The sequence below is a fragment of the Amycolatopsis sp. WAC 04182 genome, from assembly GCF_003947465.1.
GTDB lineage: Bacteria > Actinomycetota > Actinomycetes > Mycobacteriales > Pseudonocardiaceae > Amycolatopsis.
Genome location: NZ_QHJJ01000004.1, coordinates 510,325 through 622,855 on the forward strand (window position 1 = coordinate 510,325; position 112,531 = coordinate 622,855).

Annotated in this window: 121 protein-coding genes and 3 tRNA genes (2 of these 124 running past the window's edge); 77 read left to right on the forward strand and 47 right to left on the reverse strand. The window is 67.5% G+C overall.

The features are described from left to right. The 7 genes in view from DMH01_RS22630 to DMH01_RS22660 are tightly spaced (each overlapping or abutting the next) and all read right to left on the reverse strand, a layout consistent with a single transcriptional unit that may run on beyond the window. Positions 1–658: the 5' portion of an SDR family NAD(P)-dependent oxidoreductase gene (locus DMH01_RS22630; RefSeq protein ID WP_125679249.1), read on the reverse strand. 101 nt of this gene lie to the left of the window's left edge; only the first 658 of its 759 coding nucleotides appear in the window; it begins with the start codon at positions 656–658; its stop codon lies beyond the left edge, outside the window. Further along, positions 655–2,076 (reverse strand): aldehyde dehydrogenase family protein, encoded by a 1,422-nt coding sequence (locus DMH01_RS22635; protein ID WP_199745592.1) that lies wholly within the window; start codon positions 2,074–2,076, stop codon positions 655–657. Before DMH01_RS22635 ends, DMH01_RS22630 begins: the two co-directional genes overlap by 4 nt. After that, positions 2,069–2,839 carry an ABC transporter ATP-binding protein gene (locus tag DMH01_RS22640; RefSeq protein WP_199745593.1) on the reverse strand — a complete coding sequence of 257 codons (771 nt, stop codon included), beginning with the start codon at positions 2,837–2,839 and terminating at the stop codon, positions 2,069–2,071. Before DMH01_RS22640 ends, DMH01_RS22635 begins: the two co-directional genes overlap by 8 nt. Continuing rightward, on the reverse strand, positions 2,836–3,573 hold the full coding sequence (locus DMH01_RS22645; protein WP_125679250.1) for an ABC transporter ATP-binding protein: 738 nt from the start codon (positions 3,571–3,573) through the stop codon (positions 2,836–2,838). Before DMH01_RS22645 ends, DMH01_RS22640 begins: the two co-directional genes overlap by 4 nt. Then, positions 3,570–4,382, reverse strand: coding sequence for an ABC transporter permease (locus DMH01_RS22650; protein WP_125679251.1), 813 nt, complete (start codon positions 4,380–4,382; stop codon positions 3,570–3,572). The genes DMH01_RS22645 and DMH01_RS22650 overlap by 4 nt, the downstream gene beginning before the upstream one ends. Next, positions 4,382–5,326 (reverse strand): ABC transporter permease, encoded by a 945-nt coding sequence (locus tag DMH01_RS22655; RefSeq protein ID WP_125679252.1) that lies wholly within the window; start codon positions 5,324–5,326, stop codon positions 4,382–4,384. The genes DMH01_RS22650 and DMH01_RS22655 overlap by 1 nt, the downstream gene beginning before the upstream one ends. Beyond that, on the reverse strand, positions 5,323–6,813 hold the full coding sequence (locus DMH01_RS22660) for an ABC transporter substrate-binding protein (protein WP_125679253.1): 1,491 nt from the start codon (positions 6,811–6,813) through the stop codon (positions 5,323–5,325). Before DMH01_RS22660 ends, DMH01_RS22655 begins: the two co-directional genes overlap by 4 nt. Positions 6,814–6,873: 60 nt before the next feature. On the opposite strand from DMH01_RS22660, the gene DMH01_RS22665 reads away from it, so the two are divergent. Further along, on the forward strand, positions 6,874–7,617 hold the full coding sequence (locus DMH01_RS22665) for a FadR/GntR family transcriptional regulator (protein ID WP_125679254.1): 744 nt from the start codon (positions 6,874–6,876) through the stop codon (positions 7,615–7,617). Positions 7,618–7,638: 21 nt separating this feature from the next. Then, positions 7,639–8,694 (forward strand): patatin-like phospholipase family protein, encoded by a 1,056-nt coding sequence (locus DMH01_RS22670; protein ID WP_255432094.1) that lies wholly within the window; start codon positions 7,639–7,641, stop codon positions 8,692–8,694. 90 nt (positions 8,695–8,784) lie between these two features. On the opposite strand, the gene DMH01_RS22675 is transcribed toward DMH01_RS22670, so the two are convergent. From DMH01_RS22675 to DMH01_RS22695, 5 genes are all read right to left on the reverse strand, one after another. Then, a complete protein-coding gene (locus DMH01_RS22675) occupies positions 8,785–9,381 on the reverse strand; it encodes a class F sortase (protein WP_125679255.1) in 597 nt (198 codons plus the stop codon). A gap of 4 nt (positions 9,382–9,385) precedes the next feature. Further along, on the reverse strand, positions 9,386–10,051 hold the full coding sequence (locus tag DMH01_RS22680; RefSeq protein WP_125679256.1) for a hypothetical protein: 666 nt from the start codon (positions 10,049–10,051) through the stop codon (positions 9,386–9,388). A 451-nt stretch (positions 10,052–10,502) separates the two neighbouring features. Continuing rightward, complete coding sequence (locus DMH01_RS22685) at positions 10,503–10,835, reverse strand: hypothetical protein (protein ID WP_125679257.1); 333 nt, start codon at positions 10,833–10,835, stop codon at positions 10,503–10,505. Positions 10,836–10,844: 9 nt separating this feature from the next. Further along, positions 10,845–11,885, reverse strand: a complete 1,041-nt coding sequence (locus tag DMH01_RS22690) for a PLP-dependent aspartate aminotransferase family protein (protein WP_125679258.1) — start codon at positions 11,883–11,885, stop codon at positions 10,845–10,847. A gap of 25 nt (positions 11,886–11,910) precedes the next feature. Then, positions 11,911–15,144 carry a penicillin acylase family protein gene (locus tag DMH01_RS22695; protein ID WP_199745594.1) on the reverse strand — a complete coding sequence of 1,078 codons (3,234 nt, stop codon included), beginning with the start codon at positions 15,142–15,144 and terminating at the stop codon, positions 11,911–11,913. 194 nt (positions 15,145–15,338) lie between these two features. On the opposite strand from DMH01_RS22695, the gene DMH01_RS22700 reads away from it, so the two are divergent. Further along, entirely contained in the window at positions 15,339–15,713 is a 375-nt protein-coding gene (locus DMH01_RS22700; protein ID WP_034324241.1) for an FKBP-type peptidyl-prolyl cis-trans isomerase, read from the forward strand. Between the two features lie 144 nt (positions 15,714–15,857). On the opposite strand, the gene DMH01_RS22705 is transcribed toward DMH01_RS22700, so the two are convergent. Beyond that, positions 15,858–15,940 (reverse strand) — tRNA-Leu (locus DMH01_RS22705). Positions 15,941–16,069: 129 nt separating this feature from the next. Here DMH01_RS22705 and DMH01_RS22710 point away from each other — a divergent pair. The 9 genes from DMH01_RS22710 (at position 16,070) to DMH01_RS22750 (ending at position 26,334) form a co-directional block, all read left to right on the forward strand. After that, the gene (locus tag DMH01_RS22710) at positions 16,070–17,326 is read left to right on the forward strand and encodes a DUF3662 and FHA domain-containing protein (RefSeq protein ID WP_125679259.1); all 1,257 of its coding nucleotides are present in this window, start codon (positions 16,070–16,072) and stop codon (positions 17,324–17,326) included. 160 nt (positions 17,327–17,486) lie between these two features. Then, complete coding sequence (locus DMH01_RS22715) at positions 17,487–17,954, forward strand: FHA domain-containing protein (RefSeq protein WP_007030429.1); 468 nt, start codon at positions 17,487–17,489, stop codon at positions 17,952–17,954. Then, positions 17,951–19,345, forward strand: a complete 1,395-nt coding sequence (locus tag DMH01_RS22720; protein ID WP_125679260.1) for a protein phosphatase 2C domain-containing protein — start codon at positions 17,951–17,953, stop codon at positions 19,343–19,345. Before DMH01_RS22715 ends, DMH01_RS22720 begins: the two co-directional genes overlap by 4 nt. Further along, positions 19,345–20,823: an FtsW/RodA/SpoVE family cell cycle protein gene (locus DMH01_RS22725; protein WP_125679261.1), complete on the forward strand. Its 1,479-nt coding sequence runs from the start codon at positions 19,345–19,347 to the stop codon at positions 20,821–20,823. Before DMH01_RS22720 ends, DMH01_RS22725 begins: the two co-directional genes overlap by 1 nt. Then, on the forward strand, positions 20,820–22,283 hold the full coding sequence (locus DMH01_RS22730; protein ID WP_034322005.1) for a penicillin-binding protein 2: 1,464 nt from the start codon (positions 20,820–20,822) through the stop codon (positions 22,281–22,283). Before DMH01_RS22725 ends, DMH01_RS22730 begins: the two co-directional genes overlap by 4 nt. A gap of 3 nt (positions 22,284–22,286) precedes the next feature. Further along, a complete protein-coding gene (locus DMH01_RS22735) occupies positions 22,287–23,594 on the forward strand; it encodes a protein kinase (protein WP_125679262.1) in 1,308 nt (435 codons plus the stop codon). Beyond that, positions 23,591–25,558 carry a Stk1 family PASTA domain-containing Ser/Thr kinase gene (pknB, locus tag DMH01_RS22740; protein ID WP_125679830.1) on the forward strand — a complete coding sequence of 656 codons (1,968 nt, stop codon included), beginning with the start codon at positions 23,591–23,593 and terminating at the stop codon, positions 25,556–25,558. The genes DMH01_RS22735 and pknB overlap by 4 nt, the downstream gene beginning before the upstream one ends. Positions 25,559–25,648: 90 nt before the next feature. Continuing rightward, the gene (locus tag DMH01_RS22745) at positions 25,649–25,921 is read left to right on the forward strand and encodes a type II toxin-antitoxin system Phd/YefM family antitoxin (RefSeq protein WP_125679263.1); all 273 of its coding nucleotides are present in this window, start codon (positions 25,649–25,651) and stop codon (positions 25,919–25,921) included. Then, positions 25,918–26,334: a type II toxin-antitoxin system VapC family toxin gene (locus DMH01_RS22750; RefSeq protein WP_125679264.1), complete on the forward strand. Its 417-nt coding sequence runs from the start codon at positions 25,918–25,920 to the stop codon at positions 26,332–26,334. Before DMH01_RS22745 ends, DMH01_RS22750 begins: the two co-directional genes overlap by 4 nt. On the opposite strand, the gene DMH01_RS22755 is transcribed toward DMH01_RS22750, so the two are convergent. The 4 genes from DMH01_RS22755 to DMH01_RS22770 are packed head-to-tail and all read right to left on the reverse strand — an operon-like array spanning position 26,331 to position 28,943. Further along, positions 26,331–26,873 (reverse strand): AAA family ATPase, encoded by a 543-nt coding sequence (locus tag DMH01_RS22755; protein WP_125679265.1) that lies wholly within the window; start codon positions 26,871–26,873, stop codon positions 26,331–26,333. The two genes, DMH01_RS22750 and DMH01_RS22755, sit on opposite strands and share 4 nt — an antisense overlap. After that, entirely contained in the window at positions 26,873–27,517 is a 645-nt protein-coding gene (locus tag DMH01_RS22760) for a hypothetical protein (protein WP_125679266.1), read from the reverse strand. Before DMH01_RS22760 ends, DMH01_RS22755 begins: the two co-directional genes overlap by 1 nt. Continuing rightward, on the reverse strand, positions 27,505–28,302 hold the full coding sequence (locus DMH01_RS22765; protein ID WP_125679267.1) for an ATP-binding cassette domain-containing protein: 798 nt from the start codon (positions 28,300–28,302) through the stop codon (positions 27,505–27,507). The genes DMH01_RS22760 and DMH01_RS22765 overlap by 13 nt, the downstream gene beginning before the upstream one ends. Continuing rightward, positions 28,299–28,943: an aminodeoxychorismate/anthranilate synthase component II gene (locus tag DMH01_RS22770; protein WP_125679268.1), complete on the reverse strand. Its 645-nt coding sequence runs from the start codon at positions 28,941–28,943 to the stop codon at positions 28,299–28,301. The genes DMH01_RS22765 and DMH01_RS22770 overlap by 4 nt, the downstream gene beginning before the upstream one ends. Before the next feature lie 111 nt (positions 28,944–29,054). Between DMH01_RS22770 and DMH01_RS22775 the strand changes: the two genes are divergently transcribed. Continuing rightward, complete coding sequence (locus DMH01_RS22775; RefSeq protein WP_125679831.1) at positions 29,055–30,374, forward strand: FAD-dependent oxidoreductase; 1,320 nt, start codon at positions 29,055–29,057, stop codon at positions 30,372–30,374. A 68-nt stretch (positions 30,375–30,442) separates the two neighbouring features. Here DMH01_RS22775 and DMH01_RS22780 read toward each other — a convergent pair whose 3' ends face one another. Next, positions 30,443–31,651 carry a tyrosine-type recombinase/integrase gene (locus DMH01_RS22780; protein ID WP_158633251.1) on the reverse strand — a complete coding sequence of 403 codons (1,209 nt, stop codon included), beginning with the start codon at positions 31,649–31,651 and terminating at the stop codon, positions 30,443–30,445. Positions 31,652–31,748: 97 nt separating this feature from the next. Here DMH01_RS22780 and DMH01_RS22785 point away from each other — a divergent pair, with 97 nt between their 5' ends. Continuing rightward, the gene (locus DMH01_RS22785; protein WP_158633252.1) at positions 31,749–31,985 is read left to right on the forward strand and encodes a helix-turn-helix domain-containing protein; all 237 of its coding nucleotides are present in this window, start codon (positions 31,749–31,751) and stop codon (positions 31,983–31,985) included. Positions 31,986–31,995: 10 nt separating this feature from the next. Here the strand turns inward: DMH01_RS22785 and DMH01_RS22790 are convergent, their stop codons facing one another. Beyond that, positions 31,996–32,184 carry an AlpA family transcriptional regulator gene (locus DMH01_RS22790; protein WP_125679271.1) on the reverse strand — a complete coding sequence of 63 codons (189 nt, stop codon included), beginning with the start codon at positions 32,182–32,184 and terminating at the stop codon, positions 31,996–31,998. A gap of 340 nt (positions 32,185–32,524) precedes the next feature. Here DMH01_RS22790 and DMH01_RS43740 point away from each other — a divergent pair, with 340 nt between their 5' ends. The 4 genes from DMH01_RS43740 (at position 32,525) to DMH01_RS22810 (ending at position 35,756) form a co-directional block, all read left to right on the forward strand. Beyond that, positions 32,525–32,830: an HNH endonuclease signature motif containing protein gene (locus DMH01_RS43740; RefSeq protein WP_158633253.1), complete on the forward strand. Its 306-nt coding sequence runs from the start codon at positions 32,525–32,527 to the stop codon at positions 32,828–32,830. A gap of 390 nt (positions 32,831–33,220) precedes the next feature. Further along, on the forward strand, positions 33,221–34,147 hold the full coding sequence (locus DMH01_RS22800) for a site-specific DNA-methyltransferase (RefSeq protein WP_125679273.1): 927 nt from the start codon (positions 33,221–33,223) through the stop codon (positions 34,145–34,147). Beyond that, positions 34,144–34,995 carry a DNA cytosine methyltransferase gene (locus DMH01_RS22805; RefSeq protein ID WP_125679274.1) on the forward strand — a complete coding sequence of 284 codons (852 nt, stop codon included), beginning with the start codon at positions 34,144–34,146 and terminating at the stop codon, positions 34,993–34,995. The genes DMH01_RS22800 and DMH01_RS22805 overlap by 4 nt, the downstream gene beginning before the upstream one ends. 164 nt (positions 34,996–35,159) lie before the next feature. Further along, the gene (locus tag DMH01_RS22810; RefSeq protein ID WP_233621641.1) at positions 35,160–35,756 is read left to right on the forward strand and encodes a transglycosylase SLT domain-containing protein; all 597 of its coding nucleotides are present in this window, start codon (positions 35,160–35,162) and stop codon (positions 35,754–35,756) included. Here DMH01_RS22810 and DMH01_RS22815 read toward each other — a convergent pair. Further along, positions 35,753–36,046 carry a hypothetical protein gene (locus DMH01_RS22815; RefSeq protein WP_125679276.1) on the reverse strand — a complete coding sequence of 98 codons (294 nt, stop codon included), beginning with the start codon at positions 36,044–36,046 and terminating at the stop codon, positions 35,753–35,755. The two genes, DMH01_RS22810 and DMH01_RS22815, sit on opposite strands and share 4 nt — an antisense overlap. Positions 36,047–36,210: 164 nt before the next feature. Between DMH01_RS22815 and DMH01_RS22820 the strand changes: the two genes are divergently transcribed. The 32 genes from DMH01_RS22820 to DMH01_RS22975 all read left to right on the forward strand — a co-directional run bounded on the left by DMH01_RS22820 (position 36,211) and on the right by DMH01_RS22975 (position 65,729). Beyond that, a complete protein-coding gene (locus tag DMH01_RS22820) occupies positions 36,211–36,669 on the forward strand; it encodes a phage terminase small subunit P27 family (protein WP_125679277.1) in 459 nt (152 codons plus the stop codon). Between the two features lie 12 nt (positions 36,670–36,681). Beyond that, positions 36,682–38,157 (forward strand): terminase large subunit domain-containing protein, encoded by a 1,476-nt coding sequence (locus tag DMH01_RS22825; RefSeq protein WP_125679278.1) that lies wholly within the window; start codon positions 36,682–36,684, stop codon positions 38,155–38,157. Positions 38,158–38,186: 29 nt separating this feature from the next. Next, a complete protein-coding gene (locus tag DMH01_RS22830; protein WP_125679279.1) occupies positions 38,187–39,758 on the forward strand; it encodes a phage portal protein in 1,572 nt (523 codons plus the stop codon). Then, positions 39,748–41,502 (forward strand): phage major capsid protein, encoded by a 1,755-nt coding sequence (locus tag DMH01_RS22835; protein WP_125679280.1) that lies wholly within the window; start codon positions 39,748–39,750, stop codon positions 41,500–41,502. Before DMH01_RS22830 ends, DMH01_RS22835 begins: the two co-directional genes overlap by 11 nt. Before the next feature lie 111 nt (positions 41,503–41,613). Then, positions 41,614–41,976: a hypothetical protein gene (locus DMH01_RS22840; RefSeq protein WP_199745596.1), complete on the forward strand. Its 363-nt coding sequence runs from the start codon at positions 41,614–41,616 to the stop codon at positions 41,974–41,976. A 10-nt stretch (positions 41,977–41,986) separates the two neighbouring features. Next, positions 41,987–42,418 carry a hypothetical protein gene (locus tag DMH01_RS22845; protein ID WP_125679281.1) on the forward strand — a complete coding sequence of 144 codons (432 nt, stop codon included), beginning with the start codon at positions 41,987–41,989 and terminating at the stop codon, positions 42,416–42,418. 12 nt (positions 42,419–42,430) lie between these two features. Continuing rightward, positions 42,431–43,429 carry a phage tail tube protein gene (locus DMH01_RS22850; protein ID WP_125679282.1) on the forward strand — a complete coding sequence of 333 codons (999 nt, stop codon included), beginning with the start codon at positions 42,431–42,433 and terminating at the stop codon, positions 43,427–43,429. Positions 43,430–43,524: 95 nt separating this feature from the next. Further along, positions 43,525–43,917 carry a hypothetical protein gene (locus tag DMH01_RS22855; RefSeq protein ID WP_125679283.1) on the forward strand — a complete coding sequence of 131 codons (393 nt, stop codon included), beginning with the start codon at positions 43,525–43,527 and terminating at the stop codon, positions 43,915–43,917. 15 nt (positions 43,918–43,932) lie between these two features. After that, complete coding sequence (locus DMH01_RS22860; RefSeq protein ID WP_125679284.1) at positions 43,933–44,187, forward strand: hypothetical protein; 255 nt, start codon at positions 43,933–43,935, stop codon at positions 44,185–44,187. A 183-nt stretch (positions 44,188–44,370) separates the two neighbouring features. Next, complete coding sequence (locus DMH01_RS22865) at positions 44,371–46,698, forward strand: phage tail tape measure protein (protein WP_125679285.1); 2,328 nt, start codon at positions 44,371–44,373, stop codon at positions 46,696–46,698. Between the two features lie 4 nt (positions 46,699–46,702). Then, positions 46,703–47,635 carry a phage tail domain-containing protein gene (locus DMH01_RS22870; protein WP_125679286.1) on the forward strand — a complete coding sequence of 311 codons (933 nt, stop codon included), beginning with the start codon at positions 46,703–46,705 and terminating at the stop codon, positions 47,633–47,635. 24 nt (positions 47,636–47,659) lie between these two features. Further along, positions 47,660–48,688, forward strand: a complete 1,029-nt coding sequence (locus DMH01_RS22875; protein WP_125679287.1) for a hypothetical protein — start codon at positions 47,660–47,662, stop codon at positions 48,686–48,688. Then, entirely contained in the window at positions 48,685–49,764 is a 1,080-nt protein-coding gene (locus tag DMH01_RS22880) for a hypothetical protein (RefSeq protein WP_125679288.1), read from the forward strand. Before DMH01_RS22875 ends, DMH01_RS22880 begins: the two co-directional genes overlap by 4 nt. Further along, positions 49,757–50,650: a hypothetical protein gene (locus tag DMH01_RS22885; protein WP_125679289.1), complete on the forward strand. Its 894-nt coding sequence runs from the start codon at positions 49,757–49,759 to the stop codon at positions 50,648–50,650. Before DMH01_RS22880 ends, DMH01_RS22885 begins: the two co-directional genes overlap by 8 nt. 108 nt (positions 50,651–50,758) lie before the next feature. Then, entirely contained in the window at positions 50,759–51,688 is a 930-nt protein-coding gene (locus DMH01_RS22890) for a peptidoglycan-binding protein (RefSeq protein ID WP_125679290.1), read from the forward strand. Between the two features lie 107 nt (positions 51,689–51,795). Next, on the forward strand, positions 51,796–52,341 hold the full coding sequence (locus DMH01_RS22895) for a hypothetical protein (RefSeq protein ID WP_125679291.1): 546 nt from the start codon (positions 51,796–51,798) through the stop codon (positions 52,339–52,341). Then, positions 52,338–52,595 carry a hypothetical protein gene (locus DMH01_RS22900; RefSeq protein WP_125679292.1) on the forward strand — a complete coding sequence of 86 codons (258 nt, stop codon included), beginning with the start codon at positions 52,338–52,340 and terminating at the stop codon, positions 52,593–52,595. The genes DMH01_RS22895 and DMH01_RS22900 overlap by 4 nt, the downstream gene beginning before the upstream one ends. Positions 52,596–52,791: 196 nt before the next feature. Next, complete coding sequence (locus DMH01_RS22905; protein WP_125679293.1) at positions 52,792–53,589, forward strand: hypothetical protein; 798 nt, start codon at positions 52,792–52,794, stop codon at positions 53,587–53,589. A 75-nt stretch (positions 53,590–53,664) separates the two neighbouring features. Then, positions 53,665–54,246: a hypothetical protein gene (locus DMH01_RS22910; RefSeq protein ID WP_125679294.1), complete on the forward strand. Its 582-nt coding sequence runs from the start codon at positions 53,665–53,667 to the stop codon at positions 54,244–54,246. 142 nt (positions 54,247–54,388) lie between these two features. After that, positions 54,389–55,186 carry a hypothetical protein gene (locus tag DMH01_RS22915; RefSeq protein WP_125679295.1) on the forward strand — a complete coding sequence of 266 codons (798 nt, stop codon included), beginning with the start codon at positions 54,389–54,391 and terminating at the stop codon, positions 55,184–55,186. A gap of 19 nt (positions 55,187–55,205) precedes the next feature. Beyond that, positions 55,206–55,625: a hypothetical protein gene (locus DMH01_RS22920; RefSeq protein WP_125679296.1), complete on the forward strand. Its 420-nt coding sequence runs from the start codon at positions 55,206–55,208 to the stop codon at positions 55,623–55,625. Positions 55,626–55,679: 54 nt separating this feature from the next. After that, positions 55,680–56,363: a hypothetical protein gene (locus DMH01_RS22925; RefSeq protein WP_125679297.1), complete on the forward strand. Its 684-nt coding sequence runs from the start codon at positions 55,680–55,682 to the stop codon at positions 56,361–56,363. Between the two features lie 272 nt (positions 56,364–56,635). After that, positions 56,636–58,984, forward strand: a complete 2,349-nt coding sequence (locus tag DMH01_RS22930; RefSeq protein ID WP_125679298.1) for a phage/plasmid primase, P4 family — start codon at positions 56,636–56,638, stop codon at positions 58,982–58,984. Positions 58,985–59,026: 42 nt separating this feature from the next. Further along, positions 59,027–60,928, forward strand: a complete 1,902-nt coding sequence (locus DMH01_RS22935) for a DNA polymerase (protein WP_199745597.1) — start codon at positions 59,027–59,029, stop codon at positions 60,926–60,928. Positions 60,929–60,945: 17 nt separating this feature from the next. After that, the gene (locus DMH01_RS43060; protein ID WP_199745598.1) at positions 60,946–61,659 is read left to right on the forward strand and encodes an HNH endonuclease; all 714 of its coding nucleotides are present in this window, start codon (positions 60,946–60,948) and stop codon (positions 61,657–61,659) included. Further along, on the forward strand, positions 61,656–62,108 hold the full coding sequence (locus DMH01_RS22945) for an endonuclease VII domain-containing protein (RefSeq protein WP_158633254.1): 453 nt from the start codon (positions 61,656–61,658) through the stop codon (positions 62,106–62,108). The genes DMH01_RS43060 and DMH01_RS22945 overlap by 4 nt, the downstream gene beginning before the upstream one ends. After that, positions 62,105–62,416: a hypothetical protein gene (locus DMH01_RS22950; RefSeq protein WP_125679301.1), complete on the forward strand. Its 312-nt coding sequence runs from the start codon at positions 62,105–62,107 to the stop codon at positions 62,414–62,416. The genes DMH01_RS22945 and DMH01_RS22950 overlap by 4 nt, the downstream gene beginning before the upstream one ends. Before the next feature lie 390 nt (positions 62,417–62,806). Then, positions 62,807–63,748: a sigma factor-like helix-turn-helix DNA-binding protein gene (locus DMH01_RS22955; RefSeq protein WP_158633255.1), complete on the forward strand. Its 942-nt coding sequence runs from the start codon at positions 62,807–62,809 to the stop codon at positions 63,746–63,748. Positions 63,749–63,781: 33 nt separating this feature from the next. After that, positions 63,782–64,306 carry a hypothetical protein gene (locus tag DMH01_RS22960; protein WP_125679303.1) on the forward strand — a complete coding sequence of 175 codons (525 nt, stop codon included), beginning with the start codon at positions 63,782–63,784 and terminating at the stop codon, positions 64,304–64,306. Beyond that, positions 64,303–64,482, forward strand: coding sequence for a hypothetical protein (locus tag DMH01_RS22965; protein ID WP_125679304.1), 180 nt, complete (start codon positions 64,303–64,305; stop codon positions 64,480–64,482). Before DMH01_RS22960 ends, DMH01_RS22965 begins: the two co-directional genes overlap by 4 nt. Before the next feature lie 199 nt (positions 64,483–64,681). After that, complete coding sequence (locus DMH01_RS22970) at positions 64,682–65,107, forward strand: Lsr2 family protein (RefSeq protein WP_125679305.1); 426 nt, start codon at positions 64,682–64,684, stop codon at positions 65,105–65,107. A gap of 193 nt (positions 65,108–65,300) precedes the next feature. Next, positions 65,301–65,729 (forward strand): hypothetical protein, encoded by a 429-nt coding sequence (locus DMH01_RS22975; RefSeq protein ID WP_125679306.1) that lies wholly within the window; start codon positions 65,301–65,303, stop codon positions 65,727–65,729. A 107-nt stretch (positions 65,730–65,836) separates the two neighbouring features. Here DMH01_RS22975 and DMH01_RS22980 read toward each other — a convergent pair whose 3' ends face one another. Further along, on the reverse strand, positions 65,837–66,100 hold the full coding sequence (locus tag DMH01_RS22980) for a hypothetical protein (protein ID WP_125679307.1): 264 nt from the start codon (positions 66,098–66,100) through the stop codon (positions 65,837–65,839). A gap of 943 nt (positions 66,101–67,043) precedes the next feature. Here DMH01_RS22980 and DMH01_RS22985 point away from each other — a divergent pair. The 3 genes from DMH01_RS22985 to DMH01_RS22995 are packed head-to-tail and all read left to right on the forward strand — an operon-like array spanning position 67,044 to position 69,013. Then, positions 67,044–67,754: a helix-turn-helix domain-containing protein gene (locus DMH01_RS22985; protein ID WP_125679308.1), complete on the forward strand. Its 711-nt coding sequence runs from the start codon at positions 67,044–67,046 to the stop codon at positions 67,752–67,754. A 60-nt stretch (positions 67,755–67,814) separates the two neighbouring features. Next, positions 67,815–68,603, forward strand: a complete 789-nt coding sequence (locus DMH01_RS22990; RefSeq protein ID WP_125679309.1) for a DddA-like double-stranded DNA deaminase toxin — start codon at positions 67,815–67,817, stop codon at positions 68,601–68,603. Then, positions 68,600–69,013, forward strand: a complete 414-nt coding sequence (locus DMH01_RS22995; protein ID WP_125679310.1) for an Imm1 family immunity protein — start codon at positions 68,600–68,602, stop codon at positions 69,011–69,013. The genes DMH01_RS22990 and DMH01_RS22995 overlap by 4 nt, the downstream gene beginning before the upstream one ends. 567 nt (positions 69,014–69,580) lie before the next feature. Here the strand turns inward: DMH01_RS22995 and DMH01_RS23005 are convergent. After that, positions 69,581–70,237, reverse strand: a complete 657-nt coding sequence (locus tag DMH01_RS23005; protein WP_125679312.1) for a response regulator transcription factor — start codon at positions 70,235–70,237, stop codon at positions 69,581–69,583. Then, positions 70,177–71,952 carry a sensor histidine kinase gene (locus DMH01_RS23010; RefSeq protein WP_125679313.1) on the reverse strand — a complete coding sequence of 592 codons (1,776 nt, stop codon included), beginning with the start codon at positions 71,950–71,952 and terminating at the stop codon, positions 70,177–70,179. Before DMH01_RS23010 ends, DMH01_RS23005 begins: the two co-directional genes overlap by 61 nt. Before the next feature lie 133 nt (positions 71,953–72,085). On the opposite strand from DMH01_RS23010, the gene DMH01_RS23015 reads away from it, so the two are divergent. The 3 genes from DMH01_RS23015 (at position 72,086) to DMH01_RS23025 (ending at position 74,048) form a co-directional block, all read left to right on the forward strand. Next, entirely contained in the window at positions 72,086–72,796 is a 711-nt protein-coding gene (locus DMH01_RS23015; RefSeq protein WP_125679314.1) for an ABC transporter ATP-binding protein, read from the forward strand. A 14-nt stretch (positions 72,797–72,810) separates the two neighbouring features. After that, a complete protein-coding gene (locus DMH01_RS23020; protein ID WP_125679315.1) occupies positions 72,811–73,545 on the forward strand; it encodes an ABC transporter permease in 735 nt (244 codons plus the stop codon). Positions 73,546–73,655: 110 nt separating this feature from the next. Continuing rightward, entirely contained in the window at positions 73,656–74,048 is a 393-nt protein-coding gene (locus tag DMH01_RS23025; RefSeq protein WP_005161845.1) for an SCO5389 family protein, read from the forward strand. Here the strand turns inward: DMH01_RS23025 and DMH01_RS23030 are convergent. The 3 genes from DMH01_RS23030 to DMH01_RS23040 form a co-directional block, all read right to left on the reverse strand. Next, a complete protein-coding gene (locus DMH01_RS23030) occupies positions 74,045–75,010 on the reverse strand; it encodes an LLM class flavin-dependent oxidoreductase (protein WP_233621642.1) in 966 nt (321 codons plus the stop codon). The genes DMH01_RS23025 and DMH01_RS23030 overlap by 4 nt on opposite strands. Before the next feature lie 189 nt (positions 75,011–75,199). Beyond that, positions 75,200–75,358 (reverse strand): hypothetical protein, encoded by a 159-nt coding sequence (locus DMH01_RS23035; RefSeq protein WP_125679317.1) that lies wholly within the window; start codon positions 75,356–75,358, stop codon positions 75,200–75,202. After that, a complete protein-coding gene (locus tag DMH01_RS23040; RefSeq protein ID WP_199745599.1) occupies positions 75,358–76,254 on the reverse strand; it encodes a class E sortase in 897 nt (298 codons plus the stop codon). The genes DMH01_RS23035 and DMH01_RS23040 overlap by 1 nt, the downstream gene beginning before the upstream one ends. Positions 76,255–76,691: 437 nt before the next feature. Here DMH01_RS23040 and crgA point away from each other — a divergent pair, with 437 nt between their 5' ends. Both crgA and DMH01_RS23050 read left to right on the forward strand, forming a co-directional pair. Further along, positions 76,692–76,958 carry a cell division protein CrgA gene (gene crgA, locus DMH01_RS23045; protein ID WP_034322048.1) on the forward strand — a complete coding sequence of 89 codons (267 nt, stop codon included), beginning with the start codon at positions 76,692–76,694 and terminating at the stop codon, positions 76,956–76,958. 118 nt (positions 76,959–77,076) lie between these two features. Next, positions 77,077–77,454, forward strand: coding sequence for a PH domain-containing protein (locus DMH01_RS23050; protein WP_125679318.1), 378 nt, complete (start codon positions 77,077–77,079; stop codon positions 77,452–77,454). On the opposite strand, the gene DMH01_RS23055 is transcribed toward DMH01_RS23050, so the two are convergent. The 3 genes from DMH01_RS23055 to DMH01_RS23065 form a co-directional block, all read right to left on the reverse strand. Continuing rightward, positions 77,439–77,927, reverse strand: a complete 489-nt coding sequence (locus DMH01_RS23055; protein WP_125679319.1) for a hypothetical protein — start codon at positions 77,925–77,927, stop codon at positions 77,439–77,441. The genes DMH01_RS23050 and DMH01_RS23055 overlap by 16 nt on opposite strands. Positions 77,928–78,027: 100 nt before the next feature. After that, a complete protein-coding gene (locus tag DMH01_RS23060; protein WP_125679320.1) occupies positions 78,028–78,990 on the reverse strand; it encodes a rhomboid family intramembrane serine protease in 963 nt (320 codons plus the stop codon). A gap of 43 nt (positions 78,991–79,033) precedes the next feature. After that, entirely contained in the window at positions 79,034–79,594 is a 561-nt protein-coding gene (locus tag DMH01_RS23065) for a peptidylprolyl isomerase (RefSeq protein WP_199745600.1), read from the reverse strand. An 89-nt stretch (positions 79,595–79,683) separates the two neighbouring features. Here DMH01_RS23065 and DMH01_RS23070 point away from each other — a divergent pair, with 89 nt between their 5' ends. Beyond that, the gene (locus DMH01_RS23070; RefSeq protein ID WP_125679321.1) at positions 79,684–80,403 is read left to right on the forward strand and encodes a hypothetical protein; all 720 of its coding nucleotides are present in this window, start codon (positions 79,684–79,686) and stop codon (positions 80,401–80,403) included. A 67-nt stretch (positions 80,404–80,470) separates the two neighbouring features. On the opposite strand, the gene DMH01_RS23075 is transcribed toward DMH01_RS23070, so the two are convergent. The 4 genes from DMH01_RS23075 to DMH01_RS23090 form a co-directional block, all read right to left on the reverse strand. After that, positions 80,471–80,683, reverse strand: coding sequence for a heavy-metal-associated domain-containing protein (locus DMH01_RS23075; protein ID WP_125679322.1), 213 nt, complete (start codon positions 80,681–80,683; stop codon positions 80,471–80,473). Next, the gene (locus tag DMH01_RS23080; protein ID WP_125679323.1) at positions 80,680–81,066 is read right to left on the reverse strand and encodes a nuclear transport factor 2 family protein; all 387 of its coding nucleotides are present in this window, start codon (positions 81,064–81,066) and stop codon (positions 80,680–80,682) included. Before DMH01_RS23080 ends, DMH01_RS23075 begins: the two co-directional genes overlap by 4 nt. Positions 81,067–81,233: 167 nt before the next feature. Beyond that, positions 81,234–81,686, reverse strand: coding sequence for a hypothetical protein (locus DMH01_RS23085; RefSeq protein ID WP_125679324.1), 453 nt, complete (start codon positions 81,684–81,686; stop codon positions 81,234–81,236). A 168-nt stretch (positions 81,687–81,854) separates the two neighbouring features. After that, complete coding sequence (locus DMH01_RS23090; RefSeq protein ID WP_125679325.1) at positions 81,855–82,379, reverse strand: DUF2020 domain-containing protein; 525 nt, start codon at positions 82,377–82,379, stop codon at positions 81,855–81,857. 73 nt (positions 82,380–82,452) lie between these two features. On the opposite strand from DMH01_RS23090, the gene DMH01_RS23095 reads away from it, so the two are divergent. The 3 genes from DMH01_RS23095 (at position 82,453) to DMH01_RS23105 (ending at position 85,186) form a co-directional block, all read left to right on the forward strand. Beyond that, positions 82,453–83,172: a hypothetical protein gene (locus tag DMH01_RS23095; RefSeq protein ID WP_016330478.1), complete on the forward strand. Its 720-nt coding sequence runs from the start codon at positions 82,453–82,455 to the stop codon at positions 83,170–83,172. Continuing rightward, positions 83,172–83,813, forward strand: a complete 642-nt coding sequence (locus DMH01_RS23100; protein WP_125679326.1) for a pyridoxal 5'-phosphate synthase — start codon at positions 83,172–83,174, stop codon at positions 83,811–83,813. The genes DMH01_RS23095 and DMH01_RS23100 overlap by 1 nt, the downstream gene beginning before the upstream one ends. A gap of 95 nt (positions 83,814–83,908) precedes the next feature. Beyond that, positions 83,909–85,186, forward strand: coding sequence for a M14 family metallopeptidase (locus DMH01_RS23105; RefSeq protein WP_125679327.1), 1,278 nt, complete (start codon positions 83,909–83,911; stop codon positions 85,184–85,186). On the opposite strand, the gene DMH01_RS23110 is transcribed toward DMH01_RS23105, so the two are convergent. After that, entirely contained in the window at positions 85,167–86,360 is a 1,194-nt protein-coding gene (locus DMH01_RS23110; RefSeq protein ID WP_125679328.1) for a DNA glycosylase AlkZ-like family protein, read from the reverse strand. The genes DMH01_RS23105 and DMH01_RS23110 overlap by 20 nt on opposite strands. Positions 86,361–86,404: 44 nt before the next feature. Here DMH01_RS23110 and DMH01_RS23115 point away from each other — a divergent pair, with 44 nt between their 5' ends. The 5 genes from DMH01_RS23115 (at position 86,405) to DMH01_RS23135 (ending at position 90,458) form a co-directional block, all read left to right on the forward strand. Continuing rightward, positions 86,405–87,256, forward strand: coding sequence for an ADP-ribosylglycohydrolase family protein (locus DMH01_RS23115; protein ID WP_125679329.1), 852 nt, complete (start codon positions 86,405–86,407; stop codon positions 87,254–87,256). Positions 87,257–87,316: 60 nt separating this feature from the next. After that, positions 87,317–88,390 carry a sensor histidine kinase gene (locus DMH01_RS23120; RefSeq protein ID WP_125679330.1) on the forward strand — a complete coding sequence of 358 codons (1,074 nt, stop codon included), beginning with the start codon at positions 87,317–87,319 and terminating at the stop codon, positions 88,388–88,390. Continuing rightward, entirely contained in the window at positions 88,381–89,040 is a 660-nt protein-coding gene (locus tag DMH01_RS23125; RefSeq protein ID WP_125679331.1) for a response regulator transcription factor, read from the forward strand. The genes DMH01_RS23120 and DMH01_RS23125 overlap by 10 nt, the downstream gene beginning before the upstream one ends. 64 nt (positions 89,041–89,104) lie before the next feature. Continuing rightward, the gene (locus DMH01_RS23130; RefSeq protein ID WP_125679332.1) at positions 89,105–90,040 is read left to right on the forward strand and encodes an alpha/beta hydrolase; all 936 of its coding nucleotides are present in this window, start codon (positions 89,105–89,107) and stop codon (positions 90,038–90,040) included. 19 nt (positions 90,041–90,059) lie between these two features. Continuing rightward, complete coding sequence (locus tag DMH01_RS23135) at positions 90,060–90,458, forward strand: MerR family transcriptional regulator (protein WP_125679333.1); 399 nt, start codon at positions 90,060–90,062, stop codon at positions 90,456–90,458. On the opposite strand, the gene DMH01_RS23140 is transcribed toward DMH01_RS23135, so the two are convergent. From DMH01_RS23140 to dnaA, 13 genes are all read right to left on the reverse strand, one after another. Next, the gene (locus DMH01_RS23140) at positions 90,373–91,848 is read right to left on the reverse strand and encodes a DHA2 family efflux MFS transporter permease subunit (RefSeq protein ID WP_125679334.1); all 1,476 of its coding nucleotides are present in this window, start codon (positions 91,846–91,848) and stop codon (positions 90,373–90,375) included. The two genes, DMH01_RS23135 and DMH01_RS23140, sit on opposite strands and share 86 nt — an antisense overlap. A 135-nt stretch (positions 91,849–91,983) precedes the next feature. Beyond that, entirely contained in the window at positions 91,984–92,424 is a 441-nt protein-coding gene (locus tag DMH01_RS23145; RefSeq protein ID WP_125679335.1) for a hypothetical protein, read from the reverse strand. Positions 92,425–92,482: 58 nt separating this feature from the next. Further along, positions 92,483–92,555: transfer RNA gene (locus tag DMH01_RS23150), tRNA-Ala, on the reverse strand. 37 nt (positions 92,556–92,592) lie between these two features. Beyond that, entirely contained in the window at positions 92,593–92,781 is a 189-nt protein-coding gene (locus DMH01_RS23155; RefSeq protein ID WP_034321928.1) for a DLW-39 family protein, read from the reverse strand. A 247-nt stretch (positions 92,782–93,028) separates the two neighbouring features. Then, positions 93,029–93,102 (reverse strand) — tRNA-Ile (locus DMH01_RS23160). Between the two features lie 47 nt (positions 93,103–93,149). Next, on the reverse strand, positions 93,150–93,836 hold the full coding sequence (locus DMH01_RS23165) for a DUF3566 domain-containing protein (protein WP_125679336.1): 687 nt from the start codon (positions 93,834–93,836) through the stop codon (positions 93,150–93,152). Positions 93,837–93,872: 36 nt separating this feature from the next. Then, positions 93,873–96,398, reverse strand: coding sequence for a DNA gyrase subunit A (gene gyrA / locus DMH01_RS23170; RefSeq protein ID WP_125679337.1), 2,526 nt, complete (start codon positions 96,396–96,398; stop codon positions 93,873–93,875). A gap of 49 nt (positions 96,399–96,447) precedes the next feature. Next, positions 96,448–98,415: a DNA topoisomerase (ATP-hydrolyzing) subunit B gene (gene gyrB, locus DMH01_RS23175; RefSeq protein ID WP_125679338.1), complete on the reverse strand. Its 1,968-nt coding sequence runs from the start codon at positions 98,413–98,415 to the stop codon at positions 96,448–96,450. Between the two features lie 206 nt (positions 98,416–98,621). Next, positions 98,622–99,185 carry a DciA family protein gene (locus DMH01_RS23180; RefSeq protein ID WP_125679339.1) on the reverse strand — a complete coding sequence of 188 codons (564 nt, stop codon included), beginning with the start codon at positions 99,183–99,185 and terminating at the stop codon, positions 98,622–98,624. A 202-nt stretch (positions 99,186–99,387) separates the two neighbouring features. Beyond that, positions 99,388–100,542 (reverse strand): DNA replication/repair protein RecF, encoded by a 1,155-nt coding sequence (gene recF / locus DMH01_RS23185; RefSeq protein ID WP_125679340.1) that lies wholly within the window; start codon positions 100,540–100,542, stop codon positions 99,388–99,390. 26 nt (positions 100,543–100,568) lie between these two features. Next, a complete protein-coding gene (gene gnd / locus DMH01_RS23190; RefSeq protein ID WP_125679341.1) occupies positions 100,569–101,456 on the reverse strand; it encodes a phosphogluconate dehydrogenase (NAD(+)-dependent, decarboxylating) in 888 nt (295 codons plus the stop codon). A gap of 37 nt (positions 101,457–101,493) precedes the next feature. Beyond that, positions 101,494–102,627, reverse strand: coding sequence for a DNA polymerase III subunit beta (dnaN, locus tag DMH01_RS23195; RefSeq protein ID WP_020632653.1), 1,134 nt, complete (start codon positions 102,625–102,627; stop codon positions 101,494–101,496). Between the two features lie 1,076 nt (positions 102,628–103,703). Continuing rightward, a complete protein-coding gene (gene dnaA / locus DMH01_RS23200; protein ID WP_125679342.1) occupies positions 103,704–105,338 on the reverse strand; it encodes a chromosomal replication initiator protein DnaA in 1,635 nt (544 codons plus the stop codon). Positions 105,339–105,941: 603 nt separating this feature from the next. On the opposite strand from dnaA, the gene rpmH reads away from it, so the two are divergent. The 10 genes from rpmH to DMH01_RS23250 all read left to right on the forward strand — a co-directional run. Further along, positions 105,942–106,085, forward strand: a complete 144-nt coding sequence (rpmH, locus tag DMH01_RS23205) for a 50S ribosomal protein L34 (protein ID WP_005154511.1) — start codon at positions 105,942–105,944, stop codon at positions 106,083–106,085. A gap of 23 nt (positions 106,086–106,108) precedes the next feature. Beyond that, positions 106,109–106,501: a ribonuclease P protein component gene (gene rnpA, locus DMH01_RS23210; RefSeq protein ID WP_125679343.1), complete on the forward strand. Its 393-nt coding sequence runs from the start codon at positions 106,109–106,111 to the stop codon at positions 106,499–106,501. A gap of 4 nt (positions 106,502–106,505) precedes the next feature. Next, entirely contained in the window at positions 106,506–106,811 is a 306-nt protein-coding gene (gene yidD / locus DMH01_RS23215; protein WP_125679344.1) for a membrane protein insertion efficiency factor YidD, read from the forward strand. A gap of 4 nt (positions 106,812–106,815) precedes the next feature. Continuing rightward, positions 106,816–107,919 carry a membrane protein insertase YidC gene (gene yidC / locus DMH01_RS23220; protein WP_125679345.1) on the forward strand — a complete coding sequence of 368 codons (1,104 nt, stop codon included), beginning with the start codon at positions 106,816–106,818 and terminating at the stop codon, positions 107,917–107,919. 30 nt (positions 107,920–107,949) lie between these two features. Beyond that, on the forward strand, positions 107,950–108,507 hold the full coding sequence (locus tag DMH01_RS23225) for a R3H domain-containing nucleic acid-binding protein (protein WP_125679346.1): 558 nt from the start codon (positions 107,950–107,952) through the stop codon (positions 108,505–108,507). Positions 108,508–108,719: 212 nt separating this feature from the next. Beyond that, complete coding sequence (gene rsmG, locus DMH01_RS23230; RefSeq protein WP_125679347.1) at positions 108,720–109,397, forward strand: 16S rRNA (guanine(527)-N(7))-methyltransferase RsmG; 678 nt, start codon at positions 108,720–108,722, stop codon at positions 109,395–109,397. Positions 109,398–109,461: 64 nt separating this feature from the next. Beyond that, positions 109,462–110,391, forward strand: a complete 930-nt coding sequence (locus DMH01_RS23235; protein ID WP_125679348.1) for a ParA family protein — start codon at positions 109,462–109,464, stop codon at positions 110,389–110,391. Then, positions 110,388–111,404 carry a ParB/RepB/Spo0J family partition protein gene (locus DMH01_RS23240; RefSeq protein ID WP_125679349.1) on the forward strand — a complete coding sequence of 339 codons (1,017 nt, stop codon included), beginning with the start codon at positions 110,388–110,390 and terminating at the stop codon, positions 111,402–111,404. The genes DMH01_RS23235 and DMH01_RS23240 overlap by 4 nt, the downstream gene beginning before the upstream one ends. 85 nt (positions 111,405–111,489) lie before the next feature. Beyond that, positions 111,490–112,158 carry an HAD family phosphatase gene (locus DMH01_RS23245; RefSeq protein ID WP_125679350.1) on the forward strand — a complete coding sequence of 223 codons (669 nt, stop codon included), beginning with the start codon at positions 111,490–111,492 and terminating at the stop codon, positions 112,156–112,158. Continuing rightward, positions 112,131–112,531: the 5' portion of a hypothetical protein gene (locus tag DMH01_RS23250; protein WP_233621643.1), read on the forward strand. Its footprint extends 7 nt past the window's final position; 401 of the gene's 408 nt are visible here — the first part of the coding sequence; it begins with the start codon at positions 112,131–112,133; its stop codon lies off the right edge, out of view. The genes DMH01_RS23245 and DMH01_RS23250 overlap by 28 nt, the downstream gene beginning before the upstream one ends.

Genomic DNA, 112,531 nt, shown 5'->3' on the forward strand with positions numbered 1-112,531 from the left:
AGACGACGGCGCCCGCGAGTTCGTCCGGACGCGCCCATCGGCCGAGCGCGCCCTTGGTCGCGTACGCGTCGTACCAGCTCGGGTTGGCCTTGATCTGCGCTGTCAGCGGAGTCTCGACGACGCCGGGCGCGATCGCGTTGACTCGCACCCCGGCCGGGCCGAACTCCGCCGCGGCCGTGCGGAACAACTGCACCAGCCCGGCTTTCGTCGCCGCGTACGGGCCTTGACCAGGCTCGACGGTGGTGCCGCGGATCGACGAGAACCCGATGATGCTCCCCCGCCCACGTTCGACCATCCCGGCGCCGAACGCGCGCACGACCTCGAAGGTCGCGCCGAGGTTCAGCGCGATCACCCGGTCGAATTCCTCGCGCGTGTACTCCAGCAGCCGTTTGCGCACGTTGGTCGCGGCGGTCAGCACCACGATGTCGATCTCGCCGAGTTCTGCTGCCGCCCGCGCCGCCGCGCCCTCAGAGAGCAGGTCGATCTCGTACGCCTCGCCCACGCCGGTTTCCTTGGCGGCGGCGACATCGCGGTCCGCGACGATCACCTCGGCGCCATGAGCGGCCAGCGCCTTCGCGGATTCGCGGCCGATCCCGCTGCCGCCACCGAGGACGACGGCTCGCTTTCCGTCGAGCCGGAACAGGTTCTCATAGCTCACGGGCGCAGCACCGCCATTCTCGTCACGGTCAGTTCTTCGACCGCGAACCGCGGCCCTTCCCGCCCCATACCGGAGTCCTTCACGCCGCCGTACGGCATGGTGTCGGACCGGAAACCGGGCACCTCGTTGACCACCACGCCGCCGACTTCGAGCTCGTCGAGCGCGCGGAACGCCGTCTTCAAGGACGTGCTGAACACCGAGGCGTGCAGCCCGTAGCGCGACGCGTTGACGGCGTCGAACGCTTCGTCCACAGAGGACACCGTGCGGATACAGACCACGGGGCCGAAGATCTCCTCGTCCCAGCATTCGAGGCCGTCGGGCACGTCGAGCAGCACGGCCGGCCGGAGCACCGTGCCGTCGACACCGCCGCCGGCCAGCCGCGCACCGGACGAAGTCGCCTTGTCGACCCAGTCCTGAACGCGCCTGGTCGCCCCCGGGTCGATCAGCGCCGAGACCCGCGTCTTCTCGTCTCGCGGGTCACCGGTGACGACCTCGCCGAGCCGCGCGAGCACCCGTTCGGTGAATTCCTCGGCGACCGCGTCGACGACCAGCACCCGCTGCACCGAAATACAGGCCTGCCCGGACGCGTAGAACCCGCCGCGCAGCACGGCGTCCGCGGCCGCGTCGAGGTCCGCGTCTTCGGCGACCACCAGTGCGGCGTTGGAACCCAGCTCCAGCAACGTCTTCGTGGGCGCGGCGTCGCGGGCGATCCGGTGGCCGACCAGCGCGGAGCCGGTGAACGACACCGCGCCGACCCGCCGGTCCGTGACCAGCGCCGAGCCGACGGCCGCGTCGCCGGTGACCAGCTGGACCATCGCGGGCAGATCGGTCAGCGAGCGCACCAGATGGACGAGCCACAACGTCGCGAGCGGCGTCTGCGGCGCGGGTTTCACCACCACCGGGCAGCCCGCGGCGATGGCGGGCGCGATCTTGTGCGACGCCAGGAGCAGCGGATAGTTGAACCCGGCGATGCCGACGACGACACCGATCGGCTTGCGTTTCCAGAACCCGACCAGCCCGTCGCCGGACGGCAGCAGGTCGAGCGGCACGGTCTCGCCGTGCAGCCGCGAGACCTCCTCGGCGGCGGCCTGCCAGGTGACGATCGTGCGCGCGACCTCGACCCGGCAGTCGACCAGCGGCTTGCCGGTTTCGAGAACCAGAAGCTGCTCGAATTCGGAGCGCCGGGCTTCCAGCGCGGCGGCGACGTCGTTCAGGAGCGAACGCCGGGTCCGCGACGGCAGGGCCGCGACCTGCTTGAACACCGAGACGGCCTCGTCGATAGCGCGCGTGGCCAGCTCCGGCGTCCCGACCGGCCCCCGGCCGATCTCGCTCCCGTCGTACGGGAAGTCCACCGTCGCGAAGTCCACAGTGGACACCCAGCCGTCACCGATCGGCAGTCCCTCGGGATATTCAGCCATCGTCCCCTCCCCGCAGCCTGGCCAGTTCGGCCCGCAGATTCGGCGCGGCCGCCAGCAGTTCCCTGGTGTACTCGTGTTCCGGCGCGTCGTAGACCTGGCCGACGTCGCCGATCTCGACGATCTCGCCGCGCCGCATCACCGCGACCCGGTCGCAGACGTGCCGCACCACGCCGAGGTCGTGCGAGACGAAGATCAGCGTCAGCGAGTACAGCTCGACCAGCGAGGCGAGCAGGTCGAGGATCTGCTTCCGCACCGAGACGTCGAGCGCGCTCACCGGCTCGTCCGCGATGAGGACGCTCGGATTCGGCGCGAGCGCCCGCGCGATCGAGATGCGTTGCCGTTGCCCGCCGGAGAACTGGTGCGGGTAGCGGCCGGCTGCGTCTTCAGGCAGGCCGACCGCCTTCAGCAGTTCCGACACCCGGGCGGGATCCCGCCGTCCCAACGGTTCGGAGATGATGTCGCGCACCCGCATCCGCGGATCGAGCGAACCCATGGGGTCCTGGAAGACGATCTGCAGTTCGGACCGCAGGAAGCCGAGCTTGCGTTCGGGCAGGGTGTCGATGCGTCGGCCCTGGAACGAGACGCTGCCCGCCGTCGGCTTGTCGAGCGCGGCCAGCAATCTGACCAAAGTGGACTTTCCCGAACCCGATTCGCCGACGATGCCGAACCGCTGACCGGCTTCGACGTCGAACGAAACGCCGCGCAGCGCATGCACGTCGCGGCGCGTGTAGCGACGTTCCAGATCTCTGACCGAAATCATCATCGGCTCGCCTCCAGGTCCGAAGCGGCCAGAAGTTTCTTCGTGTACTCGTGCTGAGGCGCGGTCAGCACCTCGCGGGTGGTGCCGGCTTCGACGATCTCGCCGTCCAGCATCACCAGCACCCGATCGCAGACCGACGCCACGACGGCGAGGTCGTGCGTGATGAACAGCAGCGCGCTCTCCCGCTCCCGGACGCCGTCGAGGATCAGTTCCAGGATCTGCGCCTGCACGGTGACGTCCAGCGCCGTCGTCGGCTCGTCGCAGATCAGCAGCTTCGGATCGTTGGCCAGCGCGATCGCGAGGACGACACGTTGCCGCTGTCCACCGGAGAGTTGGTGTGGATACGCGCGAGCGACGCCGGGCAACCCCACGGAAGCCAGCAAAGCCTCGGGATCCTTCCCGCCGTTTCGATGGATCCGCATCGGTTCGGCCACCTGCGCGCCCACCCGCATCGCCGGGTTCAGCGCGGTCATCGGCTCCTGGAACACCATCGACATCTCGTTGCCGCGCAGCCGCGACAGTTCCTTCTCCGGCGCGCCCAGCAGTTCGCGGCCGTCGAGCTTCACCGAGCCGGACGCGGCGAGCTCTTCGGGCAGCAGGCCCATGATCGACAGCGCCGTCAACGACTTCCCGGAACCCGACTCGCCGATCAGCCCGACCCGTTCACCGCGGGCGATGCCGAACGAGACGCCGCGGACCAGGCCGCCGATCCCGAGGCCTTGGACTTCCAGTGTCATAGCCGCGCCGCCAATCGGGGGTCGAGACGATCGCGGAGGCCGTCACCGAGCAGGTTGAACCCGAGGACGGCGATGGCGATCGCGACGCCGGGCACGAGCGCGAGCCGCGGGTGCAGGGTCAGGAACATCTGGGATTCCTGGAGCATCCGGCCCCACGACGGTGTCGGCGGCCGCGTGCCGAACCCGAGGAACGACAGCGCCGCTTCCGCGAGCACGGCGATCGCGAACGACACGGACGCCTGCACGATCAGCAGCCCGGAGATGTTCGGCAGCACGTGCCGCGCCGCGATGTTCAGCCGCGAACGACCGGCCGACCGCGCGGCCAGCACGAACTCGCTGCTCATCACCTGCAGCGTCCCCGACCGCGCGATCCGCGCGAACGACGGGATGGTCGCGATGCCGATCGCCACCATCGCGGTCAGCGTGTCCGCACCGAACACCGCGCCGAACATGATCGCCAGCAACAACGCGGGGAACGCGAGCACGAGATCGTTGACCCGCATGACGAACTCGCCGAGCCAGCGCGACGACATCCCCGCGAGGATGCCCAGCGGTGTCCCGATCAACGCGGCGATCCCGACCGCGACCACACCGACGTACAGCGTCGTCCGCGCGCCGACCATGAGCTGGCTCAGCAGGTCGCGGCCGAAACTGTCCGTGCCCAGCGGATTCGCGCCGCTGAAGTCGTGCAGGCGGTTGGCCGCGTCGACCTTCACCGGATCGAACGGCGTCCATACGAACGAAAGCAGCGCGGCGAGCACGATCAGCGCGACGAGCACGCCGCCGATCACGAGACTGCGGCTACGCATCAGGAACCCCGCAATCTCGGGTCGAGCACCGTGTAGAGGACGTCGACCACAAAGTTCACTAGCAGCACGCCGACCACCAGGACCAGCACGATTCCCTGCACGGACAACAGATCCCGCGACGCCACCGAGTCGAGCAGCATGCTGCCCAGCCCCGGCAGGACGAACACGCGCTCGACGACGACGGCGCCGATCAGCAGGGTCGACAGTTGCAGGCCGAGCACCGTCACCACGGGCACGGCGGCGTTGCGCAGACCATGACGGAACAGCGCTTGGAACGGCCGCAATCCCTTGGACCGCGCCGTGCGCAGGTAGTCCTGGCCGAGCGTGTCGAGCACCGCGGACCGGACATACCGCGTGAGCACGGCGCCCTGCACGAGTCCGAGCGACAAGGCGGGCAGCACGAGACCGCGGAGGAATTCGCCCGGGTCCTGCACGGGCGGTGTCCAGCCGCCGGAGGGCAGCCAGCGCAACTGCACCGCGAAGAGCTGCACCAGGATGATGCCGGCGAGGAACGCGGGGATCGCGACACCGATCTGCGACAGCCCGGAGACCGCGGTGCCGTCGGCCCTCCGGTGCCGCACCGCGGCGAACGTCCCGGCCGGGACGGCGATCAGCAGCGCCACCAGCATCCCGGCCCCGACCAGCCACAACGTCACACCGAGGCGGTCGGTCAGCGCGGGCCCGATCTCCTCGCGTGTGACGTACGAGCGGCCGAAGTCGCCTTGCAGGACACCGCCGATCCAGTCGAAGTACTGCGTCACCAACGGCCTGTCGATGCCGAACTCGGCGCGTGTCTTCGCGACCAGTTCCGGTGTCGCGTTGACGCCGAGCGCGACCTGCGCCGGGTCTCCCGGCAGCACGGCCATGAACAGGAACACCACGATGGACGCGACCAGCACGCTGGCCACGAGGATCCCCAGGCGGCGGAGCACCTTGACCGTCATCGCGGCGCCAATCCCGTGAGATCGAAGGACTCGCTGACCTGGTTGCGGACGAACCCGGTCACCTTGTTCTTCGCCACGATCACGTTGGGGAACAGGAAGAGCCAGTCCGCGGCGGCGTCTTCGGACAGGCGCCGGGCGACCTGGCGCATCGCGTCGACCTGCTCCTGAGGCGTTCCGGCGTCGGCCTTCGCCAGGTTCTGCTGGACGGGTTCGCTGTCGTAACCCCAGTAGTACTTCGGCCTGCCGAAGGTGACGATGTCACGCGCCTCGACGTGCTGGATGATCGACAGGTCGTAGTCGCGGTCGGTGAAGACCTGCTTGAGCCACACCGCCGGGAAGTCCAGCGGCTCGATCGTCACCGTGACCCCGACGTCCGCCAGCTGCGACGCCACCACCTGCGCGGACGAGACGGCGTACGGCAGGTTGGGAATCCTCAGCCGCAGCGAGGGATTTGGCCGACCCGCTTCCGCGAGCAGCGCTTTCGCCTTCGCGGGATCGAACGGGTACGCGTTCGCGAGGTCCTCGTACCAGGGGTCCGTCGGTGGGACCATGCTGCCGATGAGCGTGCCGCGGCCGCCCCAAGCCGTGTCCAGCAAGGCCTTCCGGTCGATGGCGTACGACAGCGCTTTTCGTACCCGGACGTCGTTCAGCGGCGGGCGCGAGTTGTTGAACGCGAGCGTGACCTCGCTGTTCGTCGTGCCTTCGACGACGGTGAACCGGTCGTCGCTCTGGAACTGCGGGATCGAATCCGGCACGGTGATCGCGGAGATGACGTCGATCCCGTTGCTGAGCAAGGCGTTGTTGAGCGCCGTCGGATCCTTGATGTACTTGAGGACCACCGTGGAGTACGCCGGTTTCCGGCCCCAGTACGCGGGATTCTCCTTGAGCACGATGGAGTCGCCGCGCCTGCGCGAGGACACCGTGTACGGCCCGGTGCCGATCGGTTTGTTCGCCAGATCCGCGACCCCGGTACGGCTGAACATCGCGCCGAGACGGCTGGTGAGGCTGAACAGCCAGCCGTTGCTGGGCTTGGTGAGCACGACCCGCGCGTGGTCCGGCGCCACGACGTCGACCCGGTCGACGACGTCCATTGTGGACTTGATCGACACGGTCCAGTCGGTTTTCACGCGCATCAGCGAGAACTTGACGTCCTCGGCGGTGAACGGCGCCCCGTCGCTGAACTTCGCGTTCTTCCGGAGCTTGAAGTCGTAGGTTCTGCGGTCTTCGGAGATCGTCCACGATTCGGCCAGCAGCGGCACGATCTTCGCGTCCGCGTCGAGTTTCACCAGGCCCTCGTAGACGTTGTACAGCAAGGCCTGCGGGATGGCGGCGCCGTCCGTGCGGGTGAAGTCGAAGTTCGCGGGTTCGGCGGTGTAGCCGATGGCGAGCGTGCCGGGATCCTTGGCGACCGTGGCACTCGATCCGGCGGAGCAGCCGGACGCCACCAGCAGTAGCGCGCACACTGCCGCGTGAATCCGGGCTTTCATCCTGCCCCCTGACCGGTAGACTGGTCTGACCAGTAAACCAGACGAGACGGCAGGGTCAAGATGGAATTCGAGCCGGTCGCCCCTGTCCGCGCGTACCAGCGTGTCGTCGAACAGATCGAGGAAGCCGTGTTCAGCGGCCGGATCAAACCGGGCGACCGGCTGCCGAGCGAACGCGAACTCATGGTGCAGTTCGACGTCGGCCGCTCGACCGTGCGCGAGGCGCTGCGCGTGCTGCAAGCTGCGGAAATGATCCGCTCGCGCCCGGGCGACCCGCGCGGGCCCGAGGTCCTGGCCGCCTCCCCCGCCGCGTTGCACCGGTCGATGCACCGGCTCGCGCGCGCCGACCACATCGGCCTTTCCGAGCTGTTGCAGTTCCGCATGGTCCTCGACGGTTCCGCACATCTGCTCGCCGCGCAGCTCAGGACCGAAGACCATCTCGCCGAGCTGGACGCGGCGCTGGAGTCGATGCGCGAGGGCGTCTCGAAGGGTTTCGCGGAGTTCTCCCACGCGGACGTCGCGTTCCATGAGGCCATCGCCCGCGCGACCGGGAATCCGCTGCTTGTGATCAGCGGCGAGGTCGTCCGCGGTGTCGTACTGGAGCTCATCGAGGACAAGCTGGAGCACGCCGACGACCGGACGGCCCTGATGCGCAACTGGCTGGCACACCACGAAGAGGTGCTGGGAGCGATCCGGGACTCCGACGGCGAGCGCGCGTCGCGGCTCGCGAAACAGGCGCTTTACGACAACTACGCCGAGTACGTCCCAGAAGAACAACGTCGCCTCTTGCGGCCACTGCTTGCTTGACCCGCCTCTACACTCGCTCAAGTGGGGGATATCAAGAAGCCTTCGACAGCACGCCAAGGTGTCGGTCTCGCCCTGTCCGGCGGCGGTTACCGCGCGATGTTGTTCCATACCGGGGCACTGTGGCGGCTCAACGAACTCGGCTGGCTGTCGAAGATCTCGACGTTCTCGAGCGTCTCCGGCGGCTCGATCGCCGCGGGCGTGCTCGCGTACGCGTGGTCGGACCTGAAGTTCGAAAACGGTGTCGCGGACAACTTCCACGACGAGGTCGTCGCGCCGGTGCGGAACCTCGCGCGCACCCGGCTCGACATCCCGGTCACCTTGCTGGCCATGGTGATCCCCTGGCGGAGCGCCGGTGAGGAACTCGCGCGGGTGTACGCGAAACACCTGTTCGGCGACTGCTGCCTCAAGGACATCGACCCCGACGGGCCGCAGTTCGTCTTCACCGCGACGAACCTCCAGGACGGCGCGCTGTGGTGGTTCTTCCGGCAGAACGGGCCGCACGGGAACATCCCGCTCGCGACCGCGGTGGCCGCGTCTTCTGCGTTCCCGCCGATGCTTTCGCCCGTCGTGATCCACGACCCGCTTTCCGACGAGCGGAAACGCAAGATCGTGCTCAGCGACGCCGGCGTCTACGACAACCTCGGCCTGGACCCGGTCGAGGGGCACGCGACCGTGCTGGTCAGCGACGCGGGCAAGCGGATGAAGGTCAAGCGGAAGGTCAGCCGCGACTGGGGGCGGCAGCTGCTGCGCGTCCTCGACGTGATCGACAACCAGGTGCGCGAGCTGCGGCGGGGCGCGCTGCTGAAGTCCTATGTGGAGAAGGATTTCAGCGGCGCCTACTGGGGTTCCTACGTCGATCTCGAGAACTTCGAGCTCAAGGATTCACTGAAGGCGCCCGTGGATCTCACGCACAAGCTGGCGGAGACGCCGACGCGCCTGACGAAGCTGCCGGAAGTGCTGCAGGAGCGGTTGATCAACTGGGGTTACGCGGCCTGCGACGCGGGGATGCGGAAGTGGGTCGACACCGAGGCGGTCGCTCCCGACGGGTTCCCGTTCCCTGCCGCTGGCCTGGGCTGAGCGTGGGCCGAAAGCGTCCTTCACCTCGTCAGATGCGACGAAAGGGCCCTTCACCGCGTTGGATGCGGCGAAGGGCCCTTTCAGCCCACGTCAGGCGACGAGGTTCGCGTAGACGATGACGTTGTCCTTGTAGCTGTGCTCTTCCTGGTCGAAGACACCACCACAGGTGATCAGCCGCAGCTGCGGCTTGTCCGTGTTGCCGTAGACCGCTTCCTCGGGGAACTGGTCCTTGGGAACCTGGTCCTTCTTCTCTACGACGAACTTCAGGCTCTTGCCGTCGCTGCGGTCGACGAGTACCTCGTCACCCGGGTTGACGTCCTTGAGCTTGGAGAAGATGCCCGGCTGCTTGTTGCCGTCGACGTGGCCGAGCAGGATCGCCGGGCCGACGTCGCCGGGCACCGGGGAAAGCCGGTACCAAGCGGCCTGCATCGGGTTCTTCGCCGACGGGACGGACATCTTGCCGTCCTTGCCGATCGCGACCGTGACCAGGCTCGATTCCGCGCCGATCTTGGGGATCTTCACGTTCGTCGGACGAGCCCCGGTGAACGGTTTGACCACCGGCGGTGCCGATTCCGCCGCCGCCTGCGCGGCGGGCGGAGCGGGTTCGTCGGTGCCGCATCCCGTCAGCGCTAGGGAAAGCACAAGGGCGGCCGCGACCAAGCGGCCGCCCTGCGTCAGGAGCTTCATCGGATCAGGCCGCGGTGGCGCCGAAACCGGTCTCGATGCCGCCCTTGGGCTTCAGCTTGACCTGCTTCTTCGGCTTGTCGGCGCCCGGCGCGGTCGCGCCGCCGCCGATCTCCTCGATCTCGATGTCACCCTTGCCCGGCTTGCCGTCGCAGGTCCAGGTGAAGGTGCTCGTGGTGCCCTTGAAGCCGGGCTTGGCCACGATCATGTAGACCCACAGGTAGGCCTCGGCACCGTCCTGGAACGACTCGGTGATGGTGAAGTCCGGCGAGGTGACGCCGGTGGGCTCCGAACCGCAGAAGATGGCCAGCGCACCCTCGTTGCCCTCGACGTACCCGGCGCCGACGTTCAGCTCCGGCAACGGCGGGGTGGTGGTGGTCGGCTTCTCCGAGGTGGAGGTCGGCGACGGCTTGCCGGAAGTCGGCTTGCCGCTGCTGGTCGGCGTCGGCTCCGACGACGAGGTCGAGGTCGGGGTGCTCGAGTCCGGCGGAGCCGTCGTCGCCTTGCCGCCCGAGTAGGACGGCGGGGCCGGCTCCGTGGAGGTGGCTTCGCTCGACGGAGCCGGAGGCGTGGTGGTCGTTTCGGTCTGCGCCATCGCGACCGGCGTCACGGCCAGCGAGATGACGGCGCCGGCCAGCACCGCGCCCGCGAGGCGGCCCAACGTCTTCTTCAAAGTGATCTCCCAGTGGAAAACATCGCAACACAGGGTGACCCCCACCCTGCGACCACCCGAAAGGAATCCCACGTTCGGGTGACAGCGTGATCCTGCCGGAAAAGGGCAGCGGGGCCGTAGCCGAAAAGTGGTGACAAGAACCACGGGGAAAACCGGTAACGCCGGAATGTTCCCGCCCGATACAAGGGCCCGAAAGTCGCTCAGCAGAAGGAAAGTCTCACGGCGACGAAGGAATGTTAACACCCGGAGGGCCGGATCGGTTGCGGTGCGGAAGTATTTTTTCCCCGACCGCCGAACGACCTGGAATCGCCGGTTTTCCTGGCCGGATCTCCGTTTTTCGAAGACGCTCCGCATCCATGGCACCGACGGGTTCACACGTTCGGACCACAATTTGGTGAGGTCCTGACCATTTACCTCCGGATACCGGTGCCCGGCAACCCGAAGGTCACGATCAGAACACCAGGAACAGGGCCACCGCGAGGGAGAGCGCGCCGAGGAGGCCCGCGGCGAACAGCCAGGGCTTCGGCGACGTCCGGTTCCGCACCGCCCGGCCGCCGCCCACCACCGCGATCAGCAGCCCGATGCCGAATCCGATCGCCGGCAGGAAGGTGGCGAAGGTCCGGTTTTCCGCGGCACAGGCCCAGATCGTGTCGCTCGGGCAGGGCGACGCCGCGAGTTCGGCGAGCAGACCAGCCGCGACGATCGCGAGGAAGCCGAGCACCAGGAGCCAGAACAGGCCCCACAGCAATCGACCGAGCCGCCGAGGCGGTTTCGTCTCGTCCACGTGCTCAAGCTAGCCCAGTGCCGAGGCCAGATCCGTCCACAGATCTTCCGGATCTTCGAGACCGACGCTGAACCGGACGAGCCCGGCGGGCACGTGGGCGTCGCCGGCCAGCCAGGCCCGGCGCTCGACCAGGCTCTCCACGCCGCCGAGGCTGGTGGCGGCGCGGATCAGCCGCAGCGAACCGATGACCTTGTCCGCGGTCTCCGCGTCCGGGAGTTCGAACGCGATCATCGTGCCGGAACCGGGATAACGCACCCGGGTGATGGCGGGGTGGTCGACCAGCCGCGCCGCCAGCAGCGCGGCCGTGCGCGTCTGCTCGGCGAGGCGGACCGGGAGCGTCCGCAGGCCGCGCAGGGCCAGCCACGCTTCGAGCGCTCCCGGCGTCGACCCCAGCCTGGTGCGCGCGTCGCGCAGGTCCTTCGCGACGCCTTCGTCGGCCGCGATGGTCAGGCCGAGCAGCAGATCGCTGTGGCCGCCGATGAGTTTCGTCGCGCTGTGCACGACGATGTCGGCGCCGAGGTCCAGCGGCCGCTGCCCGAGCGGGGTGGCGAACGTGTTGTCCACGGCGACCAGGCCGTTCGCGGCGGCGGCGATCGTCTCGATGTCGATGACGTCGAGCGTCGGATTGGTCGGCGATTCGAGCCAGAGCAGGTCGGCGTCCGCGGCAGCGACCCAGGCGGCCGTGTCGTCCGGCGCGATCTCGGTCACCACCAGGCGTCCGGTGCGCTGCGCGTGCGCGAGCAGGCCGCGTGAACCCGCATAGGAGAACGTCGGGACACAGACCCTCGCGCCGACCGGCAGGGTGTCGACGACCGCGCTGAGCGTCGCGATCCCCGAGGCGAACGCGGTGGCGTGCCCGCCTTCGAGCGCGCTGATCGCGGCTTCGAGGGCCTCCCAGGTCGGGGTGCCGTCCTCCCGCGAATACGCGCGGTCGGCGCCGGCGTCGAAGGTGCTCGCCGCGACGATCGGCACGTTCAGCGGTTCGCCGGGGCCCTCCGGGCGTCCGGCGGCGACGGCGAGGGTGCGGGGTGACCAGTCGTTCGTGTCCACCCCGCCACCGTAAACCTTCGCCTCGCTAGTGGGCGTACACCTCGAACTCGTAGAGGGAGTAGCCGTACTTCGTCCCGCGTTGGACACCGGCCATCCGGACATGGCGGGCGTCCACGGCTTCGAAGGCGACGTTGTCCTGCCCGCCGTCTCCGTCCACTATGGACGCCACATCCCGCCAGTTCGTCCCGTCGGACGAGACCTGCACCTTGTACGCCTTGCCGTACGCCGATTCCCACCGCAGCACCACGCGGGATACGCGCTGCACCGAGCCGAGGTCGACGGTGATCGACTGGTTGTCGCTCCAATCGCTCGCCCAGCGCGTCGACAGGTCGACGTCGATGGCCTTGGACGGCGGCGAGTTGTACCAGCCCGTCTCGTGGCTGGTCGCGCTGACCGAGCGGCCGGTGGCGAGGTTCGCGATGTTGTCGCCGCGTTTCGCCGGGAACTCCACGACCTGCTGGAAGGTCGGCCGGTTCTGGGTGCTCATCTTGTCCTGCGTGATGCCGCCGAGCGCCCGGTGGATGATCGTGTCGGCGCACCACTGGTCGCCCGCCGCGCAGTCGCCGTCACCGGGATAGACGGTGTTGGCGGGCTGCGCCGCCGCCTGCGTCAGCGAGTCGAGCAGCACCTGGCGGCAGGCGGTGAGGTCACCACCGCCGCAGTACTTCACGGCGAGCGGACCGGCGACGTTCTGCCCGAGTACCGAACGGATGTCCTTGTGCACGTAGCCCCACCAGCCCGCCTGGTACGACGAACCCGCGTGCGACTGGCCGACGTGCTTGCCGGGGACCTCGTTCTGCCAGCCCGACGGTGACTCGTTGATCTTCAGCACCCCGACCATGGGGCCGTAGGCGTCGCCCATGCCCGGTTTGAACTGCGCGTTGACCAGCAGGGGCCACCAGGCGTCCATGATGCGGATCGCGTCGGCGTTGGCGTAGGCCTTGCTGCCCGGCGACGTCTCCGAACGCAGACCGCCCGCGGCGAGCCAGGTCTTCAGCTTCGCCACCGCGTCCGCGGCCGGGCCGGTCACCGGCGCCTTGTCGATCACCTTGAACAGCTCCGGCAGCACCTTCTCCGCGCGGAGGTCGGCGAGCGCGGCCTCCTCCATGGCCTGCGTGAGGTTCATCCGCGTGACCTTGGTGCCGCTGGAGATCATCTTCTTGACCCGCGCGTCGATCAGGTCGCCGCGGTGCACGGAACTCTTGTCCGCGCCGCTGGCCGCGTAACCGTTGGCCTGCGCGTTGTTCCAGCTGATGTAGTAGTCCTGGTTGATCGACTGCGGATGCTGCGACGACGGCGTGTAGTTCGCGAGGTTGCCGTCGGGATTCCAGCCCTGCCAGTCGAATCCGGCGTCGCCCCGCACCGGCATGGCCGGGTCGACGTTCGGGTTGCGGACCGGGTTCGAGCCCGAGTTGAAGTACGCGACGTCACGGGAGTCGGCGTAGAACCAGTTGTAGGTCTGGTTGACGTCGGCCGCCGCGGCCTGGAAGTCCTGCGCGGACTTGATCGCGTCCGGGTCGTTGAACTTCTGGAAGCCGATGATCGTGTCGATCTCGTGCTGGAACGTCGACCGCAGCGAGGCGTACGCGACCGGTTTGCCGCCGACCAGCGCCCGGCTCGTCACCGGCCCGTACTTGGTGCGGAAACTGCGCAGGGTGTACGAACCTTCGGCCGTGCCGTCGGCGACGGTGGGCTTCCAGGCGTTCTTGCGTTCGACGATCTCGAACGGCAGGCACTGGCCGCGGAACCGGTAGAAGTTGGAGTTCTTCGTCGGCGCGGAACCGTTCTGCTCGCACAGTTCGACCGCGTAGGTGTCGACGATGTCCTGCGACGCCGAGGTCGCGCTCCACGAGTAGTCCTTGCCGCGGCCGAGGAGCACGTACATGCTGATCCCCGCGAACGAGGCGCCGCGGGCGCTGATGCCCGGCCCCTGGATTTCTTGCAGCATCAGCAATTGCGGCGCGAAGTAGCCGGCCTGCGGGCCGAAGACGGCGACCGGGTGGCCGCTCGCGGTCTTGGCGCCGGAGACCACCAGCGCGTTGGACATGCCGTGCTTCTCCGACAGCATGTTGCCCGGCAGGACGCCGTCGTCGAAGATGCCGCGGACGGCCTTCTGGTCCTCGGGCGCGGGAACGTCCACCTTGGCGGGCGTCGCCGTCCCGGCGGAACCGGTCGGATCGAAGACCAGCTGCTGCCCGGTGACCGACCCCTTGTCCGGCATCGCGGCGCCCTGCGGGTTCGACGGCGCCTTGCCGTAGTCGAAGGTCTGTCCATTGTGGAGCGTCTTGACGGTCTCGGGGTCGTCCTCGGACCGCAGGCTCTTCCAGACCTTGTCGCCCTGTTCGAGACCGTACTTCTCCTGCATCGCCAGCTTCGCGATGGCGTTCTGCACCTCACCACCACCGCCGGCGCCGAACTGCGCTCCGACGACGGCGGCGAGGACGACGAGGTCGGTGAGCTTGAACGGCTCGATGGTCCCGGCGTTCGTGATCGCGTCGACGTGCCCGGTGAGCACGTATTCGCCGGGGAAGTAGCGGCCGCCGTGCGCGTCGGAGATGTACTTGTTGACGCCTTGGACGTAGGCCTCGGCGTCGGCCTTGCCCTGCGCGCCGCGCGGGCCACTGGCCGCGGCGTTGTCGATCTGCTTCTGCAGTTCCTGTTCGGTGTACGGCGCCGACGAGAAGAAGCTCTGCTCGAGTTCGCGGTTGCCCTGGGCACCACCGGCGAACGAGGTCAGCTGGCCGCGGCCGACGCGGCGCATGATGTCCATCAGCCACAGGCGGTCCTGCGCGGCGGCGTATCCGGCGCCGTACATCGTGCCGGGCCGCGTCGTGCCGACGATCCGGGGCACTCCGGTCGCCTTGTCGCGGGTGATCGTCACGTCCGACCGCGGTTTGATCGTGCTTTCGACCTGCCCGGACGGAACCCCGAACGAGGCGTCGTTGAAGAACTGGTTGATCTTGTCCGTGGTCAGCGTCTTGTAACCGTCGGCGAGCGAGGCGTACTTGCCGAGCTGATCGGCCGAATGCGCGGGCCGGGTGCCGAACGCCTTGTGCGCCAGGATCTCCGCGAGGGTGGCGTTCCCCTTCGTGCCGGGCGGGAGGATGTCACCGCACTGGCCGCCGCAGTAGTCGTCGAGCGCGGCCGCCACCACCGAGTCCGGTGGCGTTTCCGCGGCGTTCGCCTGAAGTGCCGGAACGGTGCCCGCCACCAGCGTCAGCCCTGCCAGCGTCGTCAAGACCCGTATGCCTCGTCGCATGAAAGACCTCCGTCGTCGGAGAGTGACGAGGCGCACACTACCCACGGGTATCCAAATTTGTGAAGACTATTCGCGTTCTTGCCACCGTTCGGCGGAACACTCGCCCTGCGGACCCGGGACCAGCAGATGTACCCCTCCTTCCTCCCCGCCGCCGCCCTCAGCGGAGAAGCTTCGCTTCACGTATCTTCCTGAGCATGTCTTCGCAGAAGCCCCAGATCGACCGCCCCGAGGGGCCCGCACCCTCCGAGCTGGAGACGACCGACATCTCCGTCGGCGACGGCCAGGAGGCCAAGTCCGGCGACACCGTCACGGTGCACTACGTCGGCGTCTCGCACTCGACCGGCGAACAGTTCGACGCGTCATGGGACCGCGGCGAGCCGCTTCGCTTCGGCCTCGGCGCCGGTCAGGTCATCCCCGGCTGGGACCAGGGCGTGGCCGGAATGAAGGTCGGCGGCCGTCGCAAGCTGACCATCCCGCCGCACCTGGCCTATGGCGAACGCGGCGCCGGCGGCGTCATCAAGCCGAACGAGACCCTGATCTTCGTCGTCGACCTCGTCGGCGTGAACTGACCCACTTCAGAAGCGCGCGAAGGGAGCCTTCACCTCATCTAATGGGGCGAAGGCTCCCTTCGTCGCATCAGACGAGGTGAAGGGCCCTTTCGGCCCACACGAAAAAGGCCCCCTCGCGCTAGCGAAGGGGCCTTCAATCAAGAGTGGGCGAGGAGGGAGTTGAACCCTCACGTCCTTTCGGACACACGGACCTGAACCGTGCGCGTCTGCCATTCCGCCACTCGCCCGAGTGCTTCGTTCTCTGACAGCTCGCAAAGCGTAGCAGGCGGATTTCACGGGTTTCACCGGGGGCCGTGTCCGACTGGCCGTACCCGGATAGGATCGACGGGGAAGCACACGTGTGAGGAGGTTGCCCGGTGGGCCGCGTAGAGCGCTTTGATAGGCGGCTCGAGAACCTCGTGGGCAATACCTTCGCGCGCATGTTCGGTGGCAACGTCGTCACGCAGGAAGTGGCGGTGGCGCTTGAGCGCGAGAGCGAGGAGAACGTTCGTGAGCTGGCCGGTGGTCGACAGCTCGCCCCCAATCACTACATCGTGTCGCTGGGGCAGGCTGATCACGAGCGCATGGCCGGAGACGAGCGTCGGGTCACCACGGTGTTGGCGGAGGCGGTCAAGGAACACCTCGCCGAGCACGGATGGGACACCTATGGTGACGTCGTAGTTTCGCTCGAGCGCAACGAGGCGCTGCATACTGGACAGTTCAAGACCCGTTCGTCCGTCGATCCCGACGTCAAGCCCCACGGCGCCGAAGGTTCGCCACGGTCGGCACGACCCAGCAACGCAGGAGACCCAGCAATGAGCCAGCCCCCCGGCTACGGCCAATACGACCAGGGTGACCCGTACGGCCAGCAGGGCCAGTACGGCTACGGACAGCAGGCTGGCCAGCAGCAGCCCGGGTACGACCAGGGTTATGGCGGCCAGCAGCAGGGCGGCTACGACCAGGGTTACGGCGGTGGCGCTCAGCAGCCCGGCTACGACCAATACGGCGGTGCCCAGCAGCCCGGGTACGACCAGGGCTACGGCGGTGGCGCTCAGCAGCCCGGCTACGACCAATACGGCGGTGCCCAGCAGCCCGGGTACGACCAGGGCTACGGCGGCGCACAGCAGCCGGGTTACGACCAGTACGGCGGCGCCCAGCAGCAGCCGGGTTACGACCAGGGTTACGGCGGTGCCGCCCAGCAGCCCGGTTATGACCAGTACGGCGGCCAGCCGCAGCAGCCCGGCTACGACCAGTACGGCGGTGGCCAGCAGCAGTACGGCCAGCCCGCCGCGGACCCGTACGCGCAGGGCGGCGGTTACGGCGGCCAGCCGGCGGCCGGTCGCCAGCTCGCCGCGAGCCTCCAGCTGGACGACGGCTCGAACCGTTCGTACTCGCTGAAGCAGGGCGGGAACGTCGTGGGCCGCGGCCAGGACGCCGACTTCCGGCTCCCGGACACCGGCGTCTCGCGTCGTCACCTGGAGATCACCTGGGACGGCCAGAGCGCGACGCTCGCGGACATCGGTTCGACCAACGGCACGACCGTCAACGGCACCCCGGTGCAGACCTGGCAGCTGGCCGACGGCGACGTGATCCGCGTGGGCCACTCGTCTCTCGTGTTCCGTACGCAGGGCTGACCGGCGGCGTCCGGAGGGGGTATCGCAGAATTGCGGTGCGGGACCTGTGGTGGATCGGCACCTCGGGTCGTACGCGGAGAGCAGCGCTGTCCGGAGCCGACCATCCCGGACGGCACGGGCTCTCCGCGGCGTACAGGAGAAACGGGAGCGGACACAACAAGTGCCAGAGCTGGTCGTTCAACTCACCAGGGTGGGCTTTCTCGTGCTGCTCTGGCTCTTCGTGTTCGCCGCGTTGCGTGTCGTCCGTTCGGATCTGTACGCGGCCTCCGGGCTGCGAGTCGCCGTCCCGACGTTCGGCCGCAAGAAGAAGGAAAACAAGAAGCCGCGCGGCGGGAAATCGCCGCAGCAGCTGCTCGTGACCCATGGTGCGCTGGCAGGAACCAGGATCGCCTTGGACGGCAGGCCGATCCTGATCGGCCGCGCCGACGACTCGACCCTGGTGCTGGACGACGACTACGCGTCGACCCGCCACGCCCGGATCGCCCTGCGCGGGGAGGATTGGTACGTGGAAGATCTGGGCTCGACGAACGGGACGTACCTCGACCGGGCTAAGGTCACGGCACCCCTCCGGGTCCCGCTCGGAGTCCCCATCCGGATCGGCAAAACGGTGATCGAGCTTCGCCCATGACTCTCGTCCTCCGCTACGCGGCTCGCAGCGACCGGGGCCTGGTGCGTTCCAGCAACCAGGACTCCGTGTACGCCGGTCCCCGCCTGCTCGCCCTCGCCGACGGCATGGGCGGTCACGCCGCGGGTGAGGTGGCCAGCAAGGTCGTCATCGCCTCCCTCGCCCCACTCGACGACGACGATCCGAGCGACGATCTTCTCGCTCAGCTGCGTGAGGCCGTCCAGAACGGCAACGCCGCCATCGCCGAACTGGTCCAGCAGGACCCGGACCTCGACGGGATGGGCACGACCCTGACCGCCGTGCTGTTCGCCGGTTCGCGGATGGGCGTCGTGCATGTCGGCGACTCGCGGGCATATCTGATGCGCGGCGGTCAGTTCTCGCAGATCACGCGGGACGACAGCTTCGTCAACGAACTTCTCGAACAGGGCCGGATCACGCCGGAAGAGGCCGCGGTGCACCCGCAGCGGTCGCTGCTGCTGAAGGCGCTCACCGGCCACGAGGTCGAGCCGAGCCTGACCGTGCGCGAGGCCCGCGCCGGTGACCGGTACCTGATCTGTTCGGACGGCCTGTCCGGCATGGTCAGCGACGAGACGCTGTCCGAGGCGATCCAGATCCCGGATCCGCAGGCCTGCGCCGACCGGATGATCGAGCTGGCGCTCAAGGGCGGCGGCACGGACAACGTGACGGTGATCATCGCCGACGTCGTCGACGTCGACTTCGGTGAGGACGCGCCCATCGTGGGCGGCGCCGCCGGGGACGGCAGTGACGAGTTCCACCAGGGCGACTCCCCCGCCGCCCGCGCCCGCGCGCTGACCCAGCCCGCGCCGCAGCCGCGGCCCGAGGTCCAGCCCCAGCAGGAGGACCCGAAGGTCAAGCGCCGGAGGCGATTTCGCTGGCTGGCGGGAGCGGTGGTCGTCCTGATCGTGCTGGCCGCGGCGGCGATCGCCACGCGGTATTTCGTGCTGAGCCAGTACTACGTCGGCGAGGGTCCCGGCGAGGAGGTCGTGGTCTACCGCGGCGTCCCCGGCAGTGTCCTCGGCATCGACCTGCACGCCTTCGAGCAGGGCTCGTGCCCGCCGGGCGGGCTGTGCACCGACAAGCTCTTGGTGCCGGCACTGCAGGAGGACGCGCGGATCGCGGTGAAGAACGGCGTCAAGAAGGACAATCTCGACGACGCCCGCAAGTACATCGACGACTTCCTGCGGCCGCACAAGCAGCTGGCCGACTGCAAACCGAACTCCAGCTCGACTTCCACGCCGCCCACCGAACCGGCACCGCCGGTGTCGTCGTCGGCCGCCGCCCCTTCTACCCCCGCCTCGCCGAGTTCGGCGAATCAGCCAGCGGGGAGGGACTGCTCGACGCCGACCACGGCAGCACCAGGGGGCGGTAACTGATGAGCACGCCGCTCGCCGATCCGGCTTCGGCCCAGTTCGCCACGAACCCTCCGCGCGAGCTGCCCAAGCGGCGCGGGACCGAACTCGTCCTCCTGGCGTTCGCGACCTTCATCGTCACCGTCGCGCTCGTGCTGGTGGAGGCGAACCAGGAGCAGGAACTCACCAGCTCGATCATCTGGCTGGGGCTGTCGTACCTCGCGGTGCTGACGGCGGCGCATCTGGCGGTCCGCCGCTGGGCGCCGTACGCGGACCCGGTGATCCTGCCGTGTGTCGCGCTGCTGAACGGGCTCGGCCTGGTCATGATCCACCGGATCGACCTGGCGCTCGCGGAACGCGCGGTGCAGCAGGGCAAGGAGTACACGCCGGACGTCACCAAGCAGGTGCTGTTCACGGCGATCTCGCTGGTGCTGTTCGTGGTGGTGCTGGTCGTGATCAGCGATCACCGCACGCTGACCCGCTACGGCTACACCTGTGGCCTGGTCGGGATCGTGGCGCTCGCGCTGCCCGCGGTGCTGCCGTCGAGCCTGTCCGAGGTCAACGGCGCGAAGGTCTGGATCAAGCTGCCGTTCTTCTCGATCCAGCCGGGCGAGTTCGCGAAGATCCTGCTGATGATCTTCTTCGCCTCGTTCCTGGTGACGAAACGCGACCTGTTCATGGTCGCGGGCAAGCGGATCGTCGGCGTCGAGCTGCCGCGCGCCCGTGACCTCGGCCCGATCCTCATCGCGGCGGCCGCCTGCCTCGGCGTGCTGGTGTTCGAGAAGGACCTCGGCACGTCGCTGCTGTTCTTCGGGGTCACGCTGGTGATGCTGTACGTCGCCACCGAGCGGGTCATCTGGGTCGTGCTGGGGGTCGGCTTCTTCGCCGCCGGCGCGATCATCGCCTACAACCTGTTCACGCACGTCCAGCAGCGCGTCCGGAACTGGATCGACCCGCTGGCCACCTACGACGACCCCGGCGGCGGCTACCAGGTCGCGCAGGGGCTGTTCGGGCTCGGCACCGGCGGCGTCGGCGGGACCGGCCTCGGCGCGGGACGGCCGGACATGGTCCCCGAGGCCAAAACGGACTTCATCACCACCGCCATCGGCGAGGAACTCGGCCTGATCGGCCTCACGGCGATGCTGATGCTGTACCTGATCCTGGCGATGCGCGGCATGCGCAGCGCCCTCGCCGTGCGCGACACCTTCGGAAAACTCCTCGGCGGCGGTCTGTCGTTCGCCCTGGTCATGCAGATCTTCGTCGTCGTCGGCGGCGTCACGAACCTGATCCCGAACACCGGCATCACCGCCCCGTTCCTCTCCCGCGGTGGTTCTTCACTGCTCGCGAACTACATCCTGGTGGCCCTCCTGCTCCGAATCTCCGACGCCGCCCGCAAACCCGCCGTGCGGCCGAAGCCGCAGCAGCCGCAAGCGCCGCTCGCCGAAGCGCACACGGTGATGGTCCAGCGGCCGCCCGCGACCGGTGAGGGGAGCCCCTCGTGAACACCCCGCTCCGCAAGGTCGGTGTCGCCATGCTCGTCATGGTGGTGCTGCTGATGGCCAACGCCACCTACATCCAGGTGGTCAAGGCCGACGACTACCGCACCGACTCCCGCAACGTGCGCGTGCTCTACGACGAGTACTCCCGCCAGCGCGGGCTGATCGTGACGCCCGACGGCGCCGCGCTCGCGAAGGTCGACCCGTCGAACGACAAGTACAAGTTCATCCGGACCTACGCCGACGGCCCGATGTACGCGCCGGTCACCGGCTACTACTCGATCAACTACGGCTCCGGCGGTCTGGAGCGGTCCGAGGACGACGTCCTCAACGGTTCCGACCCGCGGCTGTTCGTGCGGCGCCTTTCGGACATGGTCACCGGGCGCGACCCGCGCGGCGGGAACGTGCGGCTGACGATCAACCCGGCCGTGCAGAAGGCCGCGTACGACCTGATGACGCAGAAGGGCTACACCGGCGCGGTGGTCGCGCTGGAGCCCAAGACCGGGCGCATCCTCGCGATGGTGTCGACGCCGTCGTTCGACCCGAACAAGCTGGCTTCGCACACCACCAAGGAGCAGGTCGCGGCCTGGTCGCAGTGGCGCGACGATCCGAAGAAGCCGATGCTGAACCGCGCGATCTCGGAGACGTACCCGCCGGGTTCGACGGCCAAGCTGCTGGTGACCGCGGCCGCGCTCGAAGACGGCAAGACCGCGGACATGCCGGTCAACACGGCGCCCAACGTCAAACTCCCCGGCACGCAGACGACGCTGGAGAACTACGGCGGCGCGGCCTGCAAGGGCAGCACGCTGAAGGAAGCGCTGCGGTACTCGTGCAACGTGCCCTTCGCCGAGATCGCGGGCGAGCTCGGCAAGGACAAGCTGAACGCGACGGCCAAGAACTTCGGCATCGGCGAGGACCTGACCGTGCCGATGCGGGTCGCCGGGTCCTCCCTCGGCCCGCTGGAATCGAAGGCGGCCCTGTACCAGAGCGCCATCGGCCAGCGCGACGTGCGGCTGACCCCGATTCAGGACGCCCTGCTCTCGGCGACCATCGCGAACAACGGGATGGCGATGAAACCGCAGCTCGTGCAGTCGCTGCTGGCGCCGAACCTGTCGACCATCGAGGACTACACCCCGACCGAACTGACCGGTGACGCCGCGATGTCCAGCGCGAACGCCGCGATCCTGCGCGACATGATGCTGGCGTCGGAAGAGAACACGAAGGGCGCCGGCAAACGCGGCGACATCCAGATCGCCTCCAAGACCGGCACCGCCGAGCACGGCAACGACCCGAAGAACACCCCGCCGCACGCCTGGTACACCGGGTTCGCGCCGGCGATGGACCCGAAGATCGCCGTTTCGGTGATCGTCGAATCCGGGGGTAACCGCGGGCTCGAAGCGACCGGTGGCACCGTGGCCGCGGAGATCGGCCGCGCCGCCGTCAACGCCATGCTCGGGGGTGGATAGCGGATGCTGTCCTCGGGTCAGCTGCTGGCCGACCGGTACAAGCTGACGAACCGGATCGCCGTCGGCGGGATGGGCGAGGTCTGGCAGGCCAGTGACACGCGGCTGGACCGGACGGTCGCGGTCAAGATCCTCAAGGCCGAGCTGTCCGGCGACGCGGAGTTCCTGCACCGGTTCCGGACCGAGGCGCGGATGACCGCTTCGCTGAACCACCCCGGCATCGCCGCGGTGCACGACTACGGCGAGACGGTCGCGGACGAGCTGTCGATCGCGTATCTGGTGATGGAACTGGTCGAAGGCGATCCGCTGGCCGCCATCATCACCCGCGAAGGACGGCTGAACGCCGAGCGCACTTTGGACATCCTCGAACAGGCCGGTAACGCGCTGCAGGCCGCGCACGAAACAGGTCTCGTGCACCGGGACGTCAAACCCGGCAACATCATGGTGACCCCGGCCGGGCAGGTGAAGATCACGGACTTCGGCGTCGCGAAGGCCGCCGACGCCGCCCCCGTGACCAGGTCCGGCATGGTGATGGGCACCGCCCACTACATCGCCCCCGAGCAGGCGCTCGGGCACAACGCCGAACCGGCGAGCGACGTCTACTCGCTGGCCGTCTGCGGCTACGAATGCCTCACCGGGCACCGGCCGTTCCTTTCGGAGAACGCGGTGACCGTCGCGATGATGCACATCCGCGACCTCCCGCCGCCGTTGCCGCCGGACGTGCCACCGGGCGCCCGCGCGGTCATCGAAGCGACCCTGATCAAGGATCCGAGACAGCGGTACAACAGCGGTGGCGAGTTCGCCGCCGCGGTGGCCGCGGTCCGCGCCGGGCTTCCGCTGCCGACACCGTCGGGGCTGGTGAACGTGGCGTACTCGGCGGGGCAGCCCGTGCTGCCGCAGCAGGTACCGCCCGGCCCGCATTCGCCGCCGAACCCGATGGCGGCCGTCGGGCCTGCGTCGCATCCGGCGATGCACCCGGTCAGCGGCCCGCCGCCGATGGCGGTCAGCCGTCTGCCGGGAAGACGGCCACAATGGGGCTGGTGGGTGCTGCTCGCGGTGATCCTGATCGCAGTACTGGTGGCAGGAGCCTTCCTCATCGTGAGACTGGTCGGTTCGGGCAACGGACCGCAGTCGGGCGGCGTGGAAACCAGTGAACACTCGCCGGCTCCGGGTAAAGAGTCTGAAGGTCCTTCGCCGACATCCGCATACCCAGCGGTGCCGACGGAGGGCGGCACCGAGGAGCCGGCCGGACAGGCGAATCCGGGAATGATGAGCAGCAAACCTTGGACGGAATGGAACGGCACGCAGAGATGAGCACACCAAGACTGCTCAGCAACCGCTACGAGCTGGGCGAAACGCTCGGCTACGGAGGTATGTCGGAGGTCCACCACGGCCACGACGTGCGCCTGGGCCGGGAGGTGGCGATCAAGATCCTGCGTGCCGACCTGGCGCGGGATCCCCAGTTCCAAGAACGTTTCCGTCGCGAGGCACAGAACGCGGCGGCACTGAACCACCCGGCGATCGTCGCCGTCTACGACACCGGCGAGACGAACACCGAGTTCGGCCCGCTGCCCTACATCGTCATGGAGTACGTCGAAGGACGGACTCTGCGGGACATCGTGAAGACCGAAGGGCCGATGTCGCAGAAGCGGGCGATGGAGGTCATGGCCGACGTCTGCGCGGCGCTGGACTTCTCGCACCGGCACGGCATCGTGCACCGCGACGTCAAACCGGCGAACGTGATGATCACGAAGAACGGCGCCGTCAAGGTGATGGACTTCGGCATCGCGCGCGCCATGCACGACGGGCAGTCCGCGATGACGCAGACCGCCGCGGTGATCGGCACGGCGCAGTACCTCTCGCCGGAGCAAGCGCGCGGTGAGTCCGTCGACGCGCGTTCCGACGTCTACGCCGCCGGTTGCGTGCTGTACGAACTCATCACCGGCGAGCCGCCCTTCACCGGCGACTCGCCCGTGGCGGTGGCGTACCAGCACGTCCGGGAAGACCCGAACCCGCCGTCGTCGGTGAACCCCGCCGTGGCGCCCGAACTCGACGCCGTCGTGCTCAAGGCGCTCGCGAAGGGCCCGGCGAACCGCTACCAGTCGTCGGCGGAGATGCGTTCGGACCTGGTCCGCACGCTGTCCGGCCAGCGTCCGGCCGCGCCGATGGTGATGTCGGAGGACGAGCGCACCCAGGTCATGGACTCCGACCGCCGGGTGCCGCCGCGCTACGACCAGTACGAGGACGAAGAAGAGGACCCGGCCGCGAAGAAGAAGCGGCGCGCCTGGCTCATCGCCGGTCTCGTGGTCTCGCTGGCGGCGGTGGTGCTGCTGATCATGTGGCTGTCCAACGCGTTCAGCAGCACCGGCGCGGAGAGCAAGGCGATCCCGAAGGTCTTGGGCCAGTCCGAGGCCTCGGCGAAGGACACGCTCCGGGGCGCGGGCTTCAACTCGTTCGAGCCCACCAAGAAGATCACGTGCACCGGCGAGTCCGTGAACGGCCAGCCCGCCTGCGACGAGAACCAGATCGACAAGGTCATCGCGATCAACCCGGCCGAAGGCCAGGTGACGCCGACCTTGGACAAGATCACGCTGACCATCGGTGCGAAGCCGAGCAAGGTCAAGACCCCGGACCTCAAGGGTAAAAGCGTGGCCGAGGCCACGACGGCGCTGACCGAGGCCGGTCTGAAGATCGGCGCGACCACCGAGGAAGAGACCGAAGACCCGAACGAAGCGGGCAAGGTCATCTCGCAGAACCCGGCGTCGCAGGCCGAGGTCGACCAGGGTTCGAAGGTCGACATCACGATCGGCAAGTCCAAGGAACTGAAGACGGTCCCGAACTACAAGGGCAAGACTCAGGCCGAGGCCGAAGCCGGGTTGCGGGCGGCCGGGTTCACCCCGCAGGTCACCAACGTGGACTCCGACCAGCCCAAGGGCACGGTGATCGAGCAGACCCCGAACGGCGGCAAGGTGGCCGTCGGCACTGTCGTCAAGCTGTCGGTGTCGAACGGCAACCAGGAGACCTTCGACATGCCGAACCTGAAGGGCATGACAGACGACCAGGCAATCCGGCAGTTGCAGCAGCTGGGCTGGTCGGGTCAGCTGGACACTCAGGCCGACAAGAACGGTGACCGGGATCAGGCGGGCAAGGTCAGCAAGACCAACCCGCAGGCCGGGGCGAAGGTCGCCAAGAACGCGCCGATCACGCTGTTCATCGTCGAAGGCGATGAGACGCCGACGTCGTCGAGCTCGCCGTTGTTCCCGCGGCCAGGAGGCTGAGCCGACGATGAAAAGGGCCCCGCACGATTTCGTGCGGGGTCCTTTTCATGTCGGCGAGGTCAGGTCGCTACGAAGCGCTACACTGAGGCAATGGGCCGGCGGATCACTCAACGCGAGCTGCGCAACGACACACCGAACATCATGCGTGCGGTCGAAGAAGGCGACAGCTTTGTTCTCACGCGCAACGGCACGCCTGTCGCGGATATCGTTCCGCACAGCCAGAAGCCGACCTTCGTTCCGTTCGGCGAGTTGCTCGAGCTCCTCGGTGACCTTCCACCGGAAGATCCTGAGCGGTTCTTCGCGGACGTCGATCGCGCGGCGGATCCTGATCCTCACCGTGGCCCGGGAGAGCCGGAGCAGTGACCGAAGGGGTTCTTTTCGATACTTCGGCGGTCATCGCCCTTCCTCGTCCCGAGGAACTCTCACTCGAGGCACCAACGGCCATCAGCTCGATCACGCTCGCCGAACTGGCGGCCGGAGTGCACGGCGCTGCCCGCCCTCGCGACAGAGCCTCCCGGCTGGTCCGCCTCCAGCGTGTGGAGGCCCGGATGGTCTGCCTCCCGTTCACACCGGAGGCCGCCCGCATGTACGGCCAGCTGTACGCCATGGTGCTCGACGGCGGCAGGCAGCCACGAGGGCGTCGAATGGATCTCCTCATAGCGGCGGTCGCGGCGATCCATCGGATCCCGTTGGTAACCCGCAACGGCCCGGATTTCACCGACCTCGCACCGTTGGTCAAGGTGATCGCCCTGCCTGCGCTGTCGACCACCGATTAGGACGCCAGACTGTCGAGAAGTCCTTGGTAGGCCTGCTGAATCCGCCCGGCGCTGGTGTGCACCACGACCGCCTTCGGTCGCGTCCCGATGAGCGCCACGAGCCTGTCGTACATGACCGCGAGCCGTTCGGGGCCACCCAGCATCTCGTGCGCCTCGACGTGTTCTGGTTCGGCCGCGGCGCGGGTGCGTTCGGCGAACCGCCGGAGCACGTTGTCCTTGGTGTCGAGGAGGACGATCTCGTGGAATTCCGCGGCCGTCTCCCCGGCGAGCGTTTCCAGTCGTTCGAGGAAGGCGGCGCGGCCGAGGAACTGCGGGACGATCACGTCGAGGCCCGCGAGCAGATGGGTCCGCGCGGCGCTCACGGCGAGGTCGCGGGCGAGCGTTCCGGCTTGCGCGGGGTCGTCGCGCCAGGCGCCGAGGAGGCCGCGGATCCGGTCGATGTCGAGATTCAACGTCAACGGGTGGTCTTCGGCGTACCGCCGGGCGAGCGTCGACTTCCCGCAGGCGGGTGGGCCGTTGAGCACGATGAGACGCGGCATCAGGCGTTGCGTCGCAGCAGGTTTCCGACGGCCGTCGCGCTCAGCAGCAAGCAGGCGACCGCCGCCACCGCGGCCACCGTGAACGGGACGGTCAGCGGTTGTTGCGAGGTCAAGGCGCGCAGCAGCGGGTTGGCCAGCGGCAGCCACTTGACCAGGAGCACGGCGGCGAGCGCGAAGATCGCGGCCAGCACGGACCAGCCGACGCGCGGGACGAGCAGCCGCGAGCAGGGCAGGCCGATCGCGATCCCGAACAGCGCGCACAGCGCGTGCGCGGCGGCCCCGAGGGCGAGGGCGCCGATCGGGAAGCCGCCGGAGCGGAGGCCCGACCACGCCAGCGTCACGACGATCAGCACCGCGGCACACCCGAAGACGGCCAGGGTGGCGCCGCCGAGAACCGATCGCCAGCGTCGTGCGTGGCTGAAGGTCACCAGCCGCTGGACCGGGTCTTCGACGTCGAGCATCGCGATCGTCAGCCAGCACGAGACCACCAGGAGCGAACCCGCGCTGATCCCGTACTGCGGCAGCAGCGGCGACTTCGGGTCCGTGTAGAGCACGGTGTTCACCGCGAGGTAGGCGAGGATCGCGGGAAGGTAGCGCTGGGAATGGCCGAGCAGCGCGAGGTAGTAGCGGGTCATGGCGAGCACGGCGCCACCTCCCGGACCGAGAAGCCGCGGTTGAGCGCACGCAGCAGCACCGCGTCGGTGTGCCCGGCTTCGACCGTCAGGACGACTTTCCCGTCTTCGGCCACGGCTCGGCTGACACCGGGTTCCGTGGACCAGTCGCCGGCGGGCCCGTGGAGGACGATCCTTGTCGCGCCTTCTTCCACGCGGGTCAGGAGGCCGCCGTCCATCCGGTAGACGTCGTCGGCGTGGGCGTGCACGGCGGCCGCGCGGTGGTCGGTGAAGACCACGCTCGCGCCCCGGTCCTTGGTCTCGGCGACGAGTTCGCCGAGCACCGTGTGGGCTTCGACGTCGAGCCCGGACCAGGGTTCGTCGAGGATCAGCAGTTCCGGCTCGGCGAGGACCGCCTGCGCGAGACCGACTTTCTGGGCGTTGCCCTTGGACAGGGTCCGCAAGGGCGCGTCCGGCCCGCCGACCAGCGCCAGCCGGTCCAGCAGCGGATCGATTGCCGACAAGTCGACATGACCGTCGATGCGGGCCATATGCCGCAGGTACGCCCGGGCGCTCATCCGCTGCCCCGCCGGGAAACGGTCCGGCAGGTAGCCGACCCGCGGGCTGCCCACGACGTTCCCCGAAGTCACCCGGGAAAGCGCCGCGAGGATCCTGAGCAGCGTCGACTTCCCCGAACCGTTCGAGCCGAGGACGCCGATCACGCGACCGGCCGGGACGTCGAGGTCGACGTCGGCGAGCACGGGTGCACCGCGGCCGTAGCGCTTACCGACTCCTTCGAGCCGGATCAGCGAGGTCACGCAGCAGCGGCCTTCTGCAGCGCGCGGGTCGCCTGTTCGAGTTCGTTGACCGTGGCGTCGGCGACCGGGTGCCCGGCGGAGGCCATCCAGTTCGCCAGCATCCGGTGCCCGCCCTGGGTGAGCACGGATTCGGGGTGGAACTGGACGCCTTCGAGCGGCAGCTCGCGGTGCCGCATGCCCATCACGACACCGGAGTCGGTGCGGCCTGTGATCTCGAACACGGCGTCGTCGATGGTTTCGGGCAGAACAGTCAGCGAGTGGTACCGCGTGGCGGTGAATTCCGAAGGGAGCCCCGCGAGCACTCCTGCGCCCAAATGGTGGACTTGACTGGTCTTGCCGTGCAGCAGTTCGGGGGCGCGATCGACGGTGGCGCCGAACACGACGCCGAGCGCCTGATGGCCGAGGCAGACACCGAGCATCGGGATGCGCTTCTCGGCGCATTCGCGGATGACGTCCATGCTCTGACCAGCACGTTCGGGGGTTCCGGGGCCGGGAGAGACGAGCACCGCGTCGAACTCTCCGAGCTTGCCGACGTCCACCACGTCGTTCCGCCAGACGGTGCAGTCGGCGCCGAGCTGGGCCAGGTACTGGACCAGGTTGTAGACAAAACTGTCGTAGTTGTCGACGACGAGCACGCGCATGAAGCCAGCTTAGCGGCTCCCACCAGGTGGACCGTACGCCAGATCACAATGATTGTTAGGGCTGCCTAACTTACCGTGGTAGGAGTGAGCCGTTCTCTTCGTGTAGCCATCGTGGGTGCCGGTCCGGCCGGCATCTACGCCGCCGACATCCTCGACAAGTCCGACGCTGACGTGACGATCGACCTGTTCGAGCGCATGCCGGCGCCGTTCGGGCTGATCCGGTACGGCGTCGCGCCCGACCACCCCCGGATCAAGGGCATCGTCACCGCCCTGCACAAGGTCCTCGACAAGCCGAACATCCGGCTGCTGGGCAACGTCGACTACGGGACCGACCTGAAGCTCGACGACCTGCGCCAGTTCTACGACGCGGTGATCTTCTCGACCGGCGCCATGGCCGACCGCGCGCTCGACATCCCCGGGATCGACCTCGACGGCAGCTACGGCGCCGCCGACTTCGTCTCCTGGTACGACGGGCACCCGGACGTGCCGCGCACCTGGCCGCTGAACGCGACGTCGGTCGCGGTCCTCGGGGTCGGGAACGTGGCGCTCGACGTGGCGCGGATCCTCGCGAAGACCGCCGACGAGCTGCTCAGCACCGACATCCCGGACAACGTCTACCAGGGCCTGAAGGCCAGCCCGGTCACCGACGTGCACGTGTTCGGCCGCCGCGGCCCGGCTCAGGCGAAGTTCACGCCGCTGGAGCTGCGGGAGCTGGACCACTCGCCGAACGTCGAGGTCATCGTCTACCCCGAGGACATCGAGTTCGACGAGGGCAGCATCGCCGCGCTGCGGGCGTCCAAGCAGATCGACATGGTCGTGAAGACGCTGCAGGAGTGGGCGATCCGCGACCAGGGCGACCGGCCGAAGCGGCTGCACCTGCACTTCCTGCACTCGCCGTGCGAGATCGTCGGTGAAGACGGCAAGGTGACCGGCCTGCGGACCGAGCGCACCGAACTGACCGGTGACGGCAACGTGCGCGGCACCGGCGAATTCCACGACTGGGACGTCCAGGCCGTCTACCGCGCGGTGGGCTACCTGTCGTCGCATCTGCCGGAGATCCCGTTCGACCACACCACCGGGACCGTGCCGAACCAGGCGGGCCGGGTGCTGGACATCGACGAGGACCAGGTGCCGGGTGTCTACGTGACCGGCTGGATCAAGCGCGGCCCGGTCGGCCTCATCGGCCACACCAAGGGCGACGCGGCCGAAACGATCGCGAGCCTGCTGGCCGACGCCGAGAATCTGACGGCTCCGGCCGTGGAAGACCCCGACGCGATCCTCGGTTTCCTGACCGAACGCGGCGTTCCCTTCACCACGTGGGAAGGCTGGGGCAAACTCGACGCCCACGAGAAGTCCCTCGGTGTCCCGCACGGCCGGGAACGCGTGAAGGTCGTCGAGCGCGACGAGATGACCCGCATTTCGCGAGGCTGACAACTGCGCGTGAAGGCCCCCTTCTGTAGCCCCGGAGACCGGTAGCCGTCTGACCTGCGCTAACACGGCTACCGGCCTTCGGCGGTACGCAGCGGGTACACAACAGCCGAGAACAGGTCATCCATGAGCGAGCGGGCGCGCTCGTGAGCCTGCTCGAACAGGTGCCCGTACGTCTCGCTGGTGGTGACGATGGACGCGTGTCCCATGTAGTCGCGGACCTGTTCCATGGACGCTCCCCGGTGACCGGGGCCGCCTTCGATGAGCCGGGACGCGTAGTAGTGGCGCAGGTTGTGCATCCCGTGGGCGCCGCCCTTGGCGAGTTCGGCCGCCTGGATCGCGGGATGCCAGACGTCCGGGTTCCACGCTGCACGATCGATCAGGCCGCCCTTGTCGTTGGTGAACACCACGTGCCAGTCCTTGTTACAGCATGTGCAGCGGACCACGGTCGTCCCGTGCTTCTCCGCGTGCTGGGCAATGGCGGTCGCGGTGACGTCGGCGAGCGGGACCGTGCGGACCTTGCCGCCCTTGGGCTTGGCTAGGACGAGCTTCCCGCCGACGCGCTTCACCTGGTGGCGGATGGTGATCTCCTTGCGGAAGCGGTTCACGTCTTCGAGCGCGACGGCGAAGGCTTCGCCCTGCCGATGCCCGCACGTCGCCGACACGAGCCCGATGGGCCGTTCCCGCTCCGGCATGGCGGCAAGCACGGTGTTCACCCGCTCTTGCTCCCAAATGTTCCGGACGCGTCTGTCACGCCGGGGCACCTCCACGTCCCACCCGTCGAAGGGGTGGACGGGCAGGAGCTTGGTAGCGCCCTTGACCGCCGTCCGCAGGAACGAGCCGAAGTGGACGTAGACAAGCTCAAGGGTGCTGGTCGCGTACCGCTCGCCGTTGGGCTTGGTCTTCTCGCACATCTCCGCCCACCACTCGATGACCCGCGACAGAGTGATGTCACAGACCCGCAGGTGACCGAACGTCGGCAAGATGTGGTTCTTGAACCGGGACGCGACCGTTCGGCGGGTCTGAACGTCGGAGTAGCGCTCTTTGAGCCACTTGGGGACCGCCTCCGAGACCAGAACACGCCCGGCGGTCGGATCGAACGGCACAAGGCCCTTGAGCAAGTCGTTGTTGACCTTGACGTCGTGCGCCTGCGCATCGCTCTTCTTGTGAAAGGACATGGTCCGGGCGCCCTTGTTCCGCACGCGCCACCGCTTGCCCCGGCCGTAGTCCGCCGTGCGCTTGCGGGTGCCCTTGTGGTGCCACCGGTCCTCAACGCTCATCGAAGCCAACCCCATTTCATGATCATTAATGCGGCATATATGCCGCATGGACTGTAGCGTACCGCCCTTCCCTCCGGGGTGGGCTAGGTTGTTCGCCGTGCCGCCGACAAGCCGTAAGGCCGCTCCCCGCCGCCGTCTTGCCCTTGGCGTGCGGATTCGCGACGTGCGCGAGCAGGCGAACCGGACTCAACAGGACATCGCCGACGCTGCCGGGCTCGACCGCACCACCTACGGGCGCATCGAAGCCGGGCGGAACAGCGCGTCCGTGGACGCGGTCTTTCAAATCGCGGACGCTCTCGGCGTGGACGTCGCGACGTTGTTCACCGATCTCTGAAGGTCAGTCCCTACGCCGGGTCGCGCGGGATCACAGCGTGCCGCTCTAGCCACTTGTCCACTTCGGACGCTCTGTATCGGACGTGCTTCCCGACCCGGTAGTACTTCGGTCCCGTTCCGGCCGTGTTCCAGCCGTAGACAGTCTTCAGCGGCACCCCGCAGTACTGCGCGACTTCCCGCGCGGTGAGCAGTGCCCCCATAGGCCACCTCCACGGGAGGCGCTCGCCGGACTTCGTCGTGCGCCTTGTTTCCCGTCATTACCTCTCAGTGGCGGTAGGGGGACACGCGGCACGTGCCGTGCTGCGGGCGGACGCGGGGCGGAGTGTCGAAGTGTTGAAATGCGGGTGTTTCTAGGTCTTCTATAGCTCTCTTCTCTCTAAGGGGATTACGGAAAAGGGCTCAAATCGACACTTCGACACGTCTTGGTGTGGCGTGCGCCACAGGGAGGGCGTTTTGCCTGGTCGGATGTCACCCCACCGCCACTGAAGTAAGTAGAGGCCGCAAACAGCCCTGGGGGTGCTCATGCTCCGACGTGCGTGCATGACCTGTCCCCGGACGGCTGTTCCTGGGGGCGCCCACTGTGAGCGCTGCGGGGGTGACCATCGCCGGAGGGCGGGTGACCGCGTCCGGCAGGCAGTCCGACGAGCGATCAGCCGCGCAGGCGGGGCACGCTGCCGGGGCTGCGGTCACACCTTCCCCGCGCGGGCTGTTCAGGTGGATCACATCCGGCCACTGCGGGATGGCGGACGCGACGAGCCCGGCAACATTCAAGTGCTGTGCACCGCGTGCCACAAGGACAAGACCGAAGACGAGAACGCGCGCCGGATCTTCAGACCACAGAGCTAGGACAGGCAGGCACACCCTTACTCATCCTGCGATCCTTCACGCTCTCTTCTGAAGGCGAACGCGCTGCGCGCTCATGGGGAAGGCGGGGCGAAAGTCTGGCCGCTCCGGGGCGGTAGAACACCCCGGCCCCTTTCTGGACACGCCCTGAGTGCGCGTCCGATTTTTGACCAGCACGAACCGCCCGCGAGCCTGCGTTTCGCCTGCTCGCGGGCCGGTTCACGCTGCCCGAAAACAGGGCGAAAGCCCTCCAAAACGTGCCTAAAACCCCCGGAAACGGGGCTTAGGCAGCCATTCCAGCCCGTCACGGGTCGAGCGCTTCGCGGGTGTCTGGCCTGTGTTGATAGCTCCCCGTGGCGGGCTTCCCCGCGCCGACTGAATGGAGGTGAGCGCGTGGCCGAGTACTACCGAGACGAGACGCTCACCCTTCACCAGGGCGACGCGGCCGACGTACTCCGCACGCTGGAGCCCGGTTCCGTGAACGCGGTCGTGACGAGCCCGCCGTACTTCGGGCTCCGCGACTACGGCGACGCCGGACAGATCGGCCATGAGCCGACCGTGGCGGAGTACGTCGAACGGCTCGTGTCCGTGTTCGCCGAAGTCCGCCGGGTGCTCGCCGACGACGGCCTTGTGTGGCTGAACCTGGGCGACGCCTACACCGCGAAGTCCGGTCCCCTGCGGGCCGGGGCGACCGGGACGCGCCCCAAGAACCTGATCGGTCTTCCGTGGAAGGTGGCCTTCGCACTTCAGGCGGACGGCTGGTTTCTGCGGAACGCCATCGTCTGGGCCAAGCCGAACGCGATGCCGGAGAGCGTGCAAGACCGGTTCTCGAACCGGCACGAGTCGGTGTTCTTGCTGACGAAGTCGAACCGGTACAGGTTCAACCTGGACGCGGTCCGCGAGCCGTACACGGGCGACCGCTCCCCCTCGCGGCGAGCGCGCAAGCCGGGGCCGAAGAAAGCCAACTCCGTGACGTCGGTGTGGCCGCCGCCGGGACACGAAGACCGGGGCCACAACCCCGGCGACGTGTGGACGCTGCCGACGCAGCCCTTCAAGGGCGCCCACTTCGCGCCGATGCCGCTGCGGCTCGCCGAACGCTGCGTTGCCGCGTCCGTGCCTTCTTGTGGTGCACACGACAAGGCACCCCTCGCCGGCCGCGGTGCCGAATCTTGTGGTGCACACCCCACGATCCTTGACCCTTTCTGCGGGTCGGGGACGTCGCTCGTCGCCGCTCGCGCCGCAGGTCTGCGCGCTATCGGGGTCGACCTGAACCCGGACTACCTCGCGCTTGCGCTCGACCGATGCCGGGCGGGCAAGTGACTTCTCCGACGATCGGGTCTCTGTGCTCCGGTCTCGGCGGGCTCGACCTCGCGGCCGTCGACGTGTTCGGCGGGCGCCTCGCGTGGTGGGCCGACATCGACCCGGCGGCCGTCGCGGTCATGACCGCCTACCACCCGCAGGCCCCGAACCTGGGCGACGTCCGCGCGGTCGAGTGGCAGGCCGTCCCACCTGTCGACGTGCTGACTGCCGGGTACCCGTGTCAGCCCTTCTCGCACGCCGGGAGGCGACTTGGAACCGAAGACCCCCGCCATCTCTGGCCCTGGATCGCTCGCGCCATTCGCGTACTTCGACCGAGAGTCATCGTGCTGGAGAACGTTGCCGGACATCTCCGGCGCGGCGCCGATGTCGTCTTCGCAGACCTTGCCGAAGCTGGGTATCTATTCGCATGGGCGGTTGTATCCGCTGGTGATGTCGGGGCGCCGCATCTGCGGCGGAGGCTATTCGTGGTTGCTGCCGACCCCACACGCGACGTGCCACGCGGGCGCCTGGTCGGGGGGCCGCCGGGGAGGGCTCAACCTTCAGACGGCGATAGCGCGCTTGGTGGAGGACTCGACTGGGGCAAGTACTCCGTCGCCGTCCGAGGATGGGAACACTTCCTTGAGCGAGTAGCTCCGGTTCCGGCCTTCGAGACCGAACGAGGTACTTACCTGCTCACCGCGCCGTTCGTTGAGTGGCTCATGGGCCTTGCGCCTGGATACGTGGCAGAGATGCCCGGCCTGTCCCGCGCGCAGAAACTCCGCCTTCTCGGTAACGGTGTCGTGCCGCAGCAAGCGGCCTCCGCCGTGCGCCTTCTCCTCCCGCAGCTCGCTTCCGCGCAGCCTGCGTAGACCACCGCCCCGTGCGGGTTGAGCCCGGCCGCGCCCCCTCTCGCGGCCTGGTGCTCCCCGTTCGGGGCGGTCCCACTCTTCCGCGCCCGCCGGGCGACGCCAAGGACGGACTTACACGCCGGTCCGCAACGGCGGTCCCCGGCCGACCTCTGAACGGAGGCACCTTGCCCGGCTCCGTGTCGGCGACCGACCGCGTGATCGCCGGGGCACTCGTCGCCGTTCTCCTGTTCTCCACGGTGTACGCCGTGAACCCCCGACCGCGCCCGGCTCAGGTATGGGCGCAGCCTGCCGAACCGACCCGGCCCACCTTGCCTTCGGTGCCCGCGAGCCCGCAGCCCGCCGGGGCAGGCCCGGACCCCGAACCCCCGGCGAAGGACTCGAACCCGCCGTGTGGCCCCGCAAAGGGGGACGCGCTCAACCGATGGATTGCGCAAGCTTCCGCCGCACTGGAGCACGTCGGCGAACCGCCGATCACTGACCGGGATGCGCTGCGGCTCATCATCGCGGCCGAGTCCTCCGGCGACCCGTGCGCCGTGAACACCTGGGACATCAACGCCCGGCGCGGCACGCCGAGTGTGGGCCTGGTCCAAACGATCCGGCCGACGTTCGACCGATGGGCGTTGCCCGGCTACGGCGAAATTTGCCACCCCGTCGACAACATCATTGCGGGAGTTCGTTACGCCCGTGGCCGCTACGGCTCTGAAAGCAACGTGCCCGGAGTCGTCGGCAGGCGCACGGGCGGCCGGTACAGCGGTTACTAGAGTTCTGCCGCGCGGTGGTCGTTTACGCCTATGACGGCAAGACCGCGTTGCGTGACGTCCGCCTGGTGGCCATGCCCGTAATCCGTGGGCTGCAACGTGATCAGGCCACGACCGAGAAGAACCGTGAACGGCAAGGCGCGTTCCCTGTCCATATCTTCGTGGGACACAGACCAGATTCCAGCCGAGCGAACGACTGAGCCGTCACGTACGGCGCGCAAGGCCGCTAGTTCCTGGGCACTGATCCTCTCGCGGGTCGGCGGTTCGTATTCGGGCAAGGGTGTGATTTCCATGCCCGTGAGGATCTCAGTTGCTCACGCGGAAGTACCGACATCAAAGTTGTTTCACCCGAACGGGACTACGGCGCGTCGTTGGAGTGCACACCACAAGAAAGGCCCCGCGGCCGGCGAGGTGCCCGGTTGATGTGCACACCACAAGACGGACGGAGGTAGTCGGCATGTCGCACGCGAAGCGGCCGGAGGATCGCTCCGGGAACCCGCGTAGTGCCAACGGTTCCCCGTCCGCGCCAACTGTCCACGTCGGCCGTGCACCGCGCGTACCGTCGAAGCTGGGCGACGTCGGTCGCGAGATCTGGCGGGCCGTGTGGGCTGCGGGCGAAGGCGCCTACCTCCCTGCAACTGACCGGTTCGTGATCGAACGCTACTGCGAGCTTCACGACCGGCGGGCCGCGCTTCTGCGCGAAGTGGAAATCGACGGGCTCACGACAGTGGGCAGTACCGGGCAGACTGTGATTCATCCGGCGCTGCGGTACGTCGAGTCCACCGAGAAGGAAATGCGCGCCATAGAAACAACTCTGGGGCTGAATCTCGAAGCCCGCCTTCGTTTGGGCATCGCCGCGAACGCTGCGCGCCGGACGACTTTGGACGACATCTTGGGTGGCCCTGACGACGATTAGGAGGCGAAACCGTTGTCCCCCAAAACAGAGGGACGACGGGTACGCCGATTCGTCCAGCACCTCACGCTTGGCGGCTCCTATCTCGGGCAGCCGTTCCGTCTGCTCGCGTGGCAACGCGACGTCATCGATGAGATTTACCGGCTCACTCCGGATGGCCGACGCCGTTACCGGACGGCGGTTCTCGGCGTGGCGCGCAAGAATGGCAAGACGCAGCTTGCCGCCGCGCTCGCGCTGTATCACCTGTGCGCGGACACTCGCGACGCGGCGCCGGAAGTCATCTGCGCAGCCAACACCCGCGACCAGGCCCGGCTACTGTTCGCCGAAGCCTCGCGCATGGTCCGCATGTCTCCGCTTCTGTCGGACATCTGCACTGTCCAACGTGATCAGATCATCTGTCACGCGACAGGCGGCCGGTTCAAGGCCGTGTCCGCCGACGCCGGGCTTCAGCAAGGTCTGAATCCGTCCATGATCGTGATGGACGAGTACGCGCAGGCGAAGAACAGCGACCTGTTCGACGCGCTCACTCTTGGCTCTGCCCAACGGAACGAGCCCTTGTTCTTGGTGATCTCTACCGCCGGGCCAATGCCTGACGGGCCGTTCGCGGACATGGTCGAGCACGGCCGTCGGGTCGAGTCTGGTGAAGAGGACGACCCCTCTTTCTGGTCCCGCTGGTACGGGGTCCACCCCGGCGAAACGGTCGACCACCGCGACCCCGACGTGTGGCGCCGCTGCAATCCGTCGTGGGAAATCATGAACCACGAGGACTTCGCCGCGAGCTGCAAGCGCACGCCCGAAGCCAATTTCCGCATGTACCGGCTGAACCAATTCGTCCGGGGTGGCTCAACGTGGCTTCCTCACGGCGCGTGGGAAGCGCTCGCGCGGCCGGATAAGCGGCTTGAGCCCGGCGACGAAATCGTTGCTTTCGTTGACGCAGCATGGAAAGGCGATTCAACCGGCATCGTAGGTGTACGCCTGTCGGACCTGCACGCGGAAGTACTCGGGCACTGGGAAGCCCCGGCGGATGACCCGCACTGGCGTACACCGCTGGGTGAGGTCAAGCAGAGAATCCGGGATATATGCGGGATCTACCGCGTTGCGGAGGTCCCCGGCGACCCGTACCGGTGGGAAGTCGCGATGCAAGAGCTAGCCGAAGAGGGCTTGCCGGTCGTGGAGTTCCCGACCAACTCACTTGCACGCATGGTGCCCGCGACACAGAGCGCGTATGAGGTGATCACGGAAGGCCGGATGACGCACTCCGGCGACCCGGCGCTAGCCCGACACCTCGCCAACGCGGTCGTACGAGAGGACACGCGCGGCCCGCGAATCCACAAGGAAGCCGCAGGCAGCAAACGAAAAATCGACCTCGCCGTGTGCCTGATCGGCGCCCTTCACCGCGCGCAACTCTTCCGGGAAGACAGGCGCACAAGTGACGGCTTCCTAGTAGACGGCAAGCCCTGGGACGACTTCGAGGATGACGACACGTGGTGAAAGGGGGCCGCTGTGCTCAACACTGACAAGTGGCGGCAAATCGCCTACGCCACAAAGAAACTACGTTGGCATACCGCCGCACTATGGCGGAAGAACACGCCGGAGATCCTCGCGACCTGTGGCGCGTCGGCAATCACGACCGGCGCCGCAACCATCTACGGCCCTGCCGGATGGATCACAGGCGGAGTGCTCGCCGTGATCGGCGCGGTGTGCGCTGCCAAGTCGAAGGGTGGTGCGGCCTAGTGGGCTTCATGTCCTTTGTGGAGAAGCGCTCCGCACCGGTCCCGGTCGAGCAGGCCAGGACCACCGCCGAACTGTTCGGCGTGGATGCCCCGGACGACGAGCCGTTGACGCGTGAGACCGCCCTCAAGGTCTCGGCTGTCTTCGCCTGCGTCCGGCTTCTGACCGATGCGATTGCGACGCTTCCCGTGGACGCGTACCGCCGCGTGGCCGGACGTCGCCGCCCGTTCACCGCGCCCGACTGGCTGACCAAGCCGAATCCGGACATCGGCCGGATTGCGTTCTTCGGGCAGATCATGACAAGCCTTCTGTTGGAGGGAAACGCCTACATCCTGGTTTCCCGTGTGGGCGGCCGGGTGGTCGCGCTCGACGTCATCCCCGCGTCCATGGTGGAGCCGCGCTACGTCGCGACCCGTTCCGGCCGTAAGCGCCTGGTGTATCAACTGTCGGTCGCGGGCGAAGAGGAACCGTCCGATGTGGTCGGAGCGCTCGACCCGAAGGACGTCATTCACCTTCAAGGGCTCCCGCTCGCCGGGGAACTGCGCGGGGTCTCACCGCTCAAGGCCGCATCCCTCACCATCGGTTCCGCGTTGTCGGCACTGGAGTACGGAGCGGACTTCTTCCGGGACGGCGCGCTTCCCGGCGCAGTCGTGAACGTGCCCGGCCCGATGACGCCGGAGGGCCTGAAGGCGGCCCGGCAGACGTGGCGCAATATCCACAGGGGCCGGGGGAATCGTCACGGGCTCGCCATCCTCACGGAGGGGGCGACGTTCCAGAAGGTCACGATCAGCCCGGACGAAGCGCAGTTCTTGCAGACGCGACAGTTCCAGGTCCCCGACGTGGCAAGGCTTTTCGGTGTGCCGCCGCATCTCATCGCGGACGCCACCAACTCGACGTCGTGGGGCTCCGGCCTGTCGGAACAGAACACGAGCTTTGCGCAGTACTCCACGCGCCCGTGGGTCGAGCGGATAGAGGAAGCCTTAACGGCTCTGCTCGTTGCCGACACAGGGGACACGAAAGCGTTCGTCCGGCTGAACATCGACGCTATCCAGCGCGGCGCCCTCAAAGACCGCATGGACACCTACCGCGTCGGCCTCGCATCCGGGATCTACACCCGCAACGAAGTCCGGGCGCTGGAAGACCTTCCGCCGGACACCGAGTACGGCGACTTCTTTCAACTCCCGCTCAACTTGGCGTTGCTCACCCCGGACGGTCCTCTGTCGCTCTCCGGCGGGAAGACCACCACCGACCCGGCCGACGAGCCGGACGAGACCGCACCCGAAGACCCCGCGACCGACGGGGAGGAAACCGGCGAAGACTCCGCCGAGAAGCCAAAGGAGACCGCACCCGTTGACCACTGAGCGACGCGACTACGCGCGCCCGGTCGAACTGCGATCCGAAGGCGAGAACACCACCATTCGCGGCTACGCCTACGTTTTCGGCGCACTGTCCCATGACCTAGGCGGGTTCCGGGAACGCATCGAACGCGGAGCGGGCCGGGAATCCATGGCACGTAACGAAATGCTCGCGACGTTCAACCACAACGCGAACGCCCCTCTTGCCCGCACGGGCGCAGGGCTGCGCGTCGGTGAAGACGACATCGGCGGTTGGTACGAAATCGACCTACCGGACACCAGCACCGCGCGCGATGTCGCCGAGCTGATCCGGCGCGGTGTCGTTGCTGGCAGCTCGTTCACGTTCTCCCTTCCGGACGCCCGTTCCGATCAGGAATGGACCGACACACCAGACGGCGAAGTGATCCGCACCCTTCGCCGCATCGACGTCGTGGAGCTAGGCCCGGTCCTGACCCCGGCCTACCCCGACACCACCGCCGCCCTGCGCGCACTGCACGAAGCCCGCAGCGCCACGACACCCGACGCCCGGCCCGCGACGGCCGCAGCCACACCGAAGGGGAGCCCCACCACCTTGACCACTGAGCTTCAGGACACCGCCGAAGAGCGCGCCCGCGCTGAGCACGCCCTCACCGCAGCCGACGCAGACGGCGCCACCGACACGAGCGCCCGCATTCTGGAGCTGCTCGACCGGCTTGACACCCGTTTCGCCGACCTGTTCGCCAACGCCAAGACCGCCGAAGCGCGTGAGCAGGCCGCGCAGCGCACCGAAGAGGCCCGCAGTCTCGCCGTGGCTCTGCTCGCGCAGGGCGCCCCGCAGCCGCAGGCCACCGACACCCGCGAGAAGGACAGCACCACTCTCCGAAGCCTGAACGTCGGCGAAGCGGCCGAGTTCCGCGCCGTGATGGGCGTGGGCGTGGACGCGGCGAACAAGCAGGCGGGCAAGGCCACGCCTTCGGACACGCTGTACACGCAGCTCATCGAGATCATCGCGGAGCGATCCAACGTCATCGTCGGTGGCGCCCGCTCCGTCACGACCAGCACGGGCGAGAAGCTGACCTTCCCCCGCGTCTCGCCGAAGCGCCCGGAGACCAAGCCCACTGAGGCGCAGGCCCTGCCGGAGAACTACCCGTCTACCGACACCGTGAGCAACACGCCGGAGAAGTACGGCTACGTGACTCACCTGTCGTCCGAATTGGTTCAGGACGACGTGGTGGACCTGGTGGGTTTCCTCGCTGCCGACGCCGGGCCGAACTTGGCCGACCAGATGGGCCGGGACTTCCTCGCCGCTCTGCTCGCCGGGATCACCATCAAGGAGACCCCGGCGAAGCTCACCAAGGAAGCCGACGCGGCCGATTACGTCATCGATCTGTTCTATGAGCTGCCGACCGCAGCCGCGAACCGCGCGAGCTGGCTCATGGGCCGTAAGACCATCGCGCGCCTGCGCAAGCTCAAGGACGGCAACGGGCAGTACCTGTTGAAGTCCGTCGCGGACGGGACCGCCCTCACGCTCATGGGCCGCCCGGTCCTGCGAGACGCCGGTTTCGACAACGACAACACCAAGGTCGTCCTGTCGGACCTCTCGGGCTTCATCACCCGGTTCGCCGGGCCGCTGCGGGTCGCACGCTCGACCGAAGCGAAGTTCGTTGAGGACCTGGTCTCGTACAAGTTCGTCCAGCGGGCCGGGGGCTCGTTGCTCGACGCGACCGGCTCCGCCCTGCTCACCCTGCCCGCTCCGGTCACGGCTGCCTGATCCGTCCCACCTGCGGTAACGCCCCGGCCGGTTGGAGTGCGCACCACATTCCGCACTCGAGCCGGCCGCGGGCGTGCCTTGAGGTGCACACCACAAGAACGGAGGTGCCGCGTGGTGCATGACCAGTACGCGACCCTGCCGGAGCTGCGGCGCCTGGACGGGCTCGCCGACGCCGACCTGTTCACCGACGCGGACCTGTCGGAGGCCCTCTCCTACGCCGTCGAAACCGTGGAGGGGTACACGGGCCAGGCGTGGCCGGAACGCCCGCCTACGGCTATCAGGTGGGCCGCACGGACCATCGCGCGACAGTGGGCCGTGGATCTCCACTCCCGAATGCCTGACCGCGCCCTGTCCATCAACTCAGAGTTCGGACAGGTCTCCCTTGCCCAAGCCGGGGGCGACTGGCGGCCGACGAGCCTGCCGGAGGTGAACGCGGTCCTGAACCGCTACCGAACCCGGCCTCCGTGGGGGTGAGCACGTGTACGTGATCCTTGCCGCCAAGCTCGCGCTGTACGAAGCGCTCACAGCCCGGTTCGCCGGGTCCGGGGTCCAGGTGTCCTACGCCGAACCCGCAGACGCACGAAGCCGCAGCGTGTGGTTCACCGACACCGTAGAACCGGAGATCGAACCCGTAGCACTCGCGGCCGGGCGACGGAAGCCGTCCAACATCACGGCCGAACTGACCATCAGGGCGTGGGCGACGGCACCCGGCGACCCGGTCAGGGCCGAGACCGCAGCGTATGAGCTGCGGGCCGAGATCGAACGCGCTGTGCTGGACGACTTCCACCCGCACCGAGTGTCCGGGCTCATGGATGCCCGGCCCGTGCGTGTCGCCGTCACCAATGGCGACGGCGGCAACGGCTCAACCGCCGTCGCTGACGTCACGGTCGCTCTTCGGGCACGCATACACACATAGGAGGGTGCCCAAGTGGCCCTAGACGCAACAATCGCCCTGGGCGCAGAGACCGCCTACGGCACCGCCGCATCCACTGTGGACGGATACGAAGGCAAGGGCGATAGCTGGAAGACCACCCGCGAATTCATGGAGAGTGTCGGGTTCCGCACCGGTCTTCAGACCGCCCGCGCCGACCGCCGCCGGATTGTCGACATGGGCGGCGAAGGTGAGATCGAGTGCGACGTACTCGACGCTGGAGCCGCAACCTTGTTCGCCTCCGCCTTCGATCGGCACGAGAGCAAGCCCGTAGGCAAGACCACGGTGCACACGTTCACGTCTGCGAGCACCGGAAGCGGCAAGAGTTTCACCGCTGAAATGGTGCGTCCCAAAGCATCTGGAGGCGTGACCGCCTTCCGCCACGTCGGGTGTGTCGCGACAACCGTTGAGCTGACGCAGGAAGTCGGTTCCCCGCTAGCGGCCAAGGTTGCGTTCGACTTTCAGACCGTGACGCACGGCGCGGCCCCGCTCGCCCCGGCCTACCCGGCTGAAGCCTTCCCGTACGACTGGACGGCGGGCGTGGTTGAGGTCAAGATGCCCGGCGCGTCCGCGTACACGCAGCTCGACGTCACGAAGTGGACCATTTCGGCTGAGTCCGGTCTGAAGACCGACCGGCGCTTTGTGCGTGCTAATCCGTTGAAGAAGGTTCCTGTTCGGGCGGCCGTGCCGACTTACGAAGGGTCCTTCGAAGCGGAATTCGATGACTCGACACTCGCTCTGTATGAGGCGTTCATTGCGGGCACTGTCCTGTCCGCACGCATCACGTACACGGGCGCGACGAAGGCGAGTGACGGAAAGCCGTCTTCGCTCGTGATCGAGGCCCCGGCGATTCAGTTCACCGGCGATTCGCCGGAAGCGTCCCTAGACGAAATCACGGTCATGGAATTGGGTTTCCGGGTTCTCGACCCCGGTACCACGGACGCGCTGAAGCTCGTCTACAGCGAGCCGACTCCGACGCCTCCGACGAGCGGCTGACTCCGTCCCTTGGTTGGTGTGCACACCACAAGAAGGCCACCGCGGCCGGCGAGGGGGCCGCTTGGTGTGCACACCACAAGGAGGCATGACCAGCCATGGCACGTGACTTCGAGGTACGGGTAGACGGGCTGCGCGAGCTGCGCAGCGCCATACGCCGCACGAAGGACGCCGACCTGCGCAAGGAGCTAGCGCAGGCGCACAAGGACACCGCCGACGTGGTGGCGCAGCCCGCGAGCCGCGCGGCTCCGCATCGTTCGGGCCGGTTGGCTCGCACGGTCAAGCCGTCCGCGAGCGTCAAGGGGGCCATCGTCCGCGCTGGACGCGGCTCGTCGGTCCCGTACGCCGGACCGATTCACTTCGGATGGCGCAAACGGCACATCCGCCCACAGCCCTTCCTTTTCCGCACCGCCGGGAAGAAACAGGCCGAGTACACCGCAGTTTTCCGCGAGCGAATCACACGGCTCGTCCGGCGCGCTCTCGGCTCTTAACAGACTGGAGAATCGTTGTCCGACTTCATTTCGATTGACATCGACGAACTGACCATTGACGAAATCGAGACGGTCGAAGAGATCATCGACGCGTCCATTGAGTCGGTGGCCAAGCCCGGTTCCCGCAAGGGCAAGTTCCTCCGCGCACTCGCGTTCGTGGTGAAGCGTCGTGAAGACCCCGCCTTCACCATCGAGCAGGCCGGAAGCCTGAAGATCCGCGTTGAGCGCCCGGCGGGGAAGCCGGACCCTACCGTGCCCGCCGCGCAGTAACGAAAGCGCGGCTTGTGGCGCACTTCGGCGTCACGTGGGCGGACCTGCACACGCTGCGGCTCGTGGAGTTCAACGCGCTGGTGTCCGCAATGGACAAAGACCTGAAGGACCGCAACCGCCGACACGGCGGAGGACACGAGCCGGGGACGCGACGTACCCCGGTCATGACGTGAGGGGGCGCCGATGGCTAAGCCGATCAAGGTAACCATCCTGGGTGACGTCTCCGACCTCACCAAGAAACTTGACGACGGCGAACAGGCCGTGTCCGGCTTCGGCGTCTCCCTCGGCAACGTCGCGGGGAAAGTCGCTGGCATGGCCGCGAAATTCGCACTCGTGTCCGGCGCGGTCGCGGGCATCGGTACCGCCATCTCAGACGCCATCGCGCAAGAGTCGTTGACGGACAAGCTCAACGCCCAACTTGGAGCGACCGGAGCACAGGCCAAGACCTACGGTGCCGCCGCTGGAGCGTTGTACGCCAAGGGCTACGGCGAATCGATGGCCGATATCACCGAAGCGATTCGCGGTGTCGTGCAGAACATCGACGGCATGAGCACCGCATCACAGGCAGAGCTTCAGCGGATCGGCGCGAAGGCCAGTGATACGGCGAAGATCTTCGACCAGGACCTAGGCGGAGTCACCCGCGCCGTTGGGCAGATGATTCGTACCGGCCTCGCAGCGAACGCCGACGAGGCTTTCGACATCATCGTTGCCGGGTTTCAGCGCGGCGTGGACAAGTCCGGCGACTTTCTCGACACGCTCAACGAGTACGGCACCATGTTCCGCGCTCTCGGACTCGACGGGCAGACCGCTACCGGCCTGCTCTCCCAAGGGCTCCAGGCCGGAGCGCGCGACGCGGACAAAGTCGCCGACGCGTTGAAAGAGTTCGCCATCCGCGCCAAGGATGGCAGCAAAACCACGTCGGACGGCTTCGCCGCAATCGGCCTGAGCGCGTCGGAGATGGCGGGCAAGTTCGCCGCAGGCGGGCCAGTCGCCGCCGCAGCGCTCGACCTCACCCTAGACCGGCTCCGCGCCATCCCCGATCCTGTGAAGCGCTCAACGGCGGCCGTGAATCTCTTTGGTACGCAGGCGGAAGACCTTCAGGACGCGCTCTATGCGCTCGACCCGTCAACCGCCGTCGCGGGTCTGGGCCAAGTGTCCGGAGCCGCCGCAGCGGCCGGAAACACGTTGCATGACAACGCACAGGCGAAGCTTGAAGCGTTCGGCCGTACGTTGTCGAGCGGGCTCGTGACCGTCCTCGGTACCTACGTGGTGCCGCTCATCGAGAAGGTAGCGGGCGTACTGGCCACCGTCCTAGGCCCGGCACTGAGCGTCGCCGCTGGGATCTTGACCAGCACGGTAATTCCGGCTCTCACGTCCCTTGTGGACTGGGTCGGGCGTAATGCCGATTGGCTCTCCGTCGTGGCTGGGATCATCACGGCCGTGTTCCTGCCCGCGCTCGTCGCGATGGGTGTACAGGCCACCATCAGCGCAGCGCAAACCGTTGCGGCGTGGACGGTTTCCAAGGTTCAGGCGATTGCGTCTCTCGTCACGCAGTCGGCCGCCCTCGTGTCGCTGTCCGCGCTGTGGGTTGGTCTTGGGCTGCAAAGCCTTATGCAGTCGGCGAGAGTCGCCGCCGCCTGGGTCTTGTCGAAGGTTCAGGCCGCCGCATCGCTCGCCGGGCAGATGATCGCCTTCGTCGCTCTAGGGGCCGCGTGGGTCGGGCTGGGAGTGCAGGCAGCGATTCAGGGCGCCCGCATCGCCGGAGCCTGGGTTCTGTCCAAAGTGGAAGCGCTCGCCTCGCTCGCCGCGCAGGTTCCCGCGTTCGCCGTGCTTGTCGCCGGATGGGTCGCACTCGGCGTGCAGAGCTTGATTCGGGGCGCGCAGATGGCCGCAGCCTGGGTCATGGCCATGGGGCCTATCGGCTGGATTATCGCCGCCGTCGTCGGTCTGGTCGCGCTGATCATCGCGAATTGGGACACGGTGAAACAATGGACGATCGACGCTTGGAATGCGGTCGTGGACTTCATCGTGTCCGCCGGACGCAACATCGTCCGCACTGTCACCGAACATTTCAACTGGGTCGTCGACAAAGTCCGGGGCGCCTATAACTGGGTCATCGATATCTGGTCCGGAATAACCGGGTTCTTTTTCAATCTCGGAGGCGACATCCGCCGGGCTATCGGCGACGCGTTCGACTGGGTTGTGTCCAAGATCCGGGGAGCGATTCAGTGGATTCAGGATCGCATCTCGGACGTCGGCAATTTCCTTAGCAGTATCAACCCTTTCCGCGCCATGGGTGGCCCGATCTCGGCGACCGGAGTTTACACGGTCGGCGAGCGAGGACCGGAGCAAGTGCTATTGCCGAAAGGTGCGCAGGTAATTCCGAATCATGCCGCGGCCGGCGGGGGTTCAGGAAATGGCGCCGTCGTAAATGTCTATGCGCAAACGAATGCGAACCCGTACGCCATTGGTCGCGAAGTCGCGTGGGCCATGAGAACCGGTGGGAGGTAGTCGAATGCAACTCGTTCCCACCCTGTTCTCCGCAGCGCAGCGAGCCGCAGAGGCCGTCACTGACGAATGGATGGCGGAGTACCGGGGGCTGATCATCGGCGCCCCGGACTCTCCGCTGTCCCTCGTGGCCGTGGACGGGCTTCTAGACGTCCCCGGCATGCGGACCTCCGACAGGGCGGCTCTGAGCCGTCACGGCGACGTGAGCGGCTCCGATTACCTGGGCTCGCGAACGGTCACCCTCACCATCGAGGCATACGGGCGCGACGGCGCCGAGCTGGCCGACGCGCTCAACGCGGTGACGGCCGCCTTCACCCCGGCCGCACCGGACGCGCCGCTGGTGTTCCGCTTTCCGGGTATCGCCGGGGGCGGGGTTCGCTTCGTCTCCGCTCGTGTCCGCAAGCGCGGCATCCCGGTAAACGTGGAGTACTCCAACGGGCTCGCCATGGTCACGGTCGAAATGTATTGCGCAAGCCCGCTTATCGTCTCCCCGGTATTGCTGCGCGACTCGGCACCGCTTGCCGACGCCAACGCGCTAGGCGGCGGAATCAAACCGCCGTTCCGATTCCCCATCAAATTCGGGCCACCCCGAAGCCTGGGAATCGTCCGGGTTCTCAACGAAGGAAACTTCACGACCTACCCGAAGTTCATCATTCGCGGACCGGTCACCAACCCGCAGATTATCAATCTCGCAACCGGACAAATGCTGAGCTTCAATTACACGCTACTCCGTGGCGAGTGGCTCGATATCGACACCTACACCCACGAAGTCCTACTTAATGGCACTGCCCCGCGGTTCCTTACTTCAGGTACCGCGAACACGTGGCTTACCTGCTCACCCGGCCTTACCGAGTTCGTGTTTCGCGGATTCCGCATCGATCCCGGTTCAAGTGGCGAAGGCGCCTCGTTGGAATGCCAATGGACATCTGCGTGGGTCTGATCTTCGCCGGGAGGAAATTCCTATATGGCGCTTGTCAAACAGATGGACACTCCACCGCTCTTCTGTGACGGCACCGAATACGCTGCCGGGCTTGTCCGGCGGTTGCTGGGTCAGATGATCGGCGACACGGTCGGACTCTTCGGAACCGCCGACTTCGCCGTGTCACTGTCTGGGTCGGCCGTCACCGTCGCGCCGGGACGCGGTGCGATCCCCTCCGGAGCAACAGAATCAGGCGTCTATCTGGTCGAGTCGACGGAAGCAACAGCGTTGACGCTGGACCCTGCCGACTCGACCCGCGACCGCACAGACCGGCTCGTCGCCTACGCCGTCCCGCCGGTAACCGGCGCGGACACGGGCAAGTGGTTCATGGAGATCCGCAAAGGCACTCCCGCCGCGACGCCCGTACCGCCGGAGACCCCAAACGCTTACGTTGTCTGGGATTTCGCTGTTCCGGCCGCGTCGAAGGGGGTCAACCCGTCCGGCTTCGACAAGCGTTTCGTTGGCGGGCAACAGATGATCGCGGGTCCGACCATCACGAGCACGGAGAGGCCCGCCAGGGGCCGCCCTGGTCAGATCTGGTCGGACGGCACCACCGGCCAACTGTGGCTGTGGAACGGTTCGGCGTGGATCGGTGCGACCGATCCGACCTTGCCTCGCGGCTGGGTCGGCGAGGTGAAGCGGACAACGGAAGACACCTTCACATCGCCCGTTCTCCTGGAACGCCTGACGTTGAGCCTTTCGGCATCGCGCCGATACAAGGTTACGTTCTCGGCGCAACACCATGCCGCCGGTTTCGGGCCGCCGAACGGTAGCGCGGATATCCGCCTTGCTGCGGGCACGTCCGTGTCCTTGTCTAGCCCCGTCATCAAGACGACCGGCATCCTGAAGAACAACGCGACACGACAGACCTTCGAGATGGTGACTACGTTCACTGTCCCCACGAGCGGCACGTATTCGCTTGGCCTGACCGCAAACGGGTTCGACAACCCGGCCTTGACCTTCTCGGGCGGTAACGGCCGGATTCTCATGGTCGAGGATATCGGGGCTCTGTGACCGCCACATATCGTGTTCTCTTCCGAGACGTCTTGTCAGGAATCATTCACGGCGAACTACCAGCGGAGAAGTTCAGCTACACCAACACCCTGAACGCCCCCGGATCGGCATCCGTCACAATCGCTCTGAACCCAACCGTTGCCCGCGTGAACACACAAACGGTCATCGCAGGCGGAGCCACCGCCGTATACATCGAGCGGTCCGGCCGTATCGTCTGGTCTGGGCTCGTCTGGGATGCCTCCGCCGATTTCGCGGCAGGCACGCTAGAGTTGAATTGCGAAGGCTGGCTCTCATACTTCCGCCATCGGCACTACCACGCAACGACGGCATTCGCACAGGTAGACCAGGCGGACATTGCCCGCTCCCTTCTCCGGCACGCGGGCAACTACGGCGACGGCTCCCGTCTGGGAATGATCGAGTACGGGAACGAGAAGACCGGAATAAAGCGGGACCGCACGTACAAAGAGTCTGAACACAAGAGCATCGGCGAAGCGGTCGAGCAACTCGCCGCCGTCATCAATGGGTTCGACTTCTCGTTTGATACCACTTGGCGCGATGCGAACCTAATCACCACGTTCACTGTCCACTACCCGGCGGTCGGACGATATCGCGCCGTCACACTCGAACAGGGGCGTAACTGCGATATCCCGTCGGCGACAGTAGGCGGAAAGTCGGTAGTAACGCATGCTTTCGCACTCGGTTCGGGGGACGGCGCTGATCAGGTGTGGGCATCGGCGGGCTTACCGTCGAAGGTCTTCCCGCGCCTGGAGGCCGTCGAGTCCTTTTCGGACGTCAAGGAGTACGGCACGCTCAAGGCCAAGGCTGAAGAGCGCATCCGGATTGGTTCCGCGCCTATCACCTTGCCCTCCATCGCGCTCTACCCGAACAGCTCGCCCGGACTCGATGACTTCGCCTTAGGTGACGCACTGACCGTACGTGGCGGGTCTGGCCTTGTCCCCATTGACGGCATGTGGCGTATCACCGAACTTTCCGTGTCCGTAGACGAATCCGGCGCGGAACAAATCACTTTGACCGCCGCGCCCCGCGAAGTATTCGGAGGTGACGCCAATGGCTAATCCGACCTTGCCGCCGTCGCTGCAAGCGGAATTCCGGGGTCTCGCGGACAGAATAAGCGCCCTTGAGCGCGGAGAACGAAAGGTTACCTACCGCGACAGGCTCACGACAAACGACGGGGGCGTTGCTCGGCCGATATTCACGCGCGACGGCCGCCAACCGGTCTACGCAAGCGGAATGGTAAACCCGAAGTATCCCGTTCTGATTGCGCGCTTCATGATTCAACTCTTCGGGACTTCGTCTCTTCGGTTCAATTTCGAGGCGACACTAGGCGGCCTAACGACGTCTACCCGACCGTTCACTGTCCGGGGGCTGACCAACCCCGACGGATGGAACCTTCAAGTGTTCGAGCTGGCATGGCTACACGGAATGCCGGTTGACGAATGGCAGGACACCGAAGCCATTTCCGCGCTGCGGAAGTGCGTCGTTCGGTACTTCGCCGAAGCCACCGCCAACCACGTCCACTACACGCGGCCAAGCAGTATTCACGCGGACGCAACGGCTAACGGGTTCTCCGTGACACAGGCCAACGTCTTGCAAAGCTGGGTGGCACCGAGCGAGAACACCTACGCCGTGCTCGTGTACGAACCTGAGTACACGTTCCTGGCGCCCTTGTCGTCATACCCGACTGCGACGGCGGAAGGCACGTTGCTTCAGGGGACGCCGAGTGCCGCCGCTGCACGGCAACGACTGACGCTGACGATGGAGCCGACCGACGATCCTGCTCCGCCTGACCCGGAACCGATCGAGTTGCCGAAGCCGGTTCCTCCTTTGCCTCCGCCTGTGTTCGAGACCCCCGACCTCCCGGCGCCGTCACCGGAAGAGGCGGCCCCGTTCCCGAACACCTACGGCACTTGGCCGCTGGAGCCGCGCGGCTTCGGCTACTGACCTTGGCGTGTGCACCACAAGAGGCCCTTCGCCGGCCGCGGTGCCTCCCTTGTGGTGTGCACACCACAAGCCACCTTCTCTTTTCTTCTGCTGCAAGGGAGTTTCTCTATGGCTGTTTCTCAGAACGGCTGGCCCGTGAACCCTCCGCGCTCGTCCCGCACGGTCCCCGGCACGAATGTTCGCATCGTCGTTGCGGACGGCCCGGCGGGCGACGTGCTCATGTACGTACTGTCCCAATTCGACAAGCGCGTTGAGGATCTCGACCAGGGCGCCGACGACTGGGGTTACGCGAACCGCCCGATCCGGGGTGGCACCGCGACCAGCAACCACGCTTCGGCCACAGCCGCCGATGCAAACGCGACGCGGCACCCGCTCGGCAAGCGTGGAACCTTCACCGGGCCGCAGGTCGCCGAGATCCACCGCATTCTGTCCGAAGTGGACAACGTCGTCCGATGGGGCGGCGACTACTCCGGCCGCGCGGACGAAATGCACTTCGAGATCAACGCCCCCCACTCCCGCGTGGCTGCGGTCGCTACCCGACTGAACGGGGGCGGAAACCCCTCCCCTCCTGACTCCGGCTCCGGTGGACGCGCCACCCTCAAGCGCGGTAGCTCCGGGGCCGACGTCGCGCTGGTCCAACGATTCCTTGGTCTCAAGGCGGACGGCATTTTCGGAACTGACACCGAATCGGCCGTCAAGCGCTACCAGTCCCGGCAGGGCATCACCGCTGACGGGATTGTCGGCCCCGCCACGTGGGCGCGAATCACTTCCGGCCTTGGGGGTGCTGTTCCTGGCACTGGTGGGGGCACTCCTACACCTACGCCGCCGGGGGCCACGCTCAAGCGCGGTTCGCAAGGTCCGGCTGTCACCACGCTGCAACGTCGGCTCAACGCCTGGTACCCCGCGTACTCGCATCTCACGGCGGACGGCATCTACGGCGCCGGTACGGAAAGTGTGGTCAAGGAGTTTCAGCGTCGGGCCGGGCTCGTCGCGGACGGCATCGCGGGTCCGCGCACGCTCGCGGCCCTGAAGCTCTGAGAGGCCCTCGGGCGGGCCGGGAAGGTTTCCGGCCCGCCCATGTCCCCCTAAGCCCTCCTACCGCCACTGAAGACGAAGCAAGGGGCAGCCACAGGGAGGGGATAGAGATGACACGCAGGTCTGTCGGCATCGTCGGCCGGATGCGGTCGGGGAAGGACACGGCCGCCGGGGTGCTGGTGCGGCATCACGGGTACACGCGACTTGGCTTCGCCGACCCGCTGAAGGCCATGGCCTACGAAACGAGCCCGCTCGTGCGGGAGGCGGAGCGGCTCGCGGACGTGGTCGACCGGATCGGCTGGGAGTGCGCGAAGGACGCCTACCCGGAGACGCGGCGAGTTCTTCAGCGTCTCGGGGTGAGCGCGCGGGAGGCCCTCGGACCGGACGTGTGGGTCAACGCCCTGACCGACCGCGCCCGCCTGGTGCACGGGCCCGTGGTCGTCCCGGACGTGCGATTCGCCAACGAAGCGGACGAGCTGCGGGCACGCGGCTTCGTCATCCTCCGCGTCCGGCGGCCCGGCCTGACCGGAGCCGACACCCACGTGTCCGAAAGCGAGTCCGACGCCATTCGCGCGGACGTGACCGTGACCAACGACGACACCCCGGACGCGCTCGCCGACCGCGTCCACCAGCTCGTGAAGGAGTACGTACTTTGATTGCCTATGTCCGCCGGTTCCCGGCCCTGGTCCTCACTCTCGTGGGCGCCCTGGTGGGTCTGCTCGTGCACCTGGTGCCCGGCCTGCCGGACGGCGCCCTGCTCGACGTCGCCGCCGCTGCGGTCTCGCTCATCGCGGGCGTGGAGATCCACCGCCGGGTGACCGCCGTCCCGGCCGACCAGCGCGGCGTGCGCGCCCACGATTACGAGTTCGACGACATCGCGCCGGAGCCGGAGACCGCCCCGGCCGACTGAGCCCGTGGCCTGCCTGCCCGCGTCCGGCTTGTGGTGTGCACATCAAGCGCACTCGAGCCGGCCGCGGGGCCTTCTTGTGGTGTGCACGCCAAGCCGGGCGCAGCTGTGCCGTTGTGGTGTGTACCACAAGTAGCTGCGTTACCATGGTAACGCAGCTTAGGTTTGTTGCAGCAGGCCACGACGGAGGGAAGCGGACATGACGAAGACCGGTAGCGAGATCATCAAGACCATTGAGATGGCGTGGCGCGCGATCCAGCGTAAGCACAAGGAGCTACCCGACGTGGTCGTGGTAACGGGCTCCGGCTTCCACGGAAAGAACCCGAAGTGGGCGCACTTCTGGCCTGGTCGCTGGACGCAGGACGAAGAGGGCAAGGAAGGCGCTGCGCCCAACGTCATTCAGCAGATCCTCACGGGTATGCCGGAACTGTTCGTCTCCGGCGAGTTGCTCGGACTGCCCGGCCGCCGGATCATGCAAACCCTTCTGCACGAAGCCGCGCACGGACTCAACGAGGCTCGCAGCGAACACGGGACCAACATCAACGGCCGCCACAACAAGACGTTCGTGAAGGCCGCGAACGAACTGGGCCTTGTCTGGCCCGAAGGCAAGGCGCCGCACAAGTCCATCGGCTTTTCGCAGGTCGAGATCACCGACAAGACCGCCGCGAAGTACGAAAAGGTCATCGAGAAACTCGAAACCGCTCGTCTCGCGTACCTGGCTGAGGGCCGGAGACTGGAGAACGGAGACCCCGGCGCCTTGGGTGGGGAAGGTGGCGACGGCGGGGAAGACGGCGACGGCGGTAGCGGCACACAGAAGCGCGGCAGGGGCTCGCGCGGCGGGAAGCGCGGCGGGAAGCGGATCTACGTCACGTGCATCTGCGCAGAGGCCGACCCGTTCCCGATCACCCCCGGCCGCCTGGAGCGCGCCCCGATCCTCTGCGGCGACTGCATGGAGCCTTTCCGCCCGCGCGACGAAGAGGACGAAGACGACGAATAAGCACGGCTGAGCTGCGTTACCATGGTCACGGGGCGAGTCCGCATGGAGGGCTCGCCCCGTGAAAGGGTGGGAGACATGGGAGCACATCCGGACCTCACGACCCGGCAGGCCGCGCTTGTCCGCACCGGGGCGGACCTGGCGAAGACTGCCGTCCTGCGCAACTCGCTTGACGCCAAGCAGGAGCTAGCCCGCGTGCTGTTCGAGCTGCGGGGGACGTTCCAGGACGAGAAGGGCAGGCCGGATTACGCGGCGAAGTCGCAGGCGTACCGATCCGCCGTGGCCGCGCTCTACGAAGCGTCGGGGCTGTCCCGTGAGGACTCGAAGCGGCTGCAAGGGTCGGTCCGCCATCAAGTCGGAATCGTGCTGCGGCGGGAGCTGAGCACGGAACAGCTCGCCGAATACGACCTGAGCCCGCAGGACCGTAACGCCCCGCGTCGCAAGAGCGCGTCTGGCGCGGATGTCGATCAGGTCACCAGTGCTCCGGCGAGCCTGCCCGATCAGGTAGCGCAACTCCACGCGCTTGCTACCGCCCTTGTCGACTCGCCGGAAGCGTCCACCTTGGACGCGGACACTGCCGAGAAAGTCCGCGCTGTTCTCGCCGACACGGCCGCCGCGTGTAGCCGTCTGCGTACCCGACTGGAACCCGAAGGCCCGTAGCGGGCAGCTCGAAGAATGAGCCCCTTTCCCTTGTGGGACAAGGGGCTTTTTCATGTCCGGAAACTTTCTCGTCGGATCATGTCCCCTCGCGTCCCTCTACCGCCACTGATCGGATTGAGAGAGCGCGACAGAGGGGAAATGAGTGAGCGCAGTAAAAACCATCAAGCGCGGCGGAAGCCGCTTCTACGTGAACCCTGAGACCCGCGAGAAGGTCCCCGGCGTCACGTCCGTACTTTCCATGCTTCCCAAGCCTTTCCTGACCTATTGGGCCGCGAAGGTCACCGCCGAATCGGCCGTGTCGAACATCGGCCCCGTGGTCGGTCTGGCCATGAACGACCCAACCGGCGCGGTCGACTACCTCAAGCGGGCGCACCGCCGGACCACGAACGAAGCGGCTGACATCGGGACAGAAGTCCATGCGCTGTACGAGAAGTTGGCGCGGGGCGATCAGGTCGGGAGGCAGCATCCGGACTTGGAACCCTACGTCCGGTGGATCAACGAGTTTCACGACAAGTACCAACCGTCCTATCGGCACATCGAAGACACGGTGTGGTCGACCACGCACAAGTACGCCGGTTCGTTCGACGCCATCTGTGACATCGACGGCGAAACGGTGATGCTCGACGCGAAGTCGACGCGCTCCGGCGTCCACGAAGAGGTGGCGTTGCAGCTCTCCGCGTACAGCTACGCGGACCACATCGTGACGCAGGACGGCGAGCAGGCGCCCGTTCCGGAGATCCACGCGGGCGCGGTACTGCATCTGCGGCCGGAGGGCTGGAAGCTCGTCCCGGCTCGTGTCGACGCAGAGGTCTTCGGCTACTTCCTGACCCTGCGCAAGGTTTTCGACTGGGTCACGACCGAAGCGTCAACCGTCATCGGCAAACCACTTTATGAGTCCGTCGCTTCGACCGGCTCCGAACGTCGCTCGTCCAGCAAGTAGCAAGAGGGGAAACCGTTTCATGGCAACGCACAAGGTCACGTACGAAACCACCGACAAGCCGGACACGGCCACGCTGCCCAAGGGCGCGAAGGTCGAGACCGTCTCACCCTTCCCGGCCGTCGTCACCGCGCACCGCCGCACGCTGCGGGTCAACCGCGTGGAGGCGAACGACGAGCACGCCGCAACCATCAAGATCACGGCCGATGGCACCGGGGACGCCAAGGGCTTGCCGCTCACCGAAGCGCAGGCCCGCGAGATCGGCGAAACGCTGATCAAGGCCGCCGACATGGCCGCGAGCGAGCGGGCCGCGCGGGAGAAGGCCGAAGAGGCACGCAAGGCGGAGTCCCGCAGGCTCACCGCCCGGCGCAACGCGGCCTACATGGACGCGCTGTACCGCGAGCTTCGGGCGCCGCAGTACGTGAACCCGTTCCGTTTCTGAGCTTCTGCACCACTGCGGACCAGCCGGGTCCGCACACGACAGCGAGGATTCCTTTTGTCGCTGCGTATTTTCGAGACCGATCCGGACGCCAAGCCCAAGACGCGGAACACCTTCGCCGACGACATCGTCGGGCGTTTCCGCTCCGGCATCCTGATCGGTCGCCGCCCGCAGGCGCTGTCAGAGTGGCGTGTGACGACCGATGACCCGGACGTCGCCGACCGCATGGCGGAGCTGTACGGCGGCACTCCGGAAGAGTGGGACACCGACAAGTCCGACAACCTTCAGGTGATGACCGACTCCGCGAGCGTGTCCGTCGTGATCGAGGACGCTTCCGCACTGCGTACCCGGATGGCTCTCTACGGGCAGGCCGGGCCGATCCACATCTGTGACGGGGCGTACTTCATCGAAGGCCACCCCGAAGATGCGGAGATCGGCGAGTCGTGCGGTTGCCCGCGCGAGCTGACCAAGCGCAAGGAGCAGGCCAAGAGCGGCCGGGGTCCGAAGCCGGACATCCGGCTGCGGTTCCGTCTGGCCGACGACCCGGACCTTGGGCTGTTCCTGTTCTCGTCCGGTTCGTGGTCGCTCGTGAACGACCTGCCGGAGCTGGAGCGGACGCTGTCCGCTGCGGACGGCCCGCTCAAGGCGGACCTGAAACTGACCTTCGTCGAGTACGACACGAAGGCCGGTCGCCACGTCGAGTACCACCGCCCGGAGATCACCATCAAGGGCGCCGCGTAGGCGCTCGCACTACCGCCCCCGGAGCTGTCCACCTGGACCGCTCCGGGGGCCTTTTCGTCGTTCACGACCCGCCGCGCCGGGGTGTTGCCAAATTTTGCCAACTTCGCCCGGCGGCTCGCTTGGCGCAGGTCAGACGTGGTCCGCTCGTGGTGCACACGCCACATCCCCGGCCCCGCGGCCGGCGAAGGGGGCTTGTGGTGCACACACCAACTGATCAGGAGGGGAAGACGTTGCACGTTGACGCGCTGCTACAGCGATTGGGTGGCGGGGCCGTGCTCGAAGACCGGGGCGGGGTCCTGGTGACCTGTCCCGCGCACGGAGACGGACGACCGAGCTTGTTCGTCTCGCTCAAGGCTGACGGGCGGGCGCTGATTCACTGCCGCGCCGGATGCTCGACCGACGCTGTCCTGACGGCCGCCGGGCTGCGGACGGCCGACCTGTTCGGGGTGAGCGGTGAGCCGACGCTCTCCGACGCTCCGCCCGTGGAGCTGGACCCCGGCGCCGTCGCCGCGCTCATGCAGTATGTGACCGCCGCAGCCGCCCGCCTTCCCGGCTCTCAGAGCGCCGTGTACGCGTTTGAGCGGTTCGGGGTCACCGAGGACATGGGCCGGGAGCTTCAGCTTGGCCACGACGACGGGACCGTGACGACGCGGGGCCGGGACTTCCGCACGCAGGCGTACACCGCTCACCCGCGCTTGGTCGTGCCCATGCTCGATTGGCACGGCACCCCGCGCGGGCTTCAGGGCCGCGACATTGCGGGGAAGTGTCCGGCCCGCTGGGTGAACCTCGCGAGCCCGGCCGAAGGCATGAGGTGGTCCGCAACCGGGGTGTTCCGCACCTCCGGGAGCTTCGACACGGTCCTAGTGACCGAGGGACCAGGCGACGCCCTCACGGCCGTGTCCGCCGGGTACACCGCCGTGGCCGTCCGGGGCTCCGGGGTCGCGCGCTCCGAACGCACGGCGCGGGAGCTGGTCGACGGGGCGCCGGACGGGGCCTTGTTCGTGCTCGCCGGGGACAACGACCGCAGCGGCCGGGAGTTCAACGACGCGTTGGGCGCGCAGCTCGCCGCGCTCGACGTTCAGGTGTGCGTCCTCGCCATCCCTGCCGGGATCAAGGATCTTGCCGCGTGGCGTGCCGCCGGACCGGGCGAGTTCGCCGCAGCGCTGCACACCGCCGTGTCCGACGCACCCGCGTGGGCGGCTGTGGACCCGACACCGACGACACCGACCAGGCCGCGAAGGGAGCGAGTGCCGATGGAGGGAACCGACATCGCGAACGCCCGCAGGGCGCTGGACATCGTCGGCAAGGACACGGCCTATGTGGACGGAGTCGGCTTCCTGACGTGGACGGGCAAAGTGTGGTCAGTCATGAGCGCCACGCGGGAACGAGCGATCGGGCACCGGGTGGCCGACGCGATGACGGCGGAGCTTGCCGAGATCCGCGAGCGGTTCGGCGACGAGTCCAACGCTTACAAGTCCGCGCTGAAGACCACGCGCCGGATGCACATGGATTCCGGCATCCGGGCCGCGCTGGAGCACCTGCGCACGATCACCGGTCACGAAGTCGAAGACTTCGACGCACACCCGCACTTGCTCACCTTCGCCAACGGGACCGTAGACCTCCGCACTGGGAGGCTACGGGCGCACGCACGGGACGACCGACTGACCAAGCTCATCCGGCAGGACTTCGACCCGGACGCACAGTGTCCACGATGGACACAGTTCCTCGCGGAGATCTTCCCGGACGACGCCGAGTTGCCCGCGTATATGCGTCGGCTCATCGGGTACGGCATCACCGGCGAGACACGAGAGCACGCCTTCGCATTGCTTTACGGGCACGGCTCTAACGGCAAGTCGGTGTTCGTCAACACCTTGGCGGACGTGCTGCGCGGGATCACGGGGCATGTCTCGCAAGCGGCCGTGGCCTACCAACGAAGCTACGATCCAGGCGCCGCGAACCCGGCTCTTGCCGCGCTACGCGGTGTCCGCCTGGCGGTGCTCTCGGAGCTGTCCGAGGGGCTGCGTCTGAACGAAGCACTGTTGAAACAGCTCACCGCCGGAGACCCCGTTACGGCACGCGAGCTGTACAAGGGGATCTTCACCTTTCAGCCCACCGCGCTCATGCTCATGGCCACGAACTACCGGCCCGATGTGCGTGGGCAGGATGACGGGTTTTGGCGCAGGACAAGGCTCATCCCGTTCACGCGCTCGTTCAGCGACGCGGACAAGGACCCGGCCCTGTCGCGGACCTTGCTCGCCGAAGCGCCGGGCATCCTCGCGTGGGCAGTGCAGGGGGCGGCCGAGTGGTACGCCGGGGGCCTCCGTGAACCCGCGTCCGTGCGCGCAGCCGTCGCCGAGTACCGGCAACAGTCCGACCTATTGGACGGGTTCCTGCCGGGCGTGCTCGTGCGTGACCCGCAGGGAACCATCCTGCAAAAGCAGGCGTGGGACATGTTCCAGAACTGGCGGGACGAAGAGCAGGTGATGCAGGTTCTTCGTTGGGGTCCAAGGGAATTCGCGCGCAACCTGGAATCGCGCAAGGTGAAGAGCGTGCGCGCGAACGCGGGTAAGAAGCTGGTCGGAGTACGGGCCGCACGCCCGGACGAGATCCACGCGGGATAGCCCGCAACCACTAAGCAGACAGGCCGGGCCGCAGGGTTCTCCTTGTGGCCTGGTCAGTTCTGCGCGCTTTCAGCAAGGGGGGCTATGCGCGTACAGCGCTACCGGGTCGCCGGGGAACAGGTCATCGTCCGCAACGTCGAGACGTCCGAGGATGTTTGCGCGTTCCTGGATTGGTGCCGTAGCAACGAAAACCGTCCCATTGCGTTCGACACGGAGACAACCGGGCTTGACATCTTCGCGCCCGGATTCCGGGTTCGCCTGGTCCAGTTCGGCACCGAACGCGAAGCGTGGGTGATCCCGGTCGACCCTCTCGCCGGCCTGGTGTGTGCACCACAAGCCGCCGTCCGCGAAGCGCTCGAAACGTTGCCGTACTTGTTGGCGCACAACGCTAAGTTCGATGCGCTCGCCGTGTGGGCTCATCTCGGCGTGGAACTGACGAGCTTGTGGCGCCGGATCACGGACACGCGGATTCTCGCGCATCTGCTCGACCCGCGCGGCCCGCAGGACCCCGGCGGCATCGGGCAAGGGCTCAAACCCTTGTCGGCACGGCACATCGACCCGGACGCGCCGGACACGCAAGCCGGGCTGTACTCGGAGTTCCGGAAGATCGGGCACAACAAGGAAACCGGTTGGGCCGCAATCGACCTCCGCAATCCCTTGTATACCTTGTACGCCGGGCTGGACGTCATCCTGACGGCCCGCCTGTTCCGCGTGCTGGGTCCGCTCGCGCAGGCCGCCGGGTATGAGCGGCTCTCGGAGTTCGAGCACGCGGTAGCGCTGGTGTGCGCGCGGATGGAAGCAAAGGGCTTCCTGTTGGACGTCGAGTACACCGAAACCCTTGCCGCGCGGCTGCTCGCCGAAGCCGACGAGTGGAGCGGGGTTGCCCGCAGGTTCGGTGTGTCGTCGGTCAACGCTCCGGCGCAGATCTCCGCCGCGCTCGAAGGCATGGGCGAAACCCTCACGGAGACAACGGAATCCGGGGCGCTGAAGGTCGACAAGGAAGTCTTGTTGCCCTTTGCCGACCTTGACCGCAAGTGGCAACGCATCGGCGTGCGGGAACCGAATCCCCTTGCGGACGCTGTGCTGCGGGCGAAGCGCGCGTCAAAGTGGGCGACGTCCTACGCGGACGCCATGCTGTCCCGCCGCGACGGGCAGGACCGGATTCACCCGGACATCGCGAGCCTTCAGGCCCGCACAGCGCGGATGTCGATCTCCCGGCCGCCGCTTCAGCAACTCCCGTCCGGCGACTGGGTGATCCGCCGCGCCATGCAGGCCGAACCCGGCTGCGTTGTCGGCACGGTCGACTATCAGGCGGTCGAGCTGCGCGTACTCGCCGCACTCTCCGGGGACGTCCAGATGACCGCCGCAATCCACGCCGGAAAGGACTTGCACGGCTTCACGGCGGAGCTGATCTACGGCCCCGGCTTCACCGAGTACCACCGCAAGGTGTGCAAGGGCATCGGGTTCGGCAAGGTCTACGGCGGAGGCCCGGACACCCTCGCCCGGCAGACCGGGGCACCGCTGGACCAGGTCAAGGCCGCCATCCGCGCCTATGACCGCGCCTATGCCGGGGTCCGGCGGTACTCGAAGCGGCTTCAGAACCGGGCCGAGTGGGGCGCCAAGGAGGTCATCACCCCGTCCGGGCGCCGTCTCCCGCTTGACCGGCGACGGCTCTACGCGGCCACGAACTACATGGTTCAGAGCACCTCGCGCGACATTCTCGCCGAAGCGTTGTTACGGCTCGATGAGCGCGGCCTGACCGATTATCTCCGGCTTCCGGTGCATGACGAAGTGGTCTTCGTTGCACCCGCCGAAGACGCGAAAGAAATCGGGCTCGAAATTCAATCGACAATGGCGGTACCCGATTTCTTCGGCGTGCCGCTCTCAACAGATCTGGACATCGGCGGACGCACCTGGGGATCGCTCTACGGGGCCGCCGCCTGAGCAAGGAGGGGGAAGCCATGGCGCGGTGTCGCTGCGGAGCAACCGAGGGGGTCCGGGTCTACCCGATGTGGCCGCGCAAGCTCTTCCTGTGCCGCTCGTGCGCGGGAGAGCACTTCAAGACCAGACGGCGACAGGAGACGGCGCGGCTGCTCGCGCAGTACGGCGACATGGACCAGGCGGCCCGCCGGGCGGAGGCTCATCACGTCGCCCTGCGGGCCGACACGGAGCGGCCCGACCTTGGTGTGTGCACCACGAGAGCACCGCTCGCCGGCCGCGGGGCCGGATTGGCGTGCACACCACAAGTCGCCGACGACGTCCGGGCCTGCCTGGACGCACTCGCTGCACAGGCCGCGAGGTACTTCCGCGACTTCGCCGACCAGGCATACCGGGTCTTCCCGTCCTACCGGGATCGGCAGAGAGCACGCGGTCACGCCCTACGGGCCGACCAGCGGGCCGTGTACGCCCTCGCGTATGACGTGCCATGGCTGCGCAGGCTCTACCGCGACCGGTGCGCCTACTGCGGCGGGAAGGCTGAGCACCTGGACCACGTGTGGCCGCTCGTGCTGGCCGGGGATGACGCGCCGTGGAACCTCGCTCCGGCCTGCTCGCCGTGCAACCTGTCCAAGGGTGGGCGGACGTTGGGCGAGTGGTTGCCCGGCAGGCTCGCCGACCTGACCGACGACCAGCGGACGGCCGTCCGGGGCCTGTGGCGCACCTGGACGGCCGCGTGACGGACGTGAAGGTGTGCGCCCGCTGCGGGACGCTCAAGGCCCTGTCCGAGTACTACCGCCGCGCGTCGAGCCGGGACGGCCGCCGGGGAGTCTGCGCGACGTGCACCCGCCGGGCCGCCGCCATCCGCCACCAGGCCACCCGCGACGCGGCACGCAACCGCCGCTACATCGCCCGGTACGGGATCACGGCCGCCGACGTGGACGAGCTGCGGGCCGAACAGCGCTACCGGTGCGCGCTCTGCGGCCGACACGAAGACCGCCTACCGCTTGGGCTCATGGTCGACCACGACCACCTATCCGGGACCGTGCGCGCCTTGCTCTGCCATTCGTGCAACGCCGGAATCGGACATTTCCGGGAGTCGCCGGAGATCCTGCGCGCGGCCGTCGTGTATCTGGCTCGCGCCGACGAATTGCTTGCCATTGCCGACACCGAGAGGGAATCGAATTGAGCTTGAGAACCGACACCTTCGTCTCTATCGCGCGAAGGCTGCGGACTGCCGCCGACGCGTTCGAGGCCGTGGCCGGAGTCGCCGACTCCGCAACCGCGATGTCTCCGAGGGCCGTGCCCGCTCGCCCTGTCGACGGGGTGAGCCGTCCCGTGGAGGACGTCATCCTCGCTCGGGAAGACGCCGGACTGTACGGGGCGCTGGACGCTACTCGGCGTCACATCGTGCAGGCCGTTCTGCACACCGAAGCCGCCACCGCGAGGACCCGCGACGCTGCCCGTTCGCTGGAGATCAGGCAGGCCGCTTCTTGATCGAAATCACTCGAACAGCCTAACGGCCGAGAGTATTCGATGGTGACACTGCTCACATTCAAGTGATCTGTTCGCTACCACATGGACGAACGCGAGAGTTACCGCCGGGGCCGCACCTGATTCACATCGAACACACGTTCGAGTTGATCCGCAGGCCGAGCAGGTGTTTCAAGTTTCAACTGTCCTTACCGGACAGTAGGAAAGAGGCGCTGACCTGCGCGTTACATGTTTTGCCGAACTTTTTTCACGAAGGCGTGCCCCGTCGCTTGGCGCTAGCTTGGCTGAGCAATGCAGCGGTCGGGGACACGAATGCGAGGTAGGGGGAGGACGAGGAGTTTGGTTCAGGGCACAACCCGGCAGAGAGCGCTTGCTGACACTCTGCGTGACCGGATGGACGCGCAGAAGCCGATCCAAGCGCAGGGTGCGGCACTGCCGGGGCACATTGCGCGACTCGCCTTGAGCGGGCTCGCGGGGGAAGCACACGAGGACGCCAGGGAAACGCCGGATCTCGTCGCGGACATCGCACAGGGCGACCGCGCGGCGGAGCTGCCGCTGTACGTGCGGGTGGCGACAGACCTGGAACGGACAGCCGCACGCGTCGCGGGGGACGCTGCACTGAGCCGGGAGGACCTCCACCAGGAAGGCGCACTTCGGCTCATCGAAGACGTGCGCGCCGGACTGGTGAGCGAGCGATTCGGCGGAGCTATCGGCCCTTACATCGGTCGGTCCCTCCGTCGCCACCTGGTCGACCTGGTCGACTCGCAGCGACCCGGCCGCCCGCCGATTCCGGGACGGGAACGGCGCCGCCTCCGGGAAGCGCTCAACGCCACCGTGAACGATGACGGGACATACAGCACGCTTGCGGCCGTCCAATACGCCCGCAACCACTTCGGGTGGAGCCTCGCTCATTTCTGGGCGGTACATGGCAGTGCATTCGGTGCGCCCGTGCAGTGGAACGACGCGAGCAACTCCGGCGGGCTCTCCTTCGCGGAAACCACCGCCGACCCTGCCGCAGCCGAAGCGCTCACCCGTGTTGAAGACCGCGACGACGTTCACCGCACCATTGAGCACGCCGAATTGACCATGCGCGAGCATGACGTCATTGAAGCGATTTTCGGGTTTCGCGGACTGGCCGCCACGACCGAAGAGACCGCCGAGCTTCTCGGCATGTCCTCCCGTCATGTGAAACGCCTGCGCGCTTCCGCGCTCGCCAAGCTGACCCGCGCTGCCGACGCCATCGGAGTCACACGTGAACACGGCGCCGACACCGACGAACCGGCGCCCGAAATCGTCAAGCCCCGTTCGCCCGAAGACGCGCGTTGCGCCGCTTAATTCCGGGCCATACGTACTCTTAAGGAACTGCTAATGCACGTCTATCGTTGTGTTACCGACGAAGAGGACTTCATCGGGATTGCCACCCTTGGCTCTTCGATCCTGATCACCGTCTCCGAAGCCGAATCCACGGACGGACTCGCCGACGCGGCAGAGCTGGAGATCACCAGCGACGACGCCCGCGCGGTTGCCGACAAGATCCGTGAGCTTCTCGCCGAACAGGGCAAGGCGGGCGAAGTCTCCGGCGTCTTCCTGGGCCGGACGACCGACGACCCCGGAATCCTTCTCTGCGTCGGTGTCGACGGCGGCACCGGCCGCAGCGTCATACTCTCCCGGACGGACGCGGCCGACGCCGCCGACAAACTCACCCTGACCGCGTCGGAAGCCGACGACCGCAGGCAGGACGCCAGCCCGGCCGCGACGGCGGAGACGTTCGCCGACCTGACCCGGCGGGCCGCCGCCCTGAAGATCACGGCCACCCTGTTCGAGGCCGGAGACGTGGACCTGTTCGAGGCTGCGGAGTGGGTCGCGGCCGAACCCGCAGCAGAGGCAGCATGAGAGCTGAGGCCGTGACCTTGCATCGGGTCTCGCCCTGCGAGCACGGGAAGACGCACCACATTCGGGAGTTGGTCGCAGGCTCCGAGTTCAGCGTTCGCGAGTGCCGCACGAAGAACGGCTTCCCGCGTACGCACCTGGTCACGGCGGACAAGTACCCGGACACCGTCCAGCGCTAGTGGCGTGCACACCACAAGACCCCCTTCGCCGGCCGCGGTGCGGTTTGTGGCGTGTGCACCACAACTGTTTTTAGTCGTTTGAAATGTGCACCACAATGCGCCGGGCAGTGATGAACCTATTGCGGGGTATTGCAAAACTCCGGCGCGCTGCGAGTTACGATGAGCGCGTTAGATGGGGAGCTGAAAGTAAGGAACAACCATGGCTGAGAAGATCACTGCAACATTGGTGTGCGACATCGACGGCACGCCGGATGCTGAACAAGTCCCGTTCGCACTTGACGGAGTCGATTACGAAATCGACCTTTCAAACGAACGCGCGTCCGACCTGCGGGGGTACCTGAGCACCTACGTCGCGAAGGCCCGGCGTGTCGGGGGGCGCAAGATCCGCAAGGACGCACGTCCCGCCCTGAGCGCCACGCAGCCGGACCGCCCCGCCTACGTGCGGAAGCCCTCCAACCCGGAGAACCCGAAGATCCGGGCGTGGGCCGCAGAGAACGGCTACAACCTGGGCACACGGGGAGCGATCCCGACGACTGTGCAATTCGAGTACGAGCAGGCCAAGCAGAAGGCCGCCGAGAAGACGCCTGCGCGGAAGACGGCCCGCAAGAAGGCTGCCGCAAAGTAGGGCCGAAGGTTGGTCCTGCGCCCTGGTGCGTGCTGGTACTCTGAGCGCGTCTCGGGCCGGGACGGACTTATACGCCGGTTCTAACCCGAACAGTTAGGCCCCTCACCTTCGGGTGGGGGGTCTTTCTTTTTGCCTATTCTTGTGGTGCACACTACAAAGTAACTATCGGCGCACGGAAAGCGATAGAGAGCGTGTGAACAACACCTTTACGACGAAGTCCGTCCGCCGTTTCGCCGCGTCCGTAGCGGTCTTCGCCGGGCTCTGCCTGACGGCCGCCTGCGGCGCCGAGACCACTACGGCCCCCGTGCCCTCCGCCCCTCCGGTGTCGTCCGCTCCGGCCGCCGACACACCCGCAGCTCTCCGCGACGCCTTCACCGCTGCGGCCAAGTCTGCCCCGTGGGCCGACAAGGTCTCTCAGATCACGGTGGACGGCCGCGCGGTCATCGTCGCGACCTCGCTCACCAAAACCGACAAGGCTGCGTCCACGGCCGTCTGTGAGGCTGCGCTCAAGGCCGCCAAGGACACGAAGACCGACTTCCAGAGCGTGGCCGTCCGCAGTGCCGACGACCGCACCCTTGCCCACCAGAACGAGACGGCCGGGCCGAAGCAATGTGAGAACTAGCGACACAAGCACGAGAGGCCCCCTCCCCGCGCCGGGAGGGGGCCTCTCTCATTCACAGTGCTTCTTGAATGGCCTTTATGGCCTTACGGATTCCACTGTGCCGCTCCCTAAAGCTTGTTGTGCATGGTCATCATTGCGGCGCTCATGAAAGACCGTTTCATTTGAATGTCAAGCAGCCATACGGGCACTTCAATGAAGCCCGCCACCACCAAGTCAGCGTCTAGAAGATGTAGATACCCGTCAGTGGCCCGATTGAACAGATCCGTTGCCTGATCCCATTTGGTTTCAATGTGTCGGAAAGCGGCCTCGCTATCCTCCATAAGCGCCTGTCGCGACTGCTCAATCCCGCGCTTAAGCTCGTAGACACTCAATTCTTACCCTGATCTGGTTGGAACACGGCGGGTGCATCCGCGTCGAGCGCTCAAGGCGCTTAGCAGATGCACCCGCCGCGAGCTGTGGAAAGTCGGGCTCACTACTGCCCCGGGCGACGCGTGCCAGCCGCTATAAGTCGCTTCGGCCCCGACATCCAAGTCAGAGGAACTCGGGAAGAGCCAAGGAATCGATACCCATACATGGGCGCCTCCGGATCTCCCGGTGGTGGTAACGCCAGAAGGCGCCCCACTGCGTCGCCGGTTCTTCCGCCGAAGTGCCAATCCACGACCTCAGGTGAGAATGGGTGCACTTTGTCACTGACTCGCGCACGGTAAGTGTCTGCGGACTCTTCGCTTCGAATCAGAACGACGTCCGCACAGTCATCCCACCAGAATATGTACACAAGGCCGACCGCGTCACCCATGGATCCAAAAGCCCATTTCTCCCATTCTGGCTTTGAAAGTTCCTTAAAAGCTTCCTCAATATCCATTTCACACCTTCAAGCGGCCGATGACGGGAAGGGGCTGCGTTACTTCCACTCTCGACTGCTTCGGAATGATGACGGTGTCATCCTCCCGTGCCCGCCCGGCGGAGCTTCTCAAATGATCCGTAACGTATTGGGGCACCCTGGGTGCAGGAGCCCAAGCGACTGGTACGCCCTCGCGCTGACGCCGCAGCGCCGCAGCGGTGGCGGTCTCGGCGTCCCGCTCCCTCTTGATGCGAGCTTCCAGCACAGTCCACGGAACGCGCTTGGAGTCACGCGCGAGCCGCTCGTGTCGCTGACGCAAGAAGGTCAGCACTCCGAGTACCCCGGCTAGGACGAAGAGTGCACCAGCAACCCACACCGCAGCGTTGTCCATGTCCTCGCCCCCTCGCCTGTATTCCCTTGTCAAGTAGCATCGTTGCTACTGGGCGTGAGGTGAACAGGCGAGGTGTCTACTGGTGTCTACTCCCACCGAGATCAGCGAGACGACGACGGGCGCGCAGCTTCGAGGCGCCCGCCTCTACATGAAGCTGTCGTTAGCCGAGATGGCCAAGGCTACGAGGTACGCGAAGAGCTACCTCGGGCTCGTGGAGACGGGGAAAAAGCCCGTTACCCTGGAGTTGCTGACCGCGTACGAGCGAGTGCTAGGAGACGGCATGAAGAGGCCCGACCTTGTCCACCCTCGCCTGATCAAGATCGACACTCCACAGGAGCGTGAACGCGTCTTGGCGGCCGTCGAGGCTGGGGAGCCTGACGTGTTCGCCCAAGGGCCGACGTCCAGCTCTATCGATGCAGCGATCTGCCCGAACTTGTCCGAGAACGCCATCGGCCACTTCCGGACTTGGGCGATCGAGGGCAAGACATCGACCCTGCGGGCTAACGCGATTTCCGTATTGGGTTTCCTGCCGGGCAGAGAGAACGCCGAAGTGGTAGCGCAGGCGCTCAACACGGACCCGAAGGTTCGGAGGCTCTGCGTAGCGTCCGAGGTTTCCCGGCTGATGCAGTGGGATTGGCCGACGTCGCTACAGGTCGCAGACGACCCGACGACAGCGCCTGACGCGAAGAAACTTGGGGCGAAGCTGGCGAAAGAGGCAGTCGACCCGAAGGACAGCGAATCTCGCTGGGTTGCCGGGTGGCTGCTACAGCGGCTAGCCCCGGTTCTCGGCTGATCCGCCCCTTGTCGTACCCCCGTGTCATGATCCGCGACACGGGGAGACAAGGGGGGCGACTTGAGCGAGATCGAAGCAGTCGCCGCAGCGCTGCGGGTCGCCCTCACGTCCCTTGAGAAGGCAGATAAGGCAACGCAGCAGGCCGCCGGGGACTTCGGAGAATCCGCCGCACATCTGGGTGAGGCCGTCTACGGGACCGCTGACCCTGAGATGAGGGCCTTGCCTGCGCTGTACGACGAGCTACGCCAGTCCGCAGAGCAGGCGGTCAGCCACTACGGGACCGTGAAAGCGAACATCTCGGCATATCTGGGCGAGCTTGGCGTGTTGGAGGCTCCCGAAATCCCGCAGGTCAGCGCGCCAAAGGCCGAGGATGGAGCCCGCGGCCGGCCTGGTGTGCACACCACAACCGGGCCGCAGAAACCCGACCCTGTCCCGCAAGACCGCGTGGAAGAGCTGAAACAGGACCTTCCGCCGCGCGTCCAGCCCGGTGAAGGGCAGAAGACACACGGACAGTGGGTCACCAACTCAGGCGACGAGGAAGCCGGGCACATCGTGAGCGGCCGTGACGACTTGGAAGCCGAAGCCGTCCAGTTCTTCAAGGACCAGGGTGCCCGGCGGATGCCTTCCACGACTGCCGACGTCGAGGTCAAGCTAGCCGTTCACATGCAGAACAAGGGCATCACCAGCGCCACAGTCGCCGTCAACAACGAAGTGTGCAAAGGCCCGTTCGGCTGTGAAACCTTGGTCCCTAAGATCCTTCCCCAAGGAAGCGCGCTCACCGTGTACGGGACCACGCCGGACGGAACCCCGATCGGGACGACCTACCTCGGACAGAGAAAGAAGCCATGATCGAAGCTTGGTACGACGGCAACGCGTCCGGAGCGACCACGGTCACCACTGCGGCCGATCTCGACCGTGTTCTAGACGTTGTGGCGGCCATGGACGGGCCGACGCTCGCCGAGCTGTACACGGACGGCGACCCGGAAAAATCATGGCTTGAGATCGGGTTGCACGGCGAACGGGCAAGCCTGCGGTACGTCGGTGACGACGCACCGAACGGGGCGCACTCGAAGGGTGGAACCTTCCCACTGCCGGAACACGGCGAGGTTCTCTACTACTTCATGAACAACCCTCGGGAGTATCCGCACGACGCCGAGATCCCCGCAGACCTTGCCCGGCAGGCCGCACACGACTTCCTGACCTCCGGCGGGCAACGGCCGTCCGGCGTGAACTGGACAGAGCAAGACGGCCCGCTCTAGAGCTGCCCCGTCGCGCGAGACGAACAAGTGTTCGAGCCGGGTGCATAATCGGCACATGCTCGATACCGGAGACACCACGTCACCGGGACCGAAGTGGTTGCACATGGTCCGGCCCACTCAACCTGTCTGGGTGGATCTCAGCGCCATCTACGCGGTCCCCAAGAGCGTCGCCACCGTGCCGGACGGGCTCGACCTCGCGGCTACCGTCCCTGGTCGGTTGAGCATGTGGCAGGCGACCACGACGGGCCATTGGGTCGGGTGGGTGACCTTCGAATTAGAGGGCGACTCACAGAGTCAATGGGTCATCTCGGATGCCCTGAGCCCTCGCGAGCCCGACGCGACGTGACCCGTACAGCAGAAGGCCCCCACCTGGGCAAAGGTGGGGGCCAACGGCTCGTGTACCGGTACACGCTGGGTACACCGGAGTACCGATAAGGGCCGGTAGCGACCGGTACTAACCGGATCGCTTTTCGCTGGTCACCGGCCCATCCGGCGCGTTTGCGCAGGTCAGAAAGTGGCCATTACAGAAGGCCCCCTTCCCTCGGCTGAGTCGAGGGAAGGGGGCCTTCACGCGGAGCCGAGGTAAGCGAGGACCGCGAGAACCCGCCGGTTCGTGTCGTCCGAAGCGACGATGCCGAGCTTCGCGAAGATGTTCGCGGTGTGCTTCCCCACCGCGCCCTCGCTGAAGTGCAACCGTCCGGCGATGGCGGCGTTGGAACAGCCCTCCGCCATCAGTCCGAGTACCTCGCGTTCGCGTGGGGTCAACGCGGCAAGGGGGTCGGATGCGTTGCCCGCCACCAGTTTCGCGATCACTTCGGGATCCATCGCGGTTCCGCCGCCCGCCACCCGCCGCACCGCGTCGATGAACTGGTCGGCGTTGAAGACGCGGTCCTTCAACAGATAGCCGATCGCGCCCGCGCCGTCGGCGAGCAGCTCCCGCGCGTAGAGCTGCTCGACGTGTTGTGACAGAACGAGAATCGGCAAGCCGGGGATGTCACGCCGCACCGCCAGCGAGACCTGAAGCCCTTCGTCGGTGAGCGTCGGCGGCATCCGGACGTCGACGACCGAAACGTCGGGCCGGTGCGTGCGCAGCGCCCGGTCCAGTTCCGGCCCGGTGCCCACCGCCTCGACGACGTCGAAACCGTGCGCGGTCAGCAAATGCGTCAAGCCGTCTCGGAGGAGGTACTGGTCCTCGGCGACGACGCATCGGGGTCGAGCTGGCACGGGATCTCCATGATCGCCTTCGTCGGCCCGCCGAGCGGGCTGGTCAGGGCAAAAGTACCGTCGAACGCGCCCAGCCTGCGTTCGATCCCGCGAATCCCGCTCCCCCGGGCCGCGTTCGCGCCGCCCTTCCCGTCGTCGGTCACCTCGATCCGCAACAGACCGTCGTCGTAGCCCAGGTCGATCGACACTCGCCGCGCCTGGCCGTGCTTCGCCGCGTTGCCCAGCAACTCGCTGACCGCGAAGTACGCGCACGCCTCGGCGGGCTGCTCCAGCCGAGGCAGGACGCCGTTCACCGAAGCCCGCAGCGGACTGTCGAGCGCCATCGCCCGCACCGCGTCGCCGAGCCCGCGCTCGGACAACACCGGCGGGTGAATCCCGCGCACCAGCAGCCGCAGCTCGGTCAGCGTCTCGGACGACGTCTGCCGGAGCTCGGCGGCCAGCCGTTTCGCCGCGGCCGGATCGCTGTCGATCAGCGCTTCGACCGCGCCCAGCTTCATGCCCATCGCGACCAGCCGCGACTGGACACCGTCGTGCAGGTCCCGCTCGATGCGGCGCAGTTCGGCGGCCTGCGCGACCGACGCGTCCGTCCGCGTCTGCTTCAGCCGTTCGACGCGCTGCGCCAGCCGCGAAGCCTCTGTCGGCCCCAGTAGCAGCTTCGCGAAGCGCGCTCCTTGGCGGGCGAGCCACGGCGCCGCGGCCAGTCCGGCGACGAACGCCGCCACCGCGACCGGAGTGAGCGCGAGCGCTTGCCCGAACGGCCGCGAGAACCAGAGCGCGACCACGCCCCAGAGGCCGAAGCCCACCAGCGCCGCGGTCGGCACCACCATCAGCAGCAGCACCACGGAGTTGACCACCGCGGCCGCCACGTCGCGCCAGGTCGCGCGGTCGAACATCGCCCAGCGGAAACGCGCGAGCCGCGCCGGCCACCACGGCGTGTCGTACAGCTGCCGTCCATGCTGGTACATCCCGTCCGCCCGGGGGACGGGGAACGGCGGCTCCGGCAGATAAGGGCGGTCGATCCGCACGCCGGTCCAGTTCTTGGCCTCGCGGCGCAGGGTGTCGGTCACCGAGCGGCCGGCGACGACCATCGTCGGGAACAGCGGCGACGGCCAGATCAGGGAGAGCAGCGTCGGGATCATCATCCCCAGCTGTGCGGCCGAAAGTGCGAACAGCCCCAGCTGGAATCCCAGCGCCTTCAACCCCTTCTTGATCCAACCGTCCCGGTCGCGGGCCGGGCGGGGTCCGAGCCACCAGCGCGTCCACTTCCCGTACAGCCGGAGCGCGCGCGGCCCGGTGAGCAGGACCGCGGGTACCAGCAGGAGGCCCGCGAGCGGATTCCACAGCTGCCAGCCGAGGTCGCGGCCGGTCGCCGGATCGTCGGAGATCCACTCGAACCGTTTGGTCCACCGGATGAACCACGACCGCTTGAACAGGCTGTTCCCGTCGCGGTACCAGCCGTCGCGCTCGCGTTCCGGCTCCGGCGGCGCCGGCCGGTAAGGCGGTTCGACGTCGACACCGCACCAACGTCCGGCCAGCCGCCGGGTGAGCGCGGCACGCGGACGCGTCCCTTCGAGCGCCAGCGTGTAGGCGAAGACCAGGCCGACACAGAGCAGGCAGAAACCAACCAGTTCGAGCAGCAGGTCCAGCCAGCTCACCAACGCCAAGCCCGCGAGCGCGAAGCCCCGGCGCACTGAGGTGAGGTAGGTGCGGATCATGCGGCGAAGTCTTCCCCACCGCCCCGGCCCGGCACAGTGACCGCAGGCCCCCGGTCGGGGTGGGTCCAGCCCCACCCCAGGTGTGGGTTCAGCGCCATTCTGGCCAAGTCCCTTGCGCCATAACGTTTTTCGCATGCCACTCATCGAAGTCAGCAACCTCCGCAAGACGTACGGGGAGCACGTCGCGGTCGACGACGTTTCGTTCCACGTGGAACAGGGCGAGATCTTCGGGATCCTCGGGACCAACGGCGCGGGCAAGACCACCACCGTCGAATGCCTCCAGGGCCTGCGGACGCCGGACTCCGGCACCATGTCGGTCCTCGGCCTCGACCCCGGCAAGGACCACACCGCGCTGCGGCAGCGCCTCGGCTCGCAGCTCCAGGAGAGCCGCCTGCCGGACAAGATCAAGGTCCACGAGGCGCTCGACCTCTACGCGTCCTTCTACGCGAACCCCGCCGACACCGGCGACCTGCTCGCGAAACTGGGTCTCACCGAACAGCGGGACAAGTACTTCGGCAAGCTCTCCGGCGGCCAGAAACAGCGCGTCTCGATCGCGCTCGCGCTGGTCGGGCGCCCCGAGGTCGCCGTCCTCGACGAGCTGACCACCGGACTCGACCCGCACGCCCGCCGCGACACCTGGAAGCTCGTCGAGACCGTGCGCGACACCGGCGTCACCGTCCTCCTCGTCACGCATTTCATGGACGAGGCCGAACGCCTCTGCGACCGCCTGGCGATCTTCGACGCCGGCCGCGTGGTCGCCACCGGCACCCCCGGCGAACTTCGCGACCGCGCCGGTAAATCCACTTTGGACGAAGCCTTCGTGTCCCTGACCGGCCGCGACTGAGCGCAGGAGACGAAATGAACACGCTCGCCAAGATCACCTTCACCGAAACGAAAATCGCCCTCCGCTCGCCGGGCTTCGTCATCGGCGGACTTCTCCTGCCGACGGCCATCACGGCCGTGCTCGGGGTGATCCCCGGTATTCGCGCGGAGAGCGGGACGACGACGGGCATGCGTTTCCTCGACGCCTGGGTGCCGTCGATGATCGTGCTCACCATGGCCATGATGGGTCTGCAGGCGATCCCCGGGATCATCGCGTCCTACCGCGAACAGGGCATCCTCCGCCGCTTCGCCACCACTCCGGTGCACCCGGCACAGCTGCTGGTGGCGCAGCTGATCATCAACGTCACCGTGACGATCGGCGGGGTCGGCATCCTCCTCGTGACGGCGGGCGTCGTCTTCGACGTCCCCAGCCCGCGTCACCCGCTCGGCTTCCTGCTGACGTTCGTCCTCGGCACGACCGCGATCTTCGGCCTCGGCCTGATCGCCGCGGCGGTCGCCAAGACCAGCCGCGCCGCGGGCGGGATCGCGATGATCGCCTACATCCCGGTCATGTTCCTCGGCGGCGTCTGGCTGCCGCGTCCGCTGCTTCCGGAGGCCATACGCGACATCGGCGCGTACATCCCGCCGGGCGTCAAAGCCCTTGAAGACGCCTGGACCGGCACCGGCGCCCAGCCGCTGCAACTCGCCGTTCTGGCGGCTTTCGCGGTGGGCAGTTGTGTCGTGGCGGCGAAGCTCTTTCGCTGGGAGTGACGACGGCTTCCGCCAAAGTGGTGATGATGATCGTTTTCTCTTGTGGCTCGCGCCGAGGGTGAGTAGTCAGGTAGATGGCCCACGTTCACCGTGTCTCTCTCGGAGGTTCGATGTCTCTGGATGTATCGCCCGCGCTGCTGGAGAAGGCCGAGCGCGGGGAGGTCTCCGACGCCGAGTTCGTCGCCTGTGTCCGGGAATCCCTGCCCTACGCCTGGACCGTGATCACCGGTGTCATCGCGGAGGCCGAGGGCGCGGCCGACGGGTTCGCCGACAACGAGACGCCGCCGCCGAGCGAGGCCGAACGCGGCCAGCTGCTGCGGGCGCTGGCCTCGGACGCCATCCGCGGCGGGCTGGAACGACACTTCGGCGTGAAGCTGGCGTTCCAGAACTGCCACCGCGTCGCCGTGTTCAAGAAGTCCCAAGTGGACAGTGACCGCTACCGCGCGTTCGTCTCCGTCCGCGGCCAGCTGCTGAACCAGAGCCCGGAACTCCGCGACTGCTAACCCCGTCGCAGCGCGGGGAGGACCTCTTCCCCGATCCGCGCGATGTTCTCGAGCGTTCCCTCCGGCGTACCGGACGCTTCCACCATCATGATCACGTGGGAGACCCCGGTACGCCGGATGCTCGTTCCCAGCCGGTCGACGCAGTACTCCACGCCGCCGATCGGGTGCATCTCGCACAGCCGGTCGGTGTAGGAGACCGGATCCTTGTCCAGCCCCCGCTTGCCGTCGAGGTACACGTGCCCGGCGAAGCCCTCCTTGAGGGAGCCCGGCAACGCGGACCGCACGACGTCCAGCGCGTCGTCCCCGACCTGGCACATCACCGTCGAGACATGCCCGGCGGCGGAATCCCCGTACGCGGCAAGCGTTTCGATCTTGCCGTCGTCGTCGGTGTGCAGCCCGAGCAGCATCGGCAGCCCGCGATCGGCGGCGAGCCGGACCGCGCGAGAGCGTGCGTCCCCGCAGGCGACGACCATGCGCGGAGCCCGCTCCGGACGCGGCACCATCGGCACCTCGCGGAAGGCGAAGTGTTCCCCGTCAGCGGAGACGGTCTTCGACGTCATCGCGGCCAGTAGCAGGTCGAGGCTCTCCTCGAACCCGGTCTCGTAGCGGGACGCGCCGGTGCCGAAGACCTCCAGGTCCTGCCACGGCCCGCCCCGGCCGACGCCGATCCGCAGCCGTCCGCCGGAAACCGCGTCGAGCAGCGACCACTGTTCGGCGAGTGCCACCGGATGCGCGACCGACAGCACGCTCACCGCGGTGCCGACGGCGATCCGCTCGGTGCGGCCCAGCACGTGCGCGGCGAGGGTGATCGCGGACGGGCAGACGCCGTACGGCATGAAGTGGTGCTCGGCGAACCACACGTCGTCGAACCCGGCCCGCTCCGCGGCGATGGCGGCGTCGACCGACCGGCGCAGGACATCGGCGTCCTCCTGTCCGGGAAACCGCCCGGAGACGAGAAACACTCCAAACCGCGTGTCTGCTGGACGCGGAACGAACTCAGCCACAAGGTCTCCCAAAGGGCGCTCGGCGCCCGACGGAGACTTCACCGTCGAGCGCCCTCTTTCGGGCCGAAGGCCCACGGAAATCTTTTGCAGGGCGCCTTCACGCCTCCGTGAGCCACCGACAGTCCAGCGCCCTGCGAAATATTTCCGTCAGCGCTCGACAGATATCTCGTTGAACCACAGGCGTGGTTCCAGCCAAGGGAAGACGACGAACATCAGCAGCGCCACGATCCCGAGCGCCAGCACGACCGCCGTCGCCAGCTTCACCGCGAAGGGGCCCGGCAGTTTGCGCCAGATCCAGCCGTACATCAGCGCGCCTCCGAGATCTTGGGCAGGAGTTCGGCGTAGGAGCCGACCTGGTTCTTCGGCACCTGCTGAGCCAGCACCGCGTGGATGATGAGCCGTTCCTTCGCCGAGAACTTCGGGTGACACGTCGTCAGCGTGAGCAGCGAGACCTGGTCGGCCTTCGGCAGGATCGCCGGGTCCTTGTACGGCACCGGGTTCACCGTGTCGCCCTTGGTCGGGAACACGATGCGGCGGCCGTTGGTCTCGCCGTAGGCGCCGCCGTCGACGGCGTTCGGGTCACGCAGGGTCCCGACGTTCTTGCACTTCGGCTGTGCGCCCTTGCCCGCGGCCCAGCCTTCGACCTCGTCCTTGTACGGCAGCACCTTGTAGATGTAGAAGTCGGTCTGTGTCTCGATGATGATCTGGTCGCACGAGCTGAGGTTGTCCAGGTCGTTGAACGGCGCGCCCTTGCCGACCCGGTGGCCGGCGATGGCGAAGTTGCCCGGCTCGCCCGGCAGCGCGGTGCCCTTGTAGTGGCCGGGGCCGACTTCGAGCGCCGCCTCGGTGGTGCCTTCCTGGATGGTGAAGTTGAAGTCGGCGCCGAACACCGGGATGTGGATCCTGGCGAACGCCTTCCCGTCGACCAGGTCGGGGTGCAGCTGCCGGTCCTTGCCCCACTCGCCGTCCAGTTCCGAACTCGCCTCCGACTGCTTGCCCGCGGAGAAGAGGTCGGTCACGTAGACCTCGTAGACCATGAACAGCAGCACCACGAGGCCCGCGGTGATGAGGAGCTCGCCGACGGTCCGGATGGCGGCGCCGCCCTTGCCCAGTTCGCGCGGCGGCGGACGTTCTTCGGTCGCGGTGCCGCCGCCGACCGGTTCGAAGATGACGGTCTCCTCGGTCGATCCCGGCGGCGGCACGGGACGACGTCGAGGCGGCGGCGAATCCGCCCGGCGGCGCGGCGGAGGTCCGTCGTACGCCCTGCCGTCCGGCGGCCTCCGCCGAGGCGTCGGTGCCTCTCCCGGGGCCCGGCGCGGCGGAATTGCGTCTTCCGGCCTACGCCGGGGGGCCGGACGGCCCTCACCGGGTGGTCGTTCGGAGTACCGCCGCCGGTCTCCGCCCGGCTCTTCCCGATCAGCCACCACGCAAAGCTCCTAATCTCGAACCAAGCCGCAGTATCGAACCGGCACAGTGTGTCGAACCGTGTGTGACACCATTGTCACAGTGCGGGAAATCGACCGGTCCCGGACGGTGCCCAGCGGCGCTCGTTTACGTTAACGTGTGCACGTGGCGCTGGTTGCGCACCCGAAAGCGGGTCATCGCCACCAGGGAAGCCGAACAGTACGCGAGGAACACGATGCCGAAGTCCAAGGTCCGTAAGAAGACGGCGTACACCCCGCCGACCGACCGCCGCACGCCGGTGAAGGTCAAGGCCGCGGGCCCGTCGAACCTGTTCTACAAGATCGTGATGTTCGGCCTCATGCTGATCGGCTTGATGTGGCTGGTCGTCAACTACATCGCGGGCGACAAGATCCCCTTCATGGCGGATCTGGGCAACACGAACTTCGCCATCGGTTTCGTGCTGATGATCGCCGGGTTGCTCATGACGATGCGGTGGCGGTGAGCATTACCCCGGATGGCGGCTTGACGCCTAATTACACCGGTGTGACTCATCCCCAGTGTGGATAACCCCTGTGGATAACTACCCCACCTCCTGGGCGCCACAGCAGAACGTTGTGGTAGTGGCCTGGGCGATCACCCTGTTGTTGCTGGCAGGAGTGCTGTGGCTGACCTTCGGCGGCGACGTCGGCGGCACGATCCTGACCGGGCTCGCGATGCTCTCCGTGGGCGCGCTCGCGCTGCACGGCACCCTGCTCCGTCCCCGGCTGGCCGCCGGACCCGACGGAATCCTGGCCAGGACCGTCGGCGGGGCGCGCCGCTACTCCTGGTCCGAAGCCCGGCTGCGGGTGCGCACGACGCGACGGCTCGGCCGGGACAGCCTGACCCTCGAGGTCGAATCCGGCGACCACCTGCTGGTGTTCGGCCGGATCGACCTCGGCGAGGACCCCAGGGACGTCCTGGACGTCCTCACCGCCCTCAAGGGTCAGGCGTTGTCGTAGTAGTGGACGTCGCCGTTCGGGCCGTGTGACCAGCCCGGAACGGCCGGTCCCACCGCGGGCGGCGCGTATTCCCCGAAGATCTCGTACGGCGAGGCCGGCGAGCAGATCGGGTTGATCTTCACGACGCAGGTCCGCAGCGATCCGCTGAACTTCGCTTTGACATGCCGGGGCCGCTGGTCTTCCACCACGGCCGGGCCCGCGGTGATCTCCCAGCCGGTGGCCGCGCCCGGCCCGGTGGTGCCGACGGTCTGCGTCGCCACCGCCGACGTGACGCCGGGGTCGCCGAAGCAGATTTTCAACGCCGCATCGACGTAGGCGACACGCAGCGTGATCGCGCTGCCGGAGCCGAGGAAATAGCGTTTGGAGTAGGTCTGGCAGGTCTCGGCGGCTTGCCCGGCCTGCGCGACCGACGGTGCCAGGGCCGACGCCATCAGGGCGACGGCGGTGAGCGCTGCTGCTTTCCGGATCTTCATCTCAACCCCCAAGTTGATGATGTCAATGATCAACTCGAAGGTACCCGGCCTTGTTGCTTCTCCACCGGGTATTCGGATGACCCACTCGGGGGAACCGGGGCTACTCCGGGTAGCAGACGTACGTGGGCGCACCCCGGCTGGTGGTGAGCTCGCAGGACGCGGAAATCGTCTGCGAGTCCTTCCAGGCGATGAGCCCGATCATCGCCACCACGACGATCGCGATCCCGCCGAGCTGCCACTTCAGCCGGTTCTTTTTCGGGGCGTACAGCAGCGCGAAGGTGGCCACCAGACCGGCGACGAAACCACCGGCGTGGCCGAGAATCGAGATGCTGGGCACCTGGAAGGTGATGAAGACGTTCAGGCCGAGGATGACCAGCAACCAGGTCGGATTGAGCCTCAGCTTGATGACGATGACCGTGTACGCGCCGATGAGCCCGAAGATGGCACCGGACGCGCCGACCACCGGACCGGCGTCGAGACCGTTGAACACCAGGTTCGCGGCCGAGCCACCGAGCATCGAAACGAAGTAGAGCACCGTGAACGGGACGCGGCCGAGCGCGGTCTCCAGCGGGCGGCCGACGAACCACAGCGAGAACGCGTTGCTCGCGATGTGCAGCAGGCCGTACTGGAGGAAGCCCGAGGTGACGATCCGCCACCATTCGTCGCCCGCCAGCGTCGCCGGATTCCACAACTGGCCGAACTGGAAGAGCTCGGAGAAGTTGTTGTTCACGATGCTGCCGGACTGGGCGACCGTGATGAAGAAGATGATGACGTTGAGCGCCAGGAGGACAGGCGTCACGACAGCCGTTTGAGCGGGCTGTGCGCCCGCTAGGGTGCGCGCGCCGTAGCCCGCGTCGCGGTACTGCTTCTGCTGGACGCGGTCCTGCTGCCGTCCTGCCTGGATGCAGTCGGTGCAGTGGAAGCCGACGGCGGCTTCGCGCAGGCAATCCGGGCAGGCCGGACGCTCGCAGCGTGAACAGCTCAGCCCGGTCGGCCGGTTCGGGTGCCACCAGCAGCCGGGCATGGCGGCCTGCTGGTACTGGGGATTCGGTGGTTGGCTCACGATGCCACCAACCTACCGAAATCCCCCGTAACCGGCTCTACGATCAGCCCTCGCGGCTGATGCTGACCTTCTCGATGACGACGTCCTGCAGCGGACGGTCCGCCGGACCGGTCGCCGTGCGGCCGATCGCGTCGACGACGTCGCGGGAAGCCTGGTCCGCGACCTCACCGAAGATGGTGTGCTTGAAGTTCAGGTGCGTCGTCGGCGCGACGGTGATGAAGAACTGCGAGCCGTTGGTGCCGGGTCCGGCGTTGGCCATGGCCAGCAGGTACGGCTTGGAGAACTGGAGCTCCGGGTGGAACTCGTCGCCGAACTTGTAGCCGGGGCCGCCGCGGCCGGTGCCGGTCGGGTCGCCGCCCTGCAGCATGAAACCGTCGATGACGCGGTGGAAGATCGACCCGTCGTAGAACGGGCCCGAGTTCGTGCCCTGCGCGTTGGGCTGGGTGTACTCCTTGCTGCCCTCGGCGAGCCCGACGAAGTTCGCGACCGTCTTCGGCGCGTGGTCGGGGAACAGGTTCAGGTTGATGTCACCCTGGTTGGTGTGCAGAGTGGCCTTCAGCGCGCCACCAATGAGGGATCCCTTGCTTTCAGTCACGAGCTTCATCGTGCCATCTGCGGCAAGATCTGGGGAAAAGGGGCACGATAGGTTACAAGCAACGAAGCAGAATCAAAACGATTGATGAGGTGAAGGCCATGACCCGGGCCGCAGATTCGGTGAGCGAGTCGGCGAAGGCCGGCGCGCTCGGCCTGCGCAAACGTGCCGTCGAGGCGGGTAAGGAAGCCACCGCCCACGCCGTAGAGGTAGCCGAGCAGAAGCTCTCCGAGAGCGCCGGTGAGATCGCTAAGACCAGCCGTCGCGCGCGCAAGAAGCTCGCGAAGAAGACGGAACTGACCCGCAAGGAGCTCAAGCGCAGCTCCAAGGCGGCTCGCAAGGAGGCACTGGCCAGGATTTCCGAGATGCGGAAGCCGGGCCGCAAGGCCCGCAAGGCCGCCATCCAGGCCGCGAAGTCCGCCGGTGAGTCCAAGCGCCGGGGCAAGAAGGACTTCAAGGCGGCGAAGAAGGACTTCAAGGCCGCGCTCGTCGAGGCGAAGTCGGCGGCCAAGGGGACGCGCAAGCGTCGTCGCTGGCCGTGGGTGATCGGTATCGCGGTCGTCGGCGCCGGTGCCGCGTACGCGCTGCGTTCCAAGCAGGAGCCGCCGGTCGCGCCCGCGCCGCCGAAGGCTCCGCCCGCTCCTCCGGCGAAGCCCGCTGCTCCGGCCGCGGTTGCTCCGAAACCCGCTCCGGCGAAGCCGGCCACCCCCGCGAAGCCCGCTGCTTCCGGTCCGGCCGGGGGTCCGGGGGCCGCCAAGCCCGCGGCTCCGAAGAACGGGCACCAGGCTTCGAACGCCGGTTCCGCCGACAAGAAGAACTGACGCCTCACGCTTTTCTGCTTGTCGCGAAGGGTCGCCCAGGACCACTCACCGGTCCTGGGCGGCCCTTTCACGTTCCGGGGACGAGTTCGTAGCCCGCTTCTTCGACGGCGGCGCGGACGACCGCGATGTCGAGAACCTCGTCGCTGGTGACGGTCACCGTCCCGGCCTCAACGTCCACGGCCACGCCGGTGACCCCGGCGATGGTCTCGATCTCCTCGGTGACGAAGCCCGCGCAGTGGCCGCAGGCCATTCCGCTCACGGTGTAGGTGCTCGTGCTCATGCCGGCACGGCCCGGGTGAGCGTGTGTCCGCAGCGCATCCGGCCGTCGGGAGTGAACTCCCCGAAGAAGTACACCTCCAGCTTGAGGTCCCTCTTGCGGTTCGTCACGTGAAGAGTGCTTCGCGCGGCGATCCGGTTCCCGTCCGCCACCGCGTCGTGCACCTCCATCCGCGCGGTGGGCCGGTTCTTGCGGACCGGGCGGGTGTGCGCGATGAGCTTGTCCCGGTCCATCCGGTGCCCGTCGGCGATCTGCACGATGTCCGGCGTGTGATAGCGGTCGACGATCACGCCCGCGTCTTCGTCGCTGTTCACCAGTTCGTCGTGGAAGGACTCGTGGAACTCCGCGATGAACTTCTTCGGATCGGTGCCGTGAAAGGGCGTCATCGTGCTCCCCAAGCCGCCTGAGCTAACTCTTACACGGTGTAAGATATCTGTGGAGTACGAGCTTTGACAAGGTGTCAGAATTACGAAGGGGCGCCGTCACCCCCGACGTGATGTCGGGAGCGGACGGCGCCCCTTCGGGTGTTCGGCTCAGCGCGTGGCTGAACGGGTCACGCGTTCGCGGCGTGCTTGTCGATCAGCTGGCCGAGGCGGGGAAGGGCCTCCTCGACGTTCTTCTTGCCGTTCGGGCGCAGCTTCGAGTAGACCTTCTTGATGCTGTCGCGGCTGCTCTTCTCGGCGCGCGAGTCGGTGACCGACAGCAGCGCGTCCGAGGCCTCGTCGCTACGGCCGACCAGGTAGGCGCCGAAGTCGTTGCCGCCCTTGGCCTTGTAGTCGCCGTAGAACGGCTCGAGGGCACCGGTGAAGTCGTCGAGCAGGGTGTCGACGGCGGCGGGGATGATGCCCGGCTTGATCTTCTTGACGGCCGCGAAGCCGGTCTTCACGACGGCACCCGAAACGCCGCCCTTGTCCGAGACCTCGGCGTCGACGAGACCTTCGAAGTCGCTCACGACCGCCGGGCGACGGCTGGAGTCGAGCAAGATTTCCTTGAGGGTGTCAGCCACGAAACCTGTCCTTTTGTCTTATGGGGAGAAATGATCTTTTGTGCCGCCGAGCCACACCGCAAGGCGGCCTCCGCCGGATCTGGCGCCCGCGCTGGTCCCGCGAAACCTCGCGCGTGCGGCACAGGGTAGTACAAGATCAACTTCACTCTGACGTGTGGATACCACTACCTAGAGCTTCAGCTCACCGATAGCCTCCTTCGCCACCGTACGTGCTTTGATGCTCTGCTTCTGGTTGGTGGTCACGACAACCGCGTTCCCGCCCTTCGCGACCGCGTAAACGGCGCCTTCCCCGGAGGGCTGGTAACCGCCCTTCCAGCCCGCCGGTTCGTCCGCCGGGTTCGAGGTGTCGATGGGCGCGGCCTGGTCCACCAGCGCCTTGGCCACGGCGGGTTCCCCGACGTACACGCGCACGGTGAGCTGCAGTTTCCCGCTCAGCGCATAGAAGAAACACGTCGGATGCGGCTGATCGGCCGAGGTCTTGACCTTCGAGACCTTCTGCCCGTTGGCGTCCGAGACGAATTCGGTGCCGAGGTACGGGCACGGGCCTTTGCCGGTGGGTTCCGGGGCGGGCGGGATGCTGGGCGCCGCGGTCTTCGACGGCGCGGGCGAACTCGCCGCGGGCGGCGGCTGTTCCGTCGGCCCGCAGGCCGCCAGCAGCGGCACGACGAGCGGCAAGATCAGAAGACGTCGCATAGTGGCGTCCAGTGAAGCAGATCGCCGTTTTCGTGCGACGATGGCGCTGCGCGAGGAGTCTTCGGGAGGGTCAGTGCTCAGCAAGGAGCAGTACCTGGGTGCGGTGGCAGAACGTATCCAGCGCAGCGGGGGCAGGCTGAACACCGTCCAGATCGGGCCGAGCGCGGCCGTCGTGGGGCTGTTCACCGAGTCCGTGATGATGTCGACGATGAACTACTGCGTGGTCGCCGCGGCGATCCCGGAGGTGACCGCGCCCGCGTTGTACGACTTCACCGGGCTGGCGACGCAGCACGCGCGCGCGAACGTGATGGGCACGGTCGGCTGGACGGCCGCTTCGGTGGTCATCGCCGGGCTGATCGGCGACCGGGTGTACCCGGACGCCGCGCAGGCCGCGTCGGCGAAGTCCGGCAACCAGTTCGGCGGCGAGACCCGCATGGTGGCCGTCGACGTTTCGGCGGCGCAGATGTACGCCTTCGTCGGCGGGAAGCTGTGGGGCGCGGCGGTACAGGGTTCGGTCAACGCGAAGCTGACGTTCTGTTTCCCGCAGCCCGCCGAGGTCTATCAGCAGGTGCAGTGGGCGCAGTCGCAGGGCCAGCAGCCACCCATGCCGCCTGGGCCGCCTGGGCCGCCGCCCGGTCAGCAGCCACCTCCCGGCTGGCAGCCTCAGCAGCCACCGCCGCCGCAGTACCCGGTCGGGCCGCCGCCCGCGCAGGGTCCGCCGCCGGGGCAGCATCCGCCGCACTATCCGCCGCCCGCGCCCGGCTATCCGCCGCAGCGTCCGCCGGGGTACTGATGAACCGCACGTTGCGCGGCTGGCCGTCGTTCCCCGAAGAACTTCCGGAATTCGACACCGAGGCCGCACCGGCGACCCCGCGCGAGCTTTTCCTGGAGTGGCTCAGTGAAGCGGGTGAACACGTCCTGGCGCCGCATGCCGTCACTCTGTCCACAGTGGACGCCGACGGCGTGCCGGACGCGCGGGTCGTGATCCTCAAGGACGTCGACGGGGACACCTGGGCGGTCGCGACGAGTTCCGAAAGCCCGAAAGGTGTTCAGCTGGCGAAGAATCCGTTCGCCGCGCTGACCTTCTTCTGGCCGGGACGAGGCCGTCAGGTGCGCCTGCGCGGTCCGGTCTCGGCAGCCGATCCCGACGTGTCCGCCGCCGACTTCACCGCCAGGCCGCCGGCGTCCCGGGTGGAGGCGTTCATCGGCAGGCAGTCCCAGGTGCTGGAGGATCCGGCCGATCTCGACCGCGCGGCCGCGGAAGCGGAGCGGTGGGTCGAGGAGAATCCCGGCGTGGCACCGGAAACCTGGACCCGGTACCTGGTGACGCCGTCCGAAGTGGAGTTCTGGCAGGCGAGCCACGACCGGCGGCACAAGCGGCTCCGCTACCGGCACGAGAACGGAAGCTGGCGCAAAGAACGTCTCTGGCCGTAAACGGTAACTGGGAACGACGATCGTCGGGTTGTCGTGGATGATTCACTTCGGCGACGGTGAACGCCCACCTTGTCCCCAGATCGTTCGGAGGCGAAATGTCCACACGCCGTCGCATCGGGGGCGCCTTGGCCGCCACAGGGCTCGCCCTGCTGGCCGTCACGACGCCCGTCGCGAGCGCCCAGACCGGCGACCCGGCGAGAGGGCTGTACTCGGTGGAGGGCGCGTCCACGCCGGACAAACGCACCGAGGTCGCTCGTACCGGCGTCGACGTCGCGGGTTCGCGCGGCGGCGCGCTGACCGTCGTCGCCACGCCGGGGCAGGCCGCGGCCCTGCGCGCCAACGGCTTCGGCCTGAAGCCGCTCGGCGACTTCGACAGCATGCTCAAGCAGCGGAGCGGCCGCGCGGGCACGGCGGCGGTCGCCGGCGACTTCCCGCCGGGCGACGAGGCGTACCACACCTACGCCGAAACGACCGCTGAGCTGCAGAAGGCCGCGAAGGACCACGGCGACATCGCGACGCTGTCCAGCGTCGGCAAGTCCCACGAAGGCCGTGAGCTGAACCTGCTGAAGATCAGCGACAACGCGGGCACGGACGAGAACGAGCCCGAGGTCCTGTTCACCTGCAACCAGCACGCGCGCGAGCACCTCACCACCGAGATGTGCCTGCGGATCGTGCAGCGGTTCACCAGCGGCTACGCGACCGACCCGGCCATCAAGAAGATGGTCGACGAGCACGAGATCTACGTGATCCCGAACGTCAACCCGGACGGCTCCGAATACGACATCACCGGCGGCGAGTACCAGGGCTGGCGCAAGACGCGGAAGCCCGTGCCGGGCAGCAGCGCGATCGGCACCGACCCGAACCGCAACTGGGACTACAAGTGGAACTGCTGCGGCGGGTCGAGCAACAGCCCGTCCGCCGAGGACTACCACGGTCCGTCGGCCTTCTCCGAACCCGAGACCAAGGCGGTCGCGGACTTCGTCGACTCCCGCGTGGTCGGCGGCGCGCAGCAGATCAAGACGCACATCGACTTCCACACCTTCTCGGAACTGGTGCTCTGGCCGTACGGCTACACGAAGGCCGACACCGACACCGGCCTGAGTGAAGAGGAGGCGAAGCGCTTCGCCGACGTCGGCAAGCAGATGGCCGCCACCAACGGCTACACGCCGGAGCAGTCCAGCGATCTGTACGTCACCGACGGCGACGTCAACGACTGGGCGTGGGGCAAGCACAAGATCCTCAGCTACACCTTCGAGATGTACCCGAAGGACGGCGGGATCGACGGCTTCTACCCGCCCGCTTCGGTGATCCCGGAGCAGACCGCCCGCAACGACAAGGCGGTCGACATCCTGATCAACGAGGCGAAAGCCTGAGATCGGCCACTCGCGACGCCCGGCTCTTCGGCGAATCCAAGCTGAAGCTCCGGGCGTCGCCCAGTTGGTCACGGACGAATTCCTCGGTTCGCGCGATCGTGTCGCGCAGCGCGGCGTCCTCGTCGCCGAAGAACCTGTGGACGATCTTGCCCGTCTCCGTGTCGAACTCCCACAGGCCGGCGATGCGGCCTCGGTCGACGATGACGTGACTCGGCGGATCCGCCTGCCCGCCCAGCGTCTCCCCCGCCCGCCCTCCGGGCACCGGGCGTTCGACGTCGGCGTCGGCGAGCAGCCGCAGCATCTCGCGGTGCAGAAGGTGGATGCCGTCGATCCCGGCGAGCAGCGCGTACGACGGCTTCGACGGCACGGCGAACGCGGCGAACTCGTCGGCGATCTCCTTGGGCATCAAGAGATCGGTGCCGTCGAGCGGGACGAGTTCCAGCTGTTCCGCGATCTTCTTCGCACTGGCCGCGGTGAAACCGGAGAACCAGCGGAAATGCCTCAGCGACGCCGGGGCCGCCCACGAGAAGTACCGCCGGGCGAGCTCGGCCCGCGCGGTGTCCATATCGGACAGTCCGCCGCGCGGGGACGGCGTCCAGCGGACGTAGCCGTAGCGTTGCTGGTCCAGCCGTCCGTTAGCCGGGACCCGGCGGATGTCGCCGCGGGCCTGGAGCAGGCCGAGCGCGAGCGGCAACGTCGTGGTGGTGCCGCGTTTGCGCCCTGCTTCCCCGAGGTTGCGCACCGCCGATCCGGCGGCGTCCTTGATCGCGGCCGGGCTGAGCGGCTCGCCGGAGCCGTCGAGCAGATCGACGACGGTGACGCACAACTGCTCGATCTCGGCCTGCGTGACGCCGAGGTATTTCTCCGCGGCCGCGAGCTCGCCGGCGGGCGCCGCGGCGCCGACGGTCAGGCCGAGTTCGAAATCCGCCGACGGCAGGACGTAGGTGCAGCCCCGCGCCGAAGGCAGTTCGTGGATGGCGAGCCGCGCGACGTCCGCGTCGACCGTTTCGCGATCGAGGCGGGCTCTGGCGAACAGCCCGAGATAGGGCGCCGATCCGCCGACCGAGCGCATCCAGCCGGTCCGTTCCAGCACGGCGGCCGCCGTCGACCCGCGCAGCGTTCCGTCGAGCCCCTGCCGATGTGCCCACCACGCGCGCAGCTTGTCGGTCGCCATGACTCCACGGTAGGCGGCACCCCGCGGCCTGGCACGATGACGGGATGCTGGTCGAACTGGCCATCGGGGACGCGTACGGAGGCTCCTTCGAGCACGCGTACCCGCGCTTCGTCGCCGAACACAACACGCTGACCGGTTACGTGCCGCATCACGGGCAGCCCGGCGCCCCGGCCGGCCGCTACACCGACGACACGCAGATGACGATCGCGATCGCCGAGGCGCTCGTGTCGGGACGGCGGTGGACGCCGCTGCTGCTCGCCGAGCAGTTCGTGCGGGCGTATCACCGCGATCCGCACGACGGCTACGCGCCGCGTTTCCATCAGCTGCTCAGCGAGGTCCGGGACGGCGAAGAGCTGCTACGGCGGCTTCAGCCGCAAAGCGACAAGAGCGGCGCGGCCATGCGCGCCGGGCCGATCGGGCTCCTGCCGACCGTCGACGACGTCCTCTATCACGCGAAACTGCAGGCCAGGATCACCCATGACACCCCGGCCGGGATCGCCGCGGCGCAGGCCGCCGCGCTGGCCGTGCACTACTGCCACCATCGGGTGGGACCGCTTTCCGAGGTCGCGAGGTGGATCGACGGGATCCTTCCGGAAGACGTCGGGCACGGCGGGTGGGCGCTGCCGTGGTCCGGCAAGGTCGGGCCGCAGGGCTGGATGAGCGTGCGCGCCGCGCTGACCGTGTTGACCGGCGGCGGAGGACTCGCCCGGATGCTCCACGCCGCCGTCGCGCTCGCCGGCGACGTTGACACCGTCGCGACGATCGCGCTTGCCGCCGCGTCACGCTCGCCCGAGGTGGCACAAGATCTGCCGCCGGCGCTGTGGCGCGACCTGGAGAACGGCGAGTTCGGCCGCGACTATCTGGCGGCGCTCGACGAGCGGCTGCTCCACATCTGACGTAGGCGGGCTCCACGGAACACGGACGCGCACGCCGGCCGGGTTCGGCAGACTGGGCGGGTGAAGTGGCTGATCAGGGGCGGGGCCGTCGCCGCTTGGCTCGGGGTGAGCGCGCTGCTCGTCGTCGGCACGGCGAATCTCGAACCCGGGCAGGGGGAACGCCCGGTCGACGCGTTCGGCTTCGCGATCGTCGCGCTGGCCTGTCTCGCGCTCGCCGCCGCGTGGCGGCTCCCGGTGGCCGTGGCCGGGACGGAAGCGTTTGCGCTCCTGCTCTACCTGGGGCTCGGCTATCCCGACGGTCCGGTGTTGTTCGCCGGTCTCGTGCCCCTGTTCGCGCTCGGAGCCCTGCGTCCGCGGCGGCTCGCGTACGCCGTCGCGGGTGGCATGGCGGTAATAGTCGTCGGCGCGAACCTGGCCACCGGTGGAGCGGGCATCCTCGATCTGGTCTTCGTCGGCTGGGCCGGCTTCGCGGTCTTCGCGGCCGACGCTCTTCGAGCACGACGCGAGCGGGCCGCGGCCGCCGAACAGGCGGAACGCGATCGCGTCCTCGGCGAGCGGCTGCGCATCGCACAGGATCTGCACGACAGCGTCGGCCACGCGATGGCGGTCATCAACGTCCAGTCGGGAATGGCCGAGCACGTGATCGACGATCACCCGGAAGTGGCGAAGGAAGCGCTCGGCGTCGTCCGCACGGTCAGCGGCGCGATCCTGGACGAGCTGAACGCGATGGTACGGCTGCTGCGTGACGACTCCGCCCCGCTCCGGCCGGCGCCGGACATGGCGGACCTTCCCGCGCTGGTCGCTTCGACGAACCAGGCGGGCCTGGCCGTGACACTGGACCTCGACGCTCCCGGGATCGGGCAGCCGGTCGGCGGCGCGGTGTACCGGATCGTCCAGGAATCCCTCACGAACGCGGCGAAACACGGCACGTCGACCGCTGAGGTGACAGTGCGAGCTGACCGGAACGGCCTGCGGCTCGACGTGATCAACGAGGTCGACGACGTCCGCGCGCCTGGTCCGGACGTTCCCGGTGCCGGAATCAGCGGAATGGGTGAACGGGCCAGGGCGACCGGCGGCACACTGACCGCGGGCCGTGAGGACGGGAGGTTCCGGGTGAGCGCGCGATGGCCGTGATCAGGGTGGTGCTCGCCGACGACCAGCTGCTGGTGCGGTCCGGGTTCGCGGCGCTGCTCCGGGTGGAAGCCGGAATCACCGTGGTGGGTGAAGCGGACGACGGTGAGACGGCGGTGGCCGTCGTCGCGGAAACCGTGCCCGACGTGGTGCTGATGGACATCCGGATGCCGGGGACGGACGGGCTGGAAGCCACCCGGCGGATCATGGCGGACGAACGGCTTTCCGGTGTCCGCGTCCTCATGCTGACGACGTTCGACCTCGACGAATACGTCTTCGACGCGCTGCGCGCCGGAGCGAGCGGCTTCCTGCTCAAACACACCAGGCCCGCCGATCTGATCCAGGCGGTCCGCGTCGTGGCGGCGGGGGACGCGCTCCTCTCCCCGAGCGTGACCAGGCGCCTGATCGCGGAATTCACCGCACGGCCGTCACCTTCGCTGCCCCGCGCCGACGGCTCGGCGTTCACCGAACGAGAGCACGAAGTCGTCCTCCGTGTCGCGCAAGGAATGTCGAACGACGAGATCGCGCGGGAGTTCGTGATCAGCGCGGCGACCGTGCGGACCCATGTCAGCCGGGCGATGAGCAAGGTCCACGCCCGCGACCGGGCCCAGCTGGTGGTCTTCGCCTACCAGAGTGGAATGGTGCGCGTCTGACGTAGCCGCCGATCCCCACACAGGCACGACGACGCGACCCCGGCCCGCGAGCGACGCTTTCGCCATGAAATTCCTCGCGAAAGCCGCTCTGCTCACGGCATTCCTCTCCCTGTCCGGAACCACGACCGCGCTCGCCGCGGATCGCCCGGCCCGCTGCGCCGAACAACGCTTCGCGGTCCAGGTGAACGGCGAACGCCAGACGATCGCGGGCGAACTCTGCGTCCGAGGGAAACTCACGCCGCGTACGCCGGTCCAGGTGCTGCTGCACGGCGGGACCTACGACCGCGCCTACTGGGACTGGCCGTACCAGCCGCGTCGATACTCCTATGTGGACAGTGCGACGCGCGCGGGCTACGCGACGCTCAACCTCGACCGGCTCGGATACGGCCGCAGCAGCCGTCCGAATCCCGAAACGCTCGACTTCGACGCCGGCGGCGAGGCCGTCCACCAGGTGGTCCGGCAGCTGCGCCCGCGGTTCCGCACGATCGTCCTCAATGGACATTCCATGGGCGGGCTCGTCGCGGAACGGGCCGCCGAACGGGGCGGCGTCGACGCCGTGATCGTCAGCGGTATCCCCCGCGACCGGCCCGGCGCCCGGCCCGCGGCGACGGAATCACCGTTCTTCCCGGCCGAACTGGACCCGAAGTTCGCCGGAAAGCCTTGGGCCCGCGGCTATTTCACGACACGTCCCGGCATCCGCGCCCAGACCTTCCACCACCCCGGCACCTACGACCCGGCGATCATCCCGGTCGAAGAAGCCCTCAAGGACACCCTGGCGTCGGCGGAACTCCGCTCGGTGGGCCCCGGCGCGGCGAAACGGTCGGCGCCGAAGGTCCCGACGGCGTACGTACTCGGCGAGCACGACACGCTGGTCTGCGGAAACGGTGACTGCGGGGCCGACGAGATCGTGCGGGGCAGCGGCCACTCGATCAACACCAGCCTCGCCGCGCCTGCCTTCTATCGCTGGACCTTCACCTGGCTGGCTCGAAAGTTAGGGTAACCTAACCTAGACTGGTCGCATGGATTCCTTGACGCCGGTTCGCGAGGCCGCCGACCATTTCGGGCTGGCGATCTCGACCCTGCACTACTGGGAGCGCCGCGGCCTGATCACCGCCCGCCGCCGCTCGGGACAGCGGTACTACGACGACGACCAGCTGTATCGCATCGCGCTGATCAAGCACTGGCGGCGGATCGGCGGGCTCGGCCTGACGAGGATCTCCGAACTGCTCGCCGAACAGCACCGCTGGCGGGAGGTGGTGACGGGCAGGCTCGCCGAGATCGAACGGGAGCGTGCGCGGCTAGACACCGCGCACGACTACCTGGTCGAACTCCTCACTTGCCGCCGCGAGGGGAACCTTGAGGACTGCCCTTGGTTCCGCGAACGGGTCGACCTGCCTGCCCACGCGGCGGCGAGCTGAGTCCCGGCATCGCCACCGCCGCGACCACCGCGGCGGCCGCGAGGCAGACGGCGGAGGCGAGGAACGCGGCGGTGTAGCCGTGCACCAGTGCCTCCCCTTTCGGCAGGCCGGACGGCGAACTCGCGGTCACGGCCGCCGCGAGCGCGGTCAACGCGGCGAGACCGAGCGCGCCGCTGGTCTGCCGGACCGTGTTCAGCAGACCGGCGGCCAGGCCGTTCTGGCGTTCCGGCACCCCGCTGGTGGCGGCCACGGTGATCGGCGTGAAGGCCGCGGCCGTCCCGAATCCGAAGACCATTCCCGGCACCAGCACGGAAACGACGTACGAAGCGTGCGCACCGGCCAGCGCCGCGATCCCGGCGAACCCCGCCGCGCCGATCGCGCAGTACAACGCCGCCGCCCGCCGGGGCCCGATCCGCACCGACAACCCGCTCGCGGTCCGGGCGCCGGCGAACATCGCCGCTCCCACCGGCAGGTAGGCCAGCCCCGCCCTCAACGGCGAATAGCCGTGGACGTCTTGCAGGTACAACGAAAGCAAGATCGGGCTGGCGAGAAAACCCAGCCCCAGCAAGAAGATCACCACGTTCCCGCTGCTGACCGAACGCAGCCGGAAGATCCCGAGCGCGATGAGCGGTTCGTCCGCCCATCGGTGCTGGTGCACCAGAAAGACCCCGAGCAGCACGAGCCCGCCGAACAGCGGAAGCAGCACGGACGCGCTTCCCCAGCCGTCGGCCGAAGAACGCATCACCGCGTAGACCACGCCGACGAGTCCCGCCGCCGACAACACCGCGCCGAGCACGTCCAACCTGCCGCGAGGACGGCTTCGATCCCGGAGCGGCAGCACCGCCCCGGCGACGAGAACGGCCACCACACCGATCGGAACGCTGACGAAGAACACCCAGCGCCAGCCCGCCCACTGGGTCAGCAAACCGCCGATCACCGGCCCAGCCGCGGCACCGGCGGCGCCCACCGCGCTCCACGTGCCCAACGCCCGCGCACGGCGGACGGGTTCGGTGAACGTCGTGGTCAGCAAGGACAACGTCACCGGCATCAGCAGCGCGCCACCGAATCCCTGCACCGTGCGGGCCACGAGCAGCGTTTCCGGTGAACCGGCCAGCCCGGCGGCGAGCCGCGCGACGGTGAACAGGCTCATCCCGAGCACGAAGATCCGCCGCACCCCGAATTCGTCGCACAACCTGCCGCCCAGCAACAGGAAACCCGCGAAGGCGAGCGTGTACGCGTTCACCACCCACGTCAGCGCGCCGGCGGAGAAACCCAGCCCGATCCGGATCGCGGGCAGGGCAACGGAAACGATCGTCGCGTCGAGAATGACGACGAACGATCCGGCGCACGCCAACGCGAGCACGATGCCTTCACGGGGACCACGTTCCATACCCTCAGCCTCCAGTCCGGCGGCGGATGATCTCCGCCGCCGGGCCAGCGTGCACGCTGAAGCGCGCTTGAGGGCAAGCCGTCCATCAGGAAGGCCGGTACCGACCATGTCCCCGGTAAGCAGCGTTGACTTGACTCAGACGCTGACCCAGCAGTAGAGGCGGTCGCCCCTGGTCGTGGCCGTGCGGGCGAGTTCCGCGAGGCCGGTCAGCACGTCGGCCAGGTCGGCAGGGTCGGCCTGGCCACCGAACTCGTCGGTTCGGGACCAGGGCTCGGCCACCTCTCGCAGGCGAGCCTCGTCGGCGTCGGCCAGCGCGGCGGTCAGCTCTTCGGTCAGCGCGACGACCAGGCGCGTCCCGCCGTCGGCCATGGCGACAGGTTCGATGGCGCGGTCGATGACGGTTTCGTAGCCGACCCCGGTGAGCAGGGACTCCAGCGTGCCCAACTGCACGAGCGGGTCCACACCTTTGAGCGCGACGGTCGGCAAGGAAGCCTCGTCCGGGCCGCCGACGAGGTCGATCGTGGTGGCCGCGGTTTCGTTGTCCGGCGCGGCGAAGTAGTCGAAGAGCACACCCATGCGCGCATTCTGCCCGGAAACGAAAAGGCCACCCGCGGTACGGGTGGCCTTTCCGGAGTGGAGCTGAGGGGAATCGAACCCCTGACCCCCGCCTTGCAAAGGCGGTGCTCTACCAATTGAGCTACAGCCCCGGATCGCGGGCGATCATGGTAACCGCCCGCGCCGAAATCAGTTGTTGCGGGACGCGTCCGCGGCCTTGGCCGGGGCGCTTCCGTTCGTGGAAGCGGATCCCAGGGGACGCTCGGTGGGGGCGGTGGCCTCACGCCAGAGGTCGGCCTCGGCCTTGGCGGCCTTGTTGCGCTTGATCACGAACAGCACGCCGCCCGCGATGACCGCGAGTGCCAACAGCTTCTTCATCAGAAGCCCCCTCTTTCCGCCGAGTTGCTCCGCTTACCCGCCGATGCTACTGCACCCGGATCCCCGAACCTCCAGCCCCCACGTTCCACGTGGAACTACGGCAATGGGCCCGCCAGGGCCCGAGCCGAACTGGGGGGTCCAGGGGGGCGAAGCCCTTCCTGGCGGGGGCTTGGGGGTTCGACCCCCAAAATGAAAAAACGCCCGGTCGCGGTTTGTGCTATCCACAAACACGACCGGGCCAACCGGGTGGGCCCACCAGGACTTGAACCTGGGACCTCTTCGTTATCAGCGAAGCGCTCTAACCGCCTGAGCTATGGGCCCGAACGAGGAGAAGATTACAGGACGCCTTTCGGCGTCCTGCAACCGGGTCACTCTCGTTCGGAAAGGGTCACTTCCAGGCCTCCGGCGAGGTCGGCGGAGACGTTGTAGATGAAGGCGCTGACGGTCGCCAGCGCCGAGATCAGCACGATGTTGATGGCGCCGAGGATGGCCGCGATCCCGAAGACACGGCCGGCACTGATCAACGGGTCGGCCGGCGCGTCGGCCCCTTCGCCGCCGACGAGCGACGAGTAGGTCCCGTTGAGTTTGTCCCAGACACCCATGCCGTCGAGGACGGTGTACAGGACGCCGACGGCGACGAGCCACACGAAGAACAGCGCGACGCCGAGGACGAGGGACAGTTTCAGCACCGACCAGGGGTCGAAGCGTTTGATCTGCAGGCTGGCGCGACGCGGTCCGCGGCCGGGGCGGCGGAGAGCGGTGGGCGCGGCACGGGTGCGGGAGGCCGACGGGATGGCGGAGGGGGCGGGGTCGCCCTCTCCGCTGTCGCCGAAGAGCCTCTTCGCGGCCGTGCCGCTGACACCGTGATAGTCGGTCACGGTCGTCGCGTCCCGCTTCGGGTCCGAGTGGGCCACGTCTTCGGTGGCGACCGAAGACACCGAGACCGTCTGCTCGCTGGAGCCTTCAGGTTCCCCGGCGCCGCTGTCGCGCTGCCAGGGCGGGCTCGACGAACCCGCCTGCGCGCCGCCTGCTTCGGGCTTCTCGGATGGTGTCACGAGGTGTCAGTCCTTACCCAGTACGTGGGGCGTCGTCTACTCCTGCTCCGACGCCGGGATTTCTTCTCCTTCAGTACTACCTGCAGTGGCGACGTCTGAGGGCTCGTCCGCGTTGCGTGCGACCGCGAGAAGAGTGGTTCCTTCGTCGAGATTCATCAGCCGCACTCCCTTCGTCTGCCTGCCTGCCTTGCGCACCTGTCCGGCCGAAGTCCGGATCACCCCGCCGCTGGAGGTGATCGCGTAGAGCTCGTCTTCGGCGTCGACGATGACCGCGCCCACCAGCCTGCCACGTTTCTGGTCGTACTGAATGGTGAGCACGCCCTTGCCGCCGCGGCCTTGCACCGGGTAGTCCTCGGTCGGGGTGCGCTTGGCGTAACCGCCGGCGGTCGCGACGAGGAGGAACCGGTCCGGCTGGACGACGTTGATGCCGAGCAGTTCGTCGCCGTCGTTGAACCGCATGCCCAGCACACCGGACGTCGCGCGGCCCATGGGGCGCAGGGCTTCGTCGGTGGCGTGGAAGCGGATCGACTGGCCTTCCGCGGACACGAGGAGCAGGTCGTCCTCGGCGGCCGCGAGGACCGCGCCGACCAGTTCGTCGCCTTCGCGCAGGTTGACGGCGATGAGGCCGCCGGCGCGGTTGGAGTCGAAGTCGGTGAGCTTGGTCTTCTTCACCAGGCCGCGGCGGGTCGCGAGCACGAGGTACGGGGCGACCTCGTAGTTCGGGATCTCGATGACCTGGGCGATCTGCTCGTCGGGCTGGAAGGCGAGCAGGTTCGCGACGTGCTGGCCGCGCGCGTTGCGGTTGGCCTCGGGCAGGTCGTAGGCCTTGGCCCGGTACACGCGGCCCTTGTTCGTGAAGAACAGGATCCAGTCGTGCGTCGAGCAGACGAAGAAGTGCTGGACGATGTCGTCCTGTTTGAGGGTCGCGCCCTGGACGCCCTTGCCGCCGCGTTTCTGCGAGCGGTACAGATCGGTTTTCGTCCGCTTGGCGTAACCCGTGCGGGTGATGGTGACGACGACGTCCTCGACCGCGATGAGGTCTTCGACCGAGACCTCGCCGTCGAACGGGATGATCTTGGTGCGCCGGTCGTCGCCGTATTTGTCGACGATCTCCTGGAGTTCCTCGGCGATGATCGAGCGCTGCCGCTCGGGCTTGGAGAGGATGTCCTTGAGGTCGGCGATCTCGAGTTCGATCTCGGCGAGGGTGTCGATGATCCGCTGCCGCTCCAGTGCCGCGAGGCGGCGGAGCTGCATGTCGAGGATCGCGGTCGCCTGGATCTCGTCGACGTCGAGCAGGCTCATCAGCGCGGGCCGGGCCTCTTCGGCCGAGGGCGAGCGCCGGATGAGGGCGATGACCTCGTCGAGCATGTCCAGCGCCTTGACCAGACCGCGCAGGATGTGGGCGCGTTCCTCGGCCTTGCGCAGCCGGTACCGGGTCCGGCGGACGATGACGTCGATCTGGTGCTTCACGTAGTGCCGGATCATCTGGTCGAGCCGCAGCGTGCGGGGCACGCCGTCGACCAGTGCCAGCATGTTGACACCGAAGTTCTGCTGCAGCTGGGTGTGCTTGTACAGGTTGTTCAGCACGACCTTGGCGACCGCGTCGCGTTTGATCGTGACGACGATCCGCATCCCGCTGCGGCTGTTGGACTCGTCGGCGATGTCGGAGATGCCGGTGAGCTTGCCGTCGCGGACCAGGTTCGCGATGTTCTCGACCAGGTTGTCCGGGTTGACCTGGTACGGCAGCTCGGACACGACCAGGATCGTGCGGCCCTTGGCGTCCTCTTCGACCTCGACGACCGCGCGCATGCGCACGGAGCCGCGGCCGGTGCGGTACGCGTCCTCGATCCCGGAGTTGCCGAGGATCATCGCCTTGGTCGGGAAGTCCGGGCCCTTGATCCGGACCAGCAGCGCGGCGAGCAGCTCGTCGTCGCTGGCCTCGAAGTTCTCCAGCGCCCATTTGACGCCGTCGGCGACCTCGCGCAGGTTGTGCGGCGGGATGTTCGTCGCCATGCCGACCGCGATCCCGGAACCACCGTTGACCAGCAGGTTCGGGAACCGCGACGGCAGGACGTCGGGCTCCTGGGTGCGGCCGTCGTAGTTGTCGGAGAAGTCGACGGTCTCTTCTTCGATGTCCTGCAGCATGTGCATCGCGAGATGCGCCAGCCGGGACTCGGTGTACCGCATGGCGGCGGCGGGGTCGTTGCCCGACGAACCGAAGTTGCCCTGGCCGTCGATCAGCGGGTACCGCAGCGACCACGGCTGGGCGAGCCGCACCAGCGCGTCGTAGATCGCGGAGTCACCGTGCGGGTGGTAGTTGCCCATCACGTCGCCGACGACGCGGGAGCACTTGTTGTACCCGCGGTCGGGGCGGAAGCCCGAGTCGAACATCGAGTACAGCACGCGGCGGTGCACCGGCTTGAGGCCGTCGCGCACGTCCGGCAGTGCCCGCGACACGATGACGCTCATCGCGTAGTCGATGTAGGAGCGCTGCATCTCCTGCTGGATGTCGACCGGTTCGATCCGGTCGTGGTCCGGAGCAGGCGGCAAGGTTTCCGTCATGAGGTCCTTCTCGTGGGAGCAGTCCTAAGGGGACAAAGAACGGGGACGTCTAGACGTCCAGGAAACGCACGTCCTTGGCGTTACGCGTGATGAAGGAACGGCGCGCTTCGACGTCCTCGCCCATCAGGACGGAGAACAGGTCGTCGGCCTGCGCGGCGTCGTCCAGCGTGACCTGGCCGAGCAGCCGGTTCGCCGGGTCCATCGTGGTCTCCCACAGCTCTTCGGCGTTCATCTCGCCGAGACCCTTGTAGCGCTGGATCGCGTCGTCCTTCGGCAGCTTCCGGCCGGCCTCGACACCCGCCTGGATGACGGCGTCGCGTTCCCGGTCGGAGTACGCGTACTCCGGCTCCTGCCGCGGCCACTTGATCTTGTACAGCGGCGGGCGGGAGAGGAACACGTGCCCGTGCTCGATCAGCGGGGGCATGAACCGGAACAGGAAGGTGAGCAGCAGCGTGGTGATGTGCTGGCCGTCGACGTCGGCGTCGGCCATCAGCACGATCTTGTGGTAGCGCAGCTTCTCGATGTCGAACTCTTCGTGGATACCGGTGCCGAGCGCGGTGATCAGCGACTGGACCTCGGTGTTCTTGAGGACGCGGTCGATACGGGCCTTCTCGACGTTGATGATCTTGCCCCGGATCGGCAGGATCGCCTGGTACATCGAGTCGCGGCCTTCCTTGGCCGAACCGCCGGCCGAGTCACCCTCGACGATGTAGAGCTCGCATTCCGACGGGTTGGTCGAACGGCAGTCCTTGAGCTTGCCGGGCAGCCCGCCGATCTCCAGCGCGCCCTTGCGGCGGACCAGGTCGCGCGCCTTGCGGGCGGCCATCCGCGCCTGCGCCGAGGAGATCGACTTGTTGATGATCGTCTTCGCCTCGGTGGGGTTGCGCTCGAACCAGTCGGCCAGCCATTCGTTCGAGGTCTGCTGCACGAACGTCTTGGCCTCGCTGTTGCCCAGCTTGGTCTTGGTCTGGCCTTCGAACTGCGGCTCGGAGAGCTTGATCGAGACGATCGCGGCGAGGCCCTCGCGCACGTCGTCACCGGAGAGGTTGGCGTCCTTCTCCTTGAGCAGCTTCTTCTCGCGCGCGTACGCGTTGACGACGCGGGTGAGCGCGGCGCGGAAGCCCTCTTCGTGCGTGCCGCCCTCGTGCGTGTTGATCGTGTTGGCGAAGGTGTACACCGACGGCGTGAAGCCGTTGTTCCACTGCATGGCGACCTCGACCTCGAGGCCGGTGCCCTTGGCCTCGAAGGAGATCACGGACGCGTGGATCGGGTCCTTGCTGCCGTTGATGTGCTTGACGAAGTCTTCAAGACCGCCCGGGTAGCAGTAGGTCTTCTCCTTGACCCGCGCCGCCTGGCCGGAAGCGTCCGCTTCGGTCTCTTCGTCGGCGACGCGCTCGTCACGCAGCGAAAGGGTCAGGCCCTTGTTGAGGAAGGCCATCTCCTGAAGACGCCGGGAGATCGTCTCGAAGTTGTACGTCGTGGTCTCGAAGATGTCGCCATCGGCCCAGAAGGTGATCGTGGTACCGGTGTCCTCGGCCGGGCCGAGGTCCTGCAGCTCACCGGGGATCTGGTCGGTGTACACCTGGCGCCAGCTGCGCCCGCCGCGTTTGACCTCGGCGATGAGCTTGGTCGAGAGCGCGTTCACCACCGAGACGCCGACGCCGTGCAGACCACCGGAGACCGCGTAGGAGTCGCTGTCGAACTTGCCGCCCGCGTGGAGCACGGTGAGCACGACCTCGAGGGTCGGCTTCATCTCCTTGGGGTGCATGTCGACCGGGATGCCGCGGCCGTCGTCCACGACGCGCACGCCACCGTCGGCCAGCAGGGTAACCTCGACCTTGGTCGCGTGACCGGCCATCGCCTCGTCGACGGAGTTGTCGACCACCTCCTGGACGAGGTGGTGGAGGCCGCGTTCACCGGTGGAACCGATGTACATGCCGGGACGCTTGCGGACGGCTTCGAGGCCTTCGAGCACCGTGATCGACGACGCGTTGTACTCGCTCTTGTTCTCGGTCACAGGCGTTGATTCTCCTCGTCTCGCCCGAGCGGACGCTCGCTCATCTCCAGTGTACTTGGCCGCGTTCGCAGACATGCGGCAAGGACACCCCTGATTTGCTCACAGGCGCGCTAATTCGTTCGAAGAAGAGTCTTGACGTTCGCGAAGCACTCTGGGCGCGTTCTAGGCGCTTTAATGGGCACTGTCACGGCGAAGCGCAACTCGGATCAGCCGTACGTGTCACGCGGGCCGCGTCCCGGCACGTGCCGTGGCCCTTTCCGCCAGCTCGGTGCCGTCGGACCCTGGATCCGCATCTTCTTCACTACGCCGTGGCCGACGCCCTTCGCGATCTTCGCCAGCAGCTGTCCCTGGAGCAGGCGAAGCTGCGTCGCCCACGCCGTCGAGCTCGCGCGGACGGTCAGCTCGCCGTCCTTCAGGGCCACCGGCTGGGCGTGTTCGGCGACCTCTTCACCCACAAGCCGGGCCCAGCTGCCGAAGACCTGACCGTTGGCCAGCCGTGTGTTCCAGCCGCGGTCGACCGCGATCCGGGAGGCGAGCCTGCCGAGCGGTTGCGGGTCGCGGGCGTCGGCACCCGGTCCTGACCAGCGACGACGTCGCGGGCTCTGCCCTGCCGAACCGGCTCCCCCTCCGGTGATACGGCCGCGGCGTACGCCCGGTTCAACGCCGCGGGCCTTGGCTTTGGCCTTCGCGGCGTCCAACGCGGCACGAGCGAGGTCACGGCCGGTAGCCGGTTCCTTGCTTTCGGTATCGGTTGCGCCGTTCGGTGCCACGGTTCGTTCACGCTGCGTGTCGAACAAAGACCCCTCACCCGGGTTACCGCCCGGGAGGGGGGTGTCAAGCCGCTTATCAGGCCCCTTGGTCACGCGGGGCGATAACGCGTTCACGGTGTTATCCACACTGTCCACAGGTTTGTCCCCAGATCGGTGGGCAACTGCTGTGGCGCCGATCACCCGGGGTGTCCGCTGCCGCCGATCACCCTCGGTTGATCTCACCATCCGCCACGAGGAACCGGTGCCCGGCCAGTTCGGCGGGCACGTCCTCGTCCACGGCGGCGGTCACCAGCACCTGCTCGGCGCCTGCCGCCACCTCCGCCAGCCGGGCCCGGCGACGCCGGTCCAGCTCGGCGAACACATCATCCAGCAGAAGTACCGGTTCCCCGGCCTCGCCACGCAGGAGCTCGTAGCTTCCCAGACGCAGCGCGAGGGCGAACGACCAGGACTCCCCATGGCTCGCGTAGCCCTTCGCCGGTGCTTCGCCGAGGATGAGGTCGAGCTCGTCCCGGTGCGGGCCGACCATGCTCACCCCGCGTTCCAGCTCCAGGTTCCGCGACCGTTTCAGCGCCTCGACCAGCACTTCCTTGAGTACCGCCTGGTCGGCGCGAGGACCGTCCGGATCGCCGTACCCCTCTGGCATCGCTTCGCCCAGGCTCGACTTGTACGCGATCTTCGCCGGCCTCGAGTCGGGTGCGACCCCCATGTACGCGGCGGCCGCGTACGGCGCGAGGTCCGCGATCAGGTTGAGCCGGGCGGCCAGCAACGCGGCGCCCGCCACCGCCAGGTGGTCGTCCCAGACGTCGAGCGTCGACAACGCGTACGGGTCTTCGCGTCCCGTACGCCGTTTGCCCGCCGTCTTGAGCAGGGCGTTCCGCTGCTTCAGCACCTTCTCGTAGTCGGCGCGGACCCCGGCGTACCGGGGCGCGCGCAGCACGAGGAGCTCGTCCATGAAGCGGCGGCGCTCCCCGGGATCCCCGCGCACGAGCGCCAGGTCCTCCGGGGAGAACAGCACCGTGCGCAGGATCCCGAGCACGTCACGCGGCTTGCCGACCGCGCCGCGGTTGACCCGCGCGCGGTTCGCCTTGCCCGGCGTGATCTCCAGCTCGACCGTCAGCTCGCGGTCCTCGTTGACCACCGCGACCCGGATCAGCGCGCGTTCGCACCCGTGCCGCACCAACGGCGCGTCGGTCGCGACGCGGTGCGAGCCCAGGGTCGCGATGTAACCGATCGCCTCGAGGAGGTTCGTCTTGCCGCGGCCGTTCTGTCCGACGAGGACGGTCGGGCCGGGTTCGAGCGCGAGATCGGCTTGTGGCCAGGACCGGAAGTCGGTGACCTGGAGATGTCTGAGGTACAACCCGTCTGCCTAGCGGCCGGCCGTCGTCACTGGACCTTTTTCACGGCGTGCCCGCCGAACTGGTTGCGCAGCGCGGCGACGGCCCGCATGGCGGCGGAGTCCTCCTGGCGCGAAGCGAACCGCGCGAACAGCGCGGCCGAGATGACCGGCGCCGGGACCGCGTTGTTGATCGCCTCTTCGAGGGTCCACCGGCCTTCGCCGGAATCCTCGACGTAGCCCTCGAGGTCGTCCAGCTCCGGGTCCTCGTCGAGCGCGCGGACGAGCAGGTCGAGCAGCCACGAGCGGACGACGGTCCCCCGCTGCCAGCCCTTGATCACCGCGGGCACGTTCTCGACGACCTTCGCGGCTTCGAGCAGCTCGAAGCCTTCCGCGAAGGCCTGCATCATGCCGTACTCGATGCCGTTGTGGATCATCTTCGCGTAATGACCGGAGCCGACGGCGCCGGCGTGCGAGAAGCCCTCGTCACGCGGACCTTCGGGGCGAAGCGCGTCGAAGATCGGCATGGCCTTCTCGACGTCCGAAGCCGCGCCGCCGACCATCAGGCCGTAGCCGTTGTCCTTGCCCCACACGCCACCGGAAACCCCGCAGTCGAGGTAGCCGATCTTCTTCGTCGCGAGCAGGTCCGCGTTGATCCGGTCGTCGGTGTACTTCGAGTTGCCGCCGTCGATCACGAGGTCGCCCTCGGACAGCAGGTTCCCGAGCTCCGCGACGGTCTGCCGGGTGGGTTCGCCGGCGGGCACCATGATCCAGACGATCCGGGGACCGTCCAGTTTGGACACCATGTCCTCGAGTGAGGTGGAGTCGGTGACGTCGGGGTTGCGGTCGTAGCCGACCACCTCGTGACCGGCCGCGCGCAGCCGCTCACGCATGTTGAACCCCATTTTGCCGAGGCCGATGAGTCCCAGCTGAGCCATGAAGATCCCCTTTGGTGCGAACAGAAGTGGCGGCCGGTCAGCCCGGGAGGCGAACCGGCATCAGGAGGTACAGGTAGCCGGGGACGACGTTGCCCTCCTCGTCGGCGGGCTTGATCAGCGCCGGCCGGTTCGGGGTGGTGAACGTCAGTTCCGCCCGGTTCGCGTTCAGCGCGCCGAGCCCGTCGACGAGGTAACCCGGGTTGAACGCGATGGTCACCGGCTCACCCTCGTAGTCGACCTGAAGCTCTTCCTCGGCCGAACCCTCGTCGTCGCCGCCGGCGGAGAGCCGCAGCGAACCGTCGTTGAACTCCAGCCGCACCTGGGTGCCACGCTCGGCGACGAGCGAAACACGCTTGATGGACTCGGCGAGCGCGGAGACCTCGATGACCGCGCGCGACGTGTGCTGCGCCGGCAGCAGCTGCCGGTACGGCGGGAACTCCGCGTCGAGGAGACGGGTCGTGGTGTAGCGGCCGGAGCCGGAGAGACCGAGGAGACCTTCGCCGCTGGCGAGCGCGAGCCGGATCTTGGCTCCGCTGGCGCCGAGCGTCTTCGCGGCCTCGGCGAGTGTGCGCGCCGGGACGAGCACCGCGGCGTCGGACAGCCCCTCGGCAGGCTCCCAGGTGAACTCGCGCATCGCGAGCCGGAAGCGGTCGGTGGCGACCAGGGTCAGCGAGGAGCCGGAGATCTCCAGCCGCATGCCGGTCAGCATCGGGAGGGTGTCGTCCTTGCCCGCGGCGACGACGACCTGGGTGACGGCCTGGCCGAACGCGTCACCGGTGAGTTCACCGGCGAAGGCGGGCTGGGACGGGAGCTGCGGGTAGTCCTCGACCGGCATGGTCGGCAGGGAGAAACGCGCGGAGCCGCAGGTGATGGTCGCGCGGGCGCCGTCGACGGAGATCTCGACCGGCTGCGCGGGCAGCGACTTGGTGATGTCGGCCAGCAGGCGGCCGGAGACCAGCAGACGGCCGCCGTCGGCGATGGTGGCCGGGACGCCGACCGTGGCCGAGACCTCGTAGTCGAATCCGGAGACGGTGAGGGCGTCACTCGTCCCGTCGGATCCCGCATCGAGCAGGACACCGCCCAGCACCGGGACCGGAGGCCGCGACGGGAGGCTTCTCGCCACCCACGCGACGGCGTCGGCCAGCCCGTCACGCTCGACGCGGATCTTCATGCGCGCTTCCTTTCGACAGCCGAGCCCCTGACGGCTCGAAAGCTCAACGGGTCACCTCGGCCGGAGAGCGCGATGGCCAGGTGCCTCGCAGGTGTTGTTCGGTCCGAGCGAGGACGCGGACGCACGTCGACACGCAGACCAGGTGCAGGGACCCACGTTAGGCCGTCCCCGGGGTCCGCGTCACCTCGGCCTCCCCTTGCTTTTGTCGACAAGACGACACGGCTCACCGGCTGTCCCCAGATTCGTCCTTCGCCTGTTTTTGTTTTGTTCTCTTCTAGAGAAGAAGAAAAGACAGCAGTAGTAATAGGCGTTGTGGATTGTGTGGACAAGGCTCGTTCGCGCAGGTCCGGGGGCCTGGAGGGCTGTGGACTCCGGGTGTGTACGGACGGTGGACAGTTCGGGCCGCCGGTGGATGGTTTCGGGCGGCGCTCAATCTGTCCACAGTCATCCACAGTTGTCCCCACGGTTATCCCCAGTTGTGAGCCGGTTTGTACCCAGGCTTGTGGACCCGCTTCGTGACCGGAATCGCTCGGGAGAGTGACCCGGGCAGCACCGTTCACCCTTGTGCACAAGATGTGGGCAACCTGGGGACAGGGTGTGGATCTTGGTGTGGAAATGCTGTGGATTGCCTGTGAGTGCGATGTGGACGAAACCCCGATCCCCGCAGCTCCCACCCTCACCGGACTTGTGCACAAGCTACCCACACCCTGTGGATTCCCTTTGTACACAAGGAAACCCCGAAGCCCCCTTACGCCACTTCGCTCCCTTCGCCGCTTCTCCGCCTACGCGCGCTTCGGGCCTATGTAGACACAAAGAAGGGCTCCCACCCACCGGCGAGAGCCCTGAAACCCTTGTCAGCCAACGTAACCGATACTCCGGCGACCCAACGGTCTCCCGGAAGCGCGCCAGCGCGACGGGAGACTTCACCGTCGAGCGCCCTCCCTTGGGCCGAAGGCCCACGTAAACGTGATGAAGGGGCGCCTCTCCGCCCAACCTGAGTTGGAAGCGGAACGACGCCCCTTCGGCACGTTTACGTCAGCGCTCGACAGATAAACACAGCCAGCGCTCGACAAAAACTACTGCCGTGCCCGCTGCTTGATCCTCGAAGTCAGTTCCTGCACCTGGTCGTAGATGCGCCGTCGTTCGGCCATCTCCTTGCGGATCTTCTTGTCCGCGTGCATGACGGTGGTGTGGTCACGGCCGCCGAAGGTCTGTCCGATCTTCGGCAGGGACATGTCGGTGAGTTCGCGGCAGAGGTACATCGCGATCTGGCGTGCGGTCGCGAGCGCCTTCGTCTTGCCTGGGCCGCAGAGGTCGTCGAGGGTCACGTCGAAGAATTCGGACGTGACGCCCATGATGGTCGGCGCGGTGATCTCCGGTGCGTGGGAATCCGGGATGAGGTCCCGCAGCACGATTTCGGCGAGTGCGACGTCGACGGGTTGCTGGTTCAGCGACGCGAAGGCGGTGACGCGGATGAGTGCGCCTTCGAGCTCTCGGATGTTCGCCTCGACGCGCGAAGCGATGAACTCCAGGACCTCGCCGGGGACGGCGAGCCGGTCTTGGGCGGCCTTCTTGCGGAGGATCGCGATCCGGGTTTCGAGTTCCGGCGGCTGGATGTCGGTGATGAGGCCCCACTCGAACCGCGTGCGCAGCCGGTCTTCCAGTGTTTCGAGGCGCTTCGGCGGGCGGTCGGAGGAGACGACGATCTGCTTGTTCGCGTTGTGGAGGGTGTTGAAGGTGTGGAAGAACTCTTCCTGCGTACCTTCTTTGCCTTCCAGGAACTGGATGTCGTCGACGAGCAGGATGTCGATGTCGCGGTAGCGGCGCTGGAAGGCGACCTTGCGGTCGTCGCGCAGCGAGTTGATGAAGTCGTTGGTGAACTCTTCGGTCGACACGTACCGCACGCGCATGCCGGGGAACAGCCGCTGGGCGTAGTGCCCGACCGCGTGCAGCAGGTGGGTCTTCCCGAGTCCGGACTCTCCCCAGATGAACAACGGGTTGTACGCGCGCGCCGGCGCTTCGGCGACGGCGACCGCGGCCGCGTGCGCGAAGCGGTTCGACGCGCCGATGACGAAGGTGTCGAACGTGTACTTCTCGTTGAGCTTCGTCTTCGACGTCTGCGGCTGTGCCGGCGCGGTGTAGGGCTGCCCCGCGATCGGCTGGCCGGAGAACGTCGGCCAGATCTCGGTCACGGCGGCGAGGGCCTCGCCCTCTTCGTCGACTTCTTCATCGCTGTCATCGCCATCGTTGAGGCTGTTGTCCACCGGCTGCTGCCTCGGCGGCCTCGGCTTCGGAGGCTCGGGTCGGGGCCTGGTCGGGGACAGCATGCCGTCGCCTTCGGGCAGCGGAGGAGTACCCGGCACCGGACCGGAACCGTTTTCCACCCGGCTGGGTGACGTCGGTTCGTAGCGGGGGCCGGGCGAGGGCGGCGGCGGAGGCATCGAGGGCTCGGTGCTGTCGACCTTCACCGCGAGCGAGACCGCGCGGCCGAGCCGGCGCGAAAGGGCTTCGGTGATGGCGCCGCGGAGGGCGCGCTCGATCGCTTCCTTGGCGAAGTCGCTGGGTGCGGCGAGGAGCGCGGTGCCGTCGAGCAGGCCGATCGGCCGGGTCACCCGCATCCAGGCGCGTTGCTGCGGGGAGAGGGTGCCGTCCGACAGCTCGCGCACGACCTGTTCCCAGATGACGCCAAGATTGTGCTGGTGATCGGACACCTGCCTGACTCCCCTCCCCTCATCGGTGCGCTGCGGCGAGATCGCTCAGCGGCCCGAAACGCCGGGTCGAGCGTCATCCTGGCCCGATCGGCTCATGCGCACAGCAAATATCCACATAGTTGTCCACAGCTGTGCACTAATGTACGGCGGCCCGCGGTGACGTCACCTGCGGGCTCGACGTATGCCGACGGGATGCCTCCACATCCCCGAAGACACCCGGGCGCCTGCGCCGTTCCACCTCGGCGTAAACCCGGGAGGGGCACGCTAACAAGCCCCGCTCGTTGCCACAAGGCATCCTCGCGCGCAAGCATTTCACGGTGTACGGCGTGTTGCCATTCGATGCCCTCGCGTCGTCGGTGATCACTCTCCACGTACCGTCGCGGTGCGTGGTCGAGGGGGTGCCTGCCAGGCTCGGGCGGTGGGTGCGTACCCTCGTAAGGTCTCCCGTATACAGCGGGGGCGTTTCGCGTGCCCACGTTGTCGTCGCTCGACGTGACGAGGCCACACGTTGGTAGGAGACACCAGAGACTGCCGTGCGTCAGCACGACACGCCAGGAACGGGTCGAACCGTTCCCGGCGGCCGAGAAACAGGAGAAGTTAGTCGTGAGCAAGGGTAAGCGCACCTTCCAGCCGAACAACCGCCGCCGCGCCCGGGTCCACGGATTCCGGCTGCGCATGCGGACCCGCGCCGGCCGGGCCATCCTGGCGGCTCGTCGTCGCAAGGGCCGCGGCGCGCTGTCCGCCTGATCCGGCCGTCGTCGAGGGACGTCGTGCTGCCGGCCGCCGCGAGGTTGCGGCGCAGTGAGGATTTCCGTGCCGTGATGCGGCGTGGGGCCAAGGCAGGCAGGCGCCGCCTCGTCGTCCATGCGTTGACCACGGACCCGCCCGATGCCGCCGAAGCGGCGCGGGCGGGTTTTGTGGTGAGCAAGGCCGTGGGGAACTCGGTGGTCCGCCACCGCGTCACCCGGCGGTTGAGGCATCTCGTTTCCGCCAGGCTCGGAACACTGCCGCCGGGAAGCTCGTTGGTGATACGGGCACTACCTCCGGCCGCGGACGCGTCCAGCGCGGAACTCGGTTCGGACCTCGACGCGTCGTTGCGGCGCCTCGGGCTGTCCGGGAAGTCCCGCCAGACGCGATCACCCGACAACGGATCAGCGGTGTAACGGCATGCGAGCCACCGAGAACCAGACCACCGAGGACGCCCGGCCCGGCCCGGTGGCGTGGGTGCTGCTCCTGCCCATCAAGCTGTACCGCAAGGCGATCTCCCCCTTCTTTCCTCCGGCGTGCCGGTTCTACCCGAGCTGTAGCGCGTACGCCGTCGAGGCACTGACCCGGCACGGCGCCGGCCGCGGCAGCTATCTCGCGGTCCGGCGTCTGCTGCGCTGTGGCCCGTGGACCATGCCCGGGCGCGACCCGGTACCCGAGACGTTCTCGTGGCGCCACCGCCGACCTGAAACACCGATCGAGGAGTAGCTCAGTGCTCGACTTCATCTACTACCCCGTGTCCTTCATCTTGTGGTGTTGGCACAAGGTCTTCGGGCTCGTGTTCGGTGAGGCGAACGCGATTTCCTGGGTCCTCGCGATCATCTTCTTGACGGTCACCGTCCGCGGCATCATGTTCAAGCCGTTCGTGAACCAGGTCCGGTCGATGAAGAAGATGCAGGACTTCGCGCCGGAAATGAAGAAGATCCAGAAGAAGTACTCCAACGACCGGCAGCGCCAGGCGATGGAGATGCAGAAGCTCCAGAAGGAGCACGGCGTCAACCCGCTGGGCAGCTGCCTGCCGATGCTGCTTCAGATCCCGGTCTTCATCGGTCTGAACCACGTCCTGCGGATGTTCACCATCAACCCGTACGGCGGGCCGAAGACCGAGAACTACTTCTTCGATCAGGCGGGCGTCGAGTCCTACGTCCACGCGAAGCTGTTCGGCGTCAACCTCGGCGACGCGATCTACACCGGCGTCGACATGGTCAGCGGCGGGAACACGGCCGCCGGGTTCCACTGGGGCGTCGCTCCGGTCGCGATCCCGCTGATGATCATCGCGAGTATCGCGACGCACCTCACCGCGCGCCACTCGGTCCAGCGTCAGAACCCCGAGTCGGCCACGCCGCAGACCGCGATGATGAACAAGCTGACGATGTACGTCTTCCCGATCGGTGTCCTCGTCTTCGGTGCGCTGTTCCCGATCGGTCTGCTCATCTACTGGCTCGCCAACAACGGCTGGACCCTGATGCAGCAGCGCCTCGTCTACACGAAGATCGACAAGGAAGAAGAGGCCCGCAAGGAAGCCGAGAAGGAGAAGCGCGCGAACCTCGGCCCGAAGCCCGGCCAGAAGCCGACCGCGCCGCGCCCCGGCCAGAAGCCGGTCCAGCAGAAGAGGAACAAGCAGTCCTCCGGTGGGCAGGTCAAGAAGGCGGGCTCGCCGCACGGCTTCGCCCAGACCGACTCCGCCGCCGCGGAGAAAAAGGACACCACAGACGGAACAGCCGAGTCGTCGACGAACGGCTCGAAGGAGAACGGTGCGGACGTGCCCGGTCTCATCTCGGACTCGACTAAGAAATCGGGCCGGAAGCGTCGCTGACGCCGATCCGGGCCGGAGAGGAGACCAGTAATGGCGGAGACGATCGACACGATCGACGCCGAGGAGAACAGCGCGGCCGACGTTGAGGCCGCCGCTGAAGAGACCGCTCGCAAGGGAGGTGTCGACGACGACGTCCTCGTGAAGGAGGGCGACATCGCCGGCGACTACCTCGAGCGGTTGCTCGACCTTTTGGACTACGACGGCGACATCGACCTCGATGTCGAAGCGGGCCGCGCGATCGTCAGCATCGACGGCGGCGAAGACCTGGAGAAGCTCGTCGGCCCCCGCGGCACCGTCCTCGAGGCGCTGCAGGAGCTGACGCGGCTGGCGGTGCAGCAGGAGACCGGTTCGCGGAGCCGTCTGATGCTGGACATCGCGGGCTGGCGCGCGGACCGTCGCGAGGAGCTTCGCGAGCTCGGTCGATCGACCGCCGAGACGGTGGTCTCCTCCGGCGAGCGTGTCCGGTTGCAGCCGATGAGCCCGTTCGAGCGGAAGGTCGTGCACGACGCGGTCGCCGCCGTCGACGGGGTCAAGAGCGAGAGCGAAGGAGAGGACCCGAAGCGCCGGGTCGTCATCTTCCCCGCCTGACGGTTTTCTCGAACGAAGCGGCCCGCCGGTCATCCGGCGGGCCGCTTCTTCGTTCTCGGGGTGAATTACACGCGTGGCGTTTCACGTGAAACGCGCGATGGCGAGTGGAGTTGTCCACAACTTCGGACTGTCTCCCCGCTTTGCGGTCGGCGTCATGGACAATCAGTGGAGCGCGTTTCACGTGAAACGGCGTCGAGGGTTGAGGAGCGAGAGTGGGCTTGGACGGGGTCGCCGCATCGGTACGGAGCGCGGCGTCTGAAGTATTCGGAGACCGCGTCGAGCAAGCCGTCGGCTACGTCGAACTCTTGGAGCGGCACGGCGTCGAGCGCGGGCTAATCGGGCCCCGCGAGGTCGACCGGCTGTGGGAGCGTCACGTTCTCAACTCCGCCGTGATCGGCGAGCGGATCCCCGATGGCGCGCGCGTGGTCGACGTCGGCTCGGGTGCGGGGCTTCCGGGTGTACCGCTCGCCATCAGCCGACCGGACCTCGATATCGTTCTGCTCGAACCGATGGCCCGCCGGGTCGACTGGCTGGCCGAGGTTGCCGAGAAGCTGGAACTCCCCATCACCGTCGTCCGCGGGCGCGCGGAGGAGCGGCAGGTACGTGAGGAGCTCGGTGGCGCGGATGTCGTCACCGCCCGGGCGGTCGCTCCGTTGGCCCGGCTCGCGAACTGGTGCCTCCCGCTCGTGCGTTCCCAAGGTGCTCTGGTCGCCCTCAAAGGAGCGACCGCTGGAGAGGAAATCGAACGTGATCGCGCCGCCGTCCGGAAGGCCGGCGGAGGCGAGCCGGAAGTCTTCGAGTGCGGCACCAAGGTGCTCGAGGTTCCGAGCACGGTCGTCGTGATCCATCGTCTGCCCCCGAAACCGTCTCGATCGCGCAGGCGTAGCTAGACCGGTTCCACGTGAAACAACGCAGAACGACTCCCACGTCTAATACAGAGGAGGCTCGAGACCGGTGACTCCCCCGCCGTCCGACCCTGCGAGCGTCGGCCAGGAACTCGGCTGGACGCCCATCGCCGAAGAAGCCGTCCGCGCCGCCAGCGTGCTGCACCCCAAGGAGGGTGCGCTCCCCCGGCCGAATCGCCGGCGGGTGCTGACGGTCGCCAACCAGAAGGGCGGCGTCGGCAAGACGACGAGCACGGTGAACCTCGCCGCCGCCCTGGCCGTCCACGGGCTCAAGACGCTCGTGATCGACCTCGACCCCCAGGGCAACGCGAGCACCGCGCTCGACATCGACCACCGATCCGGCACGCCGTCGATCTACGAGGTCCTGATCGGCGAGGTGTCGCTCGCCGAGGCGGCGGCCCAGAGCGAGCAGTCGCCCAACCTCTACTGCGTGCCCGCGACCATCGACCTCGCCGGTGCCGAGATCGAACTCGTCTCCATGGCGTCCCGCGAGATGCGGCTCAAGGAGGCGCTGTCGTCCGAGATCCTCGACGAGATCGGCGTCGACTACGTCTTCATCGACTGCCCGCCGTCGCTCGGCCTGCTGACCGTCAACGCGATGGTCGCCGCGCAGGAGGTCCTGATTCCGATCCAGTGCGAGTACTACGCGCTCGAAGGTCTGGGTCAGCTGCTGAGCAACATCGAGCTCGTCCAGGCGCACCTGAACCGCGAACTCAGCGTCTCCACGATCCTGCTCACCATGTACGACGGCCGGACGAAGCTGGCCGATCAGGTGACGAACGAGGTCCGGAACCACTTCGGGGACACTGTGCTGAAGACGGTGATCCCGCGCAGCGTGAAGGTCTCCGAGGCCCCCGGATACGGGCAGACGGTCCTCGCGTACGACCCCGGTTCCCGGGGCGCGATGAGCTACGTGGACGCGGCCAAGGAGATCGCGCAACGTGGGGTGGAGATGAAGGAAAGGAGCGGTACGGCATGAGCGAGCGCAGAGGGGGGCTCGGGCGCGGGCTCGCCGCCCTGATCCCCACCGGCCCCCCGCCGGGTTCGGCGGCACCGGCCGAGAACGGCTCTCCCGTCCCGTCCGCGCCCGCGAGCAAGCCCACCGGTCCGGACGACAAGGGCTGGTTCGCGGCCAACGGCGCGGCCGGTTCGCACGGCGGAGCGGTCGCCGGCGCGGTCTACCGCGAGGTGCCGGTCAGCCAGATCAAGCCGAACCCGAAGCAGCCGCGACAGGTCTTCGACGAGGACGCGCTCAACGAGCTGGAGCACTCGATCCGCGAGTTCGGGCTCATGCAGCCCATCGTGGTCCGGGAGCTCGGCACCGACGAGTACGAACTCGTCATGGGCGAGCGGCGCCTGCGTGCCTCCCAGCTGGCGGAGCTGGAGGCGATCCCGGCGATCGTCCGCCAGACCGCCGACGAGGCGATGCTGCGCGACGCGCTGCTCGAGAACATCCACCGCGTCCAGCTCAACCCGCTCGAAGAGGCGGCCGCGTATCAGCAGCTGCTCGACGAATTCGCGGTCACGCACGAGGAGCTGGCCGGCCGGATCGGGCGCAGCCGGCCGGTCATCACCAACACGATCCGCTTGCTCAAACTCCCCCTCGCGGTCCAGCGACGGGTCGCGGCCGGGGTGCTTTCGGCGGGCCACGCGCGGGCGCTGCTCTCCCTCGAAGACGCCGACAGTCAGGAAGAGCTGGCGGCACGGATCGTCGCGGAGGGCATGTCGGTCCGCGCGACCGAGGAAGCCGTCACGCTCAAGAAGAGCGAAAAGCCGGCCAAGCCAAAGCCCGCTCCCCGCAAGCCGATCCAAGCTCCGGGTCTCCAGGAACTGGCGAACCGGCTCTCGGACCGGTTCGACACTCGCGTGAAGGTCGACTTGGGCCGCCGCAAAGGGCGGATCACGCTCGAATTCGGGTCCGTTGACGATCTTGAACGCATCGTGGCCCTGATGGATCAAAATCAGGCAAATCAGACACGCGAAACCGATTAGGGATTACCCCAGCTCGTTTTGTCACGGTGACGATAGCTGGGTGTCGACACAGGAGTAACACTGAGTACTTGAACTGGGGGCAAGTATGAACGGGCTCTTCGACGGTCGAAATCCCCGCGCGGTGGTCTTCGACTGCGACGGATTGCTCATGGACACCGAGCCGTGTTGGTCTGTCGCCGAGACCGAGCTGTTCGCTCGGCGAGGCCTGCCCTTCGGTCCGGACGAGAAGGCGTTGGTGATCGGCAAGTCGCTCCCGGCCGCCGACGCGATGGCGGAGGCCTTCGGTGAACCCGAGGGCGGTGCCGAGATCGCGGACGAGTTGCTGAGGTTGGTGACCGAAGTCGTCACCGCGAAAGCGGAGGCGATGCCCGGCGCGCGTGAGTTGGTCGAACTGACCGCCGCCGCCGTCCCGGTCGCCGTCGCGAGCAACTCGCCCCGGGCGCTCCTCGAAGCCGCGCTCGTTCGCGGTGGGCTTTCGGAGATGTTTCCCGTGAAACTGGCCGCCGACGAGGTGGCCGCGCCGAAGCCCGATCCGGAGATGTACCTGACCGCTTGCGCACTGCTCGACGTCGATCCCGTCGACGCGCTGGCGTTCGAGGACTCGATGACCGGTCTCCGGTCTGCGCGAGCGGCCGGGGTGACCGTCATCGGGGTCCCCACCTTGAAGCAGCAGGACTTCCCCGCCGATGTCGTGATCGGTTCCCTGCGCGACGAAGAGCTGCTGGCGTGGATCCGCGGCTGGCCTCGGCGGTGACCGGTCTCCCCTTCGTCCGCTTCCAGAGCCCGGCCCGCGATGAGCGGGGAAACTTCACCGGCGTCTTCGGTCTCGTGAACGGGCTCGCCAGGGCCGGACGCCTGACCGTCGAGCAGGAAGCCTTCCGCAGGGCGAACAACGACTGGTACGACGCGAACTTCATCAACCCGGCCCACACCGATCCGCGCGTCTACGACGCGGAGGTCAATCCCGGAGCCGCGGCATGGTTCAAGGCGACCGCTCGGGTCTTCATCGAGCGGGTCGACGGCTACCTGGCGATCCTCGAGACGCACGGGATCCCGTGCGAGACCGTCCGCTCGGCGAATCCGGGACGGATCGTCTACGAAGACGAGTACCAGGTAGTCGTCGTCCA

What these genes read in the sequence shown, in the direction of transcription:
- DMH01_RS22635 (WP_199745592.1), bottom strand. Translation starts at nt 2,076, where the DNA reads ATGGCTGAATATCCCGAGGGACTGCCGATCGGTGACGGCTGGGTGTCC.
- DMH01_RS22640 (WP_199745593.1), bottom strand. Translation starts at nt 2,839, where the DNA reads ATGATGATTTCGGTCAGAGATCTGGAACGTCGCTACACGCGCCGCGAC.
- DMH01_RS22645 (WP_125679250.1), bottom strand. Translation starts at nt 3,573, where the DNA reads ATGACACTGGAAGTCCAAGGCCTCGGGATCGGCGGCCTGGTCCGCGGC.
- DMH01_RS22650 (WP_125679251.1), bottom strand. Translation starts at nt 4,382, where the DNA reads ATGCGTAGCCGCAGTCTCGTGATCGGCGGCGTGCTCGTCGCGCTGATC.
- DMH01_RS22655 (WP_125679252.1), bottom strand. Translation starts at nt 5,326, where the DNA reads ATGACGGTCAAGGTGCTCCGCCGCCTGGGGATCCTCGTGGCCAGCGTG.
- DMH01_RS22660 (WP_125679253.1), bottom strand. Translation starts at nt 6,813, where the DNA reads ATGAAAGCCCGGATTCACGCGGCAGTGTGCGCGCTACTGCTGGTGGCG.
- DMH01_RS22665 (WP_125679254.1), top strand. Translation starts at nt 6,874, where the DNA reads ATGGAATTCGAGCCGGTCGCCCCTGTCCGCGCGTACCAGCGTGTCGTC.
- DMH01_RS22675 (WP_125679255.1), bottom strand. Translation starts at nt 9,381, where the DNA reads ATGAAGCTCCTGACGCAGGGCGGCCGCTTGGTCGCGGCCGCCCTTGTG.
- DMH01_RS22695 (WP_199745594.1), bottom strand. Translation starts at nt 15,144, where the DNA reads ATGCGACGAGGCATACGGGTCTTGACGACGCTGGCAGGGCTGACGCTG.
- DMH01_RS22700 (WP_034324241.1), top strand. Translation starts at nt 15,339, where the DNA reads ATGTCTTCGCAGAAGCCCCAGATCGACCGCCCCGAGGGGCCCGCACCC.
- DMH01_RS22720 (WP_125679260.1), top strand. Translation starts at nt 17,951, where the DNA reads ATGACTCTCGTCCTCCGCTACGCGGCTCGCAGCGACCGGGGCCTGGTG.
- DMH01_RS22725 (WP_125679261.1), top strand. Translation starts at nt 19,345, where the DNA reads ATGAGCACGCCGCTCGCCGATCCGGCTTCGGCCCAGTTCGCCACGAAC.
- DMH01_RS22735 (WP_125679262.1), top strand. Translation starts at nt 22,287, where the DNA reads ATGCTGTCCTCGGGTCAGCTGCTGGCCGACCGGTACAAGCTGACGAAC.
- pknB (WP_125679830.1), top strand. Translation starts at nt 23,591, where the DNA reads ATGAGCACACCAAGACTGCTCAGCAACCGCTACGAGCTGGGCGAAACG.
- DMH01_RS22745 (WP_125679263.1), top strand. Translation starts at nt 25,649, where the DNA reads ATGGGCCGGCGGATCACTCAACGCGAGCTGCGCAACGACACACCGAAC.
- DMH01_RS22755 (WP_125679265.1), bottom strand. Translation starts at nt 26,873, where the DNA reads ATGCCGCGTCTCATCGTGCTCAACGGCCCACCCGCCTGCGGGAAGTCG.
- DMH01_RS22770 (WP_125679268.1), bottom strand. Translation starts at nt 28,943, where the DNA reads ATGCGCGTGCTCGTCGTCGACAACTACGACAGTTTTGTCTACAACCTG.
- DMH01_RS22780 (WP_158633251.1), bottom strand. Translation starts at nt 31,651, where the DNA reads ATGAGCGTTGAGGACCGGTGGCACCACAAGGGCACCCGCAAGCGCACG.
- DMH01_RS22790 (WP_125679271.1), bottom strand. Translation starts at nt 32,184, where the DNA reads ATGGGGGCACTGCTCACCGCGCGGGAAGTCGCGCAGTACTGCGGGGTG.
- DMH01_RS43740 (WP_158633253.1), top strand. Translation starts at nt 32,525, where the DNA reads ATGACCTGTCCCCGGACGGCTGTTCCTGGGGGCGCCCACTGTGAGCGC.
- DMH01_RS22815 (WP_125679276.1), bottom strand. Translation starts at nt 36,046, where the DNA reads ATGGAAATCACACCCTTGCCCGAATACGAACCGCCGACCCGCGAGAGG.
- DMH01_RS22820 (WP_125679277.1), top strand. Translation starts at nt 36,211, where the DNA reads ATGTCGCACGCGAAGCGGCCGGAGGATCGCTCCGGGAACCCGCGTAGT.
- DMH01_RS22855 (WP_125679283.1), top strand. Translation starts at nt 43,525, where the DNA reads ATGGCACGTGACTTCGAGGTACGGGTAGACGGGCTGCGCGAGCTGCGC.
- DMH01_RS22865 (WP_125679285.1), top strand. Translation starts at nt 44,371, where the DNA reads ATGGCTAAGCCGATCAAGGTAACCATCCTGGGTGACGTCTCCGACCTC.
- DMH01_RS22870 (WP_125679286.1), top strand. Translation starts at nt 46,703, where the DNA reads ATGCAACTCGTTCCCACCCTGTTCTCCGCAGCGCAGCGAGCCGCAGAG.
- DMH01_RS22875 (WP_125679287.1), top strand. Translation starts at nt 47,660, where the DNA reads ATGGCGCTTGTCAAACAGATGGACACTCCACCGCTCTTCTGTGACGGC.
- DMH01_RS22885 (WP_125679289.1), top strand. Translation starts at nt 49,757, where the DNA reads ATGGCTAATCCGACCTTGCCGCCGTCGCTGCAAGCGGAATTCCGGGGT.
- DMH01_RS22890 (WP_125679290.1), top strand. Translation starts at nt 50,759, where the DNA reads ATGGCTGTTTCTCAGAACGGCTGGCCCGTGAACCCTCCGCGCTCGTCC.
- DMH01_RS22895 (WP_125679291.1), top strand. Translation starts at nt 51,796, where the DNA reads ATGACACGCAGGTCTGTCGGCATCGTCGGCCGGATGCGGTCGGGGAAG.
- DMH01_RS22905 (WP_125679293.1), top strand. Translation starts at nt 52,792, where the DNA reads ATGACGAAGACCGGTAGCGAGATCATCAAGACCATTGAGATGGCGTGG.
- DMH01_RS22910 (WP_125679294.1), top strand. Translation starts at nt 53,665, where the DNA reads ATGGGAGCACATCCGGACCTCACGACCCGGCAGGCCGCGCTTGTCCGC.
- DMH01_RS22920 (WP_125679296.1), top strand. Translation starts at nt 55,206, where the DNA reads ATGGCAACGCACAAGGTCACGTACGAAACCACCGACAAGCCGGACACG.
- DMH01_RS43060 (WP_199745598.1), top strand. Translation starts at nt 60,946, where the DNA reads ATGGCGCGGTGTCGCTGCGGAGCAACCGAGGGGGTCCGGGTCTACCCG.
- DMH01_RS22955 (WP_158633255.1), top strand. Translation starts at nt 62,807, where the DNA reads ATGGACGCGCAGAAGCCGATCCAAGCGCAGGGTGCGGCACTGCCGGGG.
- DMH01_RS22960 (WP_125679303.1), top strand. Translation starts at nt 63,782, where the DNA reads ATGCACGTCTATCGTTGTGTTACCGACGAAGAGGACTTCATCGGGATT.
- DMH01_RS22965 (WP_125679304.1), top strand. Translation starts at nt 64,303, where the DNA reads ATGAGAGCTGAGGCCGTGACCTTGCATCGGGTCTCGCCCTGCGAGCAC.
- DMH01_RS22970 (WP_125679305.1), top strand. Translation starts at nt 64,682, where the DNA reads ATGGCTGAGAAGATCACTGCAACATTGGTGTGCGACATCGACGGCACG.
- DMH01_RS22995 (WP_125679310.1), top strand. Translation starts at nt 68,600, where the DNA reads ATGATCGAAGCTTGGTACGACGGCAACGCGTCCGGAGCGACCACGGTC.
- DMH01_RS23010 (WP_125679313.1), bottom strand. Translation starts at nt 71,952, where the DNA reads ATGATCCGCACCTACCTCACCTCAGTGCGCCGGGGCTTCGCGCTCGCG.
- DMH01_RS23015 (WP_125679314.1), top strand. Translation starts at nt 72,086, where the DNA reads ATGCCACTCATCGAAGTCAGCAACCTCCGCAAGACGTACGGGGAGCAC.
- DMH01_RS23020 (WP_125679315.1), top strand. Translation starts at nt 72,811, where the DNA reads ATGAACACGCTCGCCAAGATCACCTTCACCGAAACGAAAATCGCCCTC.
- DMH01_RS23025 (WP_005161845.1), top strand. Translation starts at nt 73,656, where the DNA reads ATGTCTCTGGATGTATCGCCCGCGCTGCTGGAGAAGGCCGAGCGCGGG.
- DMH01_RS23035 (WP_125679317.1), bottom strand. Translation starts at nt 75,358, where the DNA reads ATGTACGGCTGGATCTGGCGCAAACTGCCGGGCCCCTTCGCGGTGAAG.
- crgA (WP_034322048.1), top strand. Translation starts at nt 76,692, where the DNA reads ATGCCGAAGTCCAAGGTCCGTAAGAAGACGGCGTACACCCCGCCGACC.
- DMH01_RS23055 (WP_125679319.1), bottom strand. Translation starts at nt 77,927, where the DNA reads ATGAAGATCCGGAAAGCAGCAGCGCTCACCGCCGTCGCCCTGATGGCG.
- DMH01_RS23065 (WP_199745600.1), bottom strand. Translation starts at nt 79,594, where the DNA reads ATGAAGCTCGTGACTGAAAGCAAGGGATCCCTCATTGGTGGCGCGCTG.
- DMH01_RS23070 (WP_125679321.1), top strand. Translation starts at nt 79,684, where the DNA reads ATGACCCGGGCCGCAGATTCGGTGAGCGAGTCGGCGAAGGCCGGCGCG.
- DMH01_RS23075 (WP_125679322.1), bottom strand. Translation starts at nt 80,683, where the DNA reads ATGAGCACGAGCACCTACACCGTGAGCGGAATGGCCTGCGGCCACTGC.
- DMH01_RS23080 (WP_125679323.1), bottom strand. Translation starts at nt 81,066, where the DNA reads ATGACGCCCTTTCACGGCACCGATCCGAAGAAGTTCATCGCGGAGTTC.
- DMH01_RS23090 (WP_125679325.1), bottom strand. Translation starts at nt 82,379, where the DNA reads ATGCGACGTCTTCTGATCTTGCCGCTCGTCGTGCCGCTGCTGGCGGCC.
- DMH01_RS23100 (WP_125679326.1), top strand. Translation starts at nt 83,172, where the DNA reads ATGAACCGCACGTTGCGCGGCTGGCCGTCGTTCCCCGAAGAACTTCCG.
- DMH01_RS23105 (WP_125679327.1), top strand. Translation starts at nt 83,909, where the DNA reads ATGTCCACACGCCGTCGCATCGGGGGCGCCTTGGCCGCCACAGGGCTC.
- DMH01_RS23110 (WP_125679328.1), bottom strand. Translation starts at nt 86,360, where the DNA reads ATGGCGACCGACAAGCTGCGCGCGTGGTGGGCACATCGGCAGGGGCTC.
- DMH01_RS23115 (WP_125679329.1), top strand. Translation starts at nt 86,405, where the DNA reads ATGCTGGTCGAACTGGCCATCGGGGACGCGTACGGAGGCTCCTTCGAG.
- DMH01_RS23125 (WP_125679331.1), top strand. Translation starts at nt 88,381, where the DNA reads ATGGCCGTGATCAGGGTGGTGCTCGCCGACGACCAGCTGCTGGTGCGG.
- DMH01_RS23130 (WP_125679332.1), top strand. Translation starts at nt 89,105, where the DNA reads ATGAAATTCCTCGCGAAAGCCGCTCTGCTCACGGCATTCCTCTCCCTG.
- DMH01_RS23135 (WP_125679333.1), top strand. Translation starts at nt 90,060, where the DNA reads ATGGATTCCTTGACGCCGGTTCGCGAGGCCGCCGACCATTTCGGGCTG.
- DMH01_RS23140 (WP_125679334.1), bottom strand. Translation starts at nt 91,848, where the DNA reads ATGGAACGTGGTCCCCGTGAAGGCATCGTGCTCGCGTTGGCGTGCGCC.
- DMH01_RS23145 (WP_125679335.1), bottom strand. Translation starts at nt 92,424, where the DNA reads ATGGGTGTGCTCTTCGACTACTTCGCCGCGCCGGACAACGAAACCGCG.
- DMH01_RS23155 (WP_034321928.1), bottom strand. Translation starts at nt 92,781, where the DNA reads ATGAAGAAGCTGTTGGCACTCGCGGTCATCGCGGGCGGCGTGCTGTTC.
- gyrA (WP_125679337.1), bottom strand. Translation starts at nt 96,398, where the DNA reads ATGACGGAAACCTTGCCGCCTGCTCCGGACCACGACCGGATCGAACCG.
- gnd (WP_125679341.1), bottom strand. Translation starts at nt 101,456, where the DNA reads ATGGCTCAGCTGGGACTCATCGGCCTCGGCAAAATGGGGTTCAACATG.
- dnaN (WP_020632653.1), bottom strand. Translation starts at nt 102,627, where the DNA reads ATGAAGATCCGCGTCGAGCGTGACGGGCTGGCCGACGCCGTCGCGTGG.
- yidD (WP_125679344.1), top strand. Translation starts at nt 106,506, where the DNA reads ATGCGAGCCACCGAGAACCAGACCACCGAGGACGCCCGGCCCGGCCCG.
- DMH01_RS23225 (WP_125679346.1), top strand. Translation starts at nt 107,950, where the DNA reads ATGGCGGAGACGATCGACACGATCGACGCCGAGGAGAACAGCGCGGCC.
- DMH01_RS23240 (WP_125679349.1), top strand. Translation starts at nt 110,388, where the DNA reads ATGAGCGAGCGCAGAGGGGGGCTCGGGCGCGGGCTCGCCGCCCTGATC.
- DMH01_RS23245 (WP_125679350.1), top strand. Translation starts at nt 111,490, where the DNA reads ATGAACGGGCTCTTCGACGGTCGAAATCCCCGCGCGGTGGTCTTCGAC.